The organism is Pseudomonas oryzihabitans (assembly GCF_007665395.1).
GTDB classification, from domain to species: domain Bacteria; phylum Pseudomonadota; class Gammaproteobacteria; order Pseudomonadales; family Pseudomonadaceae; genus Chryseomonas; species Chryseomonas psychrotolerans_C.
Map to the genome: position 1 here is coordinate 1 of NZ_VDND01000008.1, position 114,789 is coordinate 114,789.

The 114,789-nt window shown below is 67.4% G+C and carries 100 protein-coding genes and 1 pseudogene (1 of these 101 only partly in view); 75 read left to right on the forward strand and 26 right to left on the reverse strand.

Annotated features, from left to right (window positions below):
- Positions 1-197: 197 nt before the first annotated feature.
- Positions 198-449: a hypothetical protein gene (locus FSV73_RS16595; protein ID WP_145008946.1), complete on the forward strand. Its 252-nt coding sequence runs from the start codon at positions 198-200 to the stop codon at positions 447-449.
- A gap of 291 nt (positions 450-740) precedes the next feature.
- Here FSV73_RS16595 and FSV73_RS16600 read toward each other — a convergent pair whose 3' ends face one another.
- Positions 741-1,088 carry a response regulator gene (locus FSV73_RS16600; RefSeq protein WP_186309258.1) on the reverse strand — a complete coding sequence of 116 codons (348 nt, stop codon included), beginning with the start codon at positions 1,086-1,088 and terminating at the stop codon, positions 741-743.
- 377 nt (positions 1,089-1,465) lie between these two features.
- Between FSV73_RS16600 and FSV73_RS16605 the strand changes: the two genes are divergently transcribed.
- Complete coding sequence (locus FSV73_RS16605) at positions 1,466-1,681, forward strand: hypothetical protein (RefSeq protein ID WP_145008947.1); 216 nt, start codon at positions 1,466-1,468, stop codon at positions 1,679-1,681.
- A gap of 468 nt (positions 1,682-2,149) precedes the next feature.
- Here the strand turns inward: FSV73_RS16605 and FSV73_RS16610 are convergent, their stop codons facing one another.
- Positions 2,150-2,791, reverse strand: coding sequence for a TetR/AcrR family transcriptional regulator (locus FSV73_RS16610; RefSeq protein WP_145008948.1), 642 nt, complete (start codon positions 2,789-2,791; stop codon positions 2,150-2,152).
- A 126-nt stretch (positions 2,792-2,917) separates the two neighbouring features.
- On the opposite strand from FSV73_RS16610, the gene FSV73_RS16615 reads away from it, so the two are divergent.
- The 7 genes from FSV73_RS16615 (at position 2,918) to FSV73_RS16645 (ending at position 10,551) form a co-directional block, all read left to right on the forward strand.
- Positions 2,918-4,954, forward strand: coding sequence for an NADH:flavin oxidoreductase (locus FSV73_RS16615; RefSeq protein WP_145008949.1), 2,037 nt, complete (start codon positions 2,918-2,920; stop codon positions 4,952-4,954).
- 91 nt (positions 4,955-5,045) lie between these two features.
- The gene (locus tag FSV73_RS16620) at positions 5,046-6,353 is read left to right on the forward strand and encodes a M24 family metallopeptidase (protein ID WP_145008950.1); all 1,308 of its coding nucleotides are present in this window, start codon (positions 5,046-5,048) and stop codon (positions 6,351-6,353) included.
- Between the two features lie 51 nt (positions 6,354-6,404).
- Positions 6,405-7,202, forward strand: a complete 798-nt coding sequence (locus FSV73_RS16625; RefSeq protein ID WP_437179294.1) for an amino acid ABC transporter ATP-binding protein — start codon at positions 6,405-6,407, stop codon at positions 7,200-7,202.
- Positions 7,202-7,843, forward strand: coding sequence for an amino acid ABC transporter permease (locus FSV73_RS16630; RefSeq protein ID WP_145008952.1), 642 nt, complete (start codon positions 7,202-7,204; stop codon positions 7,841-7,843). The genes FSV73_RS16625 and FSV73_RS16630 overlap by 1 nt, the downstream gene beginning before the upstream one ends.
- The gene (locus FSV73_RS16635; RefSeq protein ID WP_058763944.1) at positions 7,840-8,499 is read left to right on the forward strand and encodes an amino acid ABC transporter permease; all 660 of its coding nucleotides are present in this window, start codon (positions 7,840-7,842) and stop codon (positions 8,497-8,499) included. Before FSV73_RS16630 ends, FSV73_RS16635 begins: the two co-directional genes overlap by 4 nt.
- Positions 8,500-8,710: 211 nt before the next feature.
- A complete protein-coding gene (locus FSV73_RS16640; RefSeq protein WP_145008953.1) occupies positions 8,711-9,544 on the forward strand; it encodes a substrate-binding periplasmic protein in 834 nt (277 codons plus the stop codon).
- Positions 9,541-10,551 (forward strand): Ldh family oxidoreductase, encoded by a 1,011-nt coding sequence (locus tag FSV73_RS16645; protein WP_145008954.1) that lies wholly within the window; start codon positions 9,541-9,543, stop codon positions 10,549-10,551. Before FSV73_RS16640 ends, FSV73_RS16645 begins: the two co-directional genes overlap by 4 nt.
- On the opposite strand, the gene FSV73_RS16650 is transcribed toward FSV73_RS16645, so the two are convergent.
- Positions 10,534-13,131 carry a bifunctional diguanylate cyclase/phosphodiesterase gene (locus tag FSV73_RS16650; RefSeq protein ID WP_145008955.1) on the reverse strand — a complete coding sequence of 866 codons (2,598 nt, stop codon included), beginning with the start codon at positions 13,129-13,131 and terminating at the stop codon, positions 10,534-10,536. The two genes, FSV73_RS16645 and FSV73_RS16650, sit on opposite strands and share 18 nt — an antisense overlap.
- 311 nt (positions 13,132-13,442) lie before the next feature.
- Here FSV73_RS16650 and xdhA point away from each other — a divergent pair, with 311 nt between their 5' ends.
- From xdhA to guaD, 4 genes are read left to right on the forward strand one after another with little or no spacing between them, the layout of a single operon-like run.
- Positions 13,443-14,882, forward strand: coding sequence for a xanthine dehydrogenase small subunit (gene xdhA / locus FSV73_RS16655; RefSeq protein ID WP_145008956.1), 1,440 nt, complete (start codon positions 13,443-13,445; stop codon positions 14,880-14,882).
- Positions 14,875-17,274, forward strand: coding sequence for a xanthine dehydrogenase molybdopterin binding subunit (gene xdhB / locus FSV73_RS16660; RefSeq protein ID WP_145008957.1), 2,400 nt, complete (start codon positions 14,875-14,877; stop codon positions 17,272-17,274). Before xdhA ends, xdhB begins: the two co-directional genes overlap by 8 nt.
- Positions 17,271-18,098 (forward strand): xanthine dehydrogenase accessory protein XdhC, encoded by an 828-nt coding sequence (gene xdhC, locus FSV73_RS16665; protein WP_145008958.1) that lies wholly within the window; start codon positions 17,271-17,273, stop codon positions 18,096-18,098. The genes xdhB and xdhC overlap by 4 nt, the downstream gene beginning before the upstream one ends.
- 37 nt (positions 18,099-18,135) lie before the next feature.
- A complete protein-coding gene (guaD, locus tag FSV73_RS16670) occupies positions 18,136-19,440 on the forward strand; it encodes a guanine deaminase (RefSeq protein ID WP_437179295.1) in 1,305 nt (434 codons plus the stop codon).
- Between the two features lie 880 nt (positions 19,441-20,320).
- On the opposite strand, the gene FSV73_RS16675 is transcribed toward guaD, so the two are convergent.
- Complete coding sequence (locus FSV73_RS16675) at positions 20,321-21,418, reverse strand: NADH:flavin oxidoreductase/NADH oxidase (RefSeq protein ID WP_145008960.1); 1,098 nt, start codon at positions 21,416-21,418, stop codon at positions 20,321-20,323.
- A gap of 92 nt (positions 21,419-21,510) precedes the next feature.
- Here FSV73_RS16675 and FSV73_RS16680 point away from each other — a divergent pair, with 92 nt between their 5' ends.
- Positions 21,511-21,834: an ArsR/SmtB family transcription factor gene (locus FSV73_RS16680; protein WP_145008961.1), complete on the forward strand. Its 324-nt coding sequence runs from the start codon at positions 21,511-21,513 to the stop codon at positions 21,832-21,834.
- Positions 21,835-22,050: 216 nt separating this feature from the next.
- The gene (locus tag FSV73_RS16685; protein ID WP_186309259.1) at positions 22,051-23,079 is read left to right on the forward strand and encodes an SGNH/GDSL hydrolase family protein; all 1,029 of its coding nucleotides are present in this window, start codon (positions 22,051-22,053) and stop codon (positions 23,077-23,079) included.
- Between the two features lie 60 nt (positions 23,080-23,139).
- Here the strand turns inward: FSV73_RS16685 and uraH are convergent, their stop codons facing one another.
- Positions 23,140-23,511, reverse strand: a complete 372-nt coding sequence (uraH, locus tag FSV73_RS16690; RefSeq protein WP_145008963.1) for a hydroxyisourate hydrolase — start codon at positions 23,509-23,511, stop codon at positions 23,140-23,142.
- 217 nt (positions 23,512-23,728) lie between these two features.
- Here uraH and puuE point away from each other — a divergent pair, with 217 nt between their 5' ends.
- The 4 genes from puuE to FSV73_RS16710 are packed head-to-tail and all read left to right on the forward strand — an operon-like array spanning position 23,729 to position 26,675.
- Positions 23,729-24,637 carry an allantoinase PuuE gene (gene puuE / locus FSV73_RS16695; RefSeq protein WP_145008964.1) on the forward strand — a complete coding sequence of 303 codons (909 nt, stop codon included), beginning with the start codon at positions 23,729-23,731 and terminating at the stop codon, positions 24,635-24,637.
- On the forward strand, positions 24,634-25,146 hold the full coding sequence (gene uraD, locus FSV73_RS16700; protein ID WP_145008965.1) for a 2-oxo-4-hydroxy-4-carboxy-5-ureidoimidazoline decarboxylase: 513 nt from the start codon (positions 24,634-24,636) through the stop codon (positions 25,144-25,146). The genes puuE and uraD overlap by 4 nt, the downstream gene beginning before the upstream one ends.
- Positions 25,147-25,170: 24 nt before the next feature.
- Positions 25,171-26,178 (forward strand): allantoicase, encoded by a 1,008-nt coding sequence (alc, locus tag FSV73_RS16705; protein WP_145008966.1) that lies wholly within the window; start codon positions 25,171-25,173, stop codon positions 26,176-26,178.
- A complete protein-coding gene (locus FSV73_RS16710) occupies positions 26,175-26,675 on the forward strand; it encodes an ureidoglycolate lyase (protein WP_145008967.1) in 501 nt (166 codons plus the stop codon). The genes alc and FSV73_RS16710 overlap by 4 nt, the downstream gene beginning before the upstream one ends.
- Here the strand turns inward: FSV73_RS16710 and rarD are convergent.
- The 3 genes from rarD to FSV73_RS16725 form a co-directional block, all read right to left on the reverse strand.
- Complete coding sequence (gene rarD / locus FSV73_RS16715) at positions 26,672-27,580, reverse strand: EamA family transporter RarD (RefSeq protein WP_145008968.1); 909 nt, start codon at positions 27,578-27,580, stop codon at positions 26,672-26,674. The genes FSV73_RS16710 and rarD overlap by 4 nt on opposite strands.
- Positions 27,577-28,428, reverse strand: coding sequence for an EamA family transporter (locus FSV73_RS16720; protein WP_145008969.1), 852 nt, complete (start codon positions 28,426-28,428; stop codon positions 27,577-27,579). Before FSV73_RS16720 ends, rarD begins: the two co-directional genes overlap by 4 nt.
- Before the next feature lie 74 nt (positions 28,429-28,502).
- Entirely contained in the window at positions 28,503-29,087 is a 585-nt protein-coding gene (locus tag FSV73_RS16725) for a DUF3060 domain-containing protein (RefSeq protein WP_145008970.1), read from the reverse strand.
- A 173-nt stretch (positions 29,088-29,260) separates the two neighbouring features.
- Here FSV73_RS16725 and FSV73_RS16730 point away from each other — a divergent pair, with 173 nt between their 5' ends.
- From FSV73_RS16730 to FSV73_RS16740, 3 genes are all read left to right on the forward strand, one after another.
- A complete protein-coding gene (locus FSV73_RS16730) occupies positions 29,261-30,151 on the forward strand; it encodes a LysR family transcriptional regulator (protein ID WP_145008971.1) in 891 nt (296 codons plus the stop codon).
- A 66-nt stretch (positions 30,152-30,217) separates the two neighbouring features.
- Positions 30,218-30,769: a peptidylprolyl isomerase gene (locus tag FSV73_RS16735; RefSeq protein WP_145008972.1), complete on the forward strand. Its 552-nt coding sequence runs from the start codon at positions 30,218-30,220 to the stop codon at positions 30,767-30,769.
- A gap of 283 nt (positions 30,770-31,052) precedes the next feature.
- A complete protein-coding gene (locus tag FSV73_RS16740; RefSeq protein ID WP_145008973.1) occupies positions 31,053-32,924 on the forward strand; it encodes an ABC transporter ATP-binding protein in 1,872 nt (623 codons plus the stop codon).
- Here FSV73_RS16740 and FSV73_RS16745 read toward each other — a convergent pair.
- Entirely contained in the window at positions 32,879-33,496 is a 618-nt protein-coding gene (locus tag FSV73_RS16745) for a hypothetical protein (protein WP_145008974.1), read from the reverse strand. The genes FSV73_RS16740 and FSV73_RS16745 overlap by 46 nt on opposite strands.
- A gap of 113 nt (positions 33,497-33,609) precedes the next feature.
- Between FSV73_RS16745 and FSV73_RS16750 the strand changes: the two genes are divergently transcribed.
- From FSV73_RS16750 to FSV73_RS16760, 3 genes are all read left to right on the forward strand, one after another.
- Positions 33,610-33,867 carry a DUF1652 domain-containing protein gene (locus FSV73_RS16750; RefSeq protein WP_145008975.1) on the forward strand — a complete coding sequence of 86 codons (258 nt, stop codon included), beginning with the start codon at positions 33,610-33,612 and terminating at the stop codon, positions 33,865-33,867.
- Between the two features lie 106 nt (positions 33,868-33,973).
- On the forward strand, positions 33,974-34,330 hold the full coding sequence (gene queD / locus FSV73_RS16755; protein WP_145008976.1) for a 6-carboxytetrahydropterin synthase QueD: 357 nt from the start codon (positions 33,974-33,976) through the stop codon (positions 34,328-34,330).
- Between the two features lie 82 nt (positions 34,331-34,412).
- Positions 34,413-35,879: an inorganic phosphate transporter gene (locus tag FSV73_RS16760; RefSeq protein ID WP_145008977.1), complete on the forward strand. Its 1,467-nt coding sequence runs from the start codon at positions 34,413-34,415 to the stop codon at positions 35,877-35,879.
- Positions 35,880-36,297: 418 nt separating this feature from the next.
- On the opposite strand, the gene FSV73_RS16770 is transcribed toward FSV73_RS16760, so the two are convergent.
- Positions 36,298-36,507, reverse strand: a complete 210-nt coding sequence (locus FSV73_RS16770; protein WP_145008979.1) for a hypothetical protein — start codon at positions 36,505-36,507, stop codon at positions 36,298-36,300.
- A gap of 422 nt (positions 36,508-36,929) precedes the next feature.
- Between FSV73_RS16770 and FSV73_RS16775 the strand changes: the two genes are divergently transcribed.
- The 31 genes from FSV73_RS16775 (at position 36,930) to FSV73_RS16925 (ending at position 74,030) form a co-directional block, all read left to right on the forward strand.
- Positions 36,930-39,161: an NADP-dependent isocitrate dehydrogenase gene (locus FSV73_RS16775; protein WP_145008980.1), complete on the forward strand. Its 2,232-nt coding sequence runs from the start codon at positions 36,930-36,932 to the stop codon at positions 39,159-39,161.
- A 128-nt stretch (positions 39,162-39,289) separates the two neighbouring features.
- A complete protein-coding gene (locus FSV73_RS16780) occupies positions 39,290-39,742 on the forward strand; it encodes an NUDIX hydrolase (protein ID WP_145008981.1) in 453 nt (150 codons plus the stop codon).
- 1 nt (position 39,743) lies between these two features.
- A complete protein-coding gene (gene mnmA, locus FSV73_RS16785) occupies positions 39,744-40,853 on the forward strand; it encodes a tRNA 2-thiouridine(34) synthase MnmA (RefSeq protein WP_145008982.1) in 1,110 nt (369 codons plus the stop codon).
- On the forward strand, positions 40,850-41,470 hold the full coding sequence (hflD, locus tag FSV73_RS16790; protein WP_145008983.1) for a high frequency lysogenization protein HflD: 621 nt from the start codon (positions 40,850-40,852) through the stop codon (positions 41,468-41,470). Before mnmA ends, hflD begins: the two co-directional genes overlap by 4 nt.
- Positions 41,471-41,556: 86 nt before the next feature.
- Positions 41,557-42,927 (forward strand): adenylosuccinate lyase, encoded by a 1,371-nt coding sequence (purB, locus tag FSV73_RS16795; protein ID WP_145008984.1) that lies wholly within the window; start codon positions 41,557-41,559, stop codon positions 42,925-42,927.
- A 58-nt stretch (positions 42,928-42,985) separates the two neighbouring features.
- Entirely contained in the window at positions 42,986-44,164 is a 1,179-nt protein-coding gene (locus FSV73_RS16800; RefSeq protein ID WP_145008985.1) for a cupin domain-containing protein, read from the forward strand.
- Between the two features lie 11 nt (positions 44,165-44,175).
- On the forward strand, positions 44,176-44,706 hold the full coding sequence (locus tag FSV73_RS16805; RefSeq protein WP_145008986.1) for a hypothetical protein: 531 nt from the start codon (positions 44,176-44,178) through the stop codon (positions 44,704-44,706).
- Positions 44,703-45,464, forward strand: a complete 762-nt coding sequence (locus FSV73_RS16810; protein WP_145008987.1) for a secretin N-terminal domain-containing protein — start codon at positions 44,703-44,705, stop codon at positions 45,462-45,464. The genes FSV73_RS16805 and FSV73_RS16810 overlap by 4 nt, the downstream gene beginning before the upstream one ends.
- Positions 45,465-45,722: 258 nt before the next feature.
- Complete coding sequence (locus FSV73_RS16815; protein ID WP_007158885.1) at positions 45,723-46,136, forward strand: NADH-quinone oxidoreductase subunit A; 414 nt, start codon at positions 45,723-45,725, stop codon at positions 46,134-46,136.
- A gap of 10 nt (positions 46,137-46,146) precedes the next feature.
- Positions 46,147-46,821: a NuoB/complex I 20 kDa subunit family protein gene (locus tag FSV73_RS16820; RefSeq protein ID WP_007158886.1), complete on the forward strand. Its 675-nt coding sequence runs from the start codon at positions 46,147-46,149 to the stop codon at positions 46,819-46,821.
- Positions 46,822-46,869: 48 nt separating this feature from the next.
- Positions 46,870-48,654 (forward strand): NADH-quinone oxidoreductase subunit C/D, encoded by a 1,785-nt coding sequence (gene nuoC, locus FSV73_RS16825; protein WP_145008988.1) that lies wholly within the window; start codon positions 46,870-46,872, stop codon positions 48,652-48,654.
- Positions 48,655-48,656: 2 nt separating this feature from the next.
- Positions 48,657-49,157, forward strand: a complete 501-nt coding sequence (gene nuoE, locus FSV73_RS16830; protein WP_058764029.1) for an NADH-quinone oxidoreductase subunit NuoE — start codon at positions 48,657-48,659, stop codon at positions 49,155-49,157.
- Positions 49,154-50,503, forward strand: coding sequence for an NADH-quinone oxidoreductase subunit NuoF (nuoF, locus tag FSV73_RS16835; RefSeq protein ID WP_145008989.1), 1,350 nt, complete (start codon positions 49,154-49,156; stop codon positions 50,501-50,503). The genes nuoE and nuoF overlap by 4 nt, the downstream gene beginning before the upstream one ends.
- Positions 50,504-50,642: 139 nt before the next feature.
- Entirely contained in the window at positions 50,643-53,360 is a 2,718-nt protein-coding gene (gene nuoG / locus FSV73_RS16840; RefSeq protein WP_145008990.1) for an NADH-quinone oxidoreductase subunit NuoG, read from the forward strand.
- Complete coding sequence (gene nuoH, locus FSV73_RS16845) at positions 53,357-54,367, forward strand: NADH-quinone oxidoreductase subunit NuoH (protein WP_145008991.1); 1,011 nt, start codon at positions 53,357-53,359, stop codon at positions 54,365-54,367. The genes nuoG and nuoH overlap by 4 nt, the downstream gene beginning before the upstream one ends.
- 10 nt (positions 54,368-54,377) lie before the next feature.
- Positions 54,378-54,926 carry an NADH-quinone oxidoreductase subunit NuoI gene (gene nuoI / locus FSV73_RS16850; protein WP_017642306.1) on the forward strand — a complete coding sequence of 183 codons (549 nt, stop codon included), beginning with the start codon at positions 54,378-54,380 and terminating at the stop codon, positions 54,924-54,926.
- 9 nt (positions 54,927-54,935) lie between these two features.
- Positions 54,936-55,448 carry an NADH-quinone oxidoreductase subunit J gene (nuoJ, locus tag FSV73_RS16855; protein WP_145008992.1) on the forward strand — a complete coding sequence of 171 codons (513 nt, stop codon included), beginning with the start codon at positions 54,936-54,938 and terminating at the stop codon, positions 55,446-55,448.
- Positions 55,449-55,473: 25 nt separating this feature from the next.
- Positions 55,474-55,782: an NADH-quinone oxidoreductase subunit NuoK gene (nuoK, locus tag FSV73_RS16860; protein ID WP_007158894.1), complete on the forward strand. Its 309-nt coding sequence runs from the start codon at positions 55,474-55,476 to the stop codon at positions 55,780-55,782.
- Positions 55,779-57,626: an NADH-quinone oxidoreductase subunit L gene (gene nuoL / locus FSV73_RS16865; RefSeq protein ID WP_145008993.1), complete on the forward strand. Its 1,848-nt coding sequence runs from the start codon at positions 55,779-55,781 to the stop codon at positions 57,624-57,626. Before nuoK ends, nuoL begins: the two co-directional genes overlap by 4 nt.
- 27 nt (positions 57,627-57,653) lie before the next feature.
- The gene (gene nuoM / locus FSV73_RS16870; RefSeq protein ID WP_145008994.1) at positions 57,654-59,186 is read left to right on the forward strand and encodes an NADH-quinone oxidoreductase subunit M; all 1,533 of its coding nucleotides are present in this window, start codon (positions 57,654-57,656) and stop codon (positions 59,184-59,186) included.
- A 7-nt stretch (positions 59,187-59,193) separates the two neighbouring features.
- A complete protein-coding gene (gene nuoN / locus FSV73_RS16875) occupies positions 59,194-60,645 on the forward strand; it encodes an NADH-quinone oxidoreductase subunit NuoN (protein ID WP_145008995.1) in 1,452 nt (483 codons plus the stop codon).
- A 148-nt stretch (positions 60,646-60,793) separates the two neighbouring features.
- Entirely contained in the window at positions 60,794-62,833 is a 2,040-nt protein-coding gene (locus FSV73_RS16880; protein WP_186309260.1) for a M13 family metallopeptidase, read from the forward strand.
- Positions 62,834-62,906: 73 nt separating this feature from the next.
- Positions 62,907-64,577 (forward strand): bifunctional protein-serine/threonine kinase/phosphatase, encoded by a 1,671-nt coding sequence (locus FSV73_RS16885; RefSeq protein WP_145008996.1) that lies wholly within the window; start codon positions 62,907-62,909, stop codon positions 64,575-64,577.
- 63 nt (positions 64,578-64,640) lie between these two features.
- The gene (locus FSV73_RS16890; protein ID WP_145008997.1) at positions 64,641-65,885 is read left to right on the forward strand and encodes a nitrate regulatory protein; all 1,245 of its coding nucleotides are present in this window, start codon (positions 64,641-64,643) and stop codon (positions 65,883-65,885) included.
- 239 nt (positions 65,886-66,124) lie between these two features.
- On the forward strand, positions 66,125-67,450 hold the full coding sequence (locus FSV73_RS16895; protein ID WP_145008998.1) for a CmpA/NrtA family ABC transporter substrate-binding protein: 1,326 nt from the start codon (positions 66,125-66,127) through the stop codon (positions 67,448-67,450).
- Between the two features lie 28 nt (positions 67,451-67,478).
- Positions 67,479-68,324 carry a nitrate ABC transporter permease gene (ntrB, locus tag FSV73_RS16900; protein ID WP_145008999.1) on the forward strand — a complete coding sequence of 282 codons (846 nt, stop codon included), beginning with the start codon at positions 67,479-67,481 and terminating at the stop codon, positions 68,322-68,324.
- Positions 68,325-68,335: 11 nt separating this feature from the next.
- Entirely contained in the window at positions 68,336-69,136 is an 801-nt protein-coding gene (locus FSV73_RS16905) for an ABC transporter ATP-binding protein (RefSeq protein WP_145009000.1), read from the forward strand.
- 241 nt (positions 69,137-69,377) lie between these two features.
- Positions 69,378-70,124: a uroporphyrinogen-III C-methyltransferase gene (gene cobA, locus FSV73_RS16910; protein ID WP_145009001.1), complete on the forward strand. Its 747-nt coding sequence runs from the start codon at positions 69,378-69,380 to the stop codon at positions 70,122-70,124.
- 61 nt (positions 70,125-70,185) lie between these two features.
- Positions 70,186-71,205 carry a ligase-associated DNA damage response exonuclease gene (locus FSV73_RS16915; protein WP_145009002.1) on the forward strand — a complete coding sequence of 340 codons (1,020 nt, stop codon included), beginning with the start codon at positions 70,186-70,188 and terminating at the stop codon, positions 71,203-71,205.
- Entirely contained in the window at positions 71,202-72,923 is a 1,722-nt protein-coding gene (locus tag FSV73_RS16920) for an ATP-dependent DNA ligase (protein ID WP_145009003.1), read from the forward strand. The genes FSV73_RS16915 and FSV73_RS16920 overlap by 4 nt, the downstream gene beginning before the upstream one ends.
- Positions 72,924-72,926: 3 nt before the next feature.
- Positions 72,927-74,030 carry an FUSC family protein gene (locus tag FSV73_RS16925; protein WP_145009004.1) on the forward strand — a complete coding sequence of 368 codons (1,104 nt, stop codon included), beginning with the start codon at positions 72,927-72,929 and terminating at the stop codon, positions 74,028-74,030.
- Here the strand turns inward: FSV73_RS16925 and FSV73_RS16930 are convergent.
- Positions 73,970-74,467 carry a hypothetical protein gene (locus FSV73_RS16930; protein WP_145009005.1) on the reverse strand — a complete coding sequence of 166 codons (498 nt, stop codon included), beginning with the start codon at positions 74,465-74,467 and terminating at the stop codon, positions 73,970-73,972. The genes FSV73_RS16925 and FSV73_RS16930 overlap by 61 nt on opposite strands.
- Complete coding sequence (locus FSV73_RS16935) at positions 74,468-74,878, reverse strand: GNAT family N-acetyltransferase (protein WP_186309261.1); 411 nt, start codon at positions 74,876-74,878, stop codon at positions 74,468-74,470.
- Between the two features lie 380 nt (positions 74,879-75,258).
- Between FSV73_RS16935 and FSV73_RS16940 the strand changes: the two genes are divergently transcribed.
- From FSV73_RS16940 to FSV73_RS16960, 5 genes are all read left to right on the forward strand, one after another.
- A complete protein-coding gene (locus FSV73_RS16940) occupies positions 75,259-76,038 on the forward strand; it encodes a transporter substrate-binding domain-containing protein (RefSeq protein WP_145009007.1) in 780 nt (259 codons plus the stop codon).
- A 102-nt stretch (positions 76,039-76,140) separates the two neighbouring features.
- The gene (locus FSV73_RS16945) at positions 76,141-76,881 is read left to right on the forward strand and encodes an ABC transporter permease (protein WP_145009008.1); all 741 of its coding nucleotides are present in this window, start codon (positions 76,141-76,143) and stop codon (positions 76,879-76,881) included.
- Positions 76,878-77,588 carry an ABC transporter permease gene (locus FSV73_RS16950; protein WP_145009009.1) on the forward strand — a complete coding sequence of 237 codons (711 nt, stop codon included), beginning with the start codon at positions 76,878-76,880 and terminating at the stop codon, positions 77,586-77,588. Before FSV73_RS16945 ends, FSV73_RS16950 begins: the two co-directional genes overlap by 4 nt.
- 37 nt (positions 77,589-77,625) lie before the next feature.
- Positions 77,626-78,738, forward strand: a complete 1,113-nt coding sequence (locus FSV73_RS16955) for a succinylglutamate desuccinylase/aspartoacylase family protein (protein WP_145009010.1) — start codon at positions 77,626-77,628, stop codon at positions 78,736-78,738.
- Positions 78,739-78,772: 34 nt separating this feature from the next.
- Positions 78,773-79,537: an ABC transporter ATP-binding protein gene (locus FSV73_RS16960; RefSeq protein WP_145009011.1), complete on the forward strand. Its 765-nt coding sequence runs from the start codon at positions 78,773-78,775 to the stop codon at positions 79,535-79,537.
- Between the two features lie 80 nt (positions 79,538-79,617).
- Here FSV73_RS16960 and FSV73_RS25810 read toward each other — a convergent pair whose 3' ends face one another.
- Positions 79,618-79,749: a hypothetical protein gene (locus tag FSV73_RS25810; RefSeq protein ID WP_260856101.1), complete on the reverse strand. Its 132-nt coding sequence runs from the start codon at positions 79,747-79,749 to the stop codon at positions 79,618-79,620.
- Between the two features lie 469 nt (positions 79,750-80,218).
- Here FSV73_RS25810 and FSV73_RS16965 point away from each other — a divergent pair, with 469 nt between their 5' ends.
- Positions 80,219-80,944, forward strand: coding sequence for a TorF family putative porin (locus FSV73_RS16965; RefSeq protein ID WP_145009012.1), 726 nt, complete (start codon positions 80,219-80,221; stop codon positions 80,942-80,944).
- A gap of 4 nt (positions 80,945-80,948) precedes the next feature.
- Here the strand turns inward: FSV73_RS16965 and FSV73_RS16970 are convergent, their stop codons facing one another.
- Complete coding sequence (locus FSV73_RS16970; RefSeq protein ID WP_145009013.1) at positions 80,949-85,295, reverse strand: DEAD/DEAH box helicase; 4,347 nt, start codon at positions 85,293-85,295, stop codon at positions 80,949-80,951.
- 56 nt (positions 85,296-85,351) lie between these two features.
- Positions 85,352-86,296 carry an NAD(P)-dependent oxidoreductase gene (locus tag FSV73_RS16975; protein WP_145009014.1) on the reverse strand — a complete coding sequence of 315 codons (945 nt, stop codon included), beginning with the start codon at positions 86,294-86,296 and terminating at the stop codon, positions 85,352-85,354.
- Between the two features lie 207 nt (positions 86,297-86,503).
- Here FSV73_RS16975 and FSV73_RS16980 point away from each other — a divergent pair, with 207 nt between their 5' ends.
- From FSV73_RS16980 to FSV73_RS16995, 4 genes are all read left to right on the forward strand, one after another.
- Positions 86,504-87,730, forward strand: coding sequence for a maltoporin (locus FSV73_RS16980; protein ID WP_145009015.1), 1,227 nt, complete (start codon positions 86,504-86,506; stop codon positions 87,728-87,730).
- Between the two features lie 101 nt (positions 87,731-87,831).
- Positions 87,832-89,115 carry an ergothioneine biosynthesis protein EgtB gene (gene egtB / locus FSV73_RS16985; protein WP_145009016.1) on the forward strand — a complete coding sequence of 428 codons (1,284 nt, stop codon included), beginning with the start codon at positions 87,832-87,834 and terminating at the stop codon, positions 89,113-89,115.
- 3 nt (positions 89,116-89,118) lie between these two features.
- On the forward strand, positions 89,119-90,081 hold the full coding sequence (gene egtD / locus FSV73_RS16990) for an L-histidine N(alpha)-methyltransferase (protein ID WP_145009017.1): 963 nt from the start codon (positions 89,119-89,121) through the stop codon (positions 90,079-90,081).
- A 102-nt stretch (positions 90,082-90,183) separates the two neighbouring features.
- Positions 90,184-92,016 carry a putative bifunctional diguanylate cyclase/phosphodiesterase gene (locus tag FSV73_RS16995; RefSeq protein WP_145009018.1) on the forward strand — a complete coding sequence of 611 codons (1,833 nt, stop codon included), beginning with the start codon at positions 90,184-90,186 and terminating at the stop codon, positions 92,014-92,016.
- A gap of 48 nt (positions 92,017-92,064) precedes the next feature.
- Here FSV73_RS16995 and FSV73_RS17000 read toward each other — a convergent pair whose 3' ends face one another.
- Together FSV73_RS17000 and prmB are read right to left on the reverse strand one after the other, a co-directional pair.
- A complete protein-coding gene (locus tag FSV73_RS17000) occupies positions 92,065-93,378 on the reverse strand; it encodes a DEAD/DEAH box helicase (protein WP_145009019.1) in 1,314 nt (437 codons plus the stop codon).
- A gap of 49 nt (positions 93,379-93,427) precedes the next feature.
- On the reverse strand, positions 93,428-94,342 hold the full coding sequence (gene prmB, locus FSV73_RS17005; RefSeq protein ID WP_145009020.1) for a 50S ribosomal protein L3 N(5)-glutamine methyltransferase: 915 nt from the start codon (positions 94,340-94,342) through the stop codon (positions 93,428-93,430).
- Between the two features lie 111 nt (positions 94,343-94,453).
- On the opposite strand from prmB, the gene FSV73_RS17010 reads away from it, so the two are divergent.
- Together FSV73_RS17010 and FSV73_RS17015 are read left to right on the forward strand one after the other, a co-directional pair.
- Positions 94,454-96,220 carry a thiamine pyrophosphate-requiring protein gene (locus FSV73_RS17010; protein ID WP_145009021.1) on the forward strand — a complete coding sequence of 589 codons (1,767 nt, stop codon included), beginning with the start codon at positions 94,454-94,456 and terminating at the stop codon, positions 96,218-96,220.
- Positions 96,221-96,291: 71 nt separating this feature from the next.
- A complete protein-coding gene (locus FSV73_RS17015) occupies positions 96,292-96,615 on the forward strand; it encodes a hypothetical protein (RefSeq protein WP_145009022.1) in 324 nt (107 codons plus the stop codon).
- Here the strand turns inward: FSV73_RS17015 and FSV73_RS17020 are convergent, their stop codons facing one another.
- Genes FSV73_RS17020 through FSV73_RS17030 form a run of 3 tightly spaced genes read right to left on the reverse strand, consistent with a single transcriptional unit; the run spans position 96,616 to position 99,325 of the window.
- Positions 96,616-97,485, reverse strand: coding sequence for a rhomboid family intramembrane serine protease (locus tag FSV73_RS17020; RefSeq protein WP_145009023.1), 870 nt, complete (start codon positions 97,483-97,485; stop codon positions 96,616-96,618).
- Entirely contained in the window at positions 97,482-98,441 is a 960-nt protein-coding gene (locus FSV73_RS17025; RefSeq protein WP_145009024.1) for a metallophosphoesterase, read from the reverse strand. The genes FSV73_RS17020 and FSV73_RS17025 overlap by 4 nt, the downstream gene beginning before the upstream one ends.
- On the reverse strand, positions 98,441-99,325 hold the full coding sequence (locus tag FSV73_RS17030) for an NAD(+) kinase (protein ID WP_145009025.1): 885 nt from the start codon (positions 99,323-99,325) through the stop codon (positions 98,441-98,443). Before FSV73_RS17030 ends, FSV73_RS17025 begins: the two co-directional genes overlap by 1 nt.
- A gap of 40 nt (positions 99,326-99,365) precedes the next feature.
- On the opposite strand from FSV73_RS17030, the gene FSV73_RS17035 reads away from it, so the two are divergent.
- Positions 99,366-100,346 carry a DUF1853 family protein gene (locus tag FSV73_RS17035; protein ID WP_145009026.1) on the forward strand — a complete coding sequence of 327 codons (981 nt, stop codon included), beginning with the start codon at positions 99,366-99,368 and terminating at the stop codon, positions 100,344-100,346.
- Here the strand turns inward: FSV73_RS17035 and FSV73_RS17040 are convergent.
- The 3 genes from FSV73_RS17040 to FSV73_RS17050 form a co-directional block, all read right to left on the reverse strand.
- On the reverse strand, positions 100,319-101,242 hold the full coding sequence (locus FSV73_RS17040) for a 1-aminocyclopropane-1-carboxylate deaminase/D-cysteine desulfhydrase (protein WP_145009027.1): 924 nt from the start codon (positions 101,240-101,242) through the stop codon (positions 100,319-100,321). The genes FSV73_RS17035 and FSV73_RS17040 overlap by 28 nt on opposite strands.
- Positions 101,243-101,262: 20 nt before the next feature.
- Positions 101,263-102,576: a chromosome partitioning protein ParA gene (locus FSV73_RS17045; RefSeq protein WP_186309262.1), complete on the reverse strand. Its 1,314-nt coding sequence runs from the start codon at positions 102,574-102,576 to the stop codon at positions 101,263-101,265.
- 312 nt (positions 102,577-102,888) lie between these two features.
- Positions 102,889-104,943, reverse strand: a complete 2,055-nt coding sequence (locus FSV73_RS17050; RefSeq protein WP_145009028.1) for an NADPH-dependent 2,4-dienoyl-CoA reductase — start codon at positions 104,941-104,943, stop codon at positions 102,889-102,891.
- A 196-nt stretch (positions 104,944-105,139) separates the two neighbouring features.
- Between FSV73_RS17050 and FSV73_RS17055 the strand changes: the two genes are divergently transcribed.
- The 4 genes from FSV73_RS17055 to FSV73_RS17070 all read left to right on the forward strand — a co-directional run bounded on the left by FSV73_RS17055 (position 105,140) and on the right by FSV73_RS17070 (position 110,527).
- Positions 105,140-106,162: a hypothetical protein gene (locus FSV73_RS17055; RefSeq protein WP_145009029.1), complete on the forward strand. Its 1,023-nt coding sequence runs from the start codon at positions 105,140-105,142 to the stop codon at positions 106,160-106,162.
- The gene (locus tag FSV73_RS17060) at positions 106,159-107,202 is read left to right on the forward strand and encodes an AraC family transcriptional regulator (protein WP_145009030.1); all 1,044 of its coding nucleotides are present in this window, start codon (positions 106,159-106,161) and stop codon (positions 107,200-107,202) included. Before FSV73_RS17055 ends, FSV73_RS17060 begins: the two co-directional genes overlap by 4 nt.
- A gap of 65 nt (positions 107,203-107,267) precedes the next feature.
- Positions 107,268-109,781, forward strand: coding sequence for a mechanosensitive ion channel domain-containing protein (locus FSV73_RS17065; RefSeq protein ID WP_145009031.1), 2,514 nt, complete (start codon positions 107,268-107,270; stop codon positions 109,779-109,781).
- Between the two features lie 5 nt (positions 109,782-109,786).
- Positions 109,787-110,527: an NUDIX hydrolase gene (locus FSV73_RS17070; RefSeq protein WP_145009032.1), complete on the forward strand. Its 741-nt coding sequence runs from the start codon at positions 109,787-109,789 to the stop codon at positions 110,525-110,527.
- On the opposite strand, the gene cysE is transcribed toward FSV73_RS17070, so the two are convergent.
- The 3 genes from cysE to FSV73_RS17085 are packed head-to-tail and all read right to left on the reverse strand — an operon-like array spanning position 110,509 to position 112,433.
- Positions 110,509-111,297 carry a serine O-acetyltransferase gene (gene cysE, locus FSV73_RS17075; protein WP_145009033.1) on the reverse strand — a complete coding sequence of 263 codons (789 nt, stop codon included), beginning with the start codon at positions 111,295-111,297 and terminating at the stop codon, positions 110,509-110,511. The two genes, FSV73_RS17070 and cysE, sit on opposite strands and share 19 nt — an antisense overlap.
- Positions 111,298-111,299: 2 nt before the next feature.
- Positions 111,300-111,881 carry a GNAT family N-acetyltransferase gene (locus tag FSV73_RS17080; protein ID WP_145009034.1) on the reverse strand — a complete coding sequence of 194 codons (582 nt, stop codon included), beginning with the start codon at positions 111,879-111,881 and terminating at the stop codon, positions 111,300-111,302.
- Positions 111,882-111,890: 9 nt separating this feature from the next.
- On the reverse strand, positions 111,891-112,433 hold the full coding sequence (locus FSV73_RS17085; RefSeq protein ID WP_145009035.1) for a helix-turn-helix domain-containing protein: 543 nt from the start codon (positions 112,431-112,433) through the stop codon (positions 111,891-111,893).
- A 739-nt stretch (positions 112,434-113,172) separates the two neighbouring features.
- Here FSV73_RS17085 and FSV73_RS17090 point away from each other — a divergent pair.
- Together FSV73_RS17090 and FSV73_RS17095 are read left to right on the forward strand one after the other, a co-directional pair.
- Positions 113,173-113,349, forward strand: a pseudogene (locus tag FSV73_RS17090) (general stress protein); the annotation flags it as partial.
- Positions 113,350-113,570: 221 nt separating this feature from the next.
- Positions 113,571-114,789, forward strand: the 5' portion of a protein-coding gene (locus tag FSV73_RS17095) for a methyl-accepting chemotaxis protein (RefSeq protein ID WP_145009037.1). The gene runs 587 nt beyond the window's last position; only the first 1,219 of its 1,806 coding nucleotides appear in the window; the start codon lies at positions 113,571-113,573; its stop codon lies beyond the right edge, outside the window.

Genomic DNA, 114,789 nt, shown 5'->3' on the forward strand with positions numbered 1-114,789 from the left:
GCAGACCGCCGCCGGCGCCGAGCAGACCCGCGCCGCCAGCCAGCAGCTCTCCGAGCTGGCCGTAGAACTGAACGGCCAGATCCGCCGCTTCCGCGTGTAGGGAATGGCGGCGAGCGTCACCCGCTCGTCATACCCGATCGGGCTCTCCGAACCGAGAGGCGCAGCTGGACTCGAATAGCCTGACTAGAGAAAAAGTCATGCATTCCCTTTCGAGCCAGCTTGCCGCCTTGAATCCCCCGCTGCAGCACCTGATCGAATCCAAGGGCGAAGTCATCGTATTCACGCTCATCGATCGCGCGCGCCCGACCAGGGTGACTCGCAGCCTCAGCAGAGCATTGGTGGACAACACCGAGCTGCTGTATCTGGTCATCAGGGATGCGGTGAACGAAATCAGAGCGCTGAGGTGCCATGCGCCCATTACGAAGACGGAGATCTATCCTGATGATTAGTCTGACTTATACCCAAAGACCATACCCGTGTCGGTGAACGACCGGGATCCCAAGGTGCTCTGCGATGTCTGTACGCTGGCGTGCGAACTATGGACAACTACCGAGTCGGCCGATAGCTCCATAGCCGACTGGCGACATGCCGGAGACTTCTCTCATCAACAGGCAGCGTACCAGGCTGCCTTGCGCCTGGGGCTGACTCCCACGGAGTGGGGTGAATTCCTGCTGACCTACCGGCAACCGGGAGAGACGATGTTGAGCCTGTGCGACCGAGCCCATCGCCATGCCCTTCAGCTATAGCGCACAGACTGCCACCAGGCGATCCAGGTCCCAGGGCTTCGGCAGCAGCGTCATCTCGGAAAGCTTCTGTACCGGGCCATCGAAATAGCCAGAAGAGATGACGACGGGTAAACCAGGGTGCAACTGCCTGGCCTGATAGGCCAGGTCCAGTCCCGTCTTGAGACCCGGCATCTTGACGTCCGTGAACAGCAGATCGAGCGCCGGCCGATTGCGCTCGAGATAGGCACAGGCTTCGTCTGCCGTCGCGAAGGCGAATACCTCGAAATCGTAATCCTCGAAGATGTCTCGCAGCATATCGGCCAATAGGGCCTCATCTTCAGCAATAAGCACTCGGCGTTTCACGGATCATGCTCTCGAACCCAGTCATCTTCTAAACCGACCGCCTCGCTGGCTGATCCTTCCAGGTTGTACGACGAAAGGCGTGGCGTATGACTTTTGTACAAGGCTACTGGAGGGCAGTCCTTTGTCCGCGCCCTACCCTGCATCCAGCATCCAGCGCTGGACTCCGCCAGGTCACGCCGGCTGGAGGCCTTGCGGCAACCGCGCGCCGCTTGCGCCTACCCTCTCCCAGCGTTGCAGATGCACGCCTAAACCGCGTCGCGGTGCAAAAACTTGGCAATTAATCCGGTAATCGTTATCGAAATACCAATAAATGGGAGAGGATGCCAGTCACTCCTCCGTGCGGCAGCGGGCGGGCATCGCTATCGAATGGGACCTACATGAGTATCGGACAGGGCGAGTTCGAGGTTCGCATCACGTTGCTCAGCCAGATGAATATGACGATGGTCATGGATCAGGCGCGCGCTGATCAGACATTTCTCGACAAGCTGATCACGGGTCTTGAAGCGCGGGACCTGGTTCAGCGCAGCAGAGACGAGAAATCGCTCCTGCAATGGGCCTCGGCCATGCGACGTCTGCAGGGACGGAGTCCATGACCGACCGCCAGCTGCAAATCCTGGTGATCTTGCTATCCCTCGCGCTCCTCGTCGTCGGCGCGGCCCTGTGGGTGACGATCAGCGGCCTCTGGTGAGCTCATTCGCCGCCTGCCCAGCGATCGACTAGGCTTAGCCCTTGGCTTTCGCGAGCCCCTGAGGTATCGAGCCAAGGCCTGCACTGGAGTCCGGGCCTTTCTTTTGGGCGACTGCCAGCCACCGCCCTTACTGGCGCTCACTGCACAGGGCGCGCGGGCACTTCCTGGAGGTCGTGCACCGCCGACAGCCTCTTGCCAGTGCGAGCCCCGGTGACCAGCCAACGGCCCGCTGGCAACCGGCTTCACGAGGCACCTACCACCAGCGGGCCCAGCGAGAGCGCCGCCGGCTCAGCCTCGACCTGCCGTTGCCACGACCCTGTAGCACACGCCCACCCCTGCGCCGCGCTACGAGGCAGGGAAAGATCGCCGCTGACTAGCCCTCTGGCGCGACCAACTGGTGGCGGCTGAAGAAGCGCTCCAGCTCCCGTGCTTCCGGCTCCAGGCCGGTGAAGATCTTCAGGTATTCGGGGATGAAGGTGAGCCGGCGTTCCAGGGGCTCGACAGTCTTCATGCTGATGTAGCCGATCTGGGTCAGGTAGAGGGAACGCGCCCGGGTCTCGGCGGCGCGGTCCTCGAAGCCGAAGCGATCGAACATCCGCTTGAGCGCGGCGATACGCAGGGCATCCGCCTCGGCGATGTCCTGCGCCACCTCGGCGGACTGCAACGCCCAGCTGCGCATGGCGAATTCGTACTGGGAATCGAACAGCCGCGCGTCCAGCCAGCAGTCGAAGACGTTGAGGATGGCTTCGGTGATGGACTCGGCGTATGCCTCGGTGCGGGCCACCAGATTGCCGGTGTTCTTGTTCTTCCACTGCTCGATGAGCGCGCGGAGCAAGGCTTCGCGGTCCTCGAAGAACCAGTAGAAGCTGGTGCGCGACAACTTGAGCTTCTTGGCCAGTGGCTGGATGCGCACGGCGTCCACCCCGGCATCCTTGAGGCTTTCATAGGCGGCCGACAGCCAGCTCTCCAGGGAGCCGCGCGCGGGTTCGATAGCGGTGGGGATAGGTGCATTCATGGACCGATAGTACAGCCCGGCCACGGCCCCAACAAGCGAGAATGTTCACTCATGTCGTATTAGTTGACACCTGTGTACATAGGGTTTTAAGTTCGTTCCACCTGATGAGCGCTGGTGGACCCGAACATGAAGAACGATCCTCTGCTGCAGCCGTATCAACTCAAGCACCTGACGTTGCGTAACCGCGTCATCATCACGTCCCACGAGCCCGCCTATCCCGAGGAGGGCATGCCCAAGCAGCTCTACCGCGCCTATCACGTGGAGCGGGCCAAGGCGGGCGTGGCCATGACCATGACCGCCGGCTCGGCCGCCATCTCGCGGGACAGTCCACCGGTGTTCAACAACGTGCTGGCCTACAAGGACGAGGTGGTCGGCTGGCTCAAGGACCTCACCGACGAATGCCATGAGCACGGCGCGGCGGTGATGATCCAGCTGACCCACCTGGGGCGGCGCACCCGCTGGGACAAGGGCGACTGGCTGCCGGTGGTGTCCTCCTCCCACAACCGCGAGCCCGCCCACCGGGCCTTCCCCAAGCGCCTGGAAACCTGGGACATCGAGCGCATCGTCAAGGATTACGCCGACGCCGCCGAGCGCATGGTGGCCGCCGGTATGGACGGCATCGAGCTGCAGGCCTACGGTCACCTGATGGACCAGTTCTGGTCGCCGCTGACCAACGACCTGGACGAACCCTACGGCGGTTCGCTGCGCAATCGCCTGAATTTCACCTTCGAGGTGCTCAAGGCCATTCGTGCCCGGGTCGGCGAGCGCTTCATCGTCGGCATCCGCTACACCGCCGACGAGGTGGTCAAGGGCGGTCTGAGCAAGGAGGAAGGCCTGACCATCACCCAGCTGCTCAAGGACAGCGGGATGATCGACTTCCTCAACGTCATCCGCGGCCACATCGCCACCGACGCCGCCCTTACCGACATCATCCCGGTGCAGGGCATGCGCAATGCGCCGCACCTGGATTTCGCCGGCGAGATCCGCTCGCGCACCGGCTTCCCCACCTTCCATGCCGCCAAGATCCCCGATGTCGCCACCGCGCGCCATGCCATCGCCGCCAGCCTGGTGGACATGGTCGGCATGACCCGCGCGCACATGACCGATCCGCACCTGGTACGCAAGCTGACCGAGGGCCGCGAAGACGATATCCGCCCTTGCGTGGGAGCCAACTACTGCCTGGACCGCATCTATAACGCCGGCGCGGCCTATTGCATCCACAACGCTGCCACCGGGCGCGAGACCAGCATGCCTCACACCCTCGCCAAGGCCGCCACCCGCCGCAAGGTGGTGGTGGTCGGCGCCGGTCCCGGTGGGCTGGAGGCGGCCCGGGTGGCCGGCGAACGGGGGCACCAGGTGGTGGTACTGGAGCTGGCCGAGCAGGCCGGCGGCCAGGTACGCCTCACCGCCCAGTCGGAGCGACGCAAGGAGATGCAGAGCATCATCGACTGGCGCCTGGCCCAGTGCGATCGCCTCGGCGTGCAATTTCACTTCAACACCTGGGCGGACGCCGCGCGGGTGCTGGCGGAAGACCCGGACGTGGTGATCGTCGCCACCGGCGGCCTGCCCCATACCGAGGTACTCGAACGCGGCAACGACCTGGTGGTGTCCAGCTGGGACATCATCGCCGGTGACGTCAAGCCGGGGCGCAACGTGCTGGTCTACGATGACGCCGGTGACCATGCCGGACTGCAGGCCGCCGAGTTCATCGCCCGCAGCGGCGCCCGCACCGAAATCATGACCCCCGATCGCAGCTTCGCCCCCGAGGTGATGGGCATGAACCTGGTGCCCTACATGAGAGCCCTGCAGGGGCTCGACACCCACTTCACCGTGACCTACCGGCTCAAGGCCGTGGAGCGCGACGGCGACCGGCTCAAGGCCATCGTCGGCACCGACTACAGCGACCTGGAAAAGGTCTGCCACTACGACCAGGTAGTGGTCAACCACGGCACCCTGCCGCTGGACGAGCTCTACTTCGAACTCAAGCCGCTGGCGAGCAACGAGGGCGCGGTGGAGTACCACGACCTGATCGTCGGCCAGCCACAACGCCTGGCCACCAATCCCGCCGGCCGTTTCCAGCTGTTCCGCATCGGTGATGCGGTGTCCTCGCGCAATACCCACGCCGCCATCTATGACGCGCTACGCCTGGTGAAAGACCTCTAAGAAGGTCGGTGCACCCGCTGTACCCTTTTCCCACTGCCTCTTCGACGTCTCACAAGAACATGCCAGCCCCGGCTGGCCAGACGAGGTCCCCATGCATCATCCAGAGTCCCTTGCCGGCTTCGATCCGCTGGTCGACGCCCGCCTGAGCTTCCGCCAGGACAGCCGCGTCAGCGAGCACCACCTCGCCCCGCTCGACGAAGACCTGCTGCGCGCCCACGCCGCCATCGACCGCCGTGCCCTGCGCCGCTATCGCCTGGCGCGCATCCGCGCGCAGTTGGTGGCGCACGACTACGCCGGCGTGCTGCTCGCCGATCCGATCAACATCCGCTACGCCACCGACACCAACAACCTGGGGCTGTGGGTCATGCATTCCCCCAGCCGCTACGTGCTGGTGACCACCAGCGGGCCGCTGATCCTGTTCGATTTCACCAGCAGCAAGCACAACAGCGAACACATCGAGACCATCGACGAGATCCGCCCGGCGACGCCCTGGCTGTATTTCCTGGCCGGACCCCGGGTCGAGGAAAAGGCCACGTCCTGGGCCCACGAGGTCGCCGAACTGGTGCTGCACCACGGCGGCGGCAACCGGCGCCTGGCGGTGGACCGCTGCGATCCCTGGGGCGCCACCAGGCTGATGGACCTTGGCCTGAGCCTGCACGACGCCCAGCCACTGATGGAACAGGCGCGGCTGATCAAGTCGGCCGAGGAACTGGCCAGCCACAGGGTCTCCATGGGCGTCTGCGACCTGGCCATCGCGCGGATGCGCGCCAGCCTGCGGCCGGGTATCACCGAGAACCAGCTGTGGAGCATCCTGCATGGCACCAACGTCGCCCACGGCGGCGAGTGGGCCGAGAGCCGCCTGCTCAGCTCCGGCCAGCGCACCAATCCCTGGTTCCAGGACGCCACCGACAAACCCATCCAGGCCGGGGAAATGGTCTGCTTCGATACCGACATGGTCGGCCCCGGCGGCTACCTGTCGGACATCTCCCGCAGCTTCGTCTGCCCCGGCCAGCCGGCCACCGCGCGCCAGCGCTCCCTCTTGCAGACCGCAGCCGAGCAACTGACGCAGAACATCAACCTGCTGCGTCCCGGGCTGGGTTTCCGTGAATTCGCCGAGCGCTGCTGGCCGGTGCCGGACAAGTACCGGCACAACCGCTACATGATGATGCTGCACGGCGTCGGCCTGGTGGACGAGTACCCCAGCGTGGCCTACGCCACCGACTTCGCCGACTGGGGCTACGACGGCGCCTTCGCCGAGAACATGGTGGTCTCGGTGGAGAGCTTCATCGGCGAACAGGGCGGCCCCGAGGGGGTGAAGCTGGAGGAACAGGTGGTGATCACAGCGGCGGGGGCGGTGAAGCTGTCGCGCACGCCGCTGCTGGATCCCGACCTGCACTGACGGCCCCGCCTCCCCCCTGGAGGCCCCTGCGAGGAAAGCGAGATGAGCGCCATGAGTATCGTCAGAACCCCCGTGTCATCGGTGCCGGAGCGACCCGAGGAGCGTCCGGCGTTCCTGCGCCTGGAAGGCATCGGCAAGCGCTTCGGGCCCTATGAGGTCTTGCAGGACGTGTCCCTGGACATGGCCAAGGGCGAGGTGCTGGCCATCATCGGCCCCAGCGGCTCGGGCAAGAGCACCCTGCTGCGCTGTATCAACCAGCTGGAGCCGCCCACCCGCGGCACCGTGACCCTGGACGGCCTGAGCCTGCAGGCCGGCCAGGTCTCCCGCCAGCAGCTGGTGGCCCTGCGGCGGCGCATCGGCATGGTGTTCCAGTCCTTCAACCTCTTTCCGCACCTGACCGTGCTGCAGAACGTCAGCCTGGCCCAGGTGCGCAGCCTGGGGCGCAGTCGCCAGGAGGCGGATCGCCGTTCGCTGCAGTTGCTGGAGCGGGTGGGCCTGGCCGCCAAGGCCAAGGCCTATCCCAGCCAGTGCTCCGGTGGCCAGCAGCAGCGCGTGGCCATCGCCCGCGCCCTGGCGCTGGACCCGGAGCTGATGCTGTTCGACGAGCCCACCTCGGCGCTGGATCCGGAGCTGGGCATGGAGGTGCTCAAGGTGATGCAGGAGCTGGCCGAGGACGGCATGTCGATGATCATGGTCACCCACGAGATGCACTTCGCCGAGACCGTCTCCGACCGTGTGGTGGTGATGGCCGACGGCCGCCTCATCGAACAGGGGCCAAGTGCCCAGGTCATGCGCCATCCGCAGCACGAGCGGGTCAAGCGCTTCCTGGCCGCGGTGAGGAATCGCTGATGGGCGCCATCCTGCTCGCCCTGCTGCAGGGCATTCCCTGGACCCTAGCGGTGACCGCGACGGCCTTCGTCATCGGCCTGGTGCTGGGTTTCCCGCTGTGTGGCCTGCGGGTGTGCCGGAGCAAGCCGCTGCGCCTGCTGGCCTTCGCGGTGATCCTCACCTTGCGCGCCATTCCGCCCATCGTCTGGCTGTTCTTCATTTTCTTCGGCCTGGGCGGCGGCTGGTTGACCCTGTCGCCCTTCGCCGCGGCCACCCTCGGCCTGGGGCTGATCACGGCGGCGCATATGGCCGAGGTCTACCGCGGCGCCCTCACCGGCATCCCCGCCGGCCAGTACGAGGCGGCGCTGGTGCTCAACCTCAGCGCCCGGCAGCGCTTCTTCGACGTCATCCTGCCGCAACTGGTGCGCATCGCCATCCCCGCCGCGGCCACCTATGCCATCGGCCTGCTCAAGGACTCGGCCATCGCCTCGACCCTGGGCGTCACCGACATCAGCGCCGCCGCCTACCAGCAGACCCAACAAACCTTCCAGGGCCTGCCGGTGTACAGCCTGGCCGCCCTGCTCTACATCGGCCTGAGCGTGCCGGTGGCGCTGTTCGCCCGCCGCCTGGGCGACCACCTCGGCCGGAGGATCCAGCGATGACCGAACTACTGGCCAACTGGGTCGAATGGTTTCCGGATCTCTGGCACGGCTTGCTGCTCTCGCTCCAGGTGACCGCCCTGGCGCTGCTCGTCGGCATCCCCCTGGGCCTGCTGTTCGCCCTGGGTGTCTCCAGCCGCAGGCTGCCGCTGCGCTGGCTGACCGTGGTGGTGGTGGAACTGGGCCGCGGCGCCCCGGCGCTGATCCTGCTGCAGTACTTCTATTTCGGCCTGCCCTCGGCGCACATCACCCTCAGCGCCTACAGCGCCGCCGCCCTGGCCCTGGCCTACTGCACCGGCGCCTACACCAGCGAGATCCTCAGGGGCGGGCTGGACGCCGTCGCCCAGGGCCAGCGCGAGGCGGCGGACGTGATCGGCCTCACGCCGCTCGACGCCCTGCGCTTCGTCATCCTGCCGCAGGCCCTGCGCATCGCCATCCCGGCACTGCTGGGCTTCTCCATCATGATTTTCCAGGCCTCGTCGCTGTGCTTCACCATCGCCCTGCCGGAATTGGTGAGTCGCGCCTCGATGATCGGCTCCAGCACCTTCCAATACATGCCCGTGCTGGTCCTGGCGGGTGTGATGTACGCGGCCCTGTGCATTCCCGCCGCCCTGCTGGTGGGAAACCTGGAACGCCGCCTGGCCCCGGAACGGGCCTGACCTAGAGCCTATTAAAGGCTCGCGAGCTAGAGACAAACAAGGTGAAAAGACCGAGGAAGCGGACCGGGCTCGCGAACGAATTTACAAGTGGTAAATGAGTATTCCGACCGCGCTGGCGATCCAGGCCGTTTTCAACGCCGTTTGGCCGACGCGCAGCAGACTTTGAATAGGCTCTTAGCCCCTGCCGATCATCATCCCGAGGACGACCGCCATGACCGATGCAGCTACCTTCTTCCAGCGCCTCACCCTCATCAGCCTGCTGCTGTGCGGCAGCGCCACCGCCCTGGCCGACTGCAAGCCCGCCCATAGCTTCGACACCCTGGAAAAGGGCGTGCTCAAAGTGGCGACCTATGTCTTCCCGCCCTATGCCATTCCCGGGCCTGACGCCAGCATCGGCGGCGTGGAAGGCGACATCCTCACCGGCTTCGCCGCCAAGGAGTGCCTGACCGTCCGCGCCACCACCGTGGACACCGCCGCCGTGGTGCAATCGGTGATCACCCGGCGCGCCGACGTCGGCATCGGCGATTGGTATCGCACCGCCGAGCGGGCCAAGGTGCTGGGTCTCTCCGCCCCCACCTTCCTCGACGTCATGGGGATCATCTCCAAGGACAACCTGAGCCGCATCGACCAGCTCGAAGGCAAGCGCGTCGGTACCGTGCAAGGCTATCTGTGGGTGGCCGACCTGAAGAAGGTGCTGGGCGACAATCTGGTGCTCTATCCCAACCCCGTGGCCATGGCCCAGGACCTGGCCTCGGGCCGCCTCGACGTCGCCACCGACAGCTTCGCCGTGGCCAAGACCGCGCAACAGAAAGGCGCCTATCCGGGTGCCAGCATCAACGTCGCGGCTGGCGATCCGCGGGTCAAGGCATCGCAGCAGCCCGGCCAGGCGGCCATCCTCTTCGCCAAGCAGAACGATGCCCTGGGCCAGGCGCTGTCCGCCTATATCGAGCAGCTGCACCAGGACGGCGGCCTGCGCAAGATCGTCGCCGGCTACGGCCTCGAGGAGAAGATCACCGAGGTCGGTGCGCCGCGGTTGATCGAATGACACGCGCGGCCGATGGGGCGTCCATCCGGCTGACTCCGCTCGAGGCCGAAGCCCTGGTGCGGAGCTGCTGCCTGCGCCAGGGCGCCAGCCCGGCGGTCGCCGACGCCCTGACCGCCGCGACCCTGGCCGCCGAACACCGCGGCCTGCCCGCCCTCGGCTTCGCCCACCTGCTGGATTATCTCGATGGCTTCCAGCAGGGACGCATCGATCCTCGCGCCGAGCCCGTGCTCAGTCGACCGGCGCCGGCGCTGATCCACAGCGATGCGGGTCACGGCATCGCCCAGCTGGGCTTCGATCGGGCCTTCGGCGATCTCCGGGATACCGCCAGCACCTTCGGCCTGGCGCTGTTCGCCCAACGCCAGGCCTTCACCTGCGGCGAGCTGGGTTACTACGTGCGTCGCCTCGCCGAGCACGGCCTGGTCGCCTTGGCCTTCACCAACGGTCCGCCGCTGCTGGCGCCTCATGGCGCCCGGCGCCCGCTCTACTCAACCAACCCGCTGGCGTTCGCCGCCTGCGCCGACGACGGCCGGCTCCTGCTGATCGACCAGGCCTGCAGCGCGACCGCCTTCGTCAACCTGCTGCGCGCCGCGGCAGCCGACGAGTCCATCCCGGAAGGCTGGGCCCTGGACGAGGACGGCGAGCCCACCCGGAACGCCCGCGACGCGGTGCGTGGCACCCTGCTGGCCTTCGGCGGCGCGCGGGGCGCCAACCTCGCCTTGCTGGTGGAGATCCTGGCGGCGGGACTCACCGGGGCGAACTGGTCGCTGGATGCCGGCGACTTCCGCCAGGGTTCACGCAGTCCCGGCGCCGGCCTGACGGTGCTGGCCATTGCCCCCCGGCTGCTGGACGATCGATTTCCCGCCCGCCTCGGCGAGCAGCTGACGCGCCTGGCGGCACGGGGTGTCCATCTGCCAGGCATCACCCGCGCCGCGCGCCAGGCAACTCTTGCCGCCACCCCGCTAGAGATACCGGCCGAGCTCCATGCCCGGCTAGTGCAGCTGAGCTGAGGCGTCCGCGGCGGACCCGGCCGGCCAGTGTGCTGCCGTCGCGGACTCGGCTCCGCCCTCCCGTTCCAGCGCCTGCTGGCGCAAGGCGGCGAAACGCGCCTGGGACAGGGGTCGTTGCAGGTGGAAACCCTGGGCCTGGTCGCACTTGAGATCGGCGATGCGCGCCAGTTGACCCGCGGTCTCGATCCCCTCGGCCACCACCGTCAGCGACAGCGCCCGGCCCATGCTGACGATGGCCTCGACGATGGCCGCATTGCTTGCGCTGACCTCGATGTTGGAGACGAAGCTGCGGTCGATCTTGAGGCAGTCGAAGGGATAGGTGCGCAGATAGCTCAGCGAGGAATAGCCGGTGCCGAAGTCGTCCATCGACAGCCGCACGCCCAGGGCCTTGAGCCGCTTCATCAGTTCGAGGGCACCGGCCGCATCGTCCAGCAAGACGTTTTCGGTCAGCTCCAGCTCGACCCGCTCCGGCGCTATGCCGGTACGCTCGAGCACCTGGCCTATCCGCGTGACCAGATCGTCACGCTGGAACTCCAGGGGCGAGAGATTGATGGAGACGACGAGTTCCGGTGCCCAGGCCACCGCCTGACTGCAGGCCTCCTGCAGCACCCAGTCGCTCAGGGCGAGGATCAGCCCGGTTTCTTCCGCCACCCCAATGAATTCGGCAGGTGCCAGGCGCCCGCGGACGGGGTGGTTCCAGCGGACCAGGGCTTCCGCGCCCAGCAGCCGCTGGCTGCTGGCATCGAAGCGCGGCTGGAAGTCCAGCTCGAACTCCGTGCGCTGCAGGCCCAGCCGCAATTCGGTTTCCAGCTGCCGCCGCGCGAGGATGCGCTGGTTCATGGTCGGCTCGTAGAACCTGAGGGTGTTGCGCCCTGCCGCCTTGGCCTCGTACAGGGCGATGTCCGCATAGCGCAGCAGGTCTTCGGCGCTGGCGCCGTCCTGGGGCGCCTGGGCGATCCCGATGCTCGCACCGATGGTGATGTCGTGCTCGCCGATGCGGATGCTACGGCCGATGCCCTCCAGCATCCGGCTACAGAGACCGCTGACCTGCTCGACGCTCAGGTCGCCGTTGATCGCGATGACGAATTCATCGCCACCGATCCGCGCCACCAGGTCTCCCTCGCGTACATTAGCGCGCAGTTCGAGAGCGACCTGGCAGAGCACCTGGTCACCCGCGCCATGGCCGAGGGCGTCGTTGACCGGCTTGAATCTGTCCAGATCGAAGGCCAACAGATGCAGCGGCTGGCTGGCGCTGACCCCCTGGGCGAAGCGCTGCGCCAGGTAGCGCTGCAACTGGTGCCGGTTGGCCAGCCCGGTCAGAGCATCGTGCTGGCTGAGGTGCTCGATACGCGCCTTGGCCTCGATCTCCTCGGTGACATCGCACACGGTGCCGCGAAAGCCCGCCAGCAAGCCACCGCGCACGATTGGCTGGGCCGCGAGCTGGCAGAACCGCAGCTTCGCCTGGGCGTCGTGCATCTCGCAGTTCAGCGGGCGACGGGTACGACCGGCGGCGGGTGTCCTGGCCACGGTCTCGACCTCGTTCGGCGCATAGCCGAGCAACTCGTGCAGGGGACGGCCGATCCAGTCCTCCTGGGCAAAGCCGGTGACCGCGACGAACCGCTCCGAGAGATAGACCAGGCGTTGCTCGGCGTCGGTCTCCCAGATCCAGTCGGACGAGGCCTCGGACACGGTGCGAAAGCGCTGCTCGCTATGCCGCAGGGCGTCCTCGGCGAGATCCGCCTGGCGCGCCGCCAGGGCGATCCGCCGCCGCAGGTACCACACCAGCAACAGGGCCAGGCCGCACATCGCCGCGAGCAACGGCAGGAATTGCGCCATCAGCCGCTGGCCCATGCCGTGGACGTCCCAATGGAAGGTCACCGCGATGCCAGGGCTGGATTTCACCACCAAGGTCGGCCCAGGTGCGGCCGGCCAGTCGCCCGGCTGCGCGGTCAGGCCGGGCAGTTCGAAACGCTGGCCGAGCTCGGCCAGCTTGTCCGCCGTCAGGACGTCGACGAAGACCATGTAGGACAGTCGCTTGAAGTCCTGGTAGGCGGCGTCCGGTCGGATGACCGCCGCCATCACGTTGGCGGGTTTGCCCTCGACGAGAAAGTAGCCTTGCGCATAGCCATCCTTGGGCGACAGCTCCCGCGCCCTGGCCAACAGCGCCGCCAGGTCATCGCCCAGCCAGGTGTCCAGCGGCGTCTTGCTGCGGCCGCCGCCGACCACGGCGTAGCGCGTGGTGCCATTGGGTGCCAGGATGAAGGCACCGTTCACCCCATAGCTGCTGAAGAGCGAGGGGCCGACATTGTCTTCCTCGTAGGCCCAGTTCACATCGACCTTCCTGTTGGTCCGCGCGTAGGCCTCGAGCCAGAAGGCATAGTCGGTCAACACCCTGCCGAGTTTGTCCTGCCGGGTTTCCAGTGCCCGCTGGGCATCCGCCTCGCTGTGCTGGCGTTGCTGCCCGTCGATACGCGTGCACAGGTCGTACAGCATCCCTCCCGCCAGGGCGAAGATGAGCGTGACCAGGGCGAAGAAGCCGAGGGAGGCCTGGTGGGCGACACGATTGAGCGATGTGGACACGGCAGCGACCTGTTGCAACGGTTGGCCAAGGAACGGACGCCTCGCGGCAGCCCCGCAAATCGTCTGCCTATATATCGGCAACCGCGCTAACGGCTTGATCCCCTTGTCGAAGCATTCCGGGGAGGCGCCGCCCAGACGGCCTTTTTTGCACCGCTAACGGGCAGCGTCGGCCTGGATGCGCCAGGACGGCGCACCTTCCAGCGCGGCGCTTGCCCAAAAACGACAAAGGCCGTCCGCTAGCCCGGCAATTCTTGACCTATCGGTCAGCTTTACCCACCATCAAGACATCAAGACCCAGGTGGAGAGCGGCCGTGATCAGGTTTCTGCTGGACCAGGAGCTGCGCCAAGAAGCGCAGCTCGATCCCAATCTCACGGTGCTCCAGTATCTGCGCGAGCGCTGCGGCAAGACCGGTACCAAGGAAGGCTGTGCCTCCGGCGACTGCGGGGCCTGCACCGTGGTCCTCGCCGAGCCGGAGGGCGACCGGCTGCGCTATCGTACCGTCAACAGCTGCCTGACCTTCGTCGCGGCGCTGGACGGCAAGCAGCTCATCAGTGTGGAAGACCTCAAGCACCAGGGCCGCCTGCATGACGTGCAGCAGGCCATGGTCGACTGCCATGGCTCCCAGTGCGGCTACTGTACGCCGGGCTTCGTCATGTCGCTGTTCGCCCTGCAGAAGAACGTTGTCGCACCGGACGGCGCCGCCACCCACGAGGCCCTGGCCGGTAATCTCTGCCGCTGCACCGGCTACCGACCGATCCTGGCCGCCGCCGAGCAGGCCTGCGCCAGCCGTCAGCCGGACCAGTTCGATGCCCGCGAGCAACAGACCCTGGAACGCCTGCGAGCCCTGGCGCCGCAGCCCGCGACCCGCCTCGAAGGCGCCGGCAGTCGCAGTCATAGCCCCACTACCCTGGCCGAGCTGGCCGCCCTCTACCAGGCCCACCCCGAGGCCCGGCTGCTGGCCGGCGGCACCGACCTGGCGCTGGAGGTGACCCAGAGCCATCGTCGCCTGGAGACGCTGATCTACCTGGGCAACCTGCCCGAGTTGCGCTATGTGAGGGTCGGTCAGGACCATATCGAGATCGGCGCCGCCACCCCCCTTGCCGACTGCGCCGCCGCCCTGGCCGCCGACTACCCCGACTTCGGCGCCCTGTTGCAGCGCTTCGCCTCCCTGCAGATCCGCAACCAGGGCACCCTGGGCGGCAACATCGGCAACGCCTCGCCCATCGGCGACAGCCCGCCCCTGTTGTTGGCGCTCGGCGCCACCGTCCTGCTGCGGCAAGGCGAGCGCCTGCGTGAACTGGCGCTGGACGACCTCTTCCTCGACTACCGCAAGACCGCCCTGGCGCCGGGCGAATTCATCCAGGCGGTACGGGTGCCGCGGACCCGCGAGGGCCTGGTCTTCCGTGCCTTAAAGGTGTCCAAGCGCCTCGACGACGACATCTCCGCGGTCTGTGCCGCCTTCGCCCTGGAACTCGATGAGGGCCGGGTCGCAGCCGTGCGCATCGCCTATGGCGGCATGGCGGCCACGCCCAAGCGTGCCGCCCACTGCGAGCAGGCGCTGCTCGGCCAGACCTGGACCGCCGCCGCCATCGAGCACGCCGCCCAGGCGCTGGCCAAGGACTTCGCCCCGCTGTCGGATTTCCGCGCCAGTCGCGAATACCGCCTGCTGACGGCGCAAAACCTGCTGCGCAAATGTCATCTGGAGACCACCCAGCCCACGCTCGCCACGAGGGTCACCGCCCATGTCTAGCAGCCTTCCCGTCCGTACCCCCGAGGAAATGGCCGCCGCCTTCGCCGCGGGTCTGGCCACCGGCGTCGGCAAGCCGCTGAAGCACGAGAGTGCCGACAAGCACGTCAGTGGCGAGGCGCTCTATATCGATGACCGTCTCGAATTCCCCAACCAGTTGCACGTCTATGCGCGGATGAGCGAGCACGCCCATGCGCGGATAAAGCACATCGACCTGGCGCCCTGCTACCAGATCCCCGGCGTGGCCCTGGCCATCACCGCCGCCGACGTGCCCGGCCAACTGGACATCGGCGCCGTGCTGCCCGGCGATCCGCTGCTCGCCGATGGCGAGGTGCAGTACCTCGGCCAGCCGGTACTGGCCGTGGCCGCCAGCAGTCTGGACGCCGCCCGCCGCGCCGCCCAGGCCGCCATCATCGAATACGAGCCGCTGGAGGCCATCCTCGACGTCAAGGCCGCGCTCGAGCGCGAGCACTTCATCTCGCCCAGCCATAGCCACCGGATCGGCGACGCGGCCGCCGCCCTGGCTGCCGCGCCCCATCGTCTGCAAGGCGAGCTGGCCATTGGCGGCCAGGAACACTTCTACCTGGAAACCCAGGTGGCCTCGGTGATGCCCACCGAAGACGGCGGCATGCTGGTCTATTCCTCCACCCAGAATCCCACCGAGGTGCAGAAGCAGGTGGCCGAGGTGCTGGGCGTCTCCATGAACAAGATCACCGTCGACATGAGACGCATGGGCGGCGGCTTCGGCGGCAAGGAAAGCCAGGCCGGCATGCCGGCGGCACTCTGCGCGGTATTCGCCCGGCTCACCGGGCGCCCGGTGAAGATGCGCCTGCCGCGCTTCGAAGACATGCACATGACCGGCAAGCGCCACCCCTTCCACGTCGAATACGACGTCGGCTTCGACGCTGACGGTCGGCTGCTGGGCATCCGCTTCGAGTTGGCGGGCAACTGCGGCTACTCACCGGACCTGTCCAACGCCATCATCGACCGCGCCATGTTCCATGCCGACAACGCCTACTTCCTCGGCCACGCCCAGGTCACTGGCCATAGATGCAAGACCCACCTGGCATCCAACACCGCCTACCGTGGCTTCGGCGGACCCCAGGGCATGCTGGCCATCGAGAACGTCATGGACGCCATCGCCCGCCATCGCGGCCTCGATCCGCTGGAGGTCCGGCGGCGCAACTACTACGGCAAGGAGACCCGCAACGTCACCCACTACCACCAGGTGGTGGAAGACAACCTGCTCGACGAGATGACTGCGGACCTCGCGGCCAGCAGCGACTACCCGGCCCGGCGCGCGGCCATCCGCGCTTTCAACCAGAGCAGCCCGGTACTGAAGAAGGGGCTGGCGCTGACCCCGGTGAAGTTCGGCATCTCCTTCACCTCCTCCTTCCTCAACCAGGGCGGCGCCCTGGTCAACGTCTACACCGATGGCAGCATCCACCTGAACCACGGTGGCACCGAGATGGGCCAGGGGCTGAACACCAAGGTCGCCCAGGTGGTGGCCGAGGTGTTCCAGGTCGACATCGGTCGCATCCAGATCACCGCCACCAACACCGACAAGGTACCCAACACCTCGCCCACCGCCGCCTCCAGCGGCACCGATCTCAATGGCAAGGCGGCGCAGAACGCCGCCCAGACCATCAAGGATCGGCTGATCGACTTCGCCAGCCGCCACTTCCAGGTCGGCGCCGAGGAGGTCGACTTCCGTAATGGCCACGTCAAGGTGCGCGACCGCTTGCTCACCTTCGAGGAGCTGATCCAGCTGGCCTACGTCGGCCAGGTGTCGCTCTCCAGCACCGGCTACTACCGCACGCCGAAGATCCACTACGACCGCGACCAGGCGCGCGGCCGGCCCTTCTACTACTACGCCTTCGGCGCCGCCTGCTCCGAGGTGCTGATCGATACCCTCACCGGCGAATACCGGCTGCTGCGCACCGACATCCTCCACGACGTCGGCGCCTCCCTGAATCCGGCCATCGACATCGGCCAGGTCGAGGGTGGCTTCGTCCAGGGCCTGGGCTGGTTGACCATGGAAGAACTGGTCTGGAGCGAAGCCGGCAAGCTGCTCACCGCCGGTCCCTCCACCTACAAGATCCCGGCGGTGAGCGACGTGCCGCCGGACCTGCGGGTGCGGCTGGTGGAGAACCGCAAGAATCCCGAGGCTACGGTGTTCCACTCCAAGGCCGTGGGCGAACCGCCCTTCATGCTCGGCATCTCGGTGTGGTGCGCCCTGCAGGACGCCGTGGCCAGCGTGGCGGACTACCGCTTCCACCCGGCGCTGGACGCCCCCGCCACCCCCGAGCGCGTGCTCTGGGGCGTGGAGCGGATGCGCCGCCTGGCGGCCGAGGCCCAGGCCATACCCGTGACCGTCACGGAGGAACCGGCATGACGCCAAAACGTGGCTGGCTGGCCTTGCTGGCCGATTTCGAAACGCGCGGCGAGCCCTGCGTGCTGGTCACCGTGGCCAATGAACAGGGCTCCACGCCCCGCGATGCCGGCACCAAGATGCTGGTGGGCCGGACCGAGCAGCACCTGACCATCGGCGGCGGCCACCTGGAATACCGCGCCGTGGAGATCGCCCGCGAGCTGCTCGCCGCCGGCACCCGCCAGCCACGCCTGGAGCGCTTTTCCCTGGCGGCCAGCCTCGGCCAGTGCTGTGGCGGCGTCACCACCCTGCTGTTCGAGCCGCTGCTGGCCCAGGACGTGCCGGTGGTGGTCTTGGGCGCGGGCCATGTCGCCCGGGCGCTGGTACCGCTGCTGGCCGGCCTGCCCTGCGCGGTGCGCTGGGTCGATTCCCGACCCCAGGAATTTCCCGATCCCCTGCCCGCTGGCGTGGAAAAGATCGTCACCGACGAACCGGTCGACGAGATCGCCCGGATGCCCGCCGGTGCCTACTACATCGTCATGACCCATAATCATCCCCTGGATCTGGAGCTGACCGATGCCATCCTCGCCCGCGGCGACCATGGCTATTTCGGCCTGATCGGCTCCAAGACCAAGTGGGCCAAGTTCCGCCACCGCCTCACGGCCCGTGGCCACGGCGCCGAGCGCCTCGCCTCGGTACGCTGCCCGCTGGGCCTGCCCGAGGTGCAGGGCAAGCTACCGCTGGAAATCGCCATCGCCGTGGCCGGCGAGGTGATCGCCCACTACGGTCGCCAGGTCCAGCAGGCGGACACCCCGCTGCGCCTGGTCAACGCCGTCACGCCCAATTGATCCCCCTATTTCGCTGCTTCGCCTATCCGAGATCGTCATGACTGCCATCGCTCATCGCGCCGCCCTGCTCCACAGCCTCGCCGACCCGGCCGAGGTGGGGCTGGACGCCTCCTACGAATACCACGCCGACGGCCTGCTGCTGGTCGCGGACGGCCGCATCCAGGCCATGGGGCCGGCGGCCGACCTGCTGCCCACCCTGCCCGCCGGCACCCAGGTCATCGAGCATCCCCAGGCGCTGATCACCCCCGGCTTCATCGACACCCATATCCATTATCCGCAGACCGGCATGATCGCCAGCTACGCCGAGCAACTGCTGGACTGGCTGGACACCTACACCTTTCCCACCGAGCGCGCCTTCGCCGATCCGGCCAAGGCCGCCGAGGTGGCCGAGGTCTTCGTCGGTGAACTGCTGCGCAACGGCACCACCACCGCCCTGGTGTTCGGCAGCGTCCATCCACAGTCGGTGGACGCCTTTTTCGAAGTCGCCGAACGCCTCGACCTGCGCATGATCGCCGGCAAGGTAATGATGGACCGCAACGCCCCGGACTACCTGCAGGACACCGCCGAGTCGGCCTATGCCGACAGCAAGGCGCTGATCCAGCGCTGGCATGGCAAGGGCCGCCTGCACTATGCCGTCACCCCGCGTTTCGCGCCCACCAGTACCCCCGAGCAACTCGAAGCCGCCGGACGTCTCCTGGCCGAGTTCCCGGACGTCTACCTGCACACCCACCTCTCCGAGAACCTCAAGGAGATCGACTGGGTGAAGGCGCTATTCCCGGAGCGGAGCAACTACCTGGACGTCTACGACCACTTCCAACTGCTCGGCCCGCGCTCGGTGTTCGCCCACGGCATCCACCTCTGCGACGCCGAATGCCAGCGCCTGCACGACACCGGCTCGGCAGTGGCCCACTGCCCCACCTCCAACCTCTTCCTTGGCAGCGGCCTATTCGACCTGCAGCAAATGGAAGCCTTCAAGGTCAATGTCGGCCTGGGCACCGACGTCGGCGCCGGCACCAGCTTCTCGCTGCTGCAGACCCTCGGCGAGGCCTACAAGGTGCAGCAGCTGCGCGGCAACCGCCTGCACCCCTTCAAGTCGCTGTACCTGGCCACCCTCGGCGGCGCCCGCGCCCTGCGCCTGGACGACCGCATCGGCAGCCTGGCCCCCGGCCACGACGCCGACTTCGTGGTCCTCGACCTCAAGGCCACCCCGCTGCTGGACTACCGCCTGCAACAGTCCAGAAGCCTTGAAGAAACCCTCTTCGTCCTCACCACCCTGGCCGACGACCGCGTGGTCCGCGAAACCCACGCCGCGGGTCGCCGGGTGCACGCCCGTGACGCCTGAGCCTGCTGGGCTTCGACGATGGAGCCGCCTCAACCCAACCTACCCATCAACGTAGGTTGGGCTGAGCGTCAGCGAAGCCCAACAGCCCCAAGCGACTGCGACCGATCGAGCCTCAATCCGGTAGCGTGGAAAACCGCGCAGCGTTTTCCACTGTTTGGCCAAGGGCGAAGCCAAGATGCCCAGGTCTGCTGGGCTTCGGCGATGGAGCCGCCTCAACCCAACCTACCGGTCACCGTAGGTTGGGTTGAGCGCCAGCGAAGCCCAACAGCCCCAAGCGACTGCGACCGATCGAGCCTCAACCCCGTAGCGTGGAAAACCGCGCAGCGTTTTCCACGGGTGGGCCAAGGGCGGAGCCAAGATGCCCAGGTCTGTTGGGCTTCGGCGATGGAGCCGCCTCAACCCAACCTACCGGTCACCGTAGGTTGGGTTGAGCGTCAGCGAAGCCCAACAGCGCCCAAGCGACTGTGACCGATCGAGCCTCAATCCGGTAGCGTGGAAAACCGCGCAGCGTTTTCCACTGGTGGGCCAAGGGCGGAGCCAAGATGCCCAGATCTGTTGGGCTTCGGCGATGGAGCCGCCTCAACCCAACCTACCGGTCACCGTAGGTTGGGTTGAGCGTCAGCGAAGCCCAACAGCCCAACAGCGCCCAAGCGACTGCGACCGATCGAGCCTCAACCCCGTAGCGTGGAAAACCGCGCAGCGTTTTCCACGGGTGGGCCAAGGGTGGGCCAAGGGCAGAGCCAAGATGCCCAGGTCTGTTGGGCTTCGGCGATGGAGCCGCCTCAACCCAACCTACCCAACAAGAATCCCTCACACCCCAGCCGACACCCACAAAAAAGCCGCCCCAAGGGGCGGCTCTTGCGTTTCAGCCTAGGCCGACTCAGCTGGTGCGATAGCGCTCCAGCCAGTGGGCATAGGGCGCCGGCAGCACCCAGGACGGCTTGTCGACGCCCAGGGCCTTGGCGGCGTAGTAGGGCCAGTGTGGATCGGCCAGGTGGGCGCGACCCACCATCACCAGGTCCAGCTGCTCGTCGGCCACTACCTGGTTGGCCAGCGCCGGGGTGTCGATGTTCCAGGCCGAGGCGACCTTCAGGCCGGTCGCCTTGCGCACCTGCTCGGTGATGGGGGCCAGCAGGCCCGAGCCCCAGGGGATGTTGGCGGTCGGGGTGGAGAAGCCGATGCTGACGCTGAGCAGGTCGAGGCCTTCGCGCTTGAAGCCCTGCGCCAGCTCGATGGATTCGGCCAGGGTCTCTTCGTCACGACCATCGTATTCGATCACGCCGAAACGGGCGGTCAGCGGCAGGTGCTCCGGCCAGACCTTACGCACCTCGGCCAGGGTCTCCAGCAGGAAGCGACTGCGACCGGCCAGGTCGCCGCCGTACTGGTCGTCACGCTGGTTGGAATGCACCGAGAAGAAGCTCTGCGCCAGGTAGCCGTGGGCGAAGTGCAGCTCCAGCCACTCGAACCCGGCCTCGTAAGCGCGCTTGGCGGCGTCGACGAAGTCCTGGCGGACCCGGGCGATGTCCTCGAGGGTCATGGCCTTGGGTACCTTCGGCAGGTTGGCACCGAAGGCCACGGCGGACGGAGCGATGGTGTCCCAACCGCGGGCGTCGTCGGCGGCGATGTGGTCGTCACCTTCCCAGGGCCGGTTGGCGCTGGCCTTGCGACCGGCGTGGGCGATCTGGATGCCCGGCACGGAACCGGCGGCCTTGATCGCCTGGACCACGGGCACGAAGGCCTGGGCATGGGCGTCCGACCAGATGCCGGCGCAGCCGGGGGTGATCCGGCCTTCCGGCGAGACCGCCGTGGCCTCGACGATCACCACGCCGGCACCGCCGCGCGCCAGGCCTGCGTAGTGCACCTGGTGCCAGTCGTTGATCACGCCGTCGACGGCGCTGTACTGGCACATGGGCGGGATGGCGATGCGGTTACGCAGCGTCACGTCCTTGAGGGTAAAGGGTTGGAACAATGCGGACATCTGAGCGGTCTCCCATACGGTGACAGTTGGTTCGTTATTTCGATACTAATCGAACATAGCATAAACGCCAACCCCCGGTGTATGATTGCCTTATGCGCCCTTTCAAGCACCCCAGTCCTGACGAATTTTCCCTCGAGCGTCTGTTCCATGCGCTCAGTGATCCGGTGCGCCTCGATATCGTCCGCTACCTGGCGCGGGTGGCGGAAGCGACCTGCGGCGAGCTGGACGGCGGCCGGCCCAAGTCCAGCATGTCCCACCACTTCCGCGTGCTGCGTGACGCCGGCCTGGTGCACACGCGCAACGCCGGGACCACGCACATGAACCAGCTGCGTCGCGAGGATCTGGACCTGCGCTTTCCCGGGCTGATGGCGGCCATCCTGGCGCAGTCCTCGGAGCCTGTCGTCAAGGCGGACTGACCGCGTCCTACCCATCCGGGAGCAGCCATCGTGGCCTGTCCAGCGAAGCGGGCCTGGTGGGCCGACTGCCTGTCATCGGCTGGCACCCCGTCCATCCCGAGCTCATGGAACTCGCGGTCGATTTTTCCGCTCTTCCCGGTATGAAGGTTGCACAGGACATTGGCAGCACAGACGCTGAACGCTGCCGGGAGGTGGGTGATGGGCAAGCATTGGGGAATGGCGACCGCGCTCGCCGGGGTCGCCGCGCTGCTCGCCCTCGTTCCCAGCCCTGAACCCGTCGCCGAGGCGCGCGGCATCCAGCGGGTCATTGCCTTCGGCGACAGCCTCATGGACTGCGGTACCTTCGGCCATATCTACGCCACCAACCCCGGGCGTACCTATCCCCAGGAAATCGCCGATGCCTATGGCATCGAGCTCGGCCCCAACCGGCAGGTCGAAGGCTATGGGCACGACGGCCCGACGGATCCCGATGGCCTCTGCTATGCCGAAGGGGGCGCCGTGACCGGCAGCTTCACCGAGCCAGGCTTCGACCACAGCGAGGCGCCGCTGGCCTTCTCCCAGCAGATCCGCAACTTCGAGCTGCAGCACGGTCGCTTTCGCCAGCAGGACCTGGTCCTGGTCCAGATCGGCGGTAACGACATCATCGGCCCCTTCTATGACAAGAAGATGAAGGCCGCGCTGATGGCCGACGCCCCGCTCCCCCAGGATGTCCGCGAGCAGGTCGAAGCCCGGATCCGCCACACGGCGCTGAACGAGGTCAAGCTGCTGCGTTATCTGCTGAGCCTGGGCGCCCAGCGCCTGGTGGTGCTCAACAACACCGATTACGGCAAGGCGCCCTATCTGGAGCCCTGGACCCCGGTCCTGGCCGAACGCAACCACGATCTGGTCCGGCTCTACAACGATACCTTGCAGGCCAATCTGCCGGGCAGCGACCGCCTGCTGCTGATCGACGCCTATCGGGTGCTGGAAGAGGTCTATGCGCACTACGGCAACTACGGTTTCAGCCACGCCGAAGGCGATGCCTGCCTGCCTGGTCGGGAGTTCTGCGAGCCTGACAGCTACGTCGAGCCCGGGGCGGATCAGGCCTATATCTTTGGTGCGCGTGGCCACTTCGCCAGTCGCACCCACAGCATGCTGGCCCAGGTGGTGCTGGAACGTATCGCCCAGACCTGGCCAGGCAGCGCCGTGCCGGACCGGCCGCTATTGGTCACGGCGCGGGCGACGAGCGAAACCACCGTTCACTAGCTTGCTGCCCTACCCTGGTGCCCTGCCTGCGGCAGACGCACCGCAGCAGAGCAGCCCAGGCTAGCTACCGCGATAGGTGGAGTAGCTGTAGGGCGATACCAGCAGCGGCACATGGTAGTGCGCGGCCTCATCGGCGAGGCCGAATCGCAGCACCACGGTGTCGAGAAATGCCGGCTCGTCCAGCGCCACGTCGCGCCGCCGATAGTAATCGGCCACCTCGAATTCCAGCTCATAGCGGCCACGCCGAAACGCCTCGCCTTGTAGCAAGGGGGCATCCGTGCGGCCGTCGGCATTGGTCTGTACCTCGCCCAGTGCCTGGCGCGAACCCGCGTCCAGGCGATACAGCCGTACGGTGATTCCCGCGCCAGGGCAGCCGCCACTGGTGTCCAGTACATGGGTCGTCAGGTATCCGGTGGAGGACGGGGCGGACATGAGAGGCTCCTTGGTTGGGAAGGACCCAGCCTAGCAGTTTTTTACCCGCTGATTGTATACAGCTGACCGCGTGGCCCGCGCTGGCAGGGCCGGCCGCTCTCTGGCCAGGCAAAGCGCTCAGACCGGTCTGACCAGTTAGGCAGGATTCTTGCTGGGACTCGGCAAAGGTCTTCAAACATTGTATACAAAACCTTCCGACTGCCAGGATGCTCCTTCCATGACCTATCCCCGCGATCTCATCGGCTACGGCGCCCAGCCGCCCCACCCCCGCTGGCCAGGCGATGCCCGTATCGCCCTGTCCTTCGTCCTCAACTACGAGGAGGGTGGCGAACGCAACATCCTGCACGGCGACAAGGAGTCCGAAGCCTTCCTCTCCGAGATGGTGGCGGCGCAACCCCTGCAGGGCGTGCGCAACATGTCCATGGAGTCGCTCTACGAATATGGCAGTCGCGCCGGCGTCTGGCGGATCCTCGAGTTGTTCGCCAAGCACCAGGTGCCCCTGACCATCTTCGCCGTGGCCATGGCCGCCGAGCGCCATCCCGAGGTCATCCGCGCCATGGTCCAGGCCGGCCACGAAATCTGCAGCCACGGCTATCGCTGGATCGACTACCAATACCTGGACGAAGCCGAGGAGCGCGCTCATCTGCAGCGCGCCATCGAGATCCTCACCGAGCTGACCGGTGAGCGCCCCCTGGGCTGGTACACCGGCCGCACCGGACCCAACACCCGGCGCCTGGTGATGGAGGAAGGCGGCTTCCTCTACGACAGCGACACCTACGACGACGACCTGCCCTACTGGGAGCCCGACACCCCGACCGGCAAGCCGCACCTGGTGATCCCCTACACCCTGGACACCAACGACATGAGATTCACCCAGGTGCAGGGCTTCCATACCGCCGAGCAATTCTTCCAGTACCTCAAGGACGCCTTCGACACCCTCTACGAAGAAGGCGCCACCGCGCCCAAGATGGTCTCGATCGGCCTGCACTGCCGCCTGATCGGTCGCCCCGGCCGGCTGGTAGGCCTCAAGCGCTTCCTGGAGTACGCCCAGAGCCACGAGCGTGTCTGGTTCGCCCGCCGGGTGGACATCGCCCGCCACTGGCACCGGGAGCATCCGCCGGCATGAACAGCTTCCAGACCCTGATCCCGAGCCAGCTGGACCGCGCCGCCTTCGTCGCGGCCTTCGGCGGCATCTACGAACATTCCGCCTGGGTCGCCGAGCGCGCCTTCGACGAGGGCCAGCCCTTGCCGGACGCCATCGAGGCCCTGCACCAGCGACTGTCCACCCAGGTCGCCCGGGCCAGCCACGCCGAGCAACTGGCGCTGATCCAGGCCCACCCGGATCTCGCCGGCCGCGCCGCCCTGGCCGGCGAGCTGACTGCCGCCAGCACCAACGAGCAGGCCGGCGCCGGCCTCGACCAGTGCACGCCGGACGAGCTGGCCCGCTTCACTGGCTACAACGACGCCTACCGCGACAAATTCGGCTTCCCCTTCATCATGGCGGTGAAGGGCAGCAACCGACACCTGATCCTCGCGGCCTTCGAGGAGCGCCTGCCCAATACCCCGGAGCAGGAGTTCCAGCGCGCCCTCGCCGAGATCGACCGCATCGCCCTCTTCCGCCTGCAGACCCTCTGACCTCATCCCGACTACGAGCCCTTCATGAAACGCACCTACGCCGCTCCCTTCGAGAAGTACCTCAACCTCGCCGACGCCCGCCTCGGCACCCACGTCATCAGCGTCTCCGACGACTGGTTCGCCGCCGCCGACCGCATGCTCCAGCCCCATGAGCCGGAATGGAAGGAAGGCGTCTACGACGACAACGGCAAATGGATGGACGGCTGGGAGTCGCGCCGCAAGAGGTTCGAAGGCTACGACCACGCGGTGATCCGCATGGGCGTACCCGGTTCGATCAAGGGGGTCGACATCGACACCCGCTGGTTCACCGGCAACTACCCGCCGTCCGCCTCCCTGGAGGCCTGCTTCTGTCCCGAGGGCGATCCAGCCGCCGATGCCGCCTGGACCGAGGTCCTGCCTGCCATCGAGATGCAGGGCAACAGCCATCACTACCACGCGATCAGCGACGATCGCCCCTGGACCCATCTGCGCCTGAACATCTATCCCGATGGTGGCGTGGCCCGCCTGCGCGTCTATGGCATTCCCCATCGCGACTGGTCGGCGCAAGCCGAGGACGAGGTGCTGGACCTGGCCGCGGCCCCCAACGGCGGTCGCGCCCTGGCCTGCAACGACGAGCACTATGGGCGCATGAGCAACATCCTCAACCCGGGCCGCGCCGCCACCATGGCCGACGGCTGGGAAACCGCCCGCCGCCGGACCCCCGGCAACGACTGGGTGATCATCGCCCTGGGCCATGCCGGCGTCGTCGAGGAGATCCTGGTCGACACCCTGCATTTCAAGGGCAACTACCCGGACAGCTGCCAGATCCAGGGCGCCTATGTGCGTGGCGGTACCGACGGCCAGATCGAGACCCAGAGCCTGTTCTGGAAGGAGCTGCTGCCGCCGCAGAAGCTGCAGATGCACCAGGAGCACAGCTTCCGCGAGCAGGTGCGCGACCTCGGCCCCATCACCCACGTACGCCTGAACATCTTCCCCGACGGCGGCGTCAGCCGCCTGCGGCTGTTCGGCAAGGTCGCGCGGGGCCAGGCATGACCTGGCAACTCGCTATCGAGCCGCTGACCGCCGAGGGCTTCGCGCCCTTCGGCGATGTCATCGAAACCGCCGGCCGCGACTGGTTTCCCATCAACAACGGCTCGACCCAGAGATTCCATGCCCTGGCGCGGGTGGCGACCGGTCCGGCCGATGGTGCGGCGATCATCAGCATCTTCCGCGCCCGCCGCCTGGACTACCCGCTGACCATCGCCATGCTCGAACGTCATCCCCACGGCAGCCAGGCCTTCGTGCCGCTGCGCGGCGAGCCCTTCCTGGTGGTGGTGGCGCCACCCGGGCCTCAGCCGGACGCCCGGGCGATTCGGGTCTTTCGTACCGATGGGCAGCAGGGCATCAACTACCACGCGGGGGTCTGGCACCATCCGGTGCTGGCCCTGCGCGACGAGGACGAGTTCCTCATCGTCGACCGCGCCGGCACCCTGCCCAATTGCGACGAGCACTTCTTCACCGCGGACGCTGCCCCGACGCTGGCGCTCTAGGGGTTGGTCGGTGCGCGTCGCAGCTGCTTGCGCAGCAGCCGCGCACTGTCCAGGCACACCCAGGCCACCGCCAGCCAGATCGGACCATAGGTCCAGATCGCACCCTCCGGCAGTTGCTCACCCAGGAAATAGAGGGCCACGAACACCAGCAGCGCCGGCTCGACGTAGCTGAGGATGCCGAACAGGCTCAGCGGCAACATCCGGCTGGACGCCAGCATGGCGGCGAAGGCGATGGCGCTGAGCAAGCCCAGCCCCGGCAACAGCGCCCAGAGCCAGGGCGCCTGCTGCAAGGCCTGGCTCGGCGAAAACCAATGCAGGGCGAGCAGCGCGAAAGGTAGCAGGCAGCACATCTCCAGCACGAAGCCGGACAGGGCATCCACCGCCATCCAGCGACGCAGCACGAAGTACGGCGGATAGCCCACCACCGGCAGCAGGCTGACCCAGGACAGCGCGCCGGTCACCCAGACCTCGTTGATCACCCCCAGTAGCGCACAGGCCACCGCCAGCCGCTGCAGCGGCCGCAGGCGCTCGCCATACACCAGCCGTCCGGTCAGGACGATGGCCAGCGGCAGCAGGAAGTAGCCGAGCGACATGGCCATGGCCTCGCCGTTCATGGTCGCCCAGACGAACACCCACCACTGCACGCCCATCAGCAACGCCGCCGCCGGGATGGCCAGGCACAGCCGGGGTTCGCGTGCCAGTCGCTGGAGCGTGGTCCACAGCGCCTTGCCCTCGCGCAGCACCACCACCAGCAACAACACCATGGGCAGCGACCAGACCACCCGCAGCGCCACCACCTGCAGGCCGTCCAGGGGCGCCAGCCAGGCGAAGTACACCGGCATCAGGGCGAACAGCACCGACGACAACACCGAAAGGCCCAATCCCCTGCCCGCCAGCACGCTCATGCTCGGCGCCCCTGACGATTGATGAACAGCGACAGCAGAATGATGCCGCCACCCAGCAACAGCCTAGGCAGATCGGCCGGGTGCTGCCAGATCAGCAGGCTGACCAGCAGTCCAGCCGGCACGTGGGCTTCGTTCATGATCGCCAGGGTGCCGCCATTGACCCGCAGCGACCCCAGGGTCCACCAGTAGAGGCCGAGCGCCGTGGCGAACACGCCCATCCACAGCAGCACGCCCCACTGCAGACCGGTGCTGGGCAGCCGCGCCGGATTGCCGAACAGCAGGAAGGACAGCGCCGCCACCAGCAGCGCGCCGAGAAAGAACAGGCCGAAGTAACGGTGCAGCGCGCCCTGCCCGGCGTAGGCATGGCCCAGGTGCTTGCACAGCACCTGGCCGGCGGCGAACGTCAGGTTGGCGACCTGCAGCAGCAGGAAGCCGAGCAGGTAGTCACCGGTCAGCGGCTGGAAACGGATCAGCGCGGCGCCCGCTACCGCGACCACGGCCGCCAGCAGCGACCAGAGGCGGAAGCGGCGCTGCCAGGCGTCGTCGAGCAGCGTCACATAGATGGGCGTGAGCACCGTGAACAGCAGCACCTCCGGTACCGTCAGCACGGCGAAGCTCCGGTACAGGCAGAGGTAGGTGATGCCGAATTGCAGGGCGCCCGCCGCCATCAGGCCCAGGGCGAAGCGGCCCGGCACCCCGCGCCAGCGGGTGAAGGGCAGGAACAGCACGAAGGCGATGGCCACGCGGACCAGCACGGCGAAGTCGCTGTCGACGCGACCGGCGAGATACTCCCCGATCAGGCTGAAGGAAAACGCCCAGATGAGGGTGACGAGCAAGAGATAGGGCATGGCGGCGGCGCACGAAAAAGGTGCGCGACCTTAACGTGCCCGCCGCCGGAGGAAAAGCCCTGCCGAGCTGCGCTTCAGCGGGTCGCGTTCAGCCCGGATGGCTCGCCACCGGTGAGCGCGGCCACCGACTGGTTGGCCTGGAGGACGTTGTCGGCACCCGAGACCAGCGTCTTGGGCTCGGCCACGCCGGCCGCCCGCGACCAGTAGACCTGCTGGTTGGAACCGCCGACCGCGATGTCGGCCGGGCTGAGCAGCGTCAGGCGGGCCTTGGCGCCGTAGCCATAGGCATCGACCTTGGCCAGGCCTTCGCTGCCGCGCACGTTGGCCTGTACCTGCTGGTAACCGCCGCCGATGCTCAGCCGCGCGACCGCGCCCTTGACCGTGGTGACGCTACCCAGGCCGTTGATGTTCAGCGCCTGGGCACTGTCGAGCACCAGGCGATGATGACTGCCATAGACGGTCACCTCGCCGCACTGGCCTTTCAGGGTCAGGGTATTGCCCTCGCCGGACAGGGACACGTCCTGGCCGTGGCAGTCGACGGTTCGCGTGATGTTGAGGCCCTCGATGTCGAGGGGCTCGCCGGCTGCCGACGCCTCGGCGTGGACCACCAGGGGAGCGACGAGCAGACAGCAACCCAGCAACGCCTTGAATGACGACATGGAGACTCCTTGTCTTGCCTAGAGTGGGAAAACTCATCGGCAGGCTTTGAGCGGCGCCTCCGCCGGATGTTTGGCCCGCCAGCGGACATTTTTTCAGGCCGTGATGGACGCCGCGTTTTGCCATTGCGCGCCGAGGCTCTACCATGCGCCCTTTCGCGGCCATAGAGCGCTCGATGAAGACTCCTCGCGTTTCCCTCGATCAGTGGCGGACCCTGCAGGCGGTGGTGGACCACGGTGGCTATGCCCAGGCCGCCGAGGTCCTGCACCGCTCCCAGTCCTCGGTCAGCTATACCGTGGCCCGCATGCAGGAACAGCTCGGTGTCCCGCTGCTGCGCCTGGAAGGTCGTCGCGCCGTGCTGACCGATGCCGGCGCCGTGCTCCTGCGCCGCTCGCGGCGCCTGGTGCAGCAGGCGAGCCAGCTCGAAGAGCTGGCCTACCACATGGAACAGGGCTGGGAATCCGAGGTACGCCTGGTGGTGGACGCCGCCTACCCTACCCGGCCGCTGCTGCTCTGCCTGCGCGAATTCATGCCGCAGAGCCGCGGCTGCCGGGTGCGCCTGCGCGAAGAGGTGCTGTCCGGCGTGGAAGAAGCCCTGCTGGACGGCTCGGCGGACCTGGCGATCACCGGCCTGGTGATCGCCGAACACCTGGGCGCCTCCCTGGGCACGGTGGAATTCGTCGCCGTCGCCCATCCCGAGCATCCTCTGCACCTGTTGCGGCGCACCCTGGTGACCGCCGATCTGGAAGAACAGCTGCAGATCGTCATCCGCGACAGCGGCCGTGCCCAACCCCGGGACGCCGGCTGGTTGGCGGCGGAACAGCGCTGGACGGTGGGCAGCATCAGCACCGCGGCCACCTTCCTGCGCGACGGCCTGGGCTTCGCCTGGTTGCCGCGAGACGCCATCCAGACCGATCTCGACGCGGGCCTGCTCAAGCCACTGCCGCTGGAACAGGGCGCGCAGCGCTTCCATCCCTTCCAGCTGTACAAGACGCGCCAGCACGAGCTCGGCCCGGCGTCGCAGATCCTCATGAGCCTGTTGCGCAAGCACGCCCTGCCGCGCTGACCGTGGCGGGGCGTCGGCCGGATTGCTATCGTTCGCCAGTCGTCTCTGCCCACTGAAGGATCCACCATGTTCAAAGCCCTGCTTGCCGCCTGCGCCCTGCTCGTCGCCTCCACCACCTGGGCCGCGGACAATCCACACGTGCTCATCAGCACCAACAAGGGTGACATCGAGGTCGAACTGGATGCGACCAAGGCGCCGGTCAGCACCCAGAATTTCCTGGGCTACGTCGACAGCGGCTTCTACAAGGGCACCCTGTTCCACCGGGTCATCCCCGGCTTCATGATCCAGGGGGGCGGCTATACCCGCGACATGCAGGAAAAACGCACCAAGGCACCGATCAAGAACGAAGCCGACAACGGCCTGAAGAATCTGCGCGGCACCCTGGCCATGGCCCGCACCTCGGACGTCAACTCCGCCACCAGCCAGTTCTTCATCAACGTCGAGAACAATGCCTTCCTCGATCATGGCTCGCGGGATTTCGGCTACGCCGTGTTCGGCAAGGTGGTGCGCGGCATGGAGGTCGTCGACCAGATCGCCGGGGTCCAGACCACCCGCCAGGGCATGCTGCGCGACATTCCCCGTGAACCGGTCATGATTCTCGCTGCCAAACGCCTGTAAGAGACTGTTCATGGGCGCGCGGGCTGGCGCCAAACCAGACGAAAATGCCCGAAGGAGCTAATCGGAATCGCGCTCGAGGTCGCCCAGGGTAACTGGGCGTCCCGCCGGGCGCTGAGCTTCCCGGGCATTTCAATCCTGGCTTGGCTGACGCGCCGCGGATCCTGAACAGGCTCTGAGTCGACCCGTCCCACTGGGCCATCCCCCCAGCGGTCGTCCAGTCCAAGTGGCGCGGTCCCTCCTCTCGGCGACGCGAGACCCTGTCTCCCCTCTACAAGGACCCCGCATGATCTTTCGCCGCTTCGAACGCATCATCGATGCGTTCCGGGAAGCTCCCGACGAAATGCCGCCCACCGGCGTCGGCGCCTTCTATCTGCATTTCCTCAAGCAGGCCTGGCCGGCCTTCGCCCTGCTGCTGGTAGTAGGCTTGATCGGCGCCCTGGTCGAGGTCGCCCTGTTCAACTTCATCGGCCAGATCGTCGACCTGGCCGGCAGCGCGCCCAATAGCACGGTGTTCTTCCAGGAGCACGGTGGCACCCTGATCTGGATGGCCGTCGTCACCCTGGTCATACGCCCGCTGTTCATCAGCCTGCACGACCTGCTGGTGCACCAGACCATCACCCCCAGCCTGACCACCCTGATCCGCTGGCAGAACCATCGCTATGTGCTCAAGCAGAGCCTGGGCTTCTTCCACAGCGACTTCGCCGGACGCATCTCGAACCGCATCATGCAGACCGGCGTCTCGTTGCGCGATTCGGCGGTGCAGGCGGTGGATGCCATCTGGCACGTGCTGATCTTCGCCGTCACCTCGCTGATCCTGTTCGCCCAGGCCGACGTCTGGCTGATGGTGCCGCTGATCCTCTGGATCATCGGCTACGTGATCGCGCTCTGGTACTTCGTGCCCCAGACCAAGGAGCGCTCGGCCATCGCCTCGGAAGCCCGTTCGCAACTGTCCGGACGTATCGTCGACGGCTACACCAACATCTCCACGCTCAAGCTGTTCTCCCATTCGGCGCAGGAAGAGCAATACGCCCGCCAGGCCATGGAAGAGCAGACGGAAAAGGCCGAGAGCGCGGCCCGCCTGATCACCGCCATGGGCGTGACCATCAGCATCCTCAGCGGCTTCCTCATCGCCGGCACCACGGGCCTCGCGCTGTGGCTCTGGCACCAGGGCGTCATCAGCGTCGGCGCCATCGCCCTGGCCACCGGCCTGGTGATCCGCATCAACAGCATGTCCGGCTGGATCATGTGGGTGGTCAACGGCATCTTCGAGAACATCGGCATGGTGCAGGACGGCATGAGCACCATCGCCAAGCCGCGCCAGGTCGGTGATGCGCCGGACGCCAAGCCGTTGCAGGTGACCCGTGGCGCGGTGCTGTTCGACGACATCCAGTTCCACTACGGCAAGGGTGCCGGCATCATCAATGGCCTGACCCTGGACGTGGCGCCGGGCGAGAAGATCGGGCTGGTCGGCCCGTCGGGCGCCGGCAAGTCCACCCTGATCAACGTGCTGCTGCGCCTCTACGACCTGGAAGGTGGTCGCATCCTGGTCGATGGCCAGGACATCGCCCACGTCACCCAGGAAAGCCTGAGATGCCAGATCGGCGTGGTCACCCAGGACACCTCGCTGCTGCACCGCTCGATCCGCGAGAACCTGCTCTACGGCCGCCCCGAGGCCACCGACGAAGAACTGCACGCCGCCCTGCGCAAGGCCAAGGCCGATGATTTCATCGCCCGCATCACCGACGCCCATGGCCGCACCGGCCTGGATGCCCAGGTGGGTGAACGCGGCGTCAAGCTGTCCGGCGGCCAGCGCCAGCGCATCGCCATCGCCCGCACCCTGCTCAAGGACGCGCCCATCCTGCTCTTGGACGAAGCCACCTCCGCCCTCGACTCCGAGGTGGAAGCAGCCATCCAGGAAAGCCTGGAGACCCTGATGGAAGGCAAGACGGTGATCGCCATCGCCCACCGGCTGTCGACCATCTCGCGCATGGATCGCCTGGTGGTCATGGAGCGTGGCCAGATCGTCGAGATGGGCTCCCACGACGAGCTGCTCGCCTACAACGGCCTCTATGCCCGTCTATGGCGCCACCAGACCGGCGGTTTCGTCGGTCATGGCGTACCGGGCAGGCAGCGGGTGCGTAGCAGCTCCAGCTGACGCTCCTGGTCCAGCCCCGGGTAGAAGCCTTCGATCTTCTGCAGGCCACCCAGCCAGCTGCGCCGCTCCACCACGCAGTCGAACACCGGGCAGGCCGCCTGCCCGGTCTTGCCGCAGTCGCGGTAATACGTCAGCCGCTGGCTCTTCTGCGCCGAGCCCTGGAAGGAACCGGGGCGATCCTGCAGCACATAGAAGTCGATGTCGGCGGCGCTGCGATGGTTTTCCCATTGGAACGCCAGGGTGCTGGGGTAGAAGAGCACCAGCAGCAGCGCCAGCAGCAGCCAGACGATGGCCGCCGTCACCGGTAGCGGCAGCCGGGCGCGAAAGCGCTGGCCACCCCGGATGATCAAGGCGGTGACCACCGTGACCAGCGCAAGGGCGATGCACAGCGATGGCAACCCGGTGATGACTTGGCCAGCCACGCCGGTGTCCAGCCCACTGGGCGAAGGCACCGTCCGATAGCCGATCTCCAGCCGCTCCCAGCCCACGCGATTACCGATCAGGCCAGCGAGGCCGAAGGCGACGGCCAGGCCCACCAGGGCCCAGAAGGTACGAGGATTCGAGGTGCGCATGGGCAGACGTCCGGACAAAGACCGGGAGACTGCCTAAGCCGGCCGGCGAAGGCAAATCAGAATTTTCTCCCTCGACCGGCCTCTATTGCAGGTCACGCCCCCAGGAGGTCCCCATGCCGATCGAGCTCGCCCACGCCGTCCACATCGTCGAACAGGCCTTTCTGCCGCTGCGCGGCGAGGTCCGCGAGGATCCCAGCGATGCCAGCTTCTCCTTGGCGGTGACCGATGGCAGCCAAGTCCTGGCCTCGGTCGCCCATGTCGCCCGCAGCCAGTACAGCCACGCCGGCCATCTCGCCGCCCTGATCGAGCAGACGCGCCTGGAGCTGGCGCGTGACGGCCACCGTCTGGCGCCCTGGTCGATGCCCGGCTGACGACCCGGACCGCCGACTCCGCGGCAAGGTTCGGCAAGGCGGTGTCTAGCTGGTAGACTGCCGCCCCGCAGCCGCCACACACCGTGGCCCAACGCGAGTGGTTATCGTGGAAATTTTCAAAGAATTCGTGTTCGAAGCCGCACACTTCCTGCCTAACGTCCCGGCGGGCCACAAGTGCGGACGTCTCCATGGGCATTCCTTCAAGGTGGCCCTGCACATCGAGGGCAGTGTCGACCCCCATACCGGCTGGGTACGGGATTTCGCCGACATCAAGGCGGTGTTCAAGCCGCTCTACGAGCGACTCGACCATCATTATCTGAACGACATTCCCGGGCTGGAAAACCCGACCAGCGAAGTCCTCGCCCGCTGGATCTGGCAGCAACTCAAGCCGCTCCTGCCGGAGCTCAGCCAGGTTCGCGTCCATGAGACCTGCACCTGCGGCTGCATCTACCGCGGCGACTAAATCGCCCCTCCCATTCAAGGCGGCGATGGCGGCAGTCATTTTTCTGCCATAATTCGCGCCTGCCAACTGTCGACGTATCCCCATGTTCGAACTTTTCAGCGGACTCCACGCCTGGGTCGCCATCAGCCTCGTCCTGGCCCTGGCCTTCGTGCTGGCCTTTGAATTCATCAATGGCTTCCACGACACCGCCAATGCCGTCGCCACGGTGATCTACACCAAGGCGATGCCACCGCATCTCGCGGTGCTCTTCTCCGGCATCTTCAACTTCCTCGGGGTGCTGCTCGGCGGCGTCGGCGTGGCCTATGCCATCGTCCACCTGCTGCCGGTGGAGCTGCTGATCAACGTCAACACCGGCCACGGCCTGGCCATGGTGTTCTCCTTGCTCGCTGCGGCCATCACCTGGAACCTGGGTACCTGGTACTTCGGCATCCCCGCGTCCAGCTCCCATACCCTGATCGGCTCCATCCTCGGCGTGGGCGTGACCAACGCCCTGCTCACCGGCATCCCGATGAGCGAAGGGGTCAACTGGCAGAAGGCGATCGACATCGGCCTGTCGCTGATCTTCTCGCCGCTGGCGGGCTTCGCCGTCGCCGGCCTGCTGCTCATCGCCCTCAAGCGCTGGCGGCCGCTGTCGAAGATGCACAAGACCCCCGAGCAGCGCCGCGAGCTGGATGCGAAGAAGCACCCACCCTTCTGGAACCGGCTGATGCTGGTCCTCTCGGCGATGGGCATGAGCTTCGTGCACGGCTCCAACGATGGCCAGAAAGGCATCGGCCTGATCATGCTGGTGCTGATCGGCATCGTCCCGGCCAAGTTCGTGCTCGACCTGGACAGCACCACCTACCAGATCGAGCGCACCCGGGATGCGGCCATCCACCTGGGGCAGTTCTATGACCGCCAGGGCGACAACCTCAAGGACTTCCTCGCCGAGGTGCCGGGCAACCGCGACCTGCCGCAGGAATTCCGCTGCGCCCCGCACATGACCGTGCCGACGCTGAAGGCGCTGCTGGCCGACCTCGACGGCATCACCGACTACCGCGCCATGAGTGACGACCATCGCCAGCAGGTGCGTCGCTATCTGCTGTGCCTGGACGATACCGCGAAGAAGGTCAGCAAGCTGCCGGTGCTGACCGCCCGGGACCGCGACGACCTCAGCCGCCTGCGCAAGGACCTCACCAGCACCACCGAATACGCGCCCTTCTGGGTCATCATCGCCGTCGCCCTGGCCCTGGGCATCGGCACCATGGTCGGCTGGCGCCGCGTAGTCCTGACGGTGGGTGAGAAGATCGGTCGCCAGGGCATGACCTATGCCCAGGGCGTCAGCGCCCAGGTGACGGCGGTAGCTGCCATCGGCATGGCCAACGTCTTCGCCCTCCCCGTCTCCACCACCCACGTCCTGTCGTCGGGGGTGGCGGGCACCATGGTCGCCAATCGCAGCGGCCTGCAGGGCAGCACGGTACGCAACATCCTCATGGCCTGGGTACTGACCCTGCCCGCCTCCATGGCACTGTCCGCCGGCCTGTTCTGGCTGGCCCACCTGTTCCTCTGATCCCGACTCGCCGGGCGGCGCACCGCCCGGCCGCACCCCTCGTCGGGAAGGCCCGAACAGCCCCGCTATTGACGTGTCTAGAGAAGTGTGTCCAGCAGCGACACCTTTTCCGAGACAGCCGTACGGTGAACGTCAATGACTCCTGCGACCTACATCCTTTTTCTCGTGCTTGGCTGGCTGGCCCTGTCGCTGGCCATACTTTGGGCCATGCTGCGTCTGGCACGTCGCTCCCGCCCCCTTCCGGACACCTCCCGGGCAATGCCCCGGCAGCTGCCGTCCGCCCCCGTCACCACGCGCAAGCACCTGGCCTGCTGACGAGTCCGAGCACCAGGCGTGACGAAGCGCCTCGACGCCATAGCGGCGCGCGGGGAAAAGGATGGATTCTTGTCGTTATTCGAAGGGATTTGATTCTAGCGAATCAGGTGAGCAGGGTGTTTTCCTGAGCGCTGCGGCTCATCTGCTCGAGGATCTGGTCTTGCTGCTGCGGGGTCAGGGTGTCCCAGCAGTGATGCTTGATGAAGAGTCCGACGCCGAAGGCGATGTACAGCGACAGGGCGACGATGACGAGCGTTTCCAGCCCGACGATGGCCCAGGAACGGCTCTTGGACGCATTGTCCTTGGTTTTCATAACGACCTCATGAAATGTAGAGGGATAATAGTTTAGTCCCTTAAGCAACTCCCGTGCAGCGCCACACGACGATTGGTCAAGCATCTTGACCCTCCCAGCTTGGCCCTGGCCGCCCGCGAAATTCGGGCTGGCACCAGCCGCCTGCCACGACCGCCCTCCCGCCGCGGCATGAATGCACGCCAGGCGTCGCGCTGATATACTCCCGCGACTGACGGGTCGCTGCCGGCCCTGCCGGTTCCGCTGGCTGTATCGGCCGACCGCGCGATATCCGCAGCGACGCTTTGTCGCATGACCCGTCCATCGCCGCCGCGCCTGACGCGCGGCCCGATAACGCCTTCTTGGGGCGTCTATCGACTCAAGGGTCGATCCTCGCTCGCCCGGCTTCGCGCCACAGCTGTGATAAAGAGGAGTTAACGCAAGACATGTCCACCACGTCGAAGATCATCTACACCCTGACCGACGAAGCGCCCGCCCTGGCGACCTATTCGCTGCTGCCCATCGTCGAGGCCATCACCGCCTCGTCCGGCGTCGCCCTCGAAACCCGTGACATCTCCCTTGCCGGCCGCATCATCGCCCTCTTCCCCGAGTACCTGAAGGAAGAGCAGCGCATCTCCGACCACCTCGCCGAACTCGGCGAACTGGCCACCACTCCCGAAGCCAACATCATCAAGTTGCCCAACATCAGCGCCTCGGTACCGCAGCTCAAGGCCGCGATCAAGGAACTGCAGGGCCAGGGCTACGCCCTGCCGGACTACCCGGACGAACCCAAGGACGATAAGGAAAAGGACGTCAAGACCCGCTACGACAAGGTCAAGGGCAGTGCCGTGAACCCGGTCCTGCGCGAAGGCAACTCCGACCGCCGCGCGCCCCTATCGGTCAAGAACTACGCCCGCAAGCACCCCCACCGCATGGGTGCCTGGAGCGCCGACTCCAAGTCCCACGTCGCCCACATGGATGCCCATGACTTCTATGGCAGCGAGCGCTCGGCCACCATCGAGAACGCCGGCAGCCTGAAGATCGAACTGATCGGCAAGGACGGCAGCGCCAAGGTCCTGAAAGAGAAGACCGCGGTCAAGGCCGGCGAGATCGTCGACGCCTCGACCATGAGCCGCAAGGCCCTGGCGAGCTTCATCGCCGCCCAGATCGAAGACGCCAAGGCCCAGGGCGTGCTGTTCTCCGTGCACCTGAAGGCCACCATGATGAAGGTCTCCGACCCCATCATGTTCGGCGTCATCGTCGGCGAGTTCTACAAGGACGTGCTGGCCAAGCACGAGGCTGCCCTGAAGGAAGCCGGCTTCGACCGCAACAACGGCATCGGCGACCTCTACGCCCGCCTGTCCAGCCTGCCGGAAGCCACCCAGGCCGCCATCAAGGCCGACTTCGACGCCCAGTACGCCCAGCGCCCGGCCCTGGCCATGGTCAACTCCGACAAGGGCATCACCAACCTGCACGTGCCGAGCGACGTCATCGTCGACGCCTCCATGCCGGCCATGATCCGTGACTCCGGCAAGATGTGGAACGCCGAAGGCAACCTGCAGGACACCAAGGCCATCATCCCCGACCGCTGCTACGCTGGCGTCTACCAGGTGGTGATCGAGGACTGCAAGAAGAACGGTGCCTTCAACCCCAGCACCATGGGCAGTGTGCCCAACGTCGGCCTGATGGCGCAGAAGGCCGAGGAATACGGCTCCCACGACAAGACCTTCCAGATCCCCACCGACGGCACCGTGCGTGTGACCGACGACCAGGGCAAGGTGGTCTTCGAGCATCCGGTCGAGGCCGGTGACATCTGGCGCATGTGCCAGACCAAGGACGCGCCGATCCAGGACTGGGTCAAGCTCGCCGTCAATCGCGCCCGCGCCAGCGGCACCCCGGCGATCTTCTGGCTCGACCAGAACCGTGCCCACGACGCCCAGGTCATCGCCAAGGTCGAGCGCTACCTCAAGGACCACGACACCAACGGCCTGGACATCCGCGTCCTGGCGCCCGAGGAAGCCACCCGCGTCTCCCTGGAGCGCATCCGCAAGGGCGAGGACACCATCTCGGTGACCGGCAACGTCCTGCGCGACTACCTGACCGACCTCTTCCCCATCATGGAACTGGGCACCAGCGCCAAGATGCTGTCCATCGTCCCGCTGATGAACGGCGGCGGCCTGTTCGAGACCGGTGCCGGCGGCTCCGCGCCCAAGCACGTCCAGCAGTTCGTGCAGGAAAATCACCTGCGCTGGGATTCCCTGGGCGAGTTCCTGGCCCTGGCCGAATCCCTCAACCACCTGGGCGAGACCACCGGCAACGCCAAGGCCAAGATCCTGGCCAAGACCCTGGACCAGGCCAACGGCCAGTTCCTCGACAGCAACAAGTCGCCATCGCGCAAGGCCGGTGAACTGGACAACCGCGGCAGCCACTTCTACCTGGCGCTGTACTGGGTCCAGGCCCTCGCCGAGCAGAACGACGACGCCGAGCTGAAGGCCCAGTTCGCCCCGGTCGCCCAGTCGCTGACCGCCGACGAAGCCAAGGTGGTCGCCGAGCTGAACGGCGTCCAGGGCCAGGCCGTGGACATCGGTGGCTACTACCACCCCGACCAGGCCAAGGCCAGCCAGGCCATGCGTCCGAGCGCCACGCTCAACGCCGCCCTGGCCCAGCTCAAGGGCTGAGCCTGAGGGCTGCACCCGCAGCCTGACGGGTTGCGCCAGCGAACCCCGGCTTTGGCCGGGGTTCGCTGCATTTGGGACCCACAAAGCTTAAGGCGTATACTGCGCGATTACCGATAACGGAGTCCGAGATGGATTGGCACGCCCACGTGACCGTGGCCACCGTGGTGGAAGACGCCGGCCGCTTCCTGCTGGTCGAGGAAGAGAAACAGGGCCGCCTGGTGCTCAACCAGCCGGCCGGGCATCTCGAGCCGGGTGAAAGCCTGGTCGAGGCGGCTTATCGCGAAACCCTGGAGGAAACCGCCTGGCAGGTGGAGATCCAGGGCGTGGTCGGCATCGGCCTCTATACCGCGCCGAGCAATGGCGTCACCTACTATCGCACCGCCTTCCATGCGCGCCCGTTGCAGCTCGAGGAAGGCCGCGCCCTGGACGCCGACATCACCCGCGCGGTGTGGCTGACGCTCGACGAGATCCGCGCCGAGCAGGCACGCCTGCGCAGCCCCCTGGTCCTGGACGCCATCGAGAAGTACCTGGACGGGCACCGCTATCCCCTGTCGATGATCGTAGATATGAGAGGTTTTTGAAGTGAACGGCACCCGCGTCATCGTCGGCATGTCCGGCGGAGTGGATTCCTCGGTCTCGGCCCTTTTGCTCAAGGAGCAGGGCTACCAGGTCGAGGGCCTGTTCATGAAGAACTGGGACGAGGACGACGGCACCGAGTACTGCACCGCCAAGGAAGACCTGGCCGACGCCCAGGCGGTCTGCGACCGCATCGGCATCACGCTGCACACGGCCAACTTCGCCGCCGAGTACTGGGATAACGTCTTCGAGCACTTCCTCGCCGAGTACAAGGCCGGCCGCACGCCGAATCCGGACATCCTCTGCAACCGCGAGATCAAGTTCAAGGCGTTCCTCGACTACGCCCTGGCCCTGGGCGCCGACCTAATCGCCACCGGCCACTATGTGCGACGTCGCGACATCGATGGCCAGACCCTGCTGCTCAAGGGCCTGGATGCCAACAAGGACCAGAGCTATTTCCTCCACGCCGTGGGCGGCGAGCAGCTGGCGCGCACCCTCTTCCCGGTGGGTGAGCTGGAGAAGCCCGAGGTCCGCGCCATCGCCGAGCTGCACGGCCTGGCCACCGCGCGCAAGAAGGACTCCACCGGCATCTGCTTCATCGGCGAGCGGCGTTTCAGCGACTTCCTCAAGCAGTACCTGCCGGCCCAGCCGGGCGCCATCGAGACCACCACCGGAGAGGTGATCGGCCAGCATCACGGCCTGATGTACCACACCATCGGCCAGCGCCAGGGGCTGGGCATCGGCGGCATGAAGGACGCCGGGGACGAGCCCTGGTACGTCCTGGCCAAGGACCTGGTGCGCAACGTCCTGGTCGTCGGCCAGGGCAATTCCCACCCCTGGCTGTTCGCCGAAGCCCTGACCGTCGGTGAGATGTTCTGGGTCAACGACCTGGACCTCGCCCAGCCGCGGCGCCTCTCCGCCAAGGTGCGCTATCGCCAGCAGGACCAGCCCTGCCGGATCGAGCGTCAGGGCGCCGGCTATCGGGTGGTCTTCGACGAACCCCAGCGCGCCGTGACGCCCGGCCAGTCGGTGGTCTTCTACGACGGCGACGTCTGCCTGGGCGGCGGCGTGATCGAGCACACCCAGCCGGCCTGCGCCGAGGCACCCGCCGCATGAATCGTACCCAGGAACAACTCATCGCCCTCGGCGGCGTCTTCCAGGCCGCCGTGCTGGTTGACCAGCTGGCGCGTACCGGCCAGGTCGCGGAAGAACCCCTCGCCTGCCTGCTCGGCAGCCTGCTGGTGCGCGACCCTGGCAGTACCCTGGAGGTCTACGGCGGCCATGTCGCACCCTTGCGCGAGGGCCTCGGCGCACTTTCCAGCACCCTGGAGCGCAATCCCAACAGCCTGCAGCGCGAACCCCTGCGCTATGCCCTGGCGATGACCGCCCTGGAGCGCAAGCTGGAGAAGCGCGGCGACCTGCTCGATCTCATCGGCCGCCGGCTCACCCAGATCCAGTCCCAGGTCGAGCATTTCGGCGTCGCCCACGAGAACGTCATCGCCGCCTGCGGGGGGCTCTACGAGGACACCCTGAGCACCTTCAAGCAGCGCATCCAGGTGCACGGCGAGATGCGCTACCTGCAGCAATCCGCCACCGCCTCGCGGGTGCGCGCCCTACTCCTGGCCGGGATCCGCTCCGCGCGCCTGTGGCGCCAGCTCGGCGGCCATCGCTGGCAGCTGGTACTCAATCGCCGCAAGCTGCTCGGCAACCTCTACCCCTTGCGCAACGCCTGATCCGGACCGGCCGGTGGCGGTACTAAAGCCCCGGCCTTTGCGTGTAGAATTCCGCCCCTTTCTCCCCCGCTACCAAGAGAATGCCCATGCAGCTCTCCTCGCTCACCGCCGTATCGCCCATCGACGGCCGTTACGCCGGCAAGACCGCCGCCCTGCGCCCCATCTTCAGCGAATTCGGCCTGATCCGTTTCCGCGCCCAGGTCGAGGTCCGCTGGCTGCAGCGCCTGGCCGCCCACGCGGGCATTCCCGAGGTCGCGCCCTTCTCCGCCGAGGCCAATGCCCTGCTGGACAAGCTGGCCACCGCGTTCAGCGTCGAGCAGGCGCAGCGGGTCAAGGACATCGAGCGCACCACCAACCACGACGTCAAGGCCATCGAGTACCTGCTCAAGGAAGAGGTCGCCAACCTGCCCGAGCTGGCCGCGGTGAGCGAATTCATCCACTTCGCCTGCACCTCCGAGGACATCAACAACCTGTCCCACGCGCTGATGCTGCGTGAAGGTCGCGACCAGGTGCTGCTGCCGCTGATGCGCCAGATCGCCGGCGAGATCCGCGTCCTGGCCCATCGCTTCGCCGACGTGCCCATGCTCTCGCGCACCCATGGCCAGCCCGCCTCCCCCACCAGCCTGGGCAAGGAACTGGCCAACGTGGTCTATCGCCTGGAGCGCCAGATCGAGCAGATCGCCGCCATCCGCCCGCTGGGCAAGATCAACGGCGCCGTGGGCAACTACAACGCCCACCTGTCCGCCTACCCGGACGTCGACTGGGAAGCCAATGCCCGTACCTTCATCGAAGACGACCTCGGCCTGACCCTGAATCCCTACACCACCCAGATCGAACCGCACGACTACATCGCCGAGCTGTTCGACGCCATCGCCCGCTTCAACACCATCCTGATCGACTTCGACCGGGACATCTGGGGCTACATCTCCCTCGGCTACTTCAAGCAGAAGACCGTCGCGGGCGAGATCGGCTCCTCGACCATGCCGCACAAGGTCAATCCCATCGACTTCGAGAACTCCGAAGGCAACCTGGGTATCGCCAACGCCATCCTCCAGCACCTGGCCAGCAAGCTGCCGATCTCCCGCTGGCAGCGTGACCTGACCGACTCCACCGTGCTGCGCAACCTGGGCACCGGCCTGGCCCACGGCGTGATCGCCTACGAAGCCACCCTCAAGGGTATCGGCAAGCTGGAACTGAACGCTGCGCGCATCGCCGAAGACCTGGATGCCTGCTGGGAAGTCCTGGCCGAGCCGGTGCAGACCGTGATGCGTCGCTATGGCGTGGCCAACCCCTACGAGAAGCTCAAGGAGCTGACCCGTGGCAAAGGCATCAGCGCCAGCGCCCTGCAGACCTTCATCGATGGCCTGGAAATTCCCGAGGCGGCCAAGGCCGAACTGCGCCAGCTGACCCCGGCCGGCTATATCGGCAATGCCGCCGAGCAGGCCCGTCGGGTCTGAGAGCCATTCCTTTCTCACGCCCGGCACCGCCGGGCGTTTTTCATTGCGCGAGGTGTGCATGAACCCGGACCAACCCCTGCAACTGCTCGGCGGCCTGACCGCCCGTGAATTCCTGCGCGACTACTGGCAGCGCAAACCCCTGCTGATCCGCCAGGCCATCCCGGACTTCCAGAGCCCCCTGGAGCCCGATGAGCTGGCCGGCCTGTCGCTGGAAGAAGAAATCGAGTCGCGCCTGATCATCGGCCAGGAGCGTACCTGGGAGCTGCGCCGCGGCCCGCTGCCGGAAGACACCTTCGCCAGCCTGCCCGAGCGCGACTGGACCCTGCTGGTGCAGTCGGTCGACCAGTTCGTCCCCGAGGTGGCCGAGGTGCTGGAGGCCTTCCGCTTCCTGCCCAGCTGGCGCGTCGACGACATCATGATCAGCTACGCGGCCCCGGGTGGTGGCGTCGGCCCGCATTACGATCACTACGACGTCTTCCTGCTGCAGGGCCACGGGCGCCGCCGCTGGCGCATCGGCCAGCCGTGCACGGCCGACAGCCCGCTGATCGAGGGCCTGGAACTGAAGATCCTCGCCGACTTCCAGCAGACCGACGAATGGGTCCTCGAGCCGGGCGACATGCTCTATCTGCCGCCCGGCCTGGCCCATGACGGCATCGCCGAAAGCGAGTGCATGACCTACTCCATCGGCTTCCGCGCGCCCAGCGCCGGCGAGGTACTCACCCACTTCACCGACTTCCTCAACCAGTTCATTCCCGAGGACGAGCGCTACAGCGACGCCGGCTGCGCGCCGGCCAGCGAACATCCCGCCGAGATCCCACCCGAGGCCATCAAGCGCCTGCGCGGCCTGATGCAGCGCCACCTGAGCGACGATCGCCTGCTGCTCGCCTGGTTCGGCCAGCACATGACCGAGCCGCGCTATCCGGAGCGCGTCGCCGGGGAAAATCTCAGCGCCAAGCAATTGCTCAAGGAGCTCGGCGAAGGCGCCCTGCTGATGCGTAACCCCAGTGGCCGCCTGGCCTGGAGCCGCCTGGAGGACGAGGTGATGGTCTTCGCCAGCGGCCAGAGCCGCCTGCTGCCGCTACGCCTGCAACCGCTGCTCGACCTGCTATGCTCGGCGGAGGTGCTGCACGAGGCCAACCTGGCGCCCTGGCTGCAGGACGACGACGCCCTGCGCCTGATCCGCGAGCTGCTCCAGCAGGGCAGCCTGATCTTCGCGGGAGAAGACGACGAAGACTGACAGGAGCTGCGATGGACGAGTCCCTTGCCGATCTGACCCTGGACGGTTTGCCCGAACCCCGCCTCGGTGAGGACCTCGCCCTGCGCCTGGACGGCCTGGAGGCGCTGCGCGAACACAGCCTGCGCCTCATCGCCCAGGCTCGTCGCCAGCTGTGCCTGCAGACGCCCGATCTCGAAGGGCCTGTGTACGATCACGCCGAGATCGAGGCCGCCATCAAGCGCCTGCTGCTCGGCCATCCCCGGCACCAGGTCCGCATCCTGATCAACGACAGCGCCAGCGCCGTGCGCCAGGGGCATCGCCTCGTGACCCTGGCGCAGCGCCTGAGCAGCAACCTGCTGATCCGCCGGCCGCCGGCCGACCAGCAGCCGGAAGGGGCCTGCCTCCTCGTCGACGACCAGGCGCTGCTGCGACGTACCAGCAGTGCCCCCACGGGCTTCGTCCGCTACGGCGATCGCGCGGCGGTGAAGGTCCAGCAACAGGTCTTCGATCGCCTCTGGGCGATCAGCCAGCCCGATCAGGAATTGCGGAGGATACTGCTGTGAGACGTCTGCTCGCCTTGGGGCTGCTGCTGACCACCACCGCCTGGGCCACCCCGCGAACCGAGGTCCTACCGCTGCAGTACCGCACGGCCGACGAGTTGCTGCCCACCCTGCAGTCGGTGCTCGGCGCCGAAGGCAAGGTCAACGTCTACGGCAACCAGCTGATCGTCAACGCCGAACCGGCCAAGCTCGCCGAGGTCAGGAATCTGCTGGCGCAACTGGATACCCAGCCGCGCCGCCTGCTCATCACCCTCGCCACCCGCGCCGGCAGTTCGGGCGCCGACCAGGATTACGGCGTGGCGGGCAACCTGCGGTCACCGCAGGTGCGCATCATCGAGGACAGCACCGACCAGCGGGAGGATGGTGCCCAGCGGGTCCAGGTCACCGAGGGCTATCCGGCCCTGATCCGGTTCGGTGAAGACGTCCCGGTGACCACCTACCAGACCTCGCCCTACGGCCAGACTTCCGCCCAGACCGACTATCGCCGCCTCGAACGCGGCTTTCAGGTCACCGCTCGTCTGAGCGGGAATCTGGTGCACCTGGACATCAGCAGCGTCGATGATCGCGCCGCCACCCATCAGCCCGGCGCCATCCAGACCCAGAGCGCCACCACCCGCCTCAGCGGCCCGCTCGGCCAGTGGCTGGACCTCGGCGGCTTTCGCCAGCAGGGGGCGGATGACCGTGCCGGCCTGACCCGCTACTACTCCACCGAAGGCCGCCACGACCGCCAGCTGAGCATCCGCGCCGACCTGCTCGACTGACCAGACAGGAAACAACGCGAACTCTCGCGCCGCTCTGCAATCTAGTTTCCAGAACCGACACGCAATGAGTTGAGAATAATTCTTATATTCATTCTCATATAAAACGGAAGTTCTGTTTAATTTGATTCAGGGCAGTCAAATAGAATCTTTTTAAACCAATAAATTTACAGAATGAATCGATAGAGCATAAAATCTGTTCGCCTTGCGACACCGTGTCGCAGTGATTGCTCCTGATACCCATAATTAAGGATTCAAAGCATGTCTGAGTCGATCAGCCTACTGACCCACAACTGGAGCTTTGCGGTATTTCTCCTGGGCGTGGTCGGTCTGATCGCCTTCATGCTCGGAGTCTCCAGCCTCCTCGGCAGCAAAGCCGTGGGGCGCAGTAAGAACGATCCCTTCGAGTCCGGCATCGTCCCCACCGGGGGTGCTCGTCTCCGCCTCTCTGCCAAGTTCTACCTGGTCGCGATGCTCTTCGTGATCTTCGACGTCGAAGCCCTCTTTCTCTTCGCCTGGTCGGTGTCCATCCGTGAATCGGGATGGGCCGGCTTCGTGGAAGCCTCCATTTTCATAGCAATTCTGTTGGCGGGTCTTGTCTACCTGTGGCGAATCGGAGCGCTCGATTGGGCGCCTGCGAGCCGTCGCGAGCGGCAGGCGAAGTCGAAACAATGAGGCTTTGGCAATGCAATACAATCTCACCCGGATCGATCCCGATGCGGCAGTAGACCGCTATCCGGCCGGCCAACGGGAAACCGTGGCCGACCCGGTCGAAAGTCAGGTCAACCGCAGCATCTTCATGGGCAAGCTCGAAGATGTGCTGCGGGGCGCGGTCAACTGGGGTCGCAAGAACTCCCTTTGGCCCTACAACTTCGGCCTGTCCTGCTGCTACGTGGAAATGACCACCGCCTTCACGGCGCCCCATGACATCGCCCGCTTCGGCGCGGAAGTCATCCGGGCTTCGCCGCGCCAGGCCGACTTCATGGTCATCGCCGGTACGCCCTTCATGAAGATGGCCCCGGTCATCCAGCGCCTGTACGAGCAGATGCTGGAACCCAAGTGGGTGATCTCCATGGGTGCCTGCGCCAACTCCGGCGGTATGTACGACATCTACTCGGTCGTTCAGGGCGTGGACAAGTTCCTGCCCGTCGACGTCTATGTGCCCGGCTGCCCGCCTCGCCCCGAAGCCTTCCTGCAGGGCCTGATGCTCCTGCAGGACTCCATCGGTGAAGAGCGCCGCCCCCTTTCCTGGGTGGTGGGCGACCAGGGCATCTACCGCGCCGAGATGCCCTCGCAGCGCGAGCAGAACCGCGAGCGCCGCATCCAGGTCACCAACCTGCGCAGCCCAGACGAAGTGTGAGCCCCTTCGGGCTCCCACGCTGACGACGATCGATAGCGACGGAACATCATGACCGCAGACACCGCTCTGTCCGCCTCTGCGCTCGCCCCTGCCGGCGAAGCGTCGGTGGTTGGCGAACTCCAGGGCCAATTCGGCGCCGACGCCCTGACCCTGCAAGACACCCGTACCGGCATGCCGGTGATCTGGGTGGCGCGCGAAAGAATCATCGAAGTGCTGCGCTTCCTGCGCAACCTGCCCCGCCCCTACGTCATGCTCTATGACCTGCATGGCGTCGACGAGCGCCTGCGGACTCACCGCCGCGGCCTGCCCAACGCGGACTTCACCGTCTTCTACCACCTGCTGTCCATCGACCGTAACAGCGATGTGATGCTCAAGGTGGCCCTATCCGCCAACGACCTACGCCTGCCCACCGCCACCGGCATCTTCCCCAATGCCAACTGGTACGAGCGGGAGGTGCTGGACATGTACGGCATCCACTTCGACGGTCACCCGCTGCCCAAGCGCATGCTGATGGCCGACAACTGGCAGGGCCACCCGCTGCGCAAGGACTATCCGGCGCGCGCCACCGAATTCGATCCCTATGCGCTGAACGCCGCCAAGCAGGATCTCGAGCAGGAAACCCTGAGATTCAAGCCCGAGGAATGGGGCATGAAGGAGCATGCGGAGAATTCCGACTTCATGTTCCTCAACCTCGGCCCGAACCACCCCTCCGCCCACGGTGCCTTCCGCATCATCCTGCAGCTGGACGGCGAAGAGATCGTCGACTGCGTGCCGGAGATCGGCTACCACCACCGCGGCGCCGAGAAGATGGCCGAGCGCCAGTCCTGGCACAGCTACATCCCCTACACCGACCGGATCGACTACCTGGGTGGGGTGATGAACAACCTGCCCTACGTCCTCTCGGTGGAAAAGCTCGCCGGCATCAAGGTGCCGTCGCGGGTCGACTTCATCCGGGTGATGATGGCCGAGTTCTTCCGCATCAACAGCCATCTGCTGTACCTGGGTACCTATATCCAGGACGTCGGCGCCATGACCCCGGTGTTCTTCACCTTCACCGACCGCCAGCGCGCCTACAAGGTCATCGAGGCCATCACCGGCTTCCGCATGCACCCGGCCTGGTTCCGCATCGGTGGCGTCGCCCATGACCTGCCGCGCGGCTGGGACAAGCTGGTCCGCGAATTCCTCGACTGGATGCCCAAGCGCCTGGACGAGTACGAAAAGGCGGCCATGAAGAACAGCATCCTGGTCGGCCGGACCAAGAACGTCGCCGTCTACAACACCAAGGAAGCCCTGGAGTGGGGTGTCACCGGTCCCAACCTGCGTGCGACCGGCCTGGACTTCGACCTGCGCAAGGCCCGCCCCTACTCCGGCTACGAGAACTTCGAATTCGAAGTGCCCATCGCCCACAACGGCGACTGCTACGACCGCGGCATGCTGCGCGTCGAGGAGATGCGCCAGAGCCTGCGCATCATCGAGCAGTGCCTGCAGCACATGCCCGAGGGCCCGTACAAGGCGGATCACCCGCTGACCACGCCGCCGCCCAAGGAGCGCACCCTGCAGCACATCGAGACCCTGATCACCCACTTCCTGCAAGTGTCCTGGGGTCCGGTGATGCCGGCCGGCGAAGCCTTCCAGATGATCGAGGCGACCAAGGGCGCCAACAGCTACTACCTGACGAGCGACGGCAGCACCATGAGCTACCGCACCCGCATCCGGACGCCGAGCTTCCCGCACCTGCAGCAGATCCCGGCCGTCATCCGCGGCAGCATGGTGTCCGACCTGATTGCCTACCTGGGCAGTATCGACTTCGTCATGGCCGACGTGGACCGCTGAGCATGAGCACCGAAACCCTGATCCAAACCGACCGCTTCGTCCTCAGCGACACCGAGCGCTCGGCCATCGAGCACGAGATGCATCACTACGAGGACCCGCGCGCGGCGTCCATCGAGGCCCTGAAGATCGTCCAGAAGGAACGCGGCTGGGTGCCGGACGGCGCCATCTACGCCATCGGCGAGGTGCTGGGCATCCCCGCCAGCGACGTCGAGGGCGTGGCCACCTTCTACAGCCAGATCTTCCGCGTGCCGGTCGGTCGCCACATCATCCGCGTGTGCGACAGCATGACCTGCTACATCGGCGGCCACGAATCCGTGGTCGGCGAGATCCAGCGCCAGCTGGGCATCGGCCTGGGCCAGACCACCGCCGACAGCCGCTTCACCCTGCTGCCGGTGTGCTGCCTGGGCAACTGCGACAAGGCCCCGGCGCTGATGATCGACGACGACACCCATGGCGATGTCCAACCCGCGGGCGTGGCCAAACTGCTGGAGGGATACGCATGAGACTGACCTCCTTCGGGCCTGCCAACGGCATCGCCCGTACCCCCGAGACCCATCCCCTGACCTGGCGCCTGCGCGAAGACGGCGCCCCGGTCTGGCTGGAGGAATACCAGGGCAAGAACGGCTACGCCGCGGCGCGCAAGGCGCTGACCGAGCTGGCTCCGGACGCCATCGTCCAGGAAGTCAAGGACTCCGGCCTCAAGGGCCGCGGCGGTGCGGGCTTCCCCACCGGCGTGAAGTGGGGCCTGATGCCCAAGGACGAATCCCTCGATATCCGCTACCTGCTGTGCAACGCGGACGAGATGGAGCCCAACACCTGGAAGGACCGCCTGCTCATGGAGCAGCTGCCGCACCTGCTGGTGGAAGGCATGCTGATCAGCGCCCGGGCGCTCAAGGCCTATCGCGGCTACATCTTCCTGCGCGGCGAATACGTCGACGCCGCCGCCAACCTGCGGCGCGCGGTGGAAGAAGCCAAGGCCGCCGGCCTGCTGGGCAAGAACATCCTCGGCAGCGGTTTCGACTTCGAGCTGTTCGTCCACACCGGTGCCGGGCGCTACATCTGCGGTGAAGAGACCGCGCTGATCAACTCCCTGGAGGGTCGCCGCGCCAATCCGCGGTCCAAGCCGCCCTTCCCCGCCGCCGTCGGCGTCTGGGGCAAGCCCACCTGTGTCAACAACGTCGAGACCCTGTGCAACGTACCGGGCATCGTCGCCGGCGGCGTCGACTGGTACAAGAGCCTGGCCCTGGCCGGCAGTGAAGACATGGGCACCAAGCTCATGGGCTTCTCCGGCAAGGTGAAGAATCCCGGCGTCTGGGAACTGCCCTTCGGCATCACTGCCCAGGAGCTGTTCGAGGACTACGCCGGCGGCATGCGCGATGGCTTCAAGCTGAAGTGCTGGCAGCCCGGTGGCGCCGGTACCGGCTTCCTGCTGCCCGAGCACCTCTCGGCGCAGATGTACGCCGGCGGCATTGGCAAGGTGGGTACCCGGATGGGTACCGGCCTGGCCCTGGCCGTGGACGACAGCATCAACATGGTCTCGCTGCTGCGCAACATGGAAGAGTTCTTCGCCCGCGAATCCTGCGGCTGGTGCACCCCCTGCCGCGACGGCCTGCCGTGGAGCGTCAAACTCTTGCGCGCCCTGGAGAAGGGCGAGGGCCAGCAGGGCGACCTGGACACCCTGCTGCAGCTGGTCAACTTCCTCGGCCCGGGCAAGACCTTCTGTGCCCACGCACCGGGCGCCGTCGAGCCCCTGGGTAGTGCCATCAAGTATTTCCGCGAGGAGTTCGAGGCCGGTGTGCGCAAGGCGCCCAGCGAGCCGCGGCCGACCGCTTCCGCGACCGTGACCTGAAGACCGGCCCCAGCGGGGCCGCCTTCATAGCTTTCAGGCCGGGCCCGACCCGGCCGGCGCGGCCACTGGCGATCCCCAGGGCGGCGCGAACGTTTTCCCATTAGCCAGACCCGCCCTGCGCGGGTGAGAAGAAAACCCTATGGCCACTATCCATGTAGACGGCAAGACGTACGAGGTCGACGGGGCGGACAACCTCCTCGAAGCCTGCCTGTCCCTGGGGCTCGACATCCCCTATTTCTGCTGGCACCCGGCGCTGGGCAGCGTCGGCGCCTGCCGCCAGTGCGCGGTCAAGCAGTTCGCCGACGAGAACGATACCCGCGGGCGCCTGGTCATGTCCTGCATGACGCCGTCCAGCGACAAGACCTTCATCTCCATCGAAGACGCCGAAGCCAAGGAATTCCGCAGCTCGGTCATCGAATGGCTGATGACCAACCATCCCCACGACTGTCCGGTCTGCGAAGAAGGCGGCCATTGCCACCTGCAGGACATGACGGTGATGACCGGCCACAACAAGCGCCGCTATCGCTTCACCAAGCGTACCCACCAGAACCAGGACCTCGGCCCGTTCGTCGCTCACGAGATGAACCGCTGCATCGCCTGCTACCGCTGCGTGCGCTACTACAAGGACTACGCCGGCGGTACCGACCTGGGCGTCTACGGTGCCCATGACAACGTCTATTTCGGCCGCGTCGAGGACGGTGCCCTGGAGAGCGAATTCTCCGGCAACCTGACCGAGGTCTGCCCCACCGGGGTATTCACCGACAAGACCCACTCCGAGCGCTACAACCGCAAGTGGGACATGCAGTTCGCCCCGAGCATCTGCCATGGCTGTTCCTCGGGCTGCAACATCAGCCCCGGCGAGCGCTACGGTGAACTGCGCCGCATCGAGAACCGCTTCAACGGCTCGGTGAACCAGTATTTCCTCTGCGACCGTGGCCGCTTCGGCTATGGCTACGTCAACCGCAAGGATCGTCCGCGCCAGGCGCTGCTGAAAGACGGCAGCCTGGAGACCGGCATCGACGCCGCCCTGGATCGCGCCGCCCTGCTGCTGCGCGGCAAGAAGGTGATCGGCATCGGCTCGCCCCGTGCCAGCCTGGAAAGCAACCACGCCCTGCGCGAGCTGGTCGGCGCCGCGAACTTCTCCAGCGGCATGAGCGCCCGTGACCTGGCCAACGTGCGCCTGGTGCTGCAGGTGCTCAAGGACAGCCCCCTGCCCGTCCCGACCCTGCGCGCCATGGAAAAGCACGACGCCGTCTTCGTCCTCGGCGAGGACCTGACCCAGACCGCCGCGCGCCTGGCGCTGTCCCTGCGCCAAGCGGTCAAGGGCAAGCCCGAGGCCATGGCCGCCGCGCAGAAGATCCAGCCCTGGCTGAACGCTGCCGTGCAGAACATCGGTCAGAGCGAGCGTAATCCGCTGTTCATCGCCAGCGTCGCCGCCACCCGCCTGGATGACGTCGCCGATGCCCGCCTGCATGGCTCGCCGCTGGAACTGGCGCGCTTCGGCCATGCCGTGGCCCATGCCATCGATGCCAGCGCCCCGGCCGTCGACGGCCTGAGCGACGAGGTCGCCGAGCAGGCGCGCCTGCTGGCCGAGACCCTGCTGGCCGCCGAACGTCCGCTGGTGGTGTCCGGTACCTCCCTGGGCGAGCCGGCGCTGATCGAGGCCGCCGCCAACCTGGCCAAGGCCCTGGCCGCCAAGGGCAAGGCCGGCTCCCTGAGCCTGGTGGTGCCCGAAGCCAACAGCCTGGGCCTGGCGCTCTACGGCGGTGAGTCCGTCGAAGACGCCTTCGCCGCCCTAGAAAACGGCCAGGCCGATGCCCTGGTGGTGCTGGAGAACGACCTCTATCGTCGCGCCCCTGCCCAGCAGGTGGATCAGGCCCTGGCCCGCGCCCAGGTGCTGGTGGTGCTGGATCACCAGCGCACCGCCACCGCCCAGCGCGCCGATCTGGTCTTGCCGGCGGCGAGCTTCGCCGAAGGCGACGGTACCCTGGTCAGCCAGGAAGGTCGCGCCCAGCGCTTCTTCCAGGTCTATGAGCCGAGCTACTACGATCCCTCCAGCCTGGTCCGCGAAGGCTGGCGCTGGCTGCACGCCCTGCGCAACACCCTGGACAACCGTCCGGTGGACTGGACCCAGTTGGACCATGTCACCGACGCCGTAGCCACCGCCGCGCCGCAACTGGACGGCATCCGCGACGCCGCGCCGAACGCCAGCTTCCGCGTCAAGGGCCTCAAGCTCGCCCGCGAACCGCACCGCTACAGCGGCCGCACCTCCATGCGCGCCAACCTCAGCGTGCACGAGCCGCGCGCGCCCCAGGACGCCGACACCGCCTTCGCCTTCTCCATGGAAGGCTATGCCGGCAGCGCCGAGCCGCGCCAGCAGATCCCCTTCGCCTGGTCCCCGGGCTGGAACTCGCCGCAGGCCTGGAACAAGTTCCAGGACGAGGTCGGCGGCCACCTGCGCGCCGGCGATCCGGGCGTGCGCCTGATCGAGTCCCAGGGCGATCGCCTGAGCTGGTTCGCCGTCCCGGCTGCCGCCGTGCGCGGTACCGAAAGTGGCTTCCAGGCCGTGCCGCTGTACCACCTGTTCGGCAGCGAAGAGACCTCCTCCCGCGCCGAGCCGGTGCGCGAGCGCATCCCGGCCGCCTACGTGGCGCTGGCCAAGGCCGATGCCGACCGCCTTGGCGTCAACGAAGGCGCCCTGCTGCGCCTGCAGGTCGCCGGCCAGGAACTGCGCCTGCCGCTGCAGATCAAGCCCGAGCTGTCGGCCGGCCTGGTCGGCCTGCCCGCCGGCTTCGAAGGGATTCCGGTGGACTTCGCCGGACTGACCGTGGAAGGACTGCAGGAGGCCGCGGCATGACCTGGCTCACCCCCACCCTCATCGCCGTGGTCATCGGCATCCTCAAGGCCATCGTCATCCTCCTGGCGGTGGTCATCTGCGGGGCCCTGCTGAGCTTCGTCGAGCGACGCCTGCTGGGTCTCTGGCAGGACCGCCACGGTCCCAACCGGGTCGGCCCCTTCGGTGCCTTCCAGCTCGGCGCCGACATGCTGAAGATGTTCTTCAAGGAAGACTGGACCCCGCCGTTCGCCGACAAGATGATCTTCAGCCTGGCGCCGGTGATCGCCATGGGGTCGCTGCTGGTGGCCTTCTCGGTCATCCCGATCACCCCCACCTGGGGCGTGGCGAACCTGAACATCGGCCTGCTGTTCTTCTTCGCCATGGCCGGCGTCAACGTCTACGCCGTGCTCTTCGCCGGCTGGGCGAGCAACAACAAGTTCTCCCTGCTGGGTGCCATGCGTGCCTCGGCCCAGACCCTCTCCTACGAGGTGTTCATGGGGTTGTCGGTGATGGGCATCGTCGCGGTGACCGGCTCCTTCAACATGAGGGAGATCGTCGAGGCGCAGCACCAGGGCTGGTGGTTCATCGTTCCCCAGTTCTTCGGCTTCTGCACCTTCTTCATCGCCGGCATCGCCGTCACCCACCGCCACCCCTTCGATCAGCCGGAAGCCGAGCAGGAGCTCGCCGACGGCTACCACATCGAATACGCGGGCATGAAGTGGGGCATGTTCTTCGTCGGCGAATACATCGGCATCGTGCTGATCTCGGCGCTGCTGGTGACCCTGTTCTTCGGTGGCTGGCACGGTCCCTTCCTGGAGACCCTGCCCTGGCTGTCGTTCGTCTGGTTCGCCCTGAAGACCGCCTTCTTCATCATGATCTTCATCCTGTTGCGCGCGTCCATCCCGCGTCCGCGCTACGACCAGGTAATGGCCTTCAGCTGGAAGTTTTGCCTGCCCCTGACCCTGATCAACCTGCTGGTGACCGGCGCCGTGGTGCTTTACAGCGCCCAGCCGGCCATCGGCCAGTGAGGTAACCGTCATGATCAAGGAAATCCTGCACGTCCTGCATGGCACCTACACCCAGTTGCGCAGTATCGTGATGGTCTTCGGTCACGCCTTCCGCAAGCGTGACACCCTGCAATACCCCGAGGAACCCGTTTACCTGCCGCCGCGCTATCGCGGCCGCATCGTGCTCACCCGCGACCCCGACGGCCAGGAACGCTGCGTGGCGTGCAACCTGTGCGCCGTGGCCTGCCCGGTCGGCTGCATCTCGCTGCAGAAGACCGAAGCCGAGGACGGTCGCTGGTACCCGGAGTTCTTCCGCATCAACTTCTCGCGCTGCATCTTCTGCGGCATGTGCGAGGAGGCCTGCCCCACCACCGCCATCCAGCTGACCCCGGATTTCGAGATGTCCGAGTTCAAGCGCCAGGAGCTGGTGTACGAGAAGCAGGACCTGCTGATCTCGGGTCCGGGCAAGTATCCGGAATACAACTTCTACCGGGTGGCCGGCATGGCCATCGCGGGCAAGCCCAAGGGTGCCGCGCAGAGCGAGGCAGAGCCGATCAACGTGAAGAGCCTGCTGCCCTAAGGAGCTGTCGTGGAATTCGCCTTCTATTTCTCCGCTGGGGTGGCCGTCCTGGCCACCTTCCGGGTGATCACCAACACCAATCCGGTGCATGCCCTGCTGTACCTGATCATCTCCCTGCTGGCGGTCTCCATGGTGTTCTTCGCCCTGGGCGCGCCCTTCGCCGGGGCCCTGGAGATCATCGTCTACGCCGGCGCCATCATGGTGCTGTTCGTCTTCGTGGTGATGATGCTCAACCTCGGGCCGGTCATCTCCGAGCAGGAACGCAAGTGGCTGACGCCCAAGGTCTGGATCGGTCCGGTGATCCTCGCGGGCGCGTTGCTGGTGGAACTGCTGGTGGTGCTGTCGCGCACCCCGGGCGGCGCCGCCATCGGCCATACCTCGGTGGAAGCCAAGGCCGTGGGCGTGAGCCTGTTCGGCCCCTATCTGCTGGCGGTCGAGCTGGCGTCCATGCTGCTGCTGGGGGCCCTGGTCGCGGCCTACCACCTGGGTCGCAGTGACGTCAAAGACGGGATCGGCGAGTGAGTCGCCAAGGACTGGAGAACAGCCAATGAACGCCATACCTCTGGAACACGGCCTGGCCCTCGCCGGCGCCCTGTTCGCCCTTGGCCTGGTGGGCCTGATGGTCCGCCGCAACATCCTCTTCGTGCTCATGAGTCTGGAAATCATGATGAACGCCGCCGCCCTGGCCTTCGTGGTCGCGGGTAGCCGTTGGGGCGCTCCCGACGGCCAGGTGATGTTCATCCTGGTGCTGAGCCTGGCCGCCGCCGAGGCCAGTATCGGCCTGGCGATCCTGCTGCAGCTCTATCGCCGCTTCCACACCCTCGACGTCGATGCCGCCAGCGAGATGCACGGATGAACCTGCTACCCCTCACCTTCGCCTTTCCCCTGGTCGGCTATTTCCTGCTGGCCTTTTCCCGCGGTCGGCTGTCGGAGAACCTCTCCGCGCTGATCGGCGTGGGTTCGGTGGGCCTGGCGGCGCTGGTCGCCGCCTGGGTCGGCTGGAACTTCCACGTCGCGCCGCCCGCCGACGGTCACCTGACCCTCGTCCTCTGGCAGTGGATGAACGTGGACGGCTTCGCGCCGAACATGGCGCTCTACCTGGACGGCCTGTCGCTGACCATGCTCGGCGTGATCACCGGCGTCGGCTTCCTGATCCACCTGTTCGCCTCCTGGTACATGCGCGGTGAAGAGGGCTACTCGCGCTTCTTCGCCTACACCAACCTGTTCATCTTCAGCATGTTGCTGCTGGTTCTCGGCGACAACCTGCTGCTGCTGTACTTCGGTTGGGAAGGCGTGGGCCTGTGCAGCTACCTGCTGATCGGCTTCTACTACAGCGAGCGCGCCAACGGCAACGCGGCGTTGAAGGCCTTCATCGTCACCCGCGTCGGTGACGTCTTCATGGCCTTCGGCCTGTTCATCCTGTTCATGACCCTGGGCACCCTGGACATCCAGGAACTGCTGCAGAAGGCGCCCGACGTCTTCGCCAGCGGCGATCCGCTGATCGTGCTGGCCACCCTGGCCCTGCTCGGCGGCGCGGTCGGCAAGTCGGCCCAGCTGCCGCTGCAGACCTGGCTGGCGGACGCCATGGCCGGCCCCACCCCGGTCTCCGCGCTGATCCACGCGGCGACCATGGTGACCGCGGGCGTCTACCTGATCGTCCGGACCCACGGCCTGTTCCTGCTGGCGCCGGAGATCCTGCACCTGGTCGGCATCGTCGGTGCCGTGACCCTGGTGCTGGCCGGTTTCGCCGCCCTGGTGCAGACCGACATCAAGCGTATCCTGGCCTATTCGACCATGAGCCAGATCGGCTACATGTTCCTGGCCCTGGGCGTCGGCGCCTGGCAACCGGCGATCTTCCACCTGATGATCCACGCCTTCTTCAAGGCGCTGCTGTTCCTCGCCTCGGGTTCGGTGATCCTGGCCTGCCACCACGAGCAGAACATCTTCAAGATGGGCGGCCTGTGGAAGAAGATCCCCCTGGCCTACGCCAGCTTCGTGGTGGGCGGTTCGGCCCTGGCGGCGCTGCCGCTGGTCACCGCCGGCTTCTACTCCAAGGACGAGATCCTCTGGGAAGCCCTGGCCAGCGGCCACACCTACCTGCTCTACGCAGGCCTGGCCGGTGCCTTCCTGACCTCGATCTACACCTTCCGCCTGATCTTCATCACCTTCCACGGCGAGGCGCACACCGAGGCCCATGCCGGCCACGGCATCGCCCACAACCTGCCGCTGGCGGTGCTGCTGGTGCTCTCGACCTTCGTCGGCGCGCTGATCGTGCCGCCGCTGGCCGGTGTGCTGCCGGAATCCATCGGCCATGCCGGTGGCGAAGCCAAGCATTCGCTGGAGATCACCTCGGGGGCCATCGCCATCGCCGGCATCCTGCTGGCCGCCCTGCTCTTCCTCGGCAAGCGTTCCTTCGTGAACGGCCTGGCCAGGAGCGCGCCGGGTCGCTTCTTCGGGACCTGGTGGTATCACGCCTGGGGCTTCGACTGGCTGTACGACCTGATCTTCGTCAAGCCGTACCTGCTGCTGGCCCGCCTGCTGCGCCGCGATCCCATCGACCAGGCCATCGGCCTGATCCCGCTGCTGGCGCGCGGTGGCAACCTGGCATTAAGCATCACCGAGAACGGCCGTCTGCGCTGGTACGCGGCTTCCATCGTGGGAGGCGCCGTGCTGCTGCTCGGCGCGCTGCTGCTGGCCTGACCCCCTGACTAAGGATAAGTACACGTCATGCTTCTGCCCTGGCTAATCCTGATCCCCTTCATCGGCGGCCTGCTCTGCTTCCTCACGGAAAAGACCGGCCCGCTGGTGCCCCGCTGGATCGCCCTGTTCACCATGCTGCTGGAGCTGGTGCTCGGCCTGTGGCTGTGGGCCCACGGCGACTACAGCCTGGCCCCCGCCCCCGGCGCCGAGACCGCCTGGACCGCGGAATTCCAGATGGACTGGATTCCGCGCTTCGGCATCAGCCTGCACTTCGGCCTCGACGGCCTGTCGCTGCTGATGATCCTGCTCACCGGCCTGCTCGGGGTGCTGGCGGTGACCTGCTCCTGGCGCGAAGTGCAGCGCCACGTCGGCTTCTTCCACCTCAACCTGCTGTGGATCATCGGCGGCGTGGTGGGGGTGTTCCTGGCACTGGACCTGTTCCTGTTCTTCTTCTTCTGGGAAATGATGCTGGTGCCGATGTACTTCCTGATCGCGCTGTGGGGCCATAGCTCCGCGGACGGCAAGAAGAGCCGCATCACCGCCGCCACCAAGTTCTTCATCTTCACCCAGGCCAGCGGCCTGATCATGCTGGTGGCCATCGTCGCCCTGGTGCTGGTGAACTACGGTGCGACCGGCGTCCTGACCTTCGACTACGAAGACCTGCTGCAACTGCAACTGGATCCCAAGCTGGAATACCTGCTGATGCTGGGCTTCTTCATCGCCTTCGCGGTGAAGCTGCCAGTGGTGCCAGTGCACTCCTGGCTGCCGGATGCCCACGCCCAGGCGCCGACCGCCGGTTCCGTCGACCTCGCCGGCATCCTGCTCAAGACCGCCGCCTACGGCCTGCTGCGCTTCGCCATCCCGCTGTTCCCCAACGCCTCGGCGGAATTCGCGCCGATCGCCATGTGGCTGGGCATCATCGGCATCTTCTACGGCGCCATCCTGTCGTTCGCCCAGACCGACATCAAGCGCTTGGTGGCCTACTCCAGCGTCTCGCACATGGGCTTCGTGCTGATCGGCATCTACTCCGGCAGCCCCCAGGCGTTGCAGGGTGTGGTGGTGCAGATGATCGCCCACGGCCTCTCCGCCGCCGGCCTGTTCATCCTCTGCGGCCAGCTCTACGAGCGGATGCATACCCGGGACATGCGCGAGATGGGCGGCCTCTGGGCCCGCCTCCCCTACCTGCCGGCGCTGAGCCTGTTCTTCGCCTCGGCTTCCTTGGGCCTGCCGGGTACCGGCAACTTCGTCGGCGAATTCCTGATCCTGCTGGGCGCCTTCCCGGTGGTGCCGATGATCACCGTCATCGCCACTTTCGGCCTGGTGTTCGCCTCGGTCTATTCGCTGATCATGATCCACCGCGCCTACTTCGGCCCCGCCAAGGCCGAGGGCGCGCTGCCAGGCCTGAACGTGCGGGAGCTGTCGATGCTGCTGTTGCTCGGCGTGCTGCTGGTGCTGCTCGGCGTCTATCCGCAGCCGGTGCTGGATACCTCGGCCGCGAGCATGGCCGGTGTCCAGCAGTGGCTCGGCGAAGCCTTCTCCTCCCTCGTTTCCGCCCGGTAAGAGCGCCATGACCTTTACCTACGAACACTTCATCGCCCTCCTGCCGATCATCATCACCGGCTTCACCGCCGTGGTGGTGATGCTGGGCATCGCCTGGCGGCGGGATCACACCCTCATCCCGACCCTGGGCGTGATCGGTCTCAACCTGGCCCTGCTGTCCTGCATCCCGGCCCTCGGCGTCGGTGCCATCGACGTCACCCCGCTGCTGCGCATCGACGGCTTCACCTGCTTCTACATGGCGCTGATCCTGATCGCCACCCTGGCCTGCATGACCCTGTCGCACGCCTACATGGAAGGCTATCCGGGCAACCGCGAAGAGCTGTACCTGCTGCTGCTGATCTCCGCCACCGGCGGCCTGGTACTGGTGGCGGCGCAGAACGTCGCCGGCCTGTTCATCGGCCTGGAGCTGCTCTCGGTTCCGGTCTACGGCCTGGTGGCCTACAGCTACTTCAATCGTCGCTCCCTGGAAGCCGGCATGAAGTACCTGGTGCTGTCCGCCGCCGGCTCGGCCATCCTGCTGTTCGGCATGGCCCTGCTCTACGCCCAGTCCGGCAGCCTGAGCTTCGCCGACATCGGCATGCAGATGGATGCCCCGGCCAGCACCGGCCTGCTGATGGAAATCGGCCTCGGCATGCTGATCGTCGGCCTCGGCTTCAAGCTGTCGCTGGTGCCCTTCCACCTCTGGACGCCGGATGTCTACGAAGGCTCCCCGGCGCCGGTGGGCGCCTTCCTGGCCACCGCCAGCAAGGTCGCCGTCTTCGCCGTGCTGGTGCGGGTATTCCAGACCATGCCCATGGCCACCGAAGACGGCTGGCTGCACGATGCCATCGCCTTCATCGCCATCGCCTCCATGCTGGTCGGCAACCTGCTGGCGCTGATGCAGAGCAACCTCAAGCGTCTGCTGGGTTACTCCTCCATCTCCCACTTCGGCTACCTGCTGGTGGCGGTGGCCTCGGGCGAAGGCCTGTCAATGGAAGCCGTGGCGGTCTACTTGGTGACCTACGTCTTCACCAGCCTGGGCGCCTTCGGCGTGATCACCCTGATGTCCAGCCCGAGCAACGGCCAGCGTGACGCCGATGCCCTGTTCGAGTACCGCGGCCTGTTCTGGCGCCGCCCGTACCTGACCGCGGCGCTGACGGTGATGATGCTGTCCCTGGCCGGTATCCCGCTCACCGCCGGCTTCATCGGCAAGTTCTACGTCATCACCGTGGGCGTGGAAGCGGGCATGTGGTGGCAGACCGCGGCCATCGTGCTGGGCAGCGCCATCGGCCTGTTCTACTACCTGCGCGTGATGGTCACCCTGTACCTGACCGAGCAGGGCCTGCAGCGTCATGATGCACCGATGAACTGGGGCCAGCGCGCCGGCGGCGTGATGCTGATCGCCATTTCCATCGCCACCTTCGTCCTCGGCGTCTATCCGCAGCCGCTGCTGCAACTGGCGCAGCTGACGGTGTTCTGATCCCTGGCGTCGCCCACGATCCCCGCTTCGGCGGGGATCGTCGTTTCTGGGATCCGCAAGAGACCCGCGCTTGGCAGGGTCGCACCCCGACCGCTACCCTCGACGCCCTACCCCGCTTCCCCTGTCCTTTTGGAGACCTCTTTCTCCCATGCCTGCGTTGAAACCCCTCGCCCTCGCCCTCACCCTCGGCCTGCTGCTCGGCAGCCAGGCCTTCGCCGCCCCGGTCTTCGACGTCACCGAACTGGGTAACCCCGCCACCGCCTGCAGCGACCTCGACACCTTCGTCAACGCCAAGTGGGTCGCCGCCAATCCGATCCCGCCGGACAAGTCGCGCTGGGGTTCCTTCATGGCCCTGGGTGAGAAGTCGCTCAACGACCAGCACGCCATCCTGCAGCGGGCCGCCCGCGAGGCGGATCGCGCCGCCCAGGGTTCGGTGGAGCAGAAAATCGGCTGGCTGTATCGCTCGGGGATGGACGAGGCCGCCATCGAGCGCGCGGGCTACCGGCCGATCCAGCCGCAGCTGGCCGCCATCGACCAGCTGCGCAGCACCGCCGACCTGATCACCTACCTGCAACGCAGCTTCGCGCGTGGCGACATGCAGGTGTTCTCCTTCGGCTCCGGCGCCGACTACCAGAACGCCAAGCAGCAGATCGCCTACGCATTCCAGGGCGGCCTCGGCCTGCCGACACCCGACTACTACACCGAGGCCGACTACGCCAAGCTGCGCCAGGCCTATCTCGAGCATGTCGCCCGGCTGCTGACCCTCACCAGGGTACCCAAGGCCCAGGCCGCCGCCCAGGCGGAACTGGTGCTGGCCTTCGAAAGCCGCCTCGCCCGTGCCTCGGTCAAGCCGGTGGACCTGCGCAACCCGGAGAACCAGTACCACTACCTGAGCTTCGCCGAGGCGAACCAGGTGACCCCGCACTTCGACTGGCAGGCCTTCTTCGCCAGCCAGGGCGTGACCGGCCAGCAGGGATTCTCCCTGTCCCAGCCAGGCTTCTTCGCCGAATTCGACCGGATGCTGGCCGATACCCCCCTCGAGCAATGGCAGGCCTATCTGCGCGCCCATGTGATCGACGATGCCGCGCCGCTGCTGTCCAAGCCCTTCCAAGAGGAGAGCTTCGCCTTCAACCAGAAGACCCTGAGCGGCCAGCAGCAGCAGAGCGAGCGCTGGAAGCGGGTGCTGCGCGCGGTCAATGGCGCCATGGGCGAAGGCCTCGGCCAGCTCTATGTGCAGGAGCACTTCTCGCCCCAGGCCAAGGCCCGCGCCCAGGAGCTGGTGGACAACGTGATGCTGGCGCTCAGGGCCCGCATCGAGCGACTCGACTGGATGAGCCCGGAAACCAAGCAGAAGGCACTGGCCAAGTGGGACAGCTTCCTGCCCAAGATCGGCTATCCCGAGCGCTGGCGTGACTGGAGCGGCCTGACCCTGCAGCCCCAGGGGTTCTATGCCAACCTGGAAGCCGCCTCGCGCTTCAACTACCGCCATGACCTGGACAAGATCGGCAAGCCCACCGACCGGCAGGAGTGGGGCATGCTGCCGCAGACGGTGAATGCCTACTACAGCTCCACCGACAACACCATCAACTTCCCCGCCGCCATCCTGCAGCCACCCTTCTTCTACCCGGACGGCGACGACGCCATCAACTACGGCGGCATCGGCGCGGTGATCGGCCACGAGGCCAGCCATGGCTTCGATGACCAGGGCAGCAAGTTCGATGGCGCCGGCAACCAGGTGGACTGGTGGACCCCGGCCGACCGCCAGGCCTTCGAAGCCCGCACCGGCAAGCTGGTGGAGCAGTTCGACCGCTACCAGCCGCTGCCCGATCATCCGGAGTTGCACGTCAACGGCAAGCTGACCCTGGGCGAGAACATCGGCGACCTGGGTGGCCTCAACGCCGCCTACGATGCCCTGCAACTGGCCCTGGCGAAGAAGCCGGAAGAAGCTGCACGGAAGATCGACGGCTATACCCAGGACCAGCGCTTCTTCCTCAACTGGGCCCGGGTCTGGCGGGGCTCGATCCGCGAAGAGCAGGCACGCCTGTTCCTCAATACCGATCCCCATGCGCCCATGAGATTCCGCGCCATCGGGGCTCCGTCCAACCTGCCCGCCTTCGCCCGCGCCTTCAGCTGCAAGGCCGGCGATGCCATGGTCCGGCCAGACGACCAGCGGGTGGAAATCTGGTGACGGCAGGGGGGCGCCCGGGCAACAGGTATCGCTTTTGCATTGCCTGGGCGTCCCTCCGCCCGGCGCCTCGCCCATGTCCCTAGAACTCGTCACTGCCGAAGCCACCGCGACCGGCCCGCGCAAGGAAAACCAGGATGCCTTGCGCAGCGTCCAGCCGAGCGCGGCCCTGGCGGCGACCAAGGGGCACCTGTTCGCCCTGGCCGATGGCGTCAGCGGCTGTCCGGATGGCGGCCTGGCCGCCCGCGCCACCCTCCAGGCCCTGGCCCTGGACTACTACGCCACCCCGGAGACCTGGCCAGTGGCCCAGGCGCTGGAGCGGCTGCTGCTGGCGCAGAATCGCTGGCTGCAGGCGGCCGGCAATGGCCAGCCGCTGCTGACCACCCTGACCGCCCTGGTGATCCGCGGCCGCCGCTACACCCTGGCCCATGTCGGCGATTGCCGCGCCTATAGCTGGCACGGCGGCACCCTGACCTGCCTCACCGTCGACCACGTCTGGCAGCAGGCCGGGATGCAGCATGTGCTGACCCGCGCGCTGGGGCTGGAAAGCCATCTGGTGGTGGACTTTCGCGAAGGCGAGCTGGAGGCCGGCGAGACCCTGGTGCTGGTGAGCGATGGCGTCTGGGCCGCGCTGGGCGAGGACAGCATGAGGCGCATCCTCACCGACGGCGGGCCGGACCTGGATGCCACCGCCCAGGCCCTGGTGGCCGGCGCCCTGCACGCCGGCGGCCAGGACAACGCCAGTGCCCTGCTGGTGAAGGTCGACCGCCTGCCCGAGGTGTCCCTGGCCGACACCCTGGCCAGCGCCGATACCTGGCCGCCGCTGCCAGCGCTCAAGCCGGGCCAGGCCTTCGAAGGCTGGACCGTGGTCGAGCGCCTGGCCGAGTCGCGGCAATCGCTGCTCTATCGCGTCGAGGACGAGAGTGGCCGCCCCTGGCTGCTGAAGACCCTGCCCGCGGCCCTGCAATACGACACCCTGGCCGGGCACGCGCTGCTGATGGAGGAGTGGTTCCTGCGCCGCGTCGCCGGCCGCGCCTTCGTCGAGGTGCACCCCCTGCCCCGCCGTGCCCACCTCTATTTCGTCCAGCGGGAGTATCCCGGGCGCACCCTGGCGCAACAGCTGCACAGCGATGGGCCGCTGGCGCTGGCCGATTGGCTGGACGTCGCCTCCCGCCTGCTGCGCGCCCTGGGCCAGCTGCATAGGCGCAATATCCTGCACCGGGATATCAAGCCGGATAACCTGCATCGCGGTACCGATGGCGAATTACGTCTGCTGGACTTCGGCCTGGCCTACTGCCCGCAGCTGTCCCAGGACCTGCAGGATGCCCCGGGCACTCCGAGCTACCGGGCGCCCGAATCCTTCGACGGCATCGCCCCGAGCCCGGCCCAGGACCTCTATGCCGCCGGGGTGACGCTCTATGAACTGCTCACCGGCCACTACCCCTATGGCGAGATCGAGCCCTTCCAGCGACCCCGCTTCGGCAGTCCCGCCAGCGTGCTGCGGCGGCGCCCCGATGTGCCGACCTGGCTGGACGACTGGTTGCAGCGCGCGGTGGCGGCCACCCCCGAGGAACGCTTCGAGACCGCCGAGGAAGCGCTGCTGCTGCTCGAGCAGGGCGAGCGCCAACCCCTCGCACGGCCGCTGCCGCTGCTGCAGCGCGATCCCCTGCGTACCTGGCAGACCGTGGCGCTGCTGTCCCTGGCGCTGAATCTGGCGGTCATCCTGTTCTGGCTCTACCGTCACTGAGGCTGGCGCAGGCTGGAGCAGCTTTTGCAGGCCATTGGCCAGCGCCCCGTTCGAGCCCTCGCCATGTCCGACCGCCAGATGCCCCCTGCCCTGCGTTTCATGCTGGCGGCCCGTCGCTGCGAATTGCAGCAACTGGAAGGCCTCGCCCTGACCTGCGAACTGGTGGAAGGCGCCAGTGCCCTGGTCCATGACCTGCAGCGCGAACGCGGCTTCAGCAATATCCTGCTGGGCACCGGCAACGACCGTTACCGCACCGCCCTGGAGCAACACTCCAGCAACGCCCGCGCCAGCGAGGCGAGTCTGCGGAGCCGGCTGGAGGCCCTCGATGCCAGTGGCGCCCAGGACCGCCCCCGGCTGCTCAACCGCATCGCCTGCGTCCTGCACCTGCTCGACGGCCTGCCGAGCCTGAGGCGCGGCATCCTCGAGCGGCGGGTGGAGCTGCAGACGGCCTCCGCCGCCTTTTCCCACCTGATCGGGGCGCTGCTGGCGGTCATCTTCGAAGCCGCCGACACCGCCAGCGATCCCGGCCTGACCCGCGCCCTGGTGGCGCTGTTCAATTTCATGCAGGGCAAGGAGCTGGCCGGCCAGGCCCGGGCGAGCGGCGTGGTCGGCTTCGCCCAGGGCCATTTCGATGCCGCCCTGCTGGCCCGGCTCGATGACCTGGACAACGGCCAGGCGCGTTGTTTCGCCGGCTTCCTCGACCATGCCGATCCCGCGGCGCTGGCGCACTGGGCCGAGGTCCAGCGTTGTCCGTCGCGGCTGCAGATCGAACGCCTGCGCGACGTCGCCCGCCGCACCTCGGCCCACGCCCGGGTGGAGCCGGCGCTCGCCGAGCTGTGGTTCGAGCTCAATACCTGTCGGCTCGACGCCATGCAGACCCTGGCCCAGCACCTGGTGACGGAATTGCGCGCGCGCTGCGCGGCGAGCATCGCCACCGCCCAAGCCGATCTGGAGAGCCATCGCAAGCTGTCGCGGCGCCTCGCCGAGCTGGAACGCGAGCCGGGTCAGCCCTTGCTGTTCAGCCTGGCGACCCAGCCGGTCGGCGATGCCCGGCCGAGCGACTCACCACCCGGCATCCTCGACCTGCTCCAGGCCCAGACCCGGCGCCTGCACGAGGTCGAGGCGGAATTGCAGGAGACCCGGCGCTCCCTGGCCGAGCGCAAGTTGCTGGAACGCGCCAAGCAGCGCCTCATGCAGCAACTGGCGCTGCCCGAGGCCGAAGCCCACCAGCATCTGCAGCAGTTGGCGATGCACAGCGGCCTACCGCTGCCGGACGTGGTGCGGCAGGTATTGGCGCAACCCCGGTAGTGCCGCCCGCCGTGCGCCCGGACGGCGCACGGCGGGCGCGATTCGCCCCGGGGCTGTGCGCCAGCAGGCCCGGAAAGGCCGTCAAAGACGCTATTTGCCGCTTGGCACGCTCCCTGCAATCTTCTTGGTCGAGCGATGTTCGCTCCCACAGAACACCCCGGACGACGGCGTCCACCCTCGCAGCTACGGCTGCCGAGTGTGGTCGCCGTTTTTTTGTGCCCGAGAAAAAGGATAGGATGATGGACGACAGCTCCCGTAACGATGACCAGGCCGGTCGCGGACTTCCCCGCCGCAGCTTTATCAAGCAGTCGCTCGGCGTACTCGGTGCCGGTGCCGCCCTGGGTCTGCTGCCGCCCGGCCTGAGGTCCGCCGCCTGGGCGGCCGGCAGCGACGCCGTCGAGACCACCAAGGCCAAGCTCGGCTTCATCGCCCTCACCGATGCCGCCCCGCTGTTCGTCGCCGACGAACTGGGGCTGTTCGCCAAGCACGGCATGACCGAGGTGGAGGTGCTCAAGCAGTCCTCCTGGGGGACCACCCGCGACAACCTGGTGCTGGGCTCGGCGGCCAACGGCATCGACGGGGCGCACATCCTCACCCCCATGGTCTATCACCTGGCCACCGGCAAGATCACGCCCAACAACCAGCCCCTGCCCATGGCGCTGCTGGCGCGGCTGAACCTCGACGGCCAGGGCATCTCCCTGTCCAACGACTACCTGGAGCAGAAGGTCGGCCTCGACGCCAGCGGCTTCAAGGCCGCCCTCGCCAGTCGCCAGGCGAGCGGCAAGAAGACCTCCGCCGCGGTGACCTTTCCCGGCGGCACGCACGACCTCTGGATGAGGTACTGGCTGGCCGCCAACGGCATCGATCCGAACAAGGACATCGCCACGCTGGTGGTTCCGCCACCGCAGATGGTCGCAAACATGAAGGTCGGCAACATGGACACCTTCTGCGTCGGCGAGCCCTGGCACGCCCAGCTGATCGCCCAGAAGATCGGCTACAGCGCCCTGACGACGGGCGAGCTCTGGAACAACCATCCGGAAAAAGCCCTGGCCCTGCGCGCGGACTACGTCCAGGCCAACCCCAAGGCCACCCTGGCGCTGCTCAAGGCGGTGCTGGAAGCCCAGCAGTTCTGCGAAGCGGCGGCCAACAAGGCCAAGGTCGCCGAGATCTGCGCCAAGCGCCGCTGGATCGGGGCGTCGGCCGAGGATGTGGTCGGCCGCCTGCAGGGCACCTTCGACTATGGCAATGGCCGGGTGGTGCAGAACAGCCCGCACCTGATGAAGTTCTGGAGCGAACACGCCTCCTACCCCTACCAGAGCCACGACCTCTGGTTCCTCACCGAGAACCAGCGCTGGGGCTACCTGCCCGGCGACCTGGATGCCCAGGGGCTGATCGCCCAGGTGAACCGGTCCGACCTCTGGCGCGAAGCCGCGGCCGCCATCGGCGTGCCGGCCGCCGACATCCCCACCGGCAACTCGCGTGGCCAGGAAACCTTCTTCGACGGCAAGGTGTTCGATCCCGCCGAGCCCAAGGCCTACCTCGCCAGCCTGACCCTCAAGGCCTGACGCCCCCATCCCGACAGGAGTGCCGCCCATGAACGCCCACACCCAGCCGCCCAAGGCCCTCGCGACCTTCCGCCCGCAAACCCGCCTGCGCCGTCTTGCCCGGCAGGTGCTGCGCAACGGCCTGCCCCCGCTGGTGGTGGGCGCCCTCCTGCTGCTCGTCTGGCAGCTGCTGTGCAGTCGCCCCGGCGCGGCGCTGCCGCCGCCGAGCCAGGTGGTCAACGACACCTGGGAATTGATCACCCAGCCCTTCTACGACAATGGCGGCAACGACGTGGGCCTCGCCTGGCAACTGCTGGCCAGTCTCGAGCGCGTCGCCTATGGCTACCTGATGGCCGCCGTGGTGGGCATCGCCCTGGGGGTGCTGGTGGGCCAGTCGGCCTGGGCCATGCGCGGTCTCGATCCGCTGTTCCAGATCCTGCGCACCGTGCCGCCGCTGGCCTGGCTGCCGCTATCGCTGGCTGGCTTCAAGGACAGCCATCCCTCGGCGCTGTTCGTCATCTTCATCACCGCCATCTGGCCGATCATCATCAATACCTCGGTGGGCATCCGCAACATCCCCGAGGACTACCGCAACGTGGCGCGGGTGCTGCGCCTGAACGGCTGGGAATACTTCCAGAAGATCATGCTGCCGGCGGCGGCGCCGTACATCTTCTCCGGTCTGCGCATCGGCGTCGGCCTTTCCTGGCTGGCCATCATCGCCGCCGAGATGCTGATCGGTGGCGTCGGCATCGGCTTCTTCATCTGGGATGCCTGGAACGCCTCGCGCATCAGCGACATCATCCTGGCGCTGGTCTACGTCGGCGTCATCGGCTTCCTGCTCGACCGGCTGGTGGCCTTCATCGGCCGGCTGGTCACCCGCGGCACCGCGAACTAGAGGATCACCCCATGGCCAAGCCCTACCTGAGCATCGAGCACGTCGACAAGAGCTTCACCCGCAACGGCCTCACCTCCACGGTGCTGCGCGACGTGAACCTCAAGATCGAACGTGGCGAATACCTCTCCATCATCGGCCACTCCGGCTGCGGCAAGTCGACGGTACTCAATATCGTCGCCGGCCTGATCGAGCCCACCTCCGGCTCGATCCTGCTGGAGAACCGCGAGGTCCGCGGTCCCGGACCGGAGCGCAGCCTGGTGTTCCAGAACCATTCGCTGCTGCCCTGGCTGACCGTCTACGAGAACGTCGCCCTGGCGGTGGACAAGGTCTTCAAGCATACCAAGAATAAGGCCGAGCGGCGCGCCTGGACGCTGCACAACCTGGCGATGGTCAACATGAGCCATGCCCTGCACAAGCGGCCCAGCGAGATCTCCGGCGGCATGAAGCAGCGCGTCGGCATCGCCCGCGCCCTGGCCATGGAACCCAAGGTGCTGCTGCTGGACGAGCCCTTCGGCGCCCTGGACGCCCTCACCCGGGCGCACCTGCAGGACGAGGTGATGCGCATCCAGAGCGAACTGCGCAACACGGTGCTGATGATCACCCACGACGTGGACGAGGCGGTGCTGCTCTCGGACCGCATCGTCATGATGACCAACGGCCCGGCCGCCACCATCGGCGAGATCCTCACCATCGACCTGCCGCGCCCCCGCGATCGCATCACCCTGGTCGACGATCCCCGCTACAACGGCTATCGCCATGCGGTGCTGAGCTTCCTCTACGAGAAGCACAGTCATCCCGGCGCCGTGGCCTGAACGGCCGCCCTGTTTTGAGGCGCCTCGCCTTGAAAGAGGGCAAGGTTTCAGTGGTATCGATCAGGAGATCCCCGGAAACAGGGTCTCCGACACCTGGCATGAAGACTGCAAATCCCCAGGCAACATAGGTCTTTCTTCAACGGCGAGGAAAGACGTTCCAGGACAAAGGCGTCCCAGCTGCATGCAGCGGGACGCCTTTTTTTTTGCGTTGCGGTTTCTTTGAAGACGAGAGGTAGCTCGGATGAGCGGAAAAGTCTGGTTGATCGGTGCCGGCCCTGGCGATCCCGAGCTGCTCACCCTCAAGGCGGTGCGCGCCCTGGGCGAGGCCGAGGTGGTGATGATCGATGACCTGGTCAATCCGGCGGTGCTCGACCATTGCCCGGGCGCCCGGGTGATCCGCGTCGGCAAGCGCGGCGGCTGCCGTTCCACGCCCCAGGCCTTCATCCATCGGCTGATGCTGCGCTACGCCCGGCAGGGCCGCTGCGTGGCCCGGCTCAAGGGCGGCGACCCCTGCATCTTCGGTCGCGCCGGCGAGGAAGCCGAATGGCTGGCCGCCCGAGGCGTGCAGAGCGAGATCGTCAACGGCATCACCGCCGGCCTGGCCGGGGCCACCGCCTGCGGCATCTCCCTCACCCTGAGAGGCGTCGCCCGCGGCGTGACCCTGGTCACCGCCCACACCCAGGACGACAGCACGCCCAACTGGGCGGCCCTGGCCGCCACCGGCACCACCCTGGTGGTCTACATGGGCGTGGCGCGCCTGGTGGAGATCCAGCAGGGCCTGCTGGACGGCGGCCTGCCGCTGACGACGCCGGTGGCCATGATCGAGAACGCCTCCCTGGCCGGCCAGCGCGAATGCCGCTCGACGCTGCAGGACCTGCCGGTAGACGCCGCCTTCTTCCAGCTCAAGAGCCCGGCGATCCTGGTGATCGGCGAGGTGGTAGGCCAGGCGGCCCTGCAGCAGGCCTTGAGTTTCGCCGCCCAGGCCTGAGCGGCGAACTCCGATGCCCAGCCGCCGTTCCTATGGGTAATCTCCCAGCAGAGCGGCGCCCATGGACCTCGTCATCGCCCGCCCGGACGGTCTCTATTGCCCGCCCGGCGATTTCTACATCGATCCCTGGCACCCGGTGGAGCGCTCGGTCATCACCCATGGCCATGGCGATCATGCCCGGGTGGGCAACGGTCACTACCTGGCGACCGCGGCCAGTGCCGGCATCCTGCGTACCCGGCTCGGTGCCGACATCAAGCTGCAGACGCTGGAATACGGCGAGGTCATCGACCATCACGGCGTGAAGCTGAGTTTCCATCCGGCCGGCCACGTGCTGGGCTCGGCCCAGGTACGCCTGGAATACCGCGGCGAGGTCTGGGTGGCCTCCGGCGACTACAAGGTCGAGCCCGACGGCACCTGTACCCCCTTCGAGCCGGTGCGCTGCCATACCTTCATCACCGAATCCACCTTCGGCCTGCCGATCTATCGCTGGCGGCCGCAAAGCGAGATCTTCGCCGAGGTCAACGCCTGGTGGCGGGCGAACCAGGCCCAGGGCCTGGCCAGCGTTCTTTACAGCTATGCCTTCGGCAAGGCGCAGCGCCTGCTGCACGGCCTCGATCCGGAGCTAGGCCCGATTCTCGCCCATGGCGCGGTGGAGCCGCTCAACCGGGTCTATCGCGAGGCCGGCATCCGCATACCCGAGACCCACTACGCCGGCGATTTCAAGAAAAGCGATCCGCTCCTGCGCCAGGCGTTGATCATCGCCCCGCCCTCGGCCGGGGGCAGCACCTGGATCCGCCGCTTCGGCGACCACAGCGACGCCTTCGCCAGCGGCTGGATGATGCTGCGGGGGACCCGCCGTCGGCGCGGCGTGGATCGCGGCTTCGTGCTGTCCGATCATGCCGACTGGCCGGGCCTGTTGTGGGCCATCGAGCAGACCGGGGCCGAACGGGTGATGGTCACCCACGGTTCGGTCGCCACCCTGGTGCGCTACCTGCGCGACCAAGGCCTGGATGCCCAGGGCTTCACCACCGAATACGGTGAGGAAGACGACACCCCGGTCGCTACGGAGGCCCAGGCATGAAGGCCTTCGCCGAACTCTACGGCCGGCTCGACGCCACCACCTCCAGCAATGCCAAGCTGGCCGCGCTGGTGGACTACTTCGGCAGCGCACCCGCGGCGGACGCCGCCTGGGCGGTGTACTTCCTCGCCGGCGGCCGGCCGCGGCGCCTGGTGCCGACGCGCCAGCTGCGCGAATTGACCATGGCCCTCTCCGGCCTGCCCGAGTGGTTGTTCGAGGAAAGCTACCAGGCGGTGGGCGACCTGGCGGAGACCATGGCGCTGCTGATTCCTACCGCCGATACCGCCAATGCGGAAGGCCTGGCCTTCTGGCTCGAAGAATACCTGCTGCCGCTACGCGGCCTGCCGCCGGAAGAACTGGCCGAACGCCTGCCGCCACTCTGGGGCCAGCTGGATCGCCAGAGCCTGATGGTCTGCATCAAGCTGATCACCGGCGAGTTCCGCGTCGGTGTCTCCAAGCTGCTGGTGACCCGCGCCCTGGCCACCCTGGCGGACCTCGACCCCAAGCGGGTCGCCCAGCGCCTGGTGGGCTATACCGATCTCTCCCACCGACCCACCGCCGAAGGCTACGCACGCCTGGTCGCTCCGGAAAGTCCGGACGAACATGCCCAGCGCGGTGGCCAGCCCTACCCCTTCTTTCTCGCCCATGCCCTGCAGCTGCCGGTGGAGCAGTTCGAGGCACAACTGGGCCCGGCGGAGGACTGGCAGGTGGAGTGGAAGTGGGACGGCATCCGCGCCCAGCTGGTCAAGCGCGACGGCCGCCTGTGGATCTGGTCACGGGGCGAGGACCTGGTCACCGATCGCTTTCCCGAACTGCATCCCCTGGCGGCGCTGCTGCCCGATGGCACCGTGATCGACGGCGAGATCGTGGTCTGGAAGGAAGACGCCGCGCCCGACACCCTGCTCAGCAGCGAGGAGGTGACCGAGCAGCAGGACGGCCGCGATCCGGCCGCGCCCATGCCCTTCGGCGTGCAGCCCTTCGCCCTGCTGCAGCAACGCATCGGCCGCAAGACCCTGGGCAAGAAGATCCTGGAAGACGTCCCGGTGATCCTGCTCGCCTACGACCTGCTGGAATGGCAGGGCCATGACCTGCGCAGCCAGCCGCAACGGCAGCGCCGCGCCGAACTGGAGCGGGTGGTGGCGCGCTGCGCCAGCCCGCTGTTGCGACCCTCGCCGCTGCTGCACGGGCGCGACTGGCAGGACCTCGCCCGCCAGCGCGAAGCCTCCCGCACCCTGGGGGTGGAAGGCATGATGCTCAAGGCGCGCGACTCCCTCTATGGTGTCGGCCGCACCAAGGACATGGGCACCTGGTGGAAGTGGAAGGTCGATCCCTTCTCGGTGGATGCGGTGCTCATCTACGCCCAGCGCGGCCACGGGCGGCGCGCCAGTCTCTATTCCGACTACACCTTCGCCGTCTGGGACGGTCCGCCGGACAGTAGCGAACGGACCCTGGTGCCCTTCGCCAAGGCCTACTCCGGGCTCACCGACGAGGAGATGCGCAAGGTCGACGCCATCGTCCGGCGCACCACGGTGGAGAAATTCGGTCCGGTGCGCAGTGTCGAGCCGACCCTAGTGTTCGAGCTGGGCTTCGAGGGCATCGCCCTGTCCAAGCGCCACAAGAGCGGTGTGGCCGTGCGCTTTCCGCGGATGCTGCGCTGGCGCCACGACAAGCCGGTGGCCGAGGCCGACACCCTCGACATCCTGCAGAACCTGCTGGCCTAGCCAATGGCTGGCAGCCCCTCGCCGTCGGTGACCGATGGCGCCATCGGCGCGCCCCGGGAGCCCCGCTGGGCCCTGGCGCTGGCCTGTCTCCCGGCGCTGGCGACGATCCTCCTCGGCGCGCTGCTGACGGGGGCCTGGTTGCCCGCCGTGGTCGCCCTGGGCGGCGCCTTCACCGTTGGCTTCGGTGCCTACAAGAGCTTCGCCGCCGAACCCCTGGCGCCCATGCTGGTGGCCGCGCTCGGCATGGCCGGCTCCGCCGTGGTCGGCTCCCTGCTCGGTCACCAGCTGCCCGCGCTGGTCCTGGCCGGCGCGCTCTGGGCCGCCTGCTGCGCCTGGCTGTTCGCCGTCGGCAACGGCCCCTGGTGGATTACCCAGCAATGGACGGTCGCGCTGCTGGTCGCGGGCGGCTTTCCCGGCGACCTGCACCAGGCGCTGGCCCGCGGCGGCCTGGTGCTCGCCGGCGGCCTGCTGCAGCTGCTGCTCTTCGCCCTCCTGCAAAAGGCGCTCTATCGCTCCCAATGGCAGCTGCGCAGCGGCTCGCTCCGTGCCCATCTGCGCGAGGTGGTGACCCTGTTCGAAGACCGCTTTCGCCTCGGTCGCTACGGCTTCTACGCCGCCGCCGTGGTCGCCCTCTGCCAGACGCTGACCGGTCTGCTCGACTACGGCCACGGCTACTGGGCGCCGATGACCGCCCTGCTGGTACTCAAGCCGCGGCTGGGCGACACCTGGCGCCGCGGCCTGGGTCGACTGGGCGGTACCCTGGCCGGCTGCCTGCTGGCCAGCGCGGTGGTCTGGGTCGACGACACACCCGCCGTCCTGGCGGGTGCCTGCCTGCTGTGCGCGGCTGGCGCCTACCTACTGCAGGATGGCCGCTATTCGCTGCAGACGCTGTTCATCACCGGCACCACGGTGTTGATGGTCGCCCTGGCCGGGGCACCGGAACGGGCGATCGCCCTCGAACGGCTCGGCAGTACGCTGCTTGGCGGCGGCGTCGCCCTGCTGTTCCTCGCCCTGGAAGCCGCCCTGGAGAGACGGCTCGCACCTGTTCAGCGCTGGCGACGGCGGCGCCAGGCGAAGGCCGCCAGTCCCACCAGGGCGCCGAGATAGCTGCCGTCGTGCATCCAGGCCGCCAGCAGGAAACCGCGGACGTCCTGCACGCAAACGGGCACCCGCGGCAGGCGGCCCAGTTCCAGCGCCAGCCAGCCCACGCCCAGCCCCAGCAGGGCGAAGCCCGTCGCGCCCAGCAGCACCGCCAGGGCGCCGTGCCACAGTACGCGGGCCTGGCACTCTCGGCGCGCCAGCCAGAGCAGAACCAGGCCAAGCGGTACGCCTGCCGTCCCACCGGCGAGCAGACCGACCTGGGCCGCCCGCCAACGGGGTGCCAGGTGCTCGTCGAGCAGACCGAATTGCGGGAATTTCAGGCAGGTGAAGTATTCCGGTCCCAGGCCATAGCTCAGTTGGTCGTGCAGCGCGCCATAGAGGGCGGCCAAGGCGACCAGCGCCGTCAACCCTGCCAGGGAGCGGAGCCGGCCTGGCAGGGCCATTTATTGCAGCTCCTTGTAGAAGCTGTGCAGACCGGTCCCCAGGGGTCGCGGCAGATAGCCGCAGTGGCGGTAGCCACAGCGCTCATAGAAGGCCGCGGCCTGGGCGGTACGCAGATAGGCGACCTGGGCACCCCGGCCGCGCGCCTCGTCCTCCGCCTGGCGCAGCAACCGTCGGCCCAGCCCGGTACCCCGATGGGCCTCGGCCACCCACAGCACCTCGATCTCCAGGCCCTGCCAGAACAGCCGGCCCAGCACGCCGGCAATGACGACACCGCCGTCAGAGATGACCCACTGCAGGGGGATGTCCGCCGATTCGTCAGCCAATTGCGGTTGCTGGGCACTGACGAAGGCCTGGAATCCCTGGGCTACCGCGGCGGCCTGGGCAGCGGTAGCCAGCTGAATCTCGGACAAGGACCCTGTTCTTGCGCACTTGCTCATCTCGGCATCGCTCCCGTTTCCTTTGCACCCAGGCCCGACCGATCCTGCTACCTCGGACGTCCAGACTCCCTCGCCGGGCGGGCGTGGCTGCTACCTTTCTGCCCACCTTTGGCGCAGTCGGCGCTTTTTCGACCCAAAGCGGTGCGCTCGTCCGCACCATGCAGGAAAGCCGCGCCGTTCCGGTGCATAATGCGCGCCGCTCGACGAGGCGCGCTGCTACAGGATGTAACCAACGCGGCAACCGCGTACAGATTTGGGACGATCTTCGCCGACTGGTAAGCTTATTGCTCCCGCGAGGGCACGGGCGTCGTAATGGCCCCATGATTTCATCCACATTCGTACTAGGATCCGACATGAAAAAAAGCTGGCTGACTCTCTCTGCGCTCGCCCTCTGTCTGGCCGCCGGTTCGGCGATGGCCAAGGAATGGAAAGAGATCCGCTTCGGTGTGGATACCACCTACCCGCCTTTCGAATCCCAGGCCGCCGACGGCAGCTTCACCGGGTTCGACATCGAGCTGGGCGAGGCCATCTGCCAGAAGCTGGACGTGAAGTGCAAGTGGGTGGTGAGTGACTTCGACGGCCTGATCCCCGGTCTGCGCGCGCGCAAGTTCGACGGCATCCTGTCCTCGCTGACCAAGACTCCGGCGCGTGCCGAGCAGATCGACTTCTCCGACCTGCTGTGGTCGGGCCCCTCCTCCATGGTCACCAAGGAAGGCGCCAACCTGCAGGCCACCCCGGAAAGCCTGAAGGGCAAGACCGTGGGCGTCCAGCAGGGCACCATCCAGGAGACCTTCGCCAAGCAGAAGCTGGCGCCGGCTGGCGTGAACGTCCAGAGCTACCAGAACCAGGACCAGGTCTACGCCGACCTGGTGTCGGGCCGGATCGACGTCGCCATGCAGGACATGCTGCAGGCCGAAGGCGGCTTCATGAAGTCGCCCCAGGGCAAGGGCTACGTCAACACCGCCATCCACGACGAGCTGCTGCCGGCCGATACCGCCATCGGTATCCGCAAGGGCAACGACGAGTTCAAGACCTTCGTCAACAAGGGCATCGCGGCCATTCACGCCGACGGTACCTACGACAAGATCCAGAAGAAGTACTTCGGCGACCTGAACCTCTACGATCCCAAGTAAGGTTCGCTCGGCAGACGCCCCCGGTGCCGCCGGGGGCGTTTTACGTATGATCGCCGGCGCTCGCCGCGCCCGCGGTCTCACCAGGCGATTCCCCCAAGACGCATGCAGCAGAATTCCTTCGATACCTTCTTGCAGTCCATCGGACTGGGCACGCTCAGCCTGCACGGCTACGGCCCGCTGATCCTGGAAGGCACCCTGACGACCCTCAAGCTCGCCGGCTTCGCGCTGGTGGTGGCCGTCATCCTCGGCCTGCTCGGCGCCTCCGCCAAGCTGTCACGGCTCGCGCCGCTGCGCTTCATCGCGCAGAGCTACACCACCCTCATTCGCGGCGTACCCGACCTGGTGCTGATGCTGCTGATCTTCTACAGCCTGCAGAACTGGCTCGGCGCCCTCACCGACTACATGGGCTGGGACTACATCGACATCGATCCCATGGCCGCCGGTATCGCCACCCTGGGCTTCATCTATGGCGCCTACTTCACCGAGACCTTCCGTGGCGCCATCCTCGCCGTGCCGCGCGGCCAGGGTGAAGCGGCCATGGCCTACGGCCTGACCCGCTGGCAGACCTTCACCCTGATCACCTTTCCGCAGATGATGAGATTCGCCCTGCCCGGTATCGGCAACAACTGGCAGGTGCTGCTCAAGGCCACCGCCCTGGTCTCCATCATCGGCCTGGCCGACCTGGTGCGCGCCTCCCAGGAGGCCGGCAAGGGCACCTTCAAGCTGTTCTACTTCCTGATCGTCGCCGGCGTCATCTACCTGCTCATCACCGCCCTCACCAACGCCATCCTCGGCGCCCTGGAACGGCGTTATCACGTCGGCGTGCGGGAGGCCAAGCGATGATCGAACTCCTGCAGCAATACTGGAAACCCCTGCTGTGGACCGACGGCTACCACACCAGCGGCCTGGCCATGACGCTCTGGCTGCTGGTGGCCTCGGTGGTGATCGGCTTCATCGTCTCGGTACCGCTGTCGGTGGCGCGGGTCTCCGAGCGGCGCTGGCTGCGCTGGCCGATCGGTCTCTACACCTACGTCTTCCGCGGCACGCCGCTCTATCTGCAGCTGCTGATCTGCTACACCGGCATCTACAGCCTGGGCTTCGTCCGCGAACAGCCCATGCTCGGCAGCTTCTTCCGCGACGGCCTGAACTGCACCATCCTGGCCTTCGCCCTGAACACCTGCGCCTACACCACCGAGATCTTCGCCGGGGCCATCCGCAACACCCCCCACGGCGAGGTGGAGGCGGCCAAGGCCTACGGCCTGGACGGCTGGCGGCTTTACGTGCACGTGATCCTGCCGTCGGCGCTGCGTCGTTCGCTGCCCTTCTACAGCAACGAAGTCATCATGATGCTGCACTCCACCACTCTGGCCTTCACCGCCACGGTACCGGATCTGCTCAAGGTCGCCCGCGACGCCAACACCGCGACCTTCCTGACCTTCCAGGCCTTCGGCCTGGCCGCGTTGCTGTACCTGGCGGTGTCCTTCATCCTGATCGGCCTGTTCCGCCTGGCGGAACGCCGCTGGCTGGCCTTCCTCGGCCCGACCCACTGACACAAGCGGCCGCGCCCCGCGCGGCTCCGGAGTAGTCATGCGCCATCTCACCCATCCGCTGGTCGCCCCCGTCCCGGGCACCGAACGCTGCATCCACAGCTTCCACTTCGGCCCCGCCGACAGCGGCCGCAAGGTCTATATCCAGGCCTCGCTGCACGCCGACGAATTGCCCGGCATGCTCACCGCCTGGCACCTCAAGCAGCGCCTCAAGGCGCTGGAAAGCGCCGGCGAGCTGCTGGCGGAAGTGGTACTGGTGCCGGTAGCCAACCCCATCGGCCAGGACCAGCAGGTCGCCGATGTCCACCTCGGTCGCTACGAGCTGGAGACCGGGCAGAATTTCAACCGGCGTTTCCGCGACATGACCACCCAGGTGGAAGCCGCCATCGCCGAGCGCCTCGGCGACGACCCGGCCGCCAACCAGGCGCTGGTGCGGGAAGCCTTCCGTACCGCCCTGGCGGCGGAAACCGCCAGCGGCCAGCTCGACAGTCAGCGGCTGACCCTGCAACGCCTGGCCTGCGATGCCGAGGTGGTGCTCGACCTGCACTGCGATTTCGACGCCGTCGCCCACCTCTACACCACGCCGGAGGCCTGGCCGCAGGTGGAGCCCCTGGCGCGCTATTTCGGTTCGGAGGCCAGCCTGCTCGCCACCGATTCGGGCGGCCAGTCCTTCGACGAGTGCTTCACCCTGCTCTGGTGGAACCTGAACCAGCGCTTCGGCGAGCGCCTGCCGATGGGCAGCCTGTCGGTCACCCTCGAATTGCGTGGCCAGCTGGACGTGCGCGACGAACTCGCCGGTCCGGATGCGGATGCCATCATCCATTACCTGCGTCATCAGGGCTTCCTGAGCGGCACCGCCGCGCCCCTGCCGCCGCTGCGGCAACCGGCGACACCGCTGGCCGCGGTGGAGCCCGTGGCCACCCGCCAGGGTGGCGTGCTGGTGCTCAAGGCCCAGGTGGGCGAGCGCATCGAGGTCGGCCAGGTGCTGGCCCTGGTCATAGATCCCATCAGTGACCAGGTGGAAGAGGTCCGCAGCGCGGTCGCCGGTATCCTCTATGCCCGCTCCAATCGCCGCATGGCCACGGCCGGCATGGTGGTCGCCCATGTGGCGGGCACCGAGGCCTATCGCAGCGGCTACCTGCTCTCGCCGTGATCCCTACCCCTTTTCAGCTGTGGAATCCCTATCCATGTACAAACTGACCGTCGAAGGCCTGCACAAGCGTTACGGCGACCATGAGGTGCTCAAGGGCGTGTCGCTCAAGGCCAAGACCGGCGACGTGGTCAGCCTGATCGGTGCCAGTGGCTCGGGCAAGAGTACCTTCCTGCGCTGCATCAACTTCCTCGAGCAACCCAACGCCGTGACCATGACCCTGGATGGCGAGACCATCCGCATGACGGAAGACCGCGGTGCGGTGCGGGTGGCCGATGCTGCCCAGCTGCAGAATCTGCGCACCCGCCTGGCCATGGTCTTCCAGCACTTCAACCTCTGGAGCCACCTGAGCGTGCTGGACAACATCACCCTGGCGCCCCGCAAGGCGCTGGGCATCGGCAAGGCGGAGGCCGAGGAACGCGCGCGCAAATACCTGGAAAAGGTGGGCCTGGCGGCACGGGTCGCCGATCAGTACCCGGCGTTCCTGTCCGGCGGTCAGCAGCAACGGGTGGCCATCGCCCGTGCCCTGGCGATGGAGCCGGAAATCATGCTGTTCGACGAGCCGACCTCGGCGCTCGATCCGGAACTGGTCGGCGAAGTGCTCAAGGTGATCCGCGCGCTGGCGGAAGAGGGTCGCACCATGTTCATGGTGACGCACGAAATGGCCTTCGCCCGTGAGGTGTCCTCCCAGGTGCTGTTCCTCCATCAGGGAGTGGTGGAGGAAGAAGGTCCGCCGAGCGAGGTACTGGCCAATCCGCGCAGTGACCGCCTGCGGCAGTTCCTCAGCGGTAATCTCAAGTAAGGGCATGCCCCACCCGGGGCATCCCCGGCGCACCTGGGGGTGCAAGGCCGCTCAGGGGCGCCTGCCGTACCACCGGACGATCAGCGACGCTGTTGTTCGCGGCGGCGCTGGGCCGCCAGCGCTTCGCGCTCGCGGCTGGGAATCGGGATCGCCTTCACCACACCGAGTCGCGCGAGCAGGTCCAGCACCAGAGCTTGTATACGGTCGTTCATGGAAACTCCTCGAGCCAGCGCTCAATCGGGGACAGCCACTGCGGGGCAGCGCCTGCTGCCCTCCCACACAATATTGAGTCTTGCGCAGCCGATTCAATCCATAGGGCTGCGGTTGTTCGTCGCAAGCGCCCCACCCTTTGTCAAAAAATATGTCGCCGGACCCCGCAGCCGCACGGCCACGCCGCCGGCGCGCCCCAGGGGTTTCCCGCAGATTGTTATGGGAACCCATATCAAATATGCCGGTCTGGTCTTTTCTGGGGAGTTCAACCCGCGGACGGCGAACTGACGAATGGTGAAAAAAGCCGGCCTTCGTTGGTTATTATCCAGGGAAGATAACGGGTCAGCCGCGATTTCCCCCCTCCAATAACAACGATGTCATCAGGGTGCTCGCACTCGGATGTTTCCCTGCTTGTTGTTATCCCCATCACATTTCTTTCAGTTGCGTGACCGGCACGGCGGGAGTGCTCCCATGACCAGATCCTTACCTCTACTCCTCATCCTGGGCGTGCTCGGCAGCCCGGCGATGGCGGCCAACTGGGGCATGCAGCGTGAGGTCGGGGATTTCGATCTGAAGATGGGCACCGCGCCCTCCCGCAGCATGGCGCAAGGCCTGGTCGCCCCTACCTCGGCGGGCATGGGCGGTGGCTTCGATCTGACCCATGACAGCGGTCTCTACTTCGGCCAGTGGACGACCAACAATGCCTCGTCCGCCGACGCGGCGCTGCTGGAAATGGATACCTACGCCGGCTACAAGCACAGGTTCGCCCCGGGCTACGGCTACGAACTGGGCGTGATCAACTACAGCAACCTGATCCAGAACGTCGAACCCAGCCGCGAGCTCTATTCCGGGATGACGGTGTTCGGCAAGCGCCTGGGCGCCGCCTTCGCCAATGACCCGGGCCGGCACAACGCTTCGCTCTACGCCGACCTGGGCACCTTGCCGCTGGTGAAGACGGGCGTCTCGCTCAAATACACCAACTATGTGCTCGATACGCCGTCGACGCTGGATGGCGGCGGCATGGTGCGCAGCTTCAACGACTGGTCGGTGAATCTCAGTCGCAAGTGGGTGAATACCCTGTTCAACCTCACCTACAGCGGCACCAGCCTGAGAGGCGCCGACTGCTCGGTGTATTCCGGGCACAACACCTATTGCGACAACGCCCTGATGCTCAAGGCGTCGCACCCCTTCTTCTAGTCCACTAGGGACGTAGCAGGCTACGCCCAAGCCCCACCTGCGGGCGCTCGCGCCCCAGTTGCTGCAAGGCCTGCCGCGCCCGGGCCTGATCGGCGCCCGACAATTCGACCAACCAGTTGACCTTGGCCCCGACCCGGGCGGCGATGGGTACGCCGTCGCGATAGAGCAGGCGGTTGCCGGCCACCGCGGGCACCTTGGCGCCGGGCAGCAGGGTGCCGACCAGATTGAGCGGATCCAGCGCCGAGACGCAGACCCAGAGGTCGTCCGCCGGACGCTGGCGCCATTCCCGCAGCGGCGCGATGGCCGCGGGATCGGCGAATTGCTCGCCGGATAGCCCGGCAATGAAACGGCCGCCGCGAATCTCGCCCCGGGCCTCCAGGCGGTGGCAGGCGCGCAGCAGATCGCGCCATGGCGGCAGCACCGCGCTTTCCCGTTGCAGTAACTGCCAGCACAGGACCCCGTAGCGGCGCAGCAGCACCCAGACCAGGCGCTCCAGCAGGGCATCCGGCAGGCGCTCGGCGGCCGGACTGTCAGCCGGACGCAAGGCAGCCCAGCGGCCCGCGTCGTCCATGCCGCCATAGAGCACCATCCGCCCGCGGCGCGCTCCGCTGCGGCTCCCGCGCTGGGCAGCCGGCATCAGCAGCGCGCGCAGGCCGGCGAAGCTGTCCGCATTCACCGCCCCGGCCCCCACCAGCTCGCCCAGCGCCGTCTCGAGCTCGCTGCGCAGCAGGCGCGCTTCCCCCAGCAGTTCATCGAAGAAGGACGCGCCACGCCGCGTCAGTACCTCCAGCACCCGCTGCGTCTTGGGCGAAAGGGATTCCGCCGGCGGTGGAACGGTGAGGCCGTTCCAGTCGGCCAGGTGCCGCCGGAGCAACAGCACGATCGGCGAGCTCTTGACCGGTCCGCCGCCGCTGCGGCCAGGGTGTGGCAAGCGCAGCCAGACCACGCGCCCCGCGCGACAGAGATCGTCGAGACCATTGAACAGGTAACCCGGCAGGCGACTGGGCAGGATCTCGCCCTCCCAGCCCGCTGCCGCTACCTCGAAGCCCTCCAGCAGCCCTATGACCTGCTCCAGGCCTTCCCCGCCTCGCGGGGTGGCCGCACCGGTCAGGTGGTGATGCTCCAGCAGGAACCTCAGGTAGTCGGCCAGCGCCACGGGTTCGATGGCCTTGCGCAGCCGGCCCAGGGTATAGCGGTGGATCCGTGCCAGCAGATGGCGCTCGCACCATTCGAGCGCCTGGTCCGCCGCGGTGAAGCGCCCCTGGAGCACATAGCCTTCGCCTTGCAGCACCTGCAGCGCCGCGGTCAGCTGCGCCGCCGGCAGGCCGAGGCTCGCCGCCACCTCGGTCTGGGCCACCGGCCCCAGGGCGGTGAGGCGCGCGCGCAACAACTCGACCAGGGCGGCCCCGGCATCCGCGGGCGCTGGAAAACCGGGCGGCGCGGTCAGTGCCGGCTCCGTGACGGCGTCGGGAAACAGCCGCTGGAACAGCGGCAGGCGCTCCGCGGCGAGCCACAGGGTCGCCTCGGGCAGCCGCAGGCGCCCCGCGCGCCCGCTCTTGGCCAGTTGCCGGGCCTGGGCCTGGTGGGCCACCAGTTCGGTATCGGTGAGAAAGCCGACGCCGAGCAGGGCTTCGTGCAGGTCATCGGCGGTCTCCAGCCGCGGCCAGGCTTCTTCCCGGACCAGGGCGATGGCGGCTGGATCCAGGGCGCCCAGTTCATCGGGATCGGCGCCACCGAAGCGCCGATTCTGCACCGCCAGGGTGCGCCGCTCCTCGACCGGAGCGTCGTCCAGGTAGGCATAGGGCTTGGCCGTGAGCACCTCGGCGGCCAGTGGCGACGGCCCCGGCAGGTCGCGGGTCAGCAGGGTCAGCCGCCCCTCGGTGATGCGCTCCAGCAGGGCCAGCCAGCCGCTGCTGTCGAGGGATTCGTGCAGGCAATCAGCGAGGGTCTGGCGCACCAGGGGATGCTCCGGTACCTGGCGCTCGCCGACGAGATTCTCCAGGCAGGCCACCTGGTCGGGAAAGACCGTGGCCAGCAGGTCTTCGCTGCGCATGCGCTGCACCTGGGTGGCCACCTTGCGCCCGCCGCTGAAGCGCGGCAGGGCCAGGGCCGTGGTGGCGTTCCAGCGCCAGCGCACGGCGAACAGCGGGGCATCGAGCAGGGCCTGGATGAGCACCTGCTCCGCGGTGGCCGGATGGAGGTAGCGCCAGACCTCGTCGAGGACGAAGCTGTGGCTGGTGGCCAGCGACAGGATCAGGGCATTCTCGGTCGCGGCCGCCTGCAGCTCGACATTGAAGTGGCGGCAGAATCTCTTGCGCAGGGCCAGGCCCCAGGCGCGGTTGATGCGGCTGCCGAAGGGCGCGTGGATGATCAGCTGCATGCCGCCGGCCTGGTCGAAGAAGCGCTCCATGACCAGCGTCCGCTGGGTCGGCAAGGCGCCCAGGGCCAGGCGGGCCCGCCCGAGGTAGTCCACCAGCTGGCGCGCGGCGCCCTCCTCCAGCTCATAGGCGGTGCCGACCCGGGCGATGGCCGCCTCGGGGGCTTCGTCGGCCGCGGGCAACAGCGGCTCCAGTTCGGCCCGCAGCCGCGCCAGACCCGCCGACAGCTCGTCGCTGCGCCCTGGCGCCTCCCCATGCCAGAAGGGAATGTTCGGCGGCTGCCCCTTGGCATCCTCGACCCGCACCTTGCTGCCTTCGATCTTGACGATGCGGTAGGCGGTATTGCCCAGCTGGAAGACATCGCCCACCAGGCTTTCGAAGGCGAAATCCTCGTTGACGCTGCCGACGGTGTGGCCCTGGGGTTCGAGCAGCACGCTGAAGTCGCCACTCTCCGGGATGGTCCCACCGCTCATCACGGCGGTGGCCTTGCCGCCGCGACGACCGCGCAACAGGCCATTGACCGCGTCGCGGTGCACATAGGCCGCCCGAGGGCCGCGGCGGTCGCTGTAGCCCTGGCTGAGCATCTCGACCACCGAGCGGTAGTCCGCCTCGCTCAGCTCGGCATAGGGCTCGGCCTGGCGTAGCACCGCCAGGAGCCCTGACTCCGACCACTCCTGGCAGGCCACCTCGGCCACCAGTTGCTGCGCCAGTACATCCAGCGGCGCCGGGGGAATGTGCAGGGTGTCCAGCTCGCCCCGCCGCACGCAGTCGAGCAGCGCCACGCACTCCACCAGGTCATCGCGTGAGGTGGGAAACAGGCGGCCCTTGGGCAGACCGCCGACCTGGTGATTGGCGCGCCCGACCCGTTGCAGGAAGGCGGCGATGGAGCCGGGCGAGCCGATCTGGCAGACCAGGTCGACGTCGCCGATATCGATGCCCAGCTCCAGGGAGGCGGTGGCCAGCAGCAGACGCAGCTCACCGCGCTTGAGCCGCTGTTCGGCGTCCAGGCGCTGTTCCTTGGCCAGGCTGCCGTGGTGGGCGGCGACCCGGTCGCTGCCGAGCCGATCCGAGAGCTGCCGCGCCAGGCGCTCGGCCAGGCGGCGGGTATTGACGAACACCAGGGTAGTGCGATGCGCCTCGGCCAGTTCGGCGAGGCGGTCGTGGACCAGCTCCCAGGCCTGGGTGGAAAGGATCGCCTCCAGCGGGATGGGCGGCACTTCCAGGGCCAGGTCGCGGGCGCGCTGGTGGCCGATGTCGACCACCGTACAGGGCCGCGGCCGCCCCTCGGCGTCGCGCCCGACCAGGAAGGCGGCGACCGCGGCCAGCGGTTTCTGGGTGGCAGACAGGCCGATGCGTTGCAGGGGTCGGCCGGTCAGGGCCTCCAGCCGCGCCAGGCTCAGGGTCAGGTGACTGCCGCGCTTGCCAGCGGCGATGGCGTGGATCTCGTCGACGATGACACCCCGCACCTCCGCCAGCATCCGCCTGCCCGAGTCCGAGCCGAGCAGCACATAGAGCGATTCGGGCGTGGTGACCAGCAGGTGCGGTGGCCGCCGGCGCATGGCCGCCCGCTCCTTCTGCGGCGTGTCGCCGGTGCGCACCGCCGTGCGCAGCTGCAACGGCGGCAGGCCACGGGCTGTCAGGGCGGCGGTGATACCGGCCAGCGGTTCTTCGAGGTTGAGGCGGATGTCGTTGGACAGGGCCTTGAGGGGCGACACATAGAGCCAGAGGCAGGCCTCGGGCAGTCCGTCGTCGCGCAGCGCCTCCTGCACCAGGCCATCGAGAACGGCGAAGAAGGCCGTCAGGGTCTTGCCCGACCCGGTAGGTGCTGCCACCAGCACCGACGCGCCGGCCCGAATGGCCGGCCAGGCCTGGCACTGCGCCGCCGTCGGCGCGGGAAAACGCCCCGAGAACCAGCTCCGGGGCGCGTCGTGAAAATCCGCCAGGACAGCGGCTGCAGGCGAGTTCGAGGTCATGCGGCCAATATGGGAGCGGACCGCAGCGGTCACAACCCAGGCCGACCGATGGCGGATCAGGCGATGCGATTGCGCAATTCGCCGCCCCCCAGCAGCGCGGCGATGTTGGCCAGCATCACCTGTTGCTGGGCGCTCTGGGCCGAGGCGGCATTGGCGGCCACATGGGGGCTGAGCACCAGGTTGGCCTGGCTGCGCAGCCGCTCGGGCACCTCGGGTTCCCGGGCGAAGACATCCAGGCCGGCGCCGGCGATCACGCCTTGCTCCAACGCATCGGCCAGGGCCTCTTCGTCGACCACGCTGCCGCGGGAGATGTTGACCAGGTGTCCCTCCTCGCCCAGCGCAGCGAGGACCTCGGCGCTCACCGCGCCGACGGTCTCGGCACTGGCCCGTACCGCCACCACCAGCACATTGCTCCAGCGCGCCAGCTCCAGCAGACTGCCGTGGTAGACGTAGTCCAGGTCCGCGCGCGGCGAGCGGTTGAAGTAGCCGATCTCCATGTCGAAGGCCTCGCCCCGGCGGGCGATGCGCCGACCGATCTCACCGAGGCCATAGATACCCAGTCGCCGACCCGCCAGCCCTGGCACCTGGGGCTGGCGCTCGATGGCATTGCCCTGCCAGGCACCACTGCGGACGAAGGCATCGCCCTGCAGCAGACGCCGGGCGCTAGCCAGGATCAGACCGAAGGCGAATTCGGCCACGGCCGTGGCATTGGCGTCTCCGGCGGTGGTCACCGCGATGCCCCGCTCGCGACAGGCCGTCAGATCCACGCCTTCGTAACCGGTGCCGTAGCAGGCCACCAGGCGCAGGGCCGGCAGGGCCTCCAGCAAGGCCGCCCGGGTGGGCAGGCCACCAATGGTCAGCAGGGCCACCGCTTCCTCGGCACCGGCGGGCAGGGTGGCGGGTTCGGCCGGGGAAAAGGGACCCAGTACCCGGTAGTGGGCCTCGAGCTGGGTCACCAGCGCCTGGGGTAATCGCGGAGCCATCAACAGCGTCGGTTTCATTTTGTAATACTTTCCCTGGCGAAAAACCCAAGCGTCGCCAGCAGGGGCCGTTGTCGTCAACCATTCTCTTGAGGCCGCCGGTTTCGCTCGGCTTCGTGACCGTCGAACGCACAGGCCAAGCCCTTGATGGGGCAGCAGTTTCGCGCAACTCGGCAGGGCCGCAGCGGGTCCGATCGGCGTTCGCCAATCGCACAGGGATTTTTCGGGATGAGTAGAGTTCTCCGCCAGGCCGGTACCGCTTCCTGTTTCGCCCTCTTCGCCAGCAGCCTGCCCCTGAGCGCCTCGGCGCTGGAATTCGACGGCTATGGCCGGGTCGGTGTCGGTGGCGCCGCGGGGGGCAAGCAGAGTTGCTTCCAGCTGCCCGGGGCGCCGGCCAAGTACCGGCTGGGTAACGAATGCGAGACCTACTGGGAACTCGAACTGCACCAGACGCTGTACAAGGGCGCCGATGGCACCGAACTCAAGGTGCACGGCATGGCCAGCCTCTACAACGTCTACGACCAGACGCCGACCTTCAGCGGCGACAACGGCAACGTCCGCCTGCCGCAGATCTGGACCAGCCTCAAGCTGCCCGCCCTCAACGGCGGCGGCCTCTGGGCCGGCCGGCGCTACTACAAGCGCCACGACATCCATATCAATGACTTCTACTACTGGAATCCGAGCGGTACCGGCGCCGGTATCGAGGACTATGGCCTGGGCGACAGCGGCCTGCGCCTGAGCTACGCCTTCAGCCGCGAAGATAATATCGACCAGCCGGACAAGGCCAACCGGCACGATCTCAACCTGGGCGGCATCAAGACCAACCCGGGCGGCGAGATCGAGTTGGGCCTGTCCTACATCCAGCGGGCCGGGCAGGTGCAAAATGCCCACAGCGGCTGGTCGGCCACCGCCGAACACAAGCAGAGCGCCTTCTTCGGTGGGGTCAACGTCTTCACCGTGCAATACGGCCGCGGACCGGGTACCGCACTGGGCGCCACCGGCAGTCTCACCGCCGACCAGGACTACGAAAGCCTGCGCGTCCTGGAATCACCGCGCTGGCAGATCACCCCGCGCTTCGGCGGCCAGTTGCTGGCGTTGTACCAGCGTGACCGGGCGCCGGGCGACGCCGGCCAGACCTGGTATTCCTTCGGCGTCCGGCCCAGCTATGCATTCACCCGGCTGTTCAAGCTGCAGGTGGAGTTCGGCCACGACCAGATCCATCCGGACAGCGGCGCCACGCGCACGCTGAACAAGGTGACGGTGACTCCGACCCTGGCGCTGGGCGGCATGGGGCTGATGGACCGGCCGGAAATCCGCCTCTACTGGACCTACGCCAGCTGGAACCGGGGGGCCCAGGACGCCGCCGCGGCCGGCACCGCCCTTTCGGATACCGGTACCTTCGGCGACGCCCGCCACGGCAACAACTTCGGCGTGCAGCTGGAAACCTGGTGGTAGACAAGTCACACAAGCGAGACCGCCCGTCATAACCTGGCGAACTTTGCTTATGCCGCCCGGTCGGTTTCCTGACCACAGGAAGACCGACCCGGGAGCTCCCCATGAATCCTCTCGCCCGCGAACTGCCCGCAGCGAGCGTTACCGCCCTCACTCCGCTGGAACGCTATCGTCAGGTACGCCGGGCCAGCGAAGCCCTCTGCGCGCCGCTCACCGTCGAGGATTACGTCATCCAGAGCATGCCCGACGTCAGTCCGCCGAAATGGCACCTGGCGCATGTCACCTGGTTCTTCGAGGCCTTCATCCTCAAGCCCTTCCTCAAGGGTTACCAGACGCCCAATCCCGCCTACGACTACCTGTTCAACTCCTATTACGAAACCCACGGCAAGCCCTTTCCCCGCACCGCCCGCGGTCACCTGTCGCGCCCGGGGGTGGAGGACGTCTATCGCTTCCGCGCCGCGGTCGACGCGGCCATGGGCGAACTCCTCAGCGCCCCGCCCGCGGAACATGCCGCCGAGATCGCGCGACGCCTGGAGCTGGGGCTGCACCACGAACAGCAGCACCAGGAACTGCTGCTGATGGACATCAAGCACATCCTGGCGCAGAACCCGCTGTACCCGGTCTATCGCGCCGACCTGGCCAAGGCCAGTACCACCCCGGTGGCGGCCCTGGGCTGGGAAAGCCATCCCGGCGGCGTACGCCATGTCGGTCACTCGGGCGAGGGCTTCGCCTTCGATTGCGAGACGCCGGTCCATCGCCAGTTCGTCGATGACTTCCAGCTGGCCGACCGCCTGGTCACCAACGGCGAATACCTGGCCTTCATCGAGGACCGCGGCTATACCCGCAGTGAGCTGTGGCTGTCCGATGGCGCCGCGGCCATCCGCAGCCTCGGCTGGCAGGCGCCGCTGTACTGGGAGAAGCTGGACAGGGTCTGGCATCACTTCACCCTGGGCGGCCTGACCCCCCTCGACCTGGCCGCGCCGGTCTGCCATCTGAGCTTCTACGAGGCCGATGCCTATGCCAGCTGGGCCGGCGCCCGGCTGCCCACCGAAGCGGAATGGGAAACCGTGGCCGCCCGCCAACTCATCGCGGGCAACTTCGTCGAGCAAGACCGGCTGCAACCGGTGGCGGCGGCCGGCAGTGGCATGCGCCAGCTGTTCGGCGACGTCTGGGAGTGGACCGGCAGTGCCTTCCGCCCCTACCCCGGGTTCAAGCCACTGCCGGGCAGCCTGGGCGAGTACAACGGCAAGTTCATGTCCGGCCAGATGGTGCTGCGCGGGGGCTGTTGCGCCACCCCTCAGGACCATGTGCGCGCCTCCTACCGCAACTTCTTCTATCCCACCATGCGCTGGCAGTTCTCCGGTCTGCGCCTGGCCCGAGAGGTATGACCCATGGCCCTCGCCGTACGCTTCTTCGATCAGCAAACGGCGAAGGTCGCCGACAGTTCGCTACGCAGTGATGTGCTCCAAGGGTTCGGCCAGACACCCAAGGCGCTCTCGCCCAAGTACTTCTACGATCAGCGCGGTTCCGAGCTGTTCGAGGCCATCACCCAGCAGCCGGAGTACTACCCCACCCGTACCGAGGAAGCCATCCTGGCCACCGCTGCCGGCGAGATCGCCCAGCTGGCCGGGCGCGACGCGGCCCTGGTCGAACTGGGCAGCGGCGCCAGCCGCAAGGTACGCCTGCTGCTGGAGGCCATGCGTCCCGCGGGCTACCTGGGCATCGACATCTCCCGGGAATTCCTGCTCAGCAGCACCCAGCGGCTGGCCGCGGATTATCCCTGGCTGGACGTCAGCGCGGCCTGCGCCGATTTCAGCCGCCCCATGGCCCTGCCCGACAGCCTCGCGGGCCTGCGCCCCATCGCCTTCTTCCCCGGCTCGAGCATCGGCAACTTCACCCCTGAAGAGGCCGGCGTCTTCCTGCGCAACCTGCACCGGATGTTGCCGGCGACCGGCGGCCTGCTGATCGGGGTGGACCTGATCAAGGACCAAGCCCGGCTGGACGCTGCCTACAATGACGCTGCCGGGGTGACCGCCGCCTTCAACCTGAATCTGCTGCGCCGTATCCGCCGCGAGCTGGACACCGATCTGGATCCCAGCCGTTTTCGCCATCTGGCGTTCTTCGATGCCCAGCATGCGCGGATCGAGATGCACCTGGTCAGCACCCGCGACCATACCGTACGTCTGGAAGGCCGGCGCTTCAGCTTCCGGGAAGGGGAACGGCTGCACACTGAAAACTCTTACAAATATAGCCTGGAGAGTTTTCGCGCCCTGGCCGAAGAGGCCGGATTCAGACAGGTTCGGGTGTGGACCGATCCCGCCCGGCTGTTCGCGGTGTTCTATTTCGCCGCGTGAGACGGCGATGCCGCGACGGATGTGAGGCGCACGGCAAGGGAACTCTCGACCCGATCACGCTCTAAGTAGCAATCTGCTACTACAGCGTATCGAGACGTTGCCATGGAGCCTGCGCCACTCACTGCAGCCAAAGAACGCCAGCGTCTTGCGCTGTTGCGCGACCTCGCCTTGATCGACCGCCCGGCCGACCGGGCTTTCAGCGATATCACCGAGCTCAGTGCCCGGTTGTTCGACCTGCCCTTCGCGATGATCTGCTTCCTCGATGGCCAGCAGGCGCATTGCCGGGCCACGGTCGGTTGCGCGCCTTTCAGCGTGCCGCGCACCGAGTCCTTCTGCCAGCACCTGCAGGAGCACGACGGCATCCTGCAGGTGCTGGACGCCCGCGATGACGCACGCTTCGCCGCCCTGGCGGTGGTCACGGGCACGCCGAAGGTGCGCTACTACCTCGGTGCACCGCTGCACACCGCCGAGGGTCTGCTACTGGGCAGTCTGTGCCTGGTCGACACGGCGCCACGCGCCGCCCTGCCCCAGGATCGCCTGCTGGTGCTCCAGCAGTTGGCCAACCTGGCTGCCCAGCACATCGAGCGGCTGCGCACCGAGGCCTTCTGGGACCCGGTCACCCAGCTGCCCAATGGCCAACGCTTCAGTGAGGATGCCGAGGCCCTGACCCGCGAAGGCCGCCAGGTCGTCGCCGTGGCCGCCGACCTGTTCGCCCAGAGCTATCTCAACGACTTCGTCAAGGCCATGGGCCAGGCACACTTCGACGGTTTGCAGCGCGCGATCAAGCAGCACCTGCGTCGCCTGCTGCCGGCCGACCAGCCGCTGTATCGCCTGGGTGCCGCCCGCTTCGGCTTCCTGCTGCAGGACACCGACGAGACCGCCCAGCAGGCCCTGCTCGACGCCCTGCAACAGGAGCTGACTGGTGTCCTCGACTACAACGGCATCCCCATCCAGACCCGGCTCGGCCTGGGGGTCATGTCGCTGACCGACGATCATCCCACCGACTGGCTGCGCGCCCTGATCGCCACCGCGGACGATGCCCGCGCCGAGATGCGTGGCTGTCGCCACTTCGATCCACAGCACGATGCCGCCTACCGGCGCGCCTTCGCCCTGCTCAGCGCCCTGCCCCAGGCCTTGCGGGCCGACGACCAGCTGAGCCTGGTCTACCAGCCACGCATCGACCTCGCCACCGGCCGCTGCCATAGCGTCGAGGCCCTGCTGCGCTGGCAGCATCCGCACCTGGGCCCCATCAGCCCGGGGGAATTCATTCCCCTGGCGGAGAAGACAGCGCTGATCACCGCCCTGAGTCGCTGGGTGATGCGCAACGCCATTCGCCAGGCCTACCACTGGCAGCGCGAAGGACGCGGGCTGGGCATGGCGATCAACATCTCCGCCCACGACCTCAACGACCCGGACTTCACCGACCACACCACCGACCTGCTGCGGCGCTATCCGGTCAATCCGCGGCGCCTGGAGCTGGAAGTCACCGAAAACGCCCTGCTGGGGGATGCGACGCTCATCCACCGCCAGCTGGCCGCCCTGCGCGACCTGGGGATAGGCATCGCCATCGACGATTTCGGTACCGGCTACAACAACCTCTCGCACCTGCGCGAATTGCCGGCCGACACCATCAAGATCGACCGCAGCTTCGTGCGTGACCTCACCCACCGCAACAAGGACCGGCTGATCGTCAGTTCGCTGATCGAACTGTCCCATCAACTGGGCTTTCGCATCACCGCCGAGGGCATCGAGACCGCCGAGGCCCTGGCCAGTCTGCTGGCCATGGGCTGCGACGAAGGCCAGGGTTTCTGGATCGGCAAGCCCATGGCCGAGCCGGAGCTGCAGGCCTGGCTGCTGGTCCAGCAGCCGGACCTGCAGCGCCCGACCCGCCGGGCGACGGTCTTCCAGCTGTTCGACCAGGCCGCCAAGCACTGACCCCAGCCTGCGCGGCGCTGCGCCGCCGCGCTCAAGCCCGCCGCGGGATCACTCCGTGGTGCGCTTGCGCGGCGGGGCGAAGCCGTCGGCCGAGGTCGGCACCAGGGCGCCGGGGCGGCGCTCGGCCTTGGGTTTGGCCTTGGCCTTGCCGTCCTTCTTGCCTTCGGTCTTCTTCTTCTTGACGCCCGCCGCCTTGCCCGAGGCCTTGAGCTTCTTCGGACCGCTGTAGCTGGCCTTGAGGCCCGGCAGCTGGCGGCGCTCGAACCTGAGCTTGAGATAGCGCTCGATGCTGGACATCAGATTCCAGTCGCCGTGGGTGACGAAGGAAATCGCCAGGCCCGCCTCCCCTGCCCGCCCGGTACGGCCGATGCGGTGGACGTACTCGTCACCGCTGCGCGGCAGGTCATAGTTGATAACCAGGTCCAGGCCTTCGACATCCAGGCCGCGGGCGGCCACGTCGGTGGCGATCAGTACCTTGACCGCGCCGCTCTGCAGTCGCTCCACGGCCAGCTTGCGGTCCTTGGTGTCCTTGTCACCGTGCAGCACGAAGACCTTCAGGCCCTCGGCGATCAGGCGCCCGGTGAGGCGGTCGGCCTGCACCTTGGTGTTGGTGAAGACGATGGCCTTGCGGTAGGTCTCGTTGGCCAGCAGCCATTGCAGCAGCCGCTCCTTGTGCGGCGGCTCGTCGGCCAGGATCACCTGCTGCACCACGGCTTCGTTCAACTCGCCGGTGCGGTCCAGCAGCAGGTTCTGCGGCTCGCGCAGCACCTGCTCGACCACCTGGCGCAGGGCGTTGCCGCCACCGGTGGCGGAGAACAGCAGGGTCTGGCGACCTTCCCGCTCACAGCTGGCGGCGATCTGCAGCACGTCCTCGGAGAAGCCCATGTCGAGCATGCGGTCTGCTTCGTCCAGCACCAGCAGCTCGATGTCCTTCAGATCTACGTTACCGGCGTTGCGCTGCTCCAGCAGGCGACCGGGAGTGGCCACCAGGATCTCCGGATTCTTACGCAGGCCGGCGGCCTGGACGCGGAAGTCCTCGCCGCCGATCACCAGACCGGCCTTGAGGAAGGTGAACTGGCCGAAGCGTTCGATTTCCTTGGCGGTCTGCTGGGCCAGCTCGCGGGTCGGCAGCAGGATCAGGGCCCGGGCGCCGGACTTGGGCTTGGGGTCCTTGAGCAGGCGATCCAGCAGCGGTAGCAGGAAGGCGGCGGTCTTGCCGCTGCCGGTACGGGCGGTGACGCGCAGGTCGTGGCCGGCCAGGGCCGGGCCCACGGCAGCGGCCTGGACCGGGGTGGGCGTCTTGAAGCCCAGGGTATCGAGGGCCTTGAGCAGGCGCTCGTGCAGAGCGAGTTCGGTAAACACGGATAGACCTCGGAAAAGAAAGGCAGCCGCCACGGGCGACCGCGAAGGATCAGGGGGCCAGGCGGCTGCGGAACAGCGCCTGGTGCTCGCGGCACTGGGCAGCGGCGAGCAGGAAGACGCCATGGCCGCCACGTTCGAATTCGAGCCAGGTGAAATCGACTTCCGGATAGAGCGCCTCGACGTGGACCTGGCTGTTGCCCACCTCCACGATCAGCAGGCCCCGCTCGGTGAGGTGATCGGCGGCCTCGGCCAGCAGGCGCCGCACCAGGTCCAGGCCATCGTCGCCGCAGGCCAGGCCCAATTCGGGCTCGTGCTGGTACTCGGCCGGCATGTCGGCGAAGTCCTCGGCGTCCACATAGGGCGGATTGCTGACGATCAGGTCGAAGCGCTGCCCCGGCAGGCCGGCGAAGCCATCGCCCTGCACGGTGTAGACGCGATCTTCCAGGCCATGCCGCTCGATGTTCTGCCAGGCCACTTCCAGGGCCTCGTAGGACAGGTCGCCCAGGGCCACCTCGGCCTCGGGGAAGGCATAGGCGCAGGCGATACCGATGCAGCCGGAGCCGGTGCAGAGATCGAGGATGCGCGTCGGCGTGGCCGGCAGCCAGGGCTCGAAGCGGGCGTCGATCAACTCGCCGATGGGCGAACGCGGCACCAGTACCCGCTCGTCGACGGCGAAGGGCAGTCCGCAGAACCAGGCCTCGCCGAGCAGGTAGGCGGTGGGCACCCGTTCCTGGATGCGCCTGTGCAGGAGCACGCCGAGTTCGTAGCGCTCGTCGTCTTCCAGGGCGCAATCCAGGTAGCGGTCGGCCGTCTCCCAGGGCAGGTGCACGGCGCCCAGCACCAGGGCCCGGGCTTCGTCCCAGGCATTGTCGTAGCCATGGCCGAAGAACAGCTCTTCGGCATGGAAGCGGCTGACGGCCCAGCGGATGTGGTCGCGCAGGGTGCGCAGGCGGGATTCGCTCATGAAAGGCTCCGGATGTTCAGCCGCGCATTCTAACCCGCGCCCGGTCCGGCTGCAGGAACTTAACGTCGGAGGCCTTCTTCCTAAGCCTAGAAGCCACGAGAGGAGAACGTCATGAGCAAGACCGTAGCCGACCATCTCTGGGAGCGACTCGGCCAGTGGAACGTCGAACGCGTCTTCGGTTATCCGGGCGATGGCATCAACGGCATCATGGGCGCCCTGGGGCGGGTCGCCGACCAGTTCGACTACGTGCGGGTACGTCACGAAGAGATGGCCGCCTTCATGGCCTGTGCCCACGCCAAGTTCACCGGCGAGGTGGGCGTCTGCCTGGCCACTTCCGGGCCCGGCGCCATCCACCTGCTCAACGGCCTGTACGACGCCAAGATGGACCATATGCCGGTGGTCGCCCTGGTCGGCCAGCAGGCCGCCTCCTCGCTGGGCAGCGACTATCAGCAGGAAGTCGACCTGCATACCCTGTTCAAGGACGTTTCCGCCTATGTGGAGACGGTGGTGCATCCGGCGCAGTTGCGCCATGTCCTCGATCGCGCCTTTCGCGTCGCCATCGCCGAGCGCCAGGTGGCCACGGTGATCATTCCCAACGACATTCAGCAATTGCCGGCGGTGGAAAGCCCGCCGCACCAGCATGCCAACGTGCTCTCCGGTGCTGGCGCCATCCCGCCGCGGCCCTATGCCCAGGAAGACGACCTGCAGGCCGCTGCCGAGATCCTCAATGCCGGCAAGAAAGTGGCCCTGCTGGTGGGTGCCGGTGCCCTGCAGGCGCGCAGCGAGGTGATGGCGGTGGCCGAGAAGCTCAGCGCCGGGGTGGCCAAGGCGCTGCTGGGCAAGGGGGTGCTCTCCGACGAACTGCCCTATGTCACCGGCTCCATCGGCCTGCTCGGCACCGAGGCCAGCGATCTGCTGATGAAGGAATGCGACACCCTGCTGATCGTCGGCTCGACCTTTCCCTATACCGAATTCCTGCCCAAGGAGGGCCAGGCGCGGGCGGTGCAGATCGACCTGCATGCGCGCAACATCAGCCTGAGGTATCCCATCGAGCAGCCGCTGCTGGGCGATGCCGCGGAGACCCTGAGACGCCTGCTGCCACTGCTGGAGAGCAAGCCCCACGACAGGTGGCGCGCGCGCATCGAGAAAAGCGTGGCCGATTCCTGGCACTCCACCGAGCAGCGCGCCCTGGCACCGGCCGATCCGATCAATCCGCAGCGGGTGTTCCATGAGCTGTCCAAGCAACTGCCGCGCGACGCCATCCTCTGTGGCGACAGCGGCTCCCACACCAACTGGTACGCCCGCGACATCCGCATGAGCGGCCAGATGCTGGGTTCGCTGTCGGGCAAGCTGGCGACCATGGGCTGCGGCATTCCCTATGCCATCGCCGCCAAGTTCGCCCATCCGGATCGCCCGGTGATCGCCCTGGTGGGCGACGGCGCCATGCAGATGAACGGCAATGCCGAACTGGTCACCCTGCAGCAGTACTGGAAGAGATTCAGCAATCCGACCTTTATCGTCATGGTGCTCAACAACGGCGATCTCAACCAGGTGACCTGGGAGCAGCGGGCCCTGGCCGGCGATCCCAAGTTCGCCCCGGCTCAGGACGTGCTGGACTTCCCCTATGCCCGCTATGGCGAATTGCTGGGCTTCAAGGGCCTGCGCATCCATAGGCCGGACGAGGTGGCCGATGCCTGGCAGCAGGCCTTCGAAGCGGATCGCCCGGTGGTGCTGGAGTTCGTCACCGATCCCAGCGTGCCGCCGCTGCCACCGCACATCAGCTTCGAACAGGCGCGCGCCTTCCTCGGCGCTATCGCCAGTGGCGATGCCAACCGCTGGGACATGCTCAAGCAGGGGGCGCGGCAGCTGCTGCGCTAGCCCGCACCTCTCAGGCTCGCCAAGGGCCGCCGAGGCGTATAACCTCGGCGGCCTCCTGAAAAGCCTGGGGTATGAGTATGCAGTTGCCCGAGCAAGACCGTTTCGATCCACCGCCGCTGCGCCTGCGGCGGCCTTTTTTGACATCCCTGGCCGCCGGCCTGGGCACGTTGTTCTGGCTGGTCGGGTTGGTCGGCCTACTGGTCGGCGCCGCCGCCTGGTTGCAGCTGCCGCAACTGGCGCCCTACCTGGCCATGCAACGCGAGAGCGCCCAGGCCCTGCTCGGCGGCGCTGCGTTGCTGTGGGTGCTCGGCTACTGGCTACGCCGCCGCAGCCAGCGCCGCGGGCGCTATCGCAACGCCCTCAGCCTGGCCCCGGAACTCAAGCGGCGGCGTTGATCAGCGCTGGCGCAGGCGCGCCAGTCCACCGCCGAGCAGGCCGGTCAGGCAACCCAGCAGCAGACCGCCGACATGGGCACCGTTGGCGATGGAGCCGAAGCCCAGCAGGTCGAAGACGCCGGTCAGGCAGATCACCAGCCAGATCAGCATCATGGCCACCACGCCACGCGGCATGCGATAGGCCGGGTTGGGCGCCAGCCACTGGAACAGCCAGCAGTGGCCGAGCAGGCCATAGAGCACCCCGGACAGACCGCCGAACAGGGCCGGTCCGGTCCAGGCGTACTGCACGAGATTAGAGCCGGCGGCGAACACCAGGGTCAGCAGCACCAGCACCAAGCCGCCCTGGCGGAATTCCACCCGGCGTCCCAGCTCCCAGTACCAGAGGGCGTTCATCGCCAGGTGCAGCAGGCCGAAGTGCAGGAAGATCGGCGTGACCAGGCGCCACCACTCGCCGCGGGACAGGCTAACGTCGAGATCGAGAAAGGCGATGTGCTCGGCGTCGATCAGACGGAATTCCTGCAGCGTCAGGTAGTGGATCAGTGCCAGGTTGTCGCCCAGTTCGGTGGCCAGGCCCAGCAGCAGGGTGATGGCGAGAAAGACGGCGCTGACCGGACTGGCCTTGAGTTGCGCCAGCAGGCCGAAACCCCGGGCGCGCGGAACGGCCTGCACCTGGCCCTGGGGATCGCCGTCCGGGTAGCGCTCATAGAGGCTGCGGGTTTCCTCGACGCGCGTCGGGTCCAGCACCCAGAGCACCTGGCTGTCGCCCTCTTCCACCACGCGATGGCGGATCTGCAGCCGGCGCAGCAGGCGGGTGAAGCCCAGCAGGTCACGCCCCAGGGGCACGCGCAGCACGGGTTGCGGCTGGCTCATCGCCCCTCCTCGCGCTGGACGTCGATCCAGACGAACTTGGCCGGGTCGATCTCGCGCTCGGCGTCCAGGCGATAGGCCACCAGCTTGCCGTACTTGACCGCGCTGTAGTCGAGGCAGGCCAGGTTGGGGCGCAGCGGCTCGGGATGGCCATCGCGCCAGTAATGCCCGACGAACAGCAGCGGCTCGTCCTCGCCGTAGCAGAGCAGCCCGGCCTTCTCCTCGTCGCTCAGGCGCTCGCAAGCGATCTCGGCCGGCAGGGCATCGGGCTGGAAGACCACGTCGCCGTAGGTCTGGGGATCGCTCTCCCAGAACTTGGTGCGAAACCGCGCGCGGACATAGCCATCGCTGCCGGTCAGGCGCAGCCCATGGGGCAAGGGCAGCGAGACGCCGTTGAGCAGGCGCGAGGCGACCCGGCTAGCCAGGCTGCCGCCGATGATGGACTGGCGGACGAAGTCTTCGTCGATGCAGGCGTTGGGGTAATGGTGCAGGAATTCGTCGATCAGCCCCTGATCCCAGCAGGCATGGACGATGCGGAAGTGGCCGAAGTCCTTGCACAACGGCAGGGTGTAGAGCCAGCGCAGGTGGTCCTGCCATTCCTGCGGGTGGTCGGCGAAGGCGCTCAGGGTTTCCTGGATCAGCTGGCGGTGCCGCGGCGTGTGTTCGCGCACCCAGGTCTGGCCGCTGCCGGGCGCGGCCGGCGTGTGCCAGGCCAGGGCATTGAGTTCGTGGTTGCCGAGGATGCAGTGGGCGTGGCCCGCCTCGACCATGGCGCGCACCCGGCGCAGGGCGCCGCGGATGCGCGGCCCGCGATCGACCAGGTCGCCGAGGAAGATCGCCTGGCGCTCGGGGTGCTGCCAGACGCCATCCACGAGGCGATAGTCCAGGCGCTCCAGCAGCAGGTCCAGGGTATGGGCGCAGCCGTGGAGATCGCCGATGAGATCGTAGCCGCGGGGCATCAATCGTCTCCCAGCCGACTGCCCCAGCCGAGCTTGGTCCGACAGATCTCGTAGTAGTTGTGATCCAGCGGATGGATCAGCCTGAGCTTGTGGGGCTTCTTCTGAATGGTCACGGTATCGCCGGGTGCGCAGGTGAAGTGATTCTGGCCATCACATGAGACCTGCGGATAGATCGTCATGTTCGGCGACACCAGGATCGACAGAGTGCTGTCGCCGGACACCACGATGGGCCGGCTGGACAGGGTGTGGGGGTACATGGGCACCACCACGATGGCATCCAGCTTGGGATGCATGATCGGGCCGCCGGCCGACAGCGAATAGGCGGTGGAGCCGGTAGGTGTGGCGACGATCAGGCCGTCGGCGCGCTGGCTGCAGACGAACTGGCCATCGATGTACAGCTCGAATTCGATCATCCGCGTCGACTTGCCGGGATGCAGCACCACGTCGTTGAGCGCATCGCCCTGGCCGATCATCTCGCCGCCGCGCTCGACGAAGGCATCGAGCAGGAAGCGCGTCTCCATCAGGTACTGGCCGTCGAGCACCTCGGCCACCTTGGTTTCCAGCTCGTCCGGGCGGATGTCGGTGAGAAAGCCCAGCTTGCCGCGGTTGATGCCCAGCACCGGCACCCGCGGCCGTACCAGGGCGCGGGCGGCACCGAGCAGGCTGCCGTCGCCGCCGACCACGATCACCAGGTCGCAGATCTCGCCCATGAGCTTGCGCGACACCGTCTGCAGGCCGTGTCCGGGCAATACCTCGGCGATGGTGTTTTCCAGGATCACGTTGCGTCCACGGCTCAGCAGAAAGGTCTTGAGCCGGCGGATGGTGTCCAGCACCTGGGTGCTGCCGAGTCGACCGATGATGCCGATGTTACGAAAGGAGTCCATGACGCGCCGGCGGCCCCGTTGGCTGGAATGGGCGGAAAGTATGGGCGAAAGCCCCTGGCAGCGGCAAACCGCCTCCATCCGACCACGGGTCGCCGCGAGTGATCCGCTAGGGTCACGCTTGGCCTATGCTGGCACCATGACGCCCTTCGCCGAGCTGCACGCCCTGCCCCGCCGCCTGAGCCAGCCCCAGGTGCGGGACCTCGCCTGGACCCTGGTCGCGCCGCCCCTGCTGGTGGCCGCCGATACCCGCCATCCGCTGGTCGCCAGCGACTGGGCGCGCCAGCCCGGGCGGCTCGCCGACTGGCTGCGGCAACAGGACGCGGCCCCCGCGGAACTGGCTGCCTGGCTGGCCCAGGGCAGTGACCGCCGGCTGGGTCGGCAGTACGAAAGACTCTGGCAATTCGCCCTGGAGCGGGCGCCTGGCGTGCGACTGCGGGCTGCCAACCTGCCGCTGCGCGAGGGCGAGCGCACCCTGGGCGAGCTGGACCTGCTGGTGGAAGACGCCGAAGGGGTCCATCACTTGGAGCTGGCGGTGAAGTTCTACCTGGGCGAGGGCTCGCCCAGGGCGCCCCGCTGGCTGGGCCCGGGGGGCGAAGACCAGCTGGCGCGCAAGCTCGCCCATCTGCGCGAGCGCCAGCTGCCGCTGTCGGCGACGGCCCTGGCCCGGAGCCATCTGGCGGCGCTGGACATAGCGCCACCTCGGGCCGCGCTCTGGGTGGGCGGCTACCTGTTCCAGCCGGTCGCCGCCGCCCTGCCCTGGCCGGTGGATGCCCTGCCGCCGCGACAACCCCAGCTATGGTGCGAGCGCGTGCAGCTGCCGGCCGGCCACTGGGAGGTCTTGCCCAAGGGCCACTGGCTGGCGCCGGCGGTGGCCAGCACCCCTTGCCTGCCGCTTCCCAACGAGGCACCGGTCTGGCCACAGCTGCTGGTGCAGCGTGACGGACAGGGGGAGGAAAACGCCCGGCTATTCCTGGTGCCCGCCGGCTGGCCGGCTCAGCCGCTGGCCAGTGCCGCCAACTGAGTCGCCAGGGCCCGGCGACCCTGGAGGCCGCCGCTATGGATCAATACCAGCCGACTGCCCGGCGCCACGGCACCCCGCGCGATCTCCTCCTGCAGGGCCAGCCATAGCTTGCCCGTATAGAGGGGATCGAGAGCGATCCCGGTCTGGCCCTCGAAGTCCGCCATGCCCCGCGCCAGCTCCGCGTCGATCCGGCCGAAGCCGCCGCGACTGGCGTCCACCAGGCGCCAGTTCAGGCGGGTGGCGCGCGGTAGCAGGGCCTGCAGCGTCGCCTCGACGCCGTGGCCCGGCGGTACCGCCAGGCCGCCCACCACCTGCCAGTCCGGCGCGGCGGCGCGGATCACCCCGGCCAGGGTGGTGCCGGTACCGGCGGCGAGCCACAGCTGCTGGCAGTCGGGCCAGCCCAGGTAGGCGAGGCCCCGGTGCAATTCCGAGACGATCGCGGCGCAGGCCTGGGCTGCCCGCTCAGCGCAGCCGCCTTCGGGAATGGGCAACAAATCGGGGTAGCGTGCTTGCCATGGCGCCCAGAAGTCCGCGTCATGGCGCCGGCGATAACCGCCATAGCCGAGCCAGTGCAGGGTCATCCCGCAGGCCTGCAGATCCTGCACGGTGGGCGTGCTACAGGGCTCGCCGCGCAGCAGGCCGACCGTGGCGAAGCCCGCCTCGCGCCCGGCGGCGGCCAGGGCATGCAGGTGGTTGGAATGCGCCCCGCCGAGGCTGATCAGCCCTCGACCTTCGCCGCGATCCAGGCGCTCGCGCCAGGGCAGCAGCTTGTAGCCCTTGTTGCCGTTCTGGCCGGGTGGGCGTTGGTCCAGGCGCAGCACCGCCAGCTGCAGGCCACGTGCCGCCAGCAGGGGCAGTTGTACCTCCTGGAGCGCGGCAGGCGGGAAGACCGTCATGAGACCTGGGGTAGGCGCGATCAGAGATTGGCGACGTCGCCATCGGTGTCGCCGCCCCGGTGCTCGGCGCAACGGGTCGAGCACAGCGGATCGAACTGGGCGGGATGCTCCACCCGCACCACCGGTCGACCGCAACGCTCGCCATCCACCTCGGCCTGGCAGACCGGCTGCTGGTGATGCTCCAGCCAGCGCTGGTACTGCTCGCGGCTGACCTTGCAGTGCTCGGCGACGAAGCCCAGGGGGTCGGCACTGAACCGCGGTACGTCCTGGCGGCCGAGGATGAGGTGGCCGGCACCGGGCTGGAAGGTGACGAAGAGGATGCCCTGGCGCGCCAGGCGCTCCAGCTGACCCTCGTTGCTGTCGCCAACCAGCTGGGCACAACGCTCGCGCAGCTGGCGGATGTCTTCCTGGAGCTGGCCATCCAATTCGTCACGGTATTTGAGTTCCACCTCGCGGATGGTCAGCTGGTTCTTCAGCTCGCCCACCGCGGCGGCCACCCGGGCCTCGCTCTCTGCCTCGGCCTGGATGCGCAGCGCCTCGATCTTGTAGAGGGCGTTGCGCTCCAGGGTACGCATCTGTTCGTTGAGTTCCTCGCGCTGCTGGCGCGCCAGGTCGTTCTGCTGCTCCAGGTGCTGGGCCAGGGCGGCGTAGCGCACCTCCAGCTCGGCCTTGGCGGTGCGCACCTCATCCGCGTCGCGCTGCAGCCGCGCCAGGTCCTCCTGGTGCTGGCGGGTCAGGGTCAGCAGGCGGGTGCGCTGGCCGGCGATCAGCTTGTCCAGGGCCTCCTGGTGCTCCTGGGCGAGGATCCGCCTGACCCGTTCGAGGCGAGCCTCGATGTCGATGCCATCCGCGGCGCTGGGGTGGTATTCCCCGGCCAGCTCCACCTCGCCCGCGCGCGGGGCGACCAGGCCGAGGCAGTCGCGGATGGCCTGCCAGTCATCGTGCTCGCCATCGCTGCGTGGGTCCCACAGATCGCCCTGGTGCCAGGACAGCGGGCAGTGGCTGCGGCTCGCCAGGCGGATCGGCCCCGCGCCCAGGTCGGGCCCAACGTCACCGCGCTCGGCCAGCTCGCCCAGCGGCAGGTTCCACTCCGGAAGAGGTCCGCCCTGGGTATCGAAGGCCAGCAGGAAGAACACCGCGGCCTTGACCCGCCGGTGCTCGTCCAGCAGCAGATAGACGAAGCGATGACGACGCCCGGCACAGTCGAGCAGCACCTGCTCGCCTTGCCAGAGCGCCTGGAAATCGGGATAGAGCAAGGCACGATTCACGCCCTGGTCGCCAAACCCCAGCACCACCGGGGTCAGTACCGCCTCTTCGTTCAACGTTTCTGCCATCTGTGCCGCGTGCTCTGTCGATCCCACATGAATACCGAGGCCAGCGCCGCGACCCCGCGACTGGCTCAGACGCCGGCGGGGCGAGGCGACCGGACGTGCATCCTACGCCTACCCGCGGACCGCCAGGCAATCTTCCTGCGGCGCCTGACCGCGCGCCATCGGGGAGCTAGCTCCGCCGCTGCGTCAGGACGGCAGCTTAGCCAATCCTGACCGGCTGATTGGAAGAGAGACCGGACATTGGGACAGGGGTCGGCCCCGAAAGGATGTTATGCGGAGCGGATCACAGAAATCCATCCGTCTTGCAACGAAGAGTTACAGTTGCGCGGCCAGGCGGGTGGCCTGGTCGATGGCCCGCTTGGCATCCAGCTCGGCGGCGACATCCGCCCCGCCGACCCGGTGCACCGCGATGCCCGCGGCGATCAGCTCGTCTTCCAGCTCGCGCAAGGATTCCTGGCCGGCGCAGAGCACCACGTTGTCCACCGCGAGCACCTGCTCGACGCCATCGGGCAGGCGCAGGTGCAGGCCGGCATCGTCGATGCGCAGGTATTCCACCCCGCCGATCGCCTTGACGCCGCGCTGCTGCAACCGCGCGCGATGAATCCAGCCGGTGGTCTTGCCCAGGCCCTTGCCCGGCTTGCCCGGCTTGCGCTGCAACAGCCAGACGTCGCGGGCCACCGCCGGCGCAGCCACCGGGGCCAGTCCGCCCCGGGTACTGAAGCTCGGATCTATCCCCCATTCGGCGTAGAAGGCCGCCAGGGGCTCCGCGTCGGGGTGGGGATGGGTGAGGAAGTCCGCCACATCGAAGCCGATGCCACCGGCGCCGATCAGGGCGACCCGCTGGCCCACGGCTTTGCGTTCCAGCAGGACGTCCAGATAGCCCAGCACCTTGGGGTGATCGACGCCGGGGATGGGGGGAATACGCGGGGTCACCCCGGTCGCCAGGATCACCGAGGCGAAGCCCGCGGCCTGCAGTTCGGCGGCGCTCACGCGCTGGTTGAGGCGTACCTCGACACCGAGTCGCTCCAGACGGCGCCCGAAGTACCTCAGGGTCTCGCCGAATTCCTCCTTGCCGGGAATGCGCTTGGCGACGTTGAACTGGCCGCCGATACGGGCGCTCGCCTCGAACAGCACCACCCGATGGCCGCGCTCAGCCAGGGTGCAGGCGGCCGCCAGGCCGGCCGGCCCGGCGCCGACCACGGCGAAGGTCTGGGGCTGGACGGCGGGCAGGATCTGCAACTCGGTCTCATGGCAGGCCCGCGGGTTGACCAGGCAGCTGGTCAGCTTGCCGGCGAAGGTATGGTCCAGGCAGGCCTGGTTGCAGGCGATGCAGGTGTTGATCTCGTCGGCGCGCCCGGCCGCGGCCTTGGCGACGAAGTCGGGATCGGCCAGCAGCGGCCGCGCCATGGACACCAGATCGGCCTGGCCGGCGGCGAGGATGGCCTCGGCCACCTCTGGGGTATTGATGCGGTTGGTGGCGATCAGCGGCACTCCGACACGGCCCTTGAGCTGCGCGGTGACCGCGGCGAAGGCCCCGCGGGGGACCAGGGTGGCGATGGTGGGAATCCGCGCCTCGTGCCAGCCGATGCCGGTGTTGATCAGGCTGACCCCGGCCGCTTCCAGCCAGAGTGCCAGTTGCAGGCATTCCTCGGGCGAGCTGCCCTGCTCCACCAGATCCAGCAGCGAGAGGCGGAATATGATGAGGAAGTCCGCGCCGGTCGCCGCGCGAATGCGCTCGACGATGGCCAGGGGCAGGCGGCAGCGGCTGGCGAAGTCGCCGCCCCAGCGGTCGCTACGGTGGTTGGTCCGGGCCGCGATGAATTGGTTGATGAAATAGCCTTCTGAGCCCATCACCTCGACGCCATCGTAGCCGGCCTGTTGCGCCAGCTGCGCACAGCGGACGAAGGCCTGGATCTGCGCCTCCACCTCGGCGTCCTCGAGTTCGCGCGGGGTGAAGGGATTGATCGGCGCCTGCAGCGCGGAAGGCGCCACCAGCTGCGGGTTATAGGCGTAGCGACCGGCATGCAGGATCTGCAGGCAGATGTGCCCGCCCTCGGCATGCACCGCGGCGGTGATGGCGCGGTGCTGCTCGGCCTCTTCGGGCGTGGTCAGCTTGGCCGCGCCCTGGTAGACGGCGCCCTCTGCGTTGGGCGCGATCCCGCCGGTGACGATCAGGCCCACCCCGCCGCGGGCCCGTTCGGCGAAGAACACCGCCATGCGCGCGAAGCCGCCCGGCCGCTCTTCCAGCCCAGTGTGCATGGACCCCATCACCACCCGGCTACGCAAGGTGATCGCCCCCACGTGCAGGGGTTCGAGCAGCTGCGGATAGCGTACTTCAGGGGTGGTATTAACGGCGGCAAGCTCGATCATGGCGGTCTCCGGTGGCTGGCCTCTCTGGGGAGGCCTGCCGCCACGATAGGAGCAGCCCGTCCGGGTCTCAATCACCAAAGATGACAACCTCTTTACCCAAATGCACAGCCGCTACTTGGCAGTGGCCGCGCGGTCTCCTACCCTGGGCACCTGTATCCCGCCCGGCCGAGGGGGCCGGGACCGCTCTGGAGTGCTGATGCGCAAGCTCGTGTTCCTGGTGCTGATCGCCCTGTTCGCCGTGCTGGCGGGCTGGGTGGCCCAGCGGCCAGCCTTTCATTACCTGTCGGACCTGCGCAGCGACCTGGCGGTGGACCTGACCACCACCCCGGCCGCGGCCACCACCGGCAACCTGCTGGGCATCGAGCCCGAGCTGGTCGCGCTGGACTACGGCAATCCCGAGCGGCTGCGGCTCAAGCTCGATGCCGCCCTGGCCAATGCCCGCCGCCTTGGCCTGCTCGGCAGCCAGACCATCGTGGTCCTGCCCGAACACCTGGGTACACCCCTGGCGCTGATGGGCGAGAAGCCCGAGGTCTATGCGGCCGCCCATTCCACCGAGGCGATTCAATGGCTGGTGCTGGGCAATCCCCTGCGCGTCGCCCGGGCCTGGTTCCAGGCCGAGGGTAACCCGCGCCTGGTCGACAGCCTGCTGCGCATGAAGGCCTGGGACATGGCCAGTGCCTACCAGCAACTCTGCGCCGGCCTCGCCCGCCGCTACCACGTCACCCTGGTCGCCGGCTCCATCGTGCTGCCCGGCCCGGCGCTGGTCGACGGCGAGTTGACGGTAGGCAGCGGCCCCCTGCGTAACGTCACCCTGGTCTTCGGCCCCGACGGCCAACCCCTGGGTCAACCGCTCATCCGGCCGCTAGCGACCGACGAGCGCGGCGACGACCTGACCCCGCCGCTGCTGCGCCTGCAGACGCCCCTCGGCCGCCTGGGCGTGATCCAGGGCAGCGACTCCAGCCGCGCCGGGGTACTGGACGATCCCCAGGTGGACCTGCTGGCGATCCCCGCCCTCGTCTCCGACGGTCATCCCGCACCCGCGCCCTTCGATCCCCAGCGGCTGCGCGCCGCCGGGGTCCGGGCGGCGCTGGAGGTCCACCTGCGCGGACGGCTGTGGGAATGGCAGGCCGGCGGTGCCAGCCAGGCCTTCACCCCGGACGCGGCCTCGGCCACCGACCCCGCGCGGGCCGGCACCCAGCTGATCAATCTGCGCCTATGAGGGCGCCGGCGCTGCGCCTGGGCGACCTGTCCACCGGCTTCGTGCTGGCGCTGGCCGCTGCCGTCGCGACGCGAGGGGCGGATGCCCAGGGCCTGCTCGAGCGTTTCGGGCTGACGCCGGCGCGGCTGGCCGAGCCCGGCGGACGACTGTCGATTCCGCACTACATGCGCCTCGGGCATGCCGCCCTGGAGCTGACCGGCGATCCCGCCCTGGGCCTGGCCATGGGCCAGGCGATGCGACCGGCCTTTCTCGGCCTGGCCGGCGTCACCGTCGCCCAGGCGGCGGACGTGCGCCACGCCGCCGAGACGCTGCTGCGGCTGGAGCCGCTCTATGGCCGCAACTACCGTGGCCAGTCGCGCTACGCGGCCCAGGGCCGCGACGCCTGGCTGCACTTCTATAGCATCAGCCCCTACAACGGCTATAACAGCTTCGTGGTGGATGGAGTACTCAGCGCCTGGCTGGCGCTGCTGGGCGCCGTGGCCGGGCAGCCGCTGCGACCGCGCCGCGTGCTCATCGAATACCCGGCGCCAGCCGACCTGGCGCCCTACGAGACCCTCTTCGGCTGCCCGGTGGAATTCGCTGCCAACGAGAATGCCCTGCTGCTCGATGCGCGCACCCTCAGCCTGCCCGGCGCCGACCATTGCCCGGCCACCTGGCGCCAGCTGCTGGCCCTTAGCGAGGCCGAGCACGCCCGCCTGACCCGCACCCGCGGGCTCACCGAGCGGGTGGTCGAGGTCATGGGGCCACTGTTGCGCCACGGCGAGCCGACCCTGGAGCAGATCGCCACGCGACTGCGCCTGCCGCCCTGGACGCTCAGGCGCAAACTGGCGGAAGAAGGCAGCCAGTACCGGGCCCTGCTCAACCTGACCCGCCGCGACCTGGCCCTGGCCTATATCCGCGACACCGAGGCCAGTTTCGGCGAGATCGCCTACCTGCTGGGCTTCGCCTCGCCCGCGGCCTTCCAGCGCGCCTTCAAGCGCTGGACCGAGCAGACCCCGGGCGACTGGCGGCGCCTGCAGCGGCAGACGATCGCCGGTTGAAGGGAGCGTCGGCGTCGATCCCGGGTCCTAACTGCCTGATCCCTCGTCATGACCGATACCTGCCCATGCCGAAACTCCTGCTTTGCCTGCTGCTGCTCTTCGCCCTGCCCCTGCACGCCGCAGAAACCGCCAGCGGCGCACCCGCCGGACTCGACCCCCAACAGGCACGCCAGGTCGCGGCCCTGCTCCAGGATCCGCAACGCCGCCAGGAGCTGATCCTGACGCTGCAGGCGATCGCCGACCAGGCGCCGGGCGTGACGAGCGGGGCCCCAGCCGCCGCCACGACCAGCACACCGGCGGCGACCCCGGCCCCCGCCGCCACCGAGGAAAAGACGCTGGTGCCGCTGGAGGCCAACGGCCTCATCGCCCAGACCCTCAACCGCGTCGGGCGCTGGGCGGACAACCTGGGCGGCGAGCTGGTCCAGGTCCAACGCGCGGTGACCAGCCTGCCGGACTGGTCCCGCGCCAGCTTCACCTCCGCCGCGGGGCGTCGCGCCCTGCTGGAGGCCTTCCTCACCCTGGCCGTGCTGTTCGCCGCCGGCCTGCTGGTCGAATGGCTGGTGCATCGCCTGCTCAGGCGTCCGCGGCAGACACTGCAGCGGCATGCCGATCACGCCGACAGCCGAGCCCGGCGCGAGGCGCAGCGGGCCGCGGCCCGCCAGTCGAGCCTGCCCACCGAGGCCGCCGACGACAGCGCCACCGCCACGCGCCCGGCGGAGCCTGCGGTGGCCCTGGTGCAGACCCAGCGCGATGGCGTCGATCGATTGGAGGAGGTACCCATCGCCCCGTCCGACAGCGCCGCGCCCCTGCCGAGCGAGCCGGCGCCCGCCGTCGACAGACCCGAACCGGCAGCGGCCGAGCGCAGCAGGCCGAGCGCCGAGGAGCACTGGACCACCCTGAGGCACCTGCCCTTCGCCCTCGGCCTGCTGCTGCTGGAGCTGCTGCCGCTACTAGCCTTCTGGGCCGCGGCGGCGCTGACCATCCATTACCTGGTGGGGTCGAATGCCAGCCAGCGCGAGCTGGTCGGTGGCTTCCTCGGTGCCTACCTCACCACCCGCCTCGCGCTGATCGTCATCCGCCTGCTGATCGATCCCGCCGCCCATGGCATTCGCCTGCTCAAGGTCAAGGCGTCGCTCGCCAATACCCTGCTGCGCTGGCTGCACGCCTTCGTCGCCCTGATCACCTTCGGCCTGGCCCTGGCCCAGGCCGCGGATATCCTCGGCGCCAACGAAGCCGGCCGCGAGGCCATCGTCAAGCTGGTCTCGCTGCTCGCCCACCTGCTGGTGGTCGGCCTGATCTTCCATGTGCGGCGGCCGGTCGCCGTGCGCATCGCCGGTCGCGAGGACGGCAGTGGCGCCCTGGCGGTGCTACGCGCCTGGCTGGGTCAGGTCTGGGCAGTGTTCGCCGCGGTCTTCGTTATGGGTGGCTGGACCATGTGGGCGCTGGACATCGAGAACGGCCTGCCGCGGCTGATGAACTTCATCGCCCTTTCCGCCGGCATCGTCATCCTCGGGCGACTGGCCGCGGTGTTCCTGCTCGGCCTGCTGGGTCGGCTGTTCCAGCCGGCCGCCCGCAAGGGCGCCCCGGCCAGCGACCTGCACCTGCAGCGCTACTATCCCCTGGCGCGCTGGCTGGTGGGCGTGATCGTCACCTTGATCACTATGTTGGCGCTGTTCCAATCCTGGGGCTGGGACGTGCTGGAGTGGTTCGCCACCGGCAGTATCGGGCGCAGCCTGCTGTCCGCCTTCCTCACCATCCTGGTCGCCGCCATCATCGCCGTGGCCATCTGGGAGGGCGCCAACGTCGCGGTGAACGGCCGCCTGACCCGCTGGACCGAATGTGGCGACACCGTCCGCGCCGCCCGCCTGCGCACCCTGTTGCCGATGCTGCGCACCGGGCTGTTCATCCTCGTCGCGCTGATCGTCGGCCTCACCGCCCTGAGCGAGCTGGGCATCAACACCACGCCGCTGCTGGCCAGCGCCAGCATCATCGGGGTGGCCCTGGGCTTCGGTTCGCAGAAGCTGGTGCAGGACTTCATCACCGGCATCTTCCTGCTGCTGGAGAACGCCATGCAGGTGGGTGACTGGGTCACCGTCGCCGGGGTCTCCGGCACCGTCGAATACCTGTCGATCCGCACCGTGCGGCTGCGCGCTGGCGACGGTTCCCTGCACATCGTGCCCTTCAGCTCGGTGTCGGCGGTCAACAACATCAACCGCGGGATCGGCAACGCCGCCCTGCGCATCAGCGTGGGCTACGGCGAAGACATCGAGCGCGCCATCGCCGAACTCAAGGACATCGGGGCCGGGATGCGCGCCGACGAGGGGTTCAAGGACCTCATTCTCGCCGACCTGGAGATCTGGGGGGTGGATGCGGTGGACGGCTCCATGGTCACCCTGGCCGGCCAGATGAGGTGCATCGACAAGGGCCGCTGGGGCGTCCAGCGCGAACTCAATCGGCGCATCCTCGAGCGCTTCCGCGAACGCGGCATCGAGATCGCCAACCCCCGGGCCAGCCTCTTGGTGCCGAGCGAGGCCGGTGTGGTACCGTCCGCGCCCATCCAGCCACGCCCCGCGGAGTAGTCGCCGTGCAGTATCGCCAAGATGCCTTCAATGGCCTGATCATCGACGCCGCCTCGCTCCCCGCCGCGCGCGAGGCCTTCGCTCCCGCACTGGCGGAGCTGCTCGACCAGGCCCGCCGCGAGGGCCGCAACCTGATCTGGCTGACCCTGCCGCTGGCCCTCGGCGAGCTGGTCGGCGTCGCCACCGCCGCCGGCTTCGTCTTCCACAACTGCCTCGAACAGGAATTGACCCTGGTCTGGCGCGGCACGCCCACGGCCTTCGCGCCCTTCGTCCCCACCCACAGCCTGGGTGTGGGCGGCCTGGTGCTCAACGCGCGGGGCGAACTGCTGGCGATCCGCGAGCGCGGCAGCCAGGGCTACAAGCTGCCGGGCGGCCACGTCGAGCTGGGCGAGGACCTGGCGCCCGCGGTGATTCGCGAAGTCTGGGAAGAAACCGGCATCCACGGCGCCTTCCGCGCCATCGCCGGCATGGTGACGACCCACCCCTACCGCTTCGGCAAGTCCAATCTCTATGTGGTCTGCCGCCTCGATCCGCTGACGGCGGAGATCGCCATCCAGGATCCCGCGGAAATCGAGGACGCCCGCTGGCTGGCGCTGCCCGACTACCTGGCCGACCCCGGCAACAGCGCCTTCAATCGCGAGCTGGTGCGCAGCCTGGCCCGCAGCGAGGGCCTAGTCCCCAGCGCCCTCAACAGCGAGCGCTACCCCAAGGCCGAGGTCTTCCTCGCTCAGGCGTCGAAGGACTGATCCATGCTCTCGGCCGGATGGGCGTCCCGTGGCCGGCCGACCGGCCGGGCGGGAATGCCCACCACCGTGGTGTGGGGCGCGACCGGATGCAGCACCACGCTGTTGGCGCCGATCTTGGCGCCCTCGCCGATCTCCAGGTTGCCGAGGATCTTCACCCCGGCGCCGATCATCACCCCGCGGCGCACCTTGGGGTGGCGATCACCCTGCTCCTTGCCGGTACCCCCGAGGGTCACCTGCTGCAGGATGGACACCTCGTCCTCCACCACCGCCGTCTCGCCGATGACGATCCCGGTGCCGTGGTCGAGCATGATGCCGCGGCCCAGTCGCGCGGCGGGATGGATGTCGATGGCCAGCAGGCGGTTGCAACGGGCCTGCAGGTGCAGCGCCAGCAGGCGCTCGTCGTTGCGCCAGAGGGCATGGCCCAGGCGCTGCGCCTGCAAGGCGAGGAAGCCCTTGGAAAAGAGAAAGATCTCCAACAGGCTGGCGTAGGCGGGATCGCGGGCCAATACCGCCTCCAGATCCGCGCAGGCGGCCGTCACCAGGGCCGGCCCTTCGGCATACAGCGCCGCGAAGCGAAAGGCCAGTTGCTCGGCCTGCTGCGGATCTTCCGCCAGGGCATCGGCGCAGCGCCGGGCCAGGGCACTGGCCAGGTTGTCCGGCTGCAGCAGCGCCCGCGCCAGGCCGGCAGCCAGGGCCGGCGCCTCTCGCTGTCCCGCGTCGGCCTGGGCGCGCAGGAGTTGCCAGAGTTCGGTTGCGGAGCGAGCGGCCATGGCTAACAGGTTTCCTGAACGAGGGGGTCGCTCAGCTTAACGGGCGCGACGGGCAACGTCTTGTACATCAGGGTGGTGCTGTCGCGTTGTGCGGGCTGGAGAGCATCCAAGGCGTAACCGGGGATCCGCCCCGCCACCGCGTACCCCAGGGACAGGTAGAGCGGCTCGGCGTGGTCGTCACTGCGGGTGTCGAGGGTGAGGAGTTCTCGCCCCAGGGCTCGCGCGGCGTCTTCCAGGGCCTGCATCAGCCCGCGGGCGATGCCCAGGCGGCGCTGCGCGGGATGCACCAGCAGCTTGGCCACCTCCGCTCGATGGGGCTGGTTGGCCGGGGTGTCGAGGACCAGCTGCACGCTGCCGACCACCCGCCCGCCGACCCTGGCCACGAACAGGAGCCGCGCCCCCCGGCCCACAGCCGGTGCCACGCTGTCCGTCCAGAAGCGGCGACTGGCCGCCCCGGTCAGCGGCAGGATGAAGCCGATGCTGGCCCCCTGGGCCACGCAGGCGCTGAGCAGGTCCTGAAAATCGTCCAGGTGCGCGATGAGACCCGCGGCGTCGAGCCGCTCGATGCAAGGGGTGGAGATCATGGCCAGTCCTCAGATCATGAACAGGAGATAACGAGCGCCCTTGGGACCGCTCAGGAAACGACTGCTGCCCCAGAGGCGATAGCGCAGGCAATCACCGGCAACCAGCGGGTAAGCCTGCCCCTCGACCCATAGCTGGAGCTCACCCTCGAGCAGCACGAGGTGATGCTCGAGGCCGGGGCGGGGCGATGCCTCGTAGCGGATGTCGACATCCGGGCCCAGCTCGCTCTCGATCACCTCCCCGGCCAGCGCCCGCGAGGGTGGCGAGACGGCGCGACGGGAAAACGCCTGGGTGGGATCCTGCCAGACCTGTTGCGCTCCGCGCGCCAGCTGCGCCGGGAAGCTGCTCTCGACGCTATGCAGCAAGCGGGTCAGGGTCAGGCCATAGGCCGAACAGAGTTGTCCCAGCACCGCCGTGGTCGGGCTGACTTCGGCATTCTCCAACCGGGACAGGGTGGCGCGGCTCACGCCGCTCCGGGTCGCCAGTTGCTCCAGTGACCACGCCTGTTCCAGCCTTAGCGCCTTGAGCCTTAGGGCCAATTGAGTATCGAGCATAGCGATCTCCCAAAAATGGTATTTTCTCCCACATATGGGAATTGAATGCAAGCTGGGCCTGGATCCGGGCCCGCTGATCCCGGGTCCTGGCCTCTGGCCTCAAGATTCCTGGTTATCGAGAAAAATGATGGCCGAATACTGTTTACCACTACTGAAATTGATATTTAATGGCTATCACCACAAAGCTTATTGAAACAATGATTAATAAATAATTTCCTTGGCATGCCGACTAAGCGTCCTTTGCCAGCACCGCATTCGGACAAAGACCACAATTCATGCACGGGTAATTATCCTTGGTGAGCTTTTAGTTCAAAGCGGCTCAACCGCGGGTCCGCTTACCAATTAATTTCGCTGACGTCGAAGAACGAGCGCGCGCAATTAGCGTCTGAATGCTTAGCCCAGAAACCCAAAGCGGGCGCGGGATTGGCAAAATATTTCAAAATATTTCAGATTTTACGACCTTATTTCCTCGCGAACCTGAAATTAATCGAACGAATTCCTCTACAGATCCTGTACAACCTTTCTCCTGATCGCTCTGGCTCCCACCCTCCCTTTTCAAAAACTTGTATTGAAGTTTGACCTCGTCCAATTAAGTTCCCCTCCATCGCATGTCCAGAACTGGTTTTACTAGGCCTGACTCTTACTTGCTGAATGGCTTAGCCTTTAGGGGGCGCAGCGCGTTCAATCCTTCATTGAAGAGAGTGGGAGAGGTCTTATGGCTAACAAGAGCAGCAATCCCGGCAACTTCGCCAACAACCGCGAGCGGGCGGCGGAAGCAGGACGCAAGGGCGGCCGCGCGAGCGGTGGGAATTTCGCCAACAATCCAACCCGTGCCTCCGAGGCCGGCCGCAAGGGTGGCCAGAACAGTCATGGTACGCGCCAATCCGAAGCGGCGAATGACGCTGCGACGACCTGAAGCGCACTGCTCTCTCCAGCAGCCTCCCAAGCCAAGCGATCTTCGGTAGGCTGCCCCTCCCGCCTTAGCCAGCTGCACCGCTCAGCCAACCCTCGGCGCCGTTCCGCTCCCACAAGTGAGTCGTGACTCACACAAATGCATGACCGTGCTACTTTTACTGGACAGCCAGAGTGGCCCCTGGGGCTCACTCCCCCCGCCCTCGTCCGCCTGTGCCGGTGCCCATGCTCGATAACATCCGTATCCAGAACAAACTCTTCGCCGGCTTCGCCGCCATCATCGCCCTGGTCGTCGTGCTGCTCTGGCTCACCTATGGCGCCCTGCAGAGCCTGGTCGATGCCAACCGCTGGGACAGGCACACCGCCGAGGTGCTGCTGGCGGTCAGCGAGCTGGACAACGACGTCCTGGAGACGCGCGCCAAGTTGCGCAACTACTGGCTGTTCGACACCCCCGCCAACCTCCAGGCGGTCCATCAGCAGTGGCCTGACCTCGAGGCGTCGCTGCGGGTACCGCTGCAGCTCACCGTGGACAATCCGGCCCAGCAGCAGCGTTTCGCCCGCCTGCAGGCGAGCCTGGCGGAGTGGCGGCAGAACTTCTTCGACCCCCTGATCAAGCTGCGCGAGACGACTCAATTGAGCCCGGCGCAGTTGGCCAACGAACCGTTGGTAAGCAGCATGTCCGCCCAGGTCGACGGGCTGCGCCAGCAGATCCAGGCAATTGGCGACGAAGAGCGCCAGCTGGCCGCGCAGCGGGCCGGGCATACCGATGTCGTCCGCAGCCAGCTCACCTGGACCCTGCTGGCCGGTGGCACCCTCTGCGTGCTGCTCGCCGCGCTGATCGCCTGGGTGCTGTCCCGCACCCTGCTGCGTTCCATCAACGGCCTGACCGATACCGTCGCGCGGATTTCCGCGGGCGAGGCAGGCGCGCGGGTGCAGGTGCGCGGCCGTGACGAACTCGGCCAGGTCGGCATGGCCTTCAATCAGATGGCGCAACAGATCCAGGACGACCACGCCCGCGAACAGGCGCTGATGCAGCGCCTGCGCGCCGACGTCGACGACCTGCTCGGGGTGGTCAACAAGGCCGCCGCCGGCGATCTCACCGGGCGCACGGCGGTCGACGGAGACGACGCCATCGGCCAACTGGCCCGCGGCCTGGGCAAGATGATCGAGGACCTGCGCGGCATGATCACCAAGGTCCAGCGCGCCGGCATCCAGGTCACCTCCTCCACTACCGAAATCGCCGCCTCTTCCCGTCAGCAGGAAGCCACCAGCATCGAGCAGGCGCAGACTAGCGTCGAGGTCCTGAGCACCACCCGGGAAATCGCGGCCAACGCCAATGCCCTGCTCAAGACCATGGAAGAAGCCGTGCAGGTGGCGGACGAGACCACCCATGGCGCGGTGCAGGCGCGCACCAGCCTGGCGAGCATGGACGGCACCATGCAGC

Coding starts and splice junctions, on each gene's coding strand:
- FSV73_RS16595 (WP_145008946.1), top strand. CDS start 198: ATGCATTCCCTTTCGAGCCAGCTTGCCGCCTTGAATCCCCCGCTGCAG.
- FSV73_RS16605 (WP_145008947.1), top strand. CDS start 1,466: ATGAGTATCGGACAGGGCGAGTTCGAGGTTCGCATCACGTTGCTCAGC.
- FSV73_RS16610 (WP_145008948.1), bottom strand. CDS start 2,791: ATGAATGCACCTATCCCCACCGCTATCGAACCCGCGCGCGGCTCCCTG.
- FSV73_RS16615 (WP_145008949.1), top strand. CDS start 2,918: ATGAAGAACGATCCTCTGCTGCAGCCGTATCAACTCAAGCACCTGACG.
- FSV73_RS16620 (WP_145008950.1), top strand. CDS start 5,046: ATGCATCATCCAGAGTCCCTTGCCGGCTTCGATCCGCTGGTCGACGCC.
- FSV73_RS16625 (WP_437179294.1), top strand. CDS start 6,405: ATGAGTATCGTCAGAACCCCCGTGTCATCGGTGCCGGAGCGACCCGAG.
- FSV73_RS16630 (WP_145008952.1), top strand. CDS start 7,202: ATGGGCGCCATCCTGCTCGCCCTGCTGCAGGGCATTCCCTGGACCCTA.
- FSV73_RS16635 (WP_058763944.1), top strand. CDS start 7,840: ATGACCGAACTACTGGCCAACTGGGTCGAATGGTTTCCGGATCTCTGG.
- FSV73_RS16640 (WP_145008953.1), top strand. CDS start 8,711: ATGACCGATGCAGCTACCTTCTTCCAGCGCCTCACCCTCATCAGCCTG.
- FSV73_RS16645 (WP_145008954.1), top strand. CDS start 9,541: ATGACACGCGCGGCCGATGGGGCGTCCATCCGGCTGACTCCGCTCGAG.
- xdhB (WP_145008957.1), top strand. CDS start 14,875: ATGTCTAGCAGCCTTCCCGTCCGTACCCCCGAGGAAATGGCCGCCGCC.
- xdhC (WP_145008958.1), top strand. CDS start 17,271: ATGACGCCAAAACGTGGCTGGCTGGCCTTGCTGGCCGATTTCGAAACG.
- guaD (WP_437179295.1), top strand. CDS start 18,136: ATGACTGCCATCGCTCATCGCGCCGCCCTGCTCCACAGCCTCGCCGAC.
- FSV73_RS16675 (WP_145008960.1), bottom strand. CDS start 21,418: ATGTCCGCATTGTTCCAACCCTTTACCCTCAAGGACGTGACGCTGCGT.
- FSV73_RS16680 (WP_145008961.1), top strand. CDS start 21,511: ATGCGCCCTTTCAAGCACCCCAGTCCTGACGAATTTTCCCTCGAGCGT.
- FSV73_RS16685 (WP_186309259.1), top strand. CDS start 22,051: ATGGCGACCGCGCTCGCCGGGGTCGCCGCGCTGCTCGCCCTCGTTCCC.
- uraH (WP_145008963.1), bottom strand. CDS start 23,511: ATGTCCGCCCCGTCCTCCACCGGATACCTGACGACCCATGTACTGGAC.
- puuE (WP_145008964.1), top strand. CDS start 23,729: ATGACCTATCCCCGCGATCTCATCGGCTACGGCGCCCAGCCGCCCCAC.
- uraD (WP_145008965.1), top strand. CDS start 24,634: ATGAACAGCTTCCAGACCCTGATCCCGAGCCAGCTGGACCGCGCCGCC.
- alc (WP_145008966.1), top strand. CDS start 25,171: ATGAAACGCACCTACGCCGCTCCCTTCGAGAAGTACCTCAACCTCGCC.
- FSV73_RS16710 (WP_145008967.1), top strand. CDS start 26,175: ATGACCTGGCAACTCGCTATCGAGCCGCTGACCGCCGAGGGCTTCGCG.
- rarD (WP_145008968.1), bottom strand. CDS start 27,580: ATGAGCGTGCTGGCGGGCAGGGGATTGGGCCTTTCGGTGTTGTCGTCG.
- FSV73_RS16720 (WP_145008969.1), bottom strand. CDS start 28,428: ATGCCCTATCTCTTGCTCGTCACCCTCATCTGGGCGTTTTCCTTCAGC.
- FSV73_RS16725 (WP_145008970.1), bottom strand. CDS start 29,087: ATGTCGTCATTCAAGGCGTTGCTGGGTTGCTGTCTGCTCGTCGCTCCC.
- FSV73_RS16730 (WP_145008971.1), top strand. CDS start 29,261: ATGAAGACTCCTCGCGTTTCCCTCGATCAGTGGCGGACCCTGCAGGCG.
- FSV73_RS16735 (WP_145008972.1), top strand. CDS start 30,218: ATGTTCAAAGCCCTGCTTGCCGCCTGCGCCCTGCTCGTCGCCTCCACC.
- FSV73_RS16740 (WP_145008973.1), top strand. CDS start 31,053: ATGATCTTTCGCCGCTTCGAACGCATCATCGATGCGTTCCGGGAAGCT.
- FSV73_RS16745 (WP_145008974.1), bottom strand. CDS start 33,496: ATGCGCACCTCGAATCCTCGTACCTTCTGGGCCCTGGTGGGCCTGGCC.
- FSV73_RS16750 (WP_145008975.1), top strand. CDS start 33,610: ATGCCGATCGAGCTCGCCCACGCCGTCCACATCGTCGAACAGGCCTTT.
- FSV73_RS16760 (WP_145008977.1), top strand. CDS start 34,413: ATGTTCGAACTTTTCAGCGGACTCCACGCCTGGGTCGCCATCAGCCTC.
- FSV73_RS16770 (WP_145008979.1), bottom strand. CDS start 36,507: ATGAAAACCAAGGACAATGCGTCCAAGAGCCGTTCCTGGGCCATCGTC.
- FSV73_RS16775 (WP_145008980.1), top strand. CDS start 36,930: ATGTCCACCACGTCGAAGATCATCTACACCCTGACCGACGAAGCGCCC.
- FSV73_RS16780 (WP_145008981.1), top strand. CDS start 39,290: ATGGATTGGCACGCCCACGTGACCGTGGCCACCGTGGTGGAAGACGCC.
- hflD (WP_145008983.1), top strand. CDS start 40,850: ATGAATCGTACCCAGGAACAACTCATCGCCCTCGGCGGCGTCTTCCAG.
- purB (WP_145008984.1), top strand. CDS start 41,557: ATGCAGCTCTCCTCGCTCACCGCCGTATCGCCCATCGACGGCCGTTAC.
- FSV73_RS16800 (WP_145008985.1), top strand. CDS start 42,986: ATGAACCCGGACCAACCCCTGCAACTGCTCGGCGGCCTGACCGCCCGT.
- FSV73_RS16805 (WP_145008986.1), top strand. CDS start 44,176: ATGGACGAGTCCCTTGCCGATCTGACCCTGGACGGTTTGCCCGAACCC.
- FSV73_RS16815 (WP_007158885.1), top strand. CDS start 45,723: ATGTCTGAGTCGATCAGCCTACTGACCCACAACTGGAGCTTTGCGGTA.
- FSV73_RS16820 (WP_007158886.1), top strand. CDS start 46,147: ATGCAATACAATCTCACCCGGATCGATCCCGATGCGGCAGTAGACCGC.
- nuoC (WP_145008988.1), top strand. CDS start 46,870: ATGACCGCAGACACCGCTCTGTCCGCCTCTGCGCTCGCCCCTGCCGGC.
- nuoE (WP_058764029.1), top strand. CDS start 48,657: ATGAGCACCGAAACCCTGATCCAAACCGACCGCTTCGTCCTCAGCGAC.
- nuoF (WP_145008989.1), top strand. CDS start 49,154: ATGAGACTGACCTCCTTCGGGCCTGCCAACGGCATCGCCCGTACCCCC.
- nuoG (WP_145008990.1), top strand. CDS start 50,643: ATGGCCACTATCCATGTAGACGGCAAGACGTACGAGGTCGACGGGGCG.
- nuoH (WP_145008991.1), top strand. CDS start 53,357: ATGACCTGGCTCACCCCCACCCTCATCGCCGTGGTCATCGGCATCCTC.
- nuoI (WP_017642306.1), top strand. CDS start 54,378: ATGATCAAGGAAATCCTGCACGTCCTGCATGGCACCTACACCCAGTTG.
- nuoK (WP_007158894.1), top strand. CDS start 55,474: ATGAACGCCATACCTCTGGAACACGGCCTGGCCCTCGCCGGCGCCCTG.
- nuoL (WP_145008993.1), top strand. CDS start 55,779: ATGAACCTGCTACCCCTCACCTTCGCCTTTCCCCTGGTCGGCTATTTC.
- nuoM (WP_145008994.1), top strand. CDS start 57,654: ATGCTTCTGCCCTGGCTAATCCTGATCCCCTTCATCGGCGGCCTGCTC.
- nuoN (WP_145008995.1), top strand. CDS start 59,194: ATGACCTTTACCTACGAACACTTCATCGCCCTCCTGCCGATCATCATC.
- FSV73_RS16880 (WP_186309260.1), top strand. CDS start 60,794: ATGCCTGCGTTGAAACCCCTCGCCCTCGCCCTCACCCTCGGCCTGCTG.
- FSV73_RS16885 (WP_145008996.1), top strand. CDS start 62,907: ATGTCCCTAGAACTCGTCACTGCCGAAGCCACCGCGACCGGCCCGCGC.
- FSV73_RS16890 (WP_145008997.1), top strand. CDS start 64,641: ATGTCCGACCGCCAGATGCCCCCTGCCCTGCGTTTCATGCTGGCGGCC.
- FSV73_RS16895 (WP_145008998.1), top strand. CDS start 66,125: ATGGACGACAGCTCCCGTAACGATGACCAGGCCGGTCGCGGACTTCCC.
- ntrB (WP_145008999.1), top strand. CDS start 67,479: ATGAACGCCCACACCCAGCCGCCCAAGGCCCTCGCGACCTTCCGCCCG.
- FSV73_RS16905 (WP_145009000.1), top strand. CDS start 68,336: ATGGCCAAGCCCTACCTGAGCATCGAGCACGTCGACAAGAGCTTCACC.
- cobA (WP_145009001.1), top strand. CDS start 69,378: ATGAGCGGAAAAGTCTGGTTGATCGGTGCCGGCCCTGGCGATCCCGAG.
- FSV73_RS16915 (WP_145009002.1), top strand. CDS start 70,186: ATGGACCTCGTCATCGCCCGCCCGGACGGTCTCTATTGCCCGCCCGGC.
- FSV73_RS16920 (WP_145009003.1), top strand. CDS start 71,202: ATGAAGGCCTTCGCCGAACTCTACGGCCGGCTCGACGCCACCACCTCC.
- FSV73_RS16925 (WP_145009004.1), top strand. CDS start 72,927: ATGGCTGGCAGCCCCTCGCCGTCGGTGACCGATGGCGCCATCGGCGCG.
- FSV73_RS16930 (WP_145009005.1), bottom strand. CDS start 74,467: ATGGCCCTGCCAGGCCGGCTCCGCTCCCTGGCAGGGTTGACGGCGCTG.
- FSV73_RS16940 (WP_145009007.1), top strand. CDS start 75,259: ATGAAAAAAAGCTGGCTGACTCTCTCTGCGCTCGCCCTCTGTCTGGCC.
- FSV73_RS16945 (WP_145009008.1), top strand. CDS start 76,141: ATGCAGCAGAATTCCTTCGATACCTTCTTGCAGTCCATCGGACTGGGC.
- FSV73_RS16950 (WP_145009009.1), top strand. CDS start 76,878: ATGATCGAACTCCTGCAGCAATACTGGAAACCCCTGCTGTGGACCGAC.
- FSV73_RS16955 (WP_145009010.1), top strand. CDS start 77,626: ATGCGCCATCTCACCCATCCGCTGGTCGCCCCCGTCCCGGGCACCGAA.
- FSV73_RS16960 (WP_145009011.1), top strand. CDS start 78,773: ATGTACAAACTGACCGTCGAAGGCCTGCACAAGCGTTACGGCGACCAT.
- FSV73_RS25810 (WP_260856101.1), bottom strand. CDS start 79,749: ATGAACGACCGTATACAAGCTCTGGTGCTGGACCTGCTCGCGCGACTC.
- FSV73_RS16965 (WP_145009012.1), top strand. CDS start 80,219: ATGACCAGATCCTTACCTCTACTCCTCATCCTGGGCGTGCTCGGCAGC.
- FSV73_RS16970 (WP_145009013.1), bottom strand. CDS start 85,295: ATGACCTCGAACTCGCCTGCAGCCGCTGTCCTGGCGGATTTTCACGAC.
- FSV73_RS16975 (WP_145009014.1), bottom strand. CDS start 86,296: ATGAAACCGACGCTGTTGATGGCTCCGCGATTACCCCAGGCGCTGGTG.
- FSV73_RS16980 (WP_145009015.1), top strand. CDS start 86,504: ATGAGTAGAGTTCTCCGCCAGGCCGGTACCGCTTCCTGTTTCGCCCTC.
- egtB (WP_145009016.1), top strand. CDS start 87,832: ATGAATCCTCTCGCCCGCGAACTGCCCGCAGCGAGCGTTACCGCCCTC.
- egtD (WP_145009017.1), top strand. CDS start 89,119: ATGGCCCTCGCCGTACGCTTCTTCGATCAGCAAACGGCGAAGGTCGCC.
- FSV73_RS16995 (WP_145009018.1), top strand. CDS start 90,184: ATGGAGCCTGCGCCACTCACTGCAGCCAAAGAACGCCAGCGTCTTGCG.
- prmB (WP_145009020.1), bottom strand. CDS start 94,342: ATGAGCGAATCCCGCCTGCGCACCCTGCGCGACCACATCCGCTGGGCC.
- FSV73_RS17010 (WP_145009021.1), top strand. CDS start 94,454: ATGAGCAAGACCGTAGCCGACCATCTCTGGGAGCGACTCGGCCAGTGG.
- FSV73_RS17015 (WP_145009022.1), top strand. CDS start 96,292: ATGAGTATGCAGTTGCCCGAGCAAGACCGTTTCGATCCACCGCCGCTG.
- FSV73_RS17020 (WP_145009023.1), bottom strand. CDS start 97,485: ATGAGCCAGCCGCAACCCGTGCTGCGCGTGCCCCTGGGGCGTGACCTG.
- FSV73_RS17025 (WP_145009024.1), bottom strand. CDS start 98,441: ATGCCCCGCGGCTACGATCTCATCGGCGATCTCCACGGCTGCGCCCAT.
- FSV73_RS17030 (WP_145009025.1), bottom strand. CDS start 99,325: ATGGACTCCTTTCGTAACATCGGCATCATCGGTCGACTCGGCAGCACC.
- FSV73_RS17035 (WP_145009026.1), top strand. CDS start 99,366: ATGGGCGAAAGCCCCTGGCAGCGGCAAACCGCCTCCATCCGACCACGG.
- FSV73_RS17040 (WP_145009027.1), bottom strand. CDS start 101,242: ATGACGGTCTTCCCGCCTGCCGCGCTCCAGGAGGTACAACTGCCCCTG.
- FSV73_RS17045 (WP_186309262.1), bottom strand. CDS start 102,576: ATGGCAGAAACGTTGAACGAAGAGGCGGTACTGACCCCGGTGGTGCTG.
- FSV73_RS17050 (WP_145009028.1), bottom strand. CDS start 104,943: ATGATCGAGCTTGCCGCCGTTAATACCACCCCTGAAGTACGCTATCCG.
- FSV73_RS17055 (WP_145009029.1), top strand. CDS start 105,140: ATGCGCAAGCTCGTGTTCCTGGTGCTGATCGCCCTGTTCGCCGTGCTG.
- FSV73_RS17060 (WP_145009030.1), top strand. CDS start 106,159: ATGAGGGCGCCGGCGCTGCGCCTGGGCGACCTGTCCACCGGCTTCGTG.
- FSV73_RS17065 (WP_145009031.1), top strand. CDS start 107,268: ATGCCGAAACTCCTGCTTTGCCTGCTGCTGCTCTTCGCCCTGCCCCTG.
- cysE (WP_145009033.1), bottom strand. CDS start 111,297: ATGGCCGCTCGCTCCGCAACCGAACTCTGGCAACTCCTGCGCGCCCAG.
- FSV73_RS17080 (WP_145009034.1), bottom strand. CDS start 111,881: ATGATCTCCACCCCTTGCATCGAGCGGCTCGACGCCGCGGGTCTCATC.
- FSV73_RS17085 (WP_145009035.1), bottom strand. CDS start 112,433: ATGCTCGATACTCAATTGGCCCTAAGGCTCAAGGCGCTAAGGCTGGAA.